This is a genomic window from Myroides sp. 1354 (genome assembly GCF_030324495.1).
Lineage (GTDB): Bacteria > Bacteroidota > Bacteroidia > Flavobacteriales > Flavobacteriaceae > Flavobacterium.
On the sequence record NZ_JACAGN010000006.1, the window covers coordinates 59,579 to 174,921 of the forward strand.

At 35.4% G+C, this 115,343-nt stretch carries 98 protein-coding genes and 1 pseudogene (1 of these 99 cut by a window edge); 62 read left to right on the forward strand and 37 right to left on the reverse strand.

Going from position 1 to position 115,343, the window contains the following annotated elements; genetic code table 11:
- Nucleotides 1-101: 101 nt before the first annotated feature.
- The gene (locus tag HX004_RS08175; RefSeq protein WP_286441971.1) at nucleotides 102-662 is read left to right on the forward strand and encodes a transposase; all 561 of its coding nucleotides are present in this window, start codon (nucleotides 102-104) and stop codon (nucleotides 660-662) included.
- Between the two features lie 107 nt (nucleotides 663-769).
- Here HX004_RS08175 and HX004_RS08180 read toward each other — a convergent pair whose 3' ends face one another.
- Nucleotides 770-1,828, reverse strand: coding sequence for a 3-oxoacyl-ACP synthase III family protein (locus tag HX004_RS08180; RefSeq protein WP_286441972.1), 1,059 nt, complete (start codon nucleotides 1,826-1,828; stop codon nucleotides 770-772).
- A gap of 296 nt (nucleotides 1,829-2,124) precedes the next feature.
- Between HX004_RS08180 and HX004_RS08185 the strand changes: the two genes are divergently transcribed.
- The 4 genes from HX004_RS08185 to HX004_RS08200 all read left to right on the forward strand — a co-directional run bounded on the left by HX004_RS08185 (nucleotide 2,125) and on the right by HX004_RS08200 (nucleotide 6,477).
- On the forward strand, nucleotides 2,125-2,832 hold the full coding sequence (locus tag HX004_RS08185) for an SDR family oxidoreductase (RefSeq protein ID WP_286441973.1): 708 nt from the start codon (nucleotides 2,125-2,127) through the stop codon (nucleotides 2,830-2,832).
- 18 nt (nucleotides 2,833-2,850) lie between these two features.
- On the forward strand, nucleotides 2,851-3,252 hold the full coding sequence (locus HX004_RS08190) for a DoxX family protein (protein WP_286441975.1): 402 nt from the start codon (nucleotides 2,851-2,853) through the stop codon (nucleotides 3,250-3,252).
- Nucleotides 3,253-3,446: 194 nt separating this feature from the next.
- Nucleotides 3,447-5,594 carry a S41 family peptidase gene (locus HX004_RS08195; protein WP_286441977.1) on the forward strand — a complete coding sequence of 716 codons (2,148 nt, stop codon included), beginning with the start codon at nucleotides 3,447-3,449 and terminating at the stop codon, nucleotides 5,592-5,594.
- A gap of 79 nt (nucleotides 5,595-5,673) precedes the next feature.
- Nucleotides 5,674-6,477, forward strand: coding sequence for a class I SAM-dependent methyltransferase (locus tag HX004_RS08200; RefSeq protein WP_286441979.1), 804 nt, complete (start codon nucleotides 5,674-5,676; stop codon nucleotides 6,475-6,477).
- An 81-nt stretch (nucleotides 6,478-6,558) separates the two neighbouring features.
- Here HX004_RS08200 and HX004_RS08205 read toward each other — a convergent pair whose 3' ends face one another.
- The 4 genes from HX004_RS08205 to HX004_RS08220 form a co-directional block, all read right to left on the reverse strand.
- Complete coding sequence (locus tag HX004_RS08205; RefSeq protein ID WP_286441980.1) at nucleotides 6,559-8,334, reverse strand: AMP-dependent synthetase/ligase; 1,776 nt, start codon at nucleotides 8,332-8,334, stop codon at nucleotides 6,559-6,561.
- Nucleotides 8,335-8,552: 218 nt separating this feature from the next.
- Nucleotides 8,553-10,832, reverse strand: a complete 2,280-nt coding sequence (locus HX004_RS08210) for an FUSC family protein (RefSeq protein ID WP_286441981.1) — start codon at nucleotides 10,830-10,832, stop codon at nucleotides 8,553-8,555.
- A gap of 207 nt (nucleotides 10,833-11,039) precedes the next feature.
- Nucleotides 11,040-11,741 carry an LrgB family protein gene (locus HX004_RS08215; RefSeq protein WP_286441982.1) on the reverse strand — a complete coding sequence of 234 codons (702 nt, stop codon included), beginning with the start codon at nucleotides 11,739-11,741 and terminating at the stop codon, nucleotides 11,040-11,042.
- Nucleotides 11,738-12,085: a CidA/LrgA family protein gene (locus HX004_RS08220; RefSeq protein WP_286441984.1), complete on the reverse strand. Its 348-nt coding sequence runs from the start codon at nucleotides 12,083-12,085 to the stop codon at nucleotides 11,738-11,740. Before HX004_RS08220 ends, HX004_RS08215 begins: the two co-directional genes overlap by 4 nt.
- A 337-nt stretch (nucleotides 12,086-12,422) precedes the next feature.
- Here HX004_RS08220 and HX004_RS08225 point away from each other — a divergent pair, with 337 nt between their 5' ends.
- The 8 genes from HX004_RS08225 (at nucleotide 12,423) to HX004_RS08260 (ending at nucleotide 23,938) form a co-directional block, all read left to right on the forward strand.
- Nucleotides 12,423-15,590, forward strand: coding sequence for a SusC/RagA family TonB-linked outer membrane protein (locus HX004_RS08225; protein WP_286441985.1), 3,168 nt, complete (start codon nucleotides 12,423-12,425; stop codon nucleotides 15,588-15,590).
- Between the two features lie 11 nt (nucleotides 15,591-15,601).
- Nucleotides 15,602-17,074 carry a SusD/RagB family nutrient-binding outer membrane lipoprotein gene (locus HX004_RS08230; RefSeq protein ID WP_286441986.1) on the forward strand — a complete coding sequence of 491 codons (1,473 nt, stop codon included), beginning with the start codon at nucleotides 15,602-15,604 and terminating at the stop codon, nucleotides 17,072-17,074.
- A gap of 6 nt (nucleotides 17,075-17,080) precedes the next feature.
- Nucleotides 17,081-19,549 carry a phosphocholine-specific phospholipase C gene (locus HX004_RS08235; protein ID WP_286441987.1) on the forward strand — a complete coding sequence of 823 codons (2,469 nt, stop codon included), beginning with the start codon at nucleotides 17,081-17,083 and terminating at the stop codon, nucleotides 19,547-19,549.
- Between the two features lie 365 nt (nucleotides 19,550-19,914).
- Entirely contained in the window at nucleotides 19,915-21,153 is a 1,239-nt protein-coding gene (locus tag HX004_RS08240; RefSeq protein WP_286441988.1) for an MFS transporter, read from the forward strand.
- 288 nt (nucleotides 21,154-21,441) lie between these two features.
- Nucleotides 21,442-22,254, forward strand: coding sequence for a helix-turn-helix domain-containing protein (locus HX004_RS08245; protein WP_286441989.1), 813 nt, complete (start codon nucleotides 21,442-21,444; stop codon nucleotides 22,252-22,254).
- 73 nt (nucleotides 22,255-22,327) lie between these two features.
- The gene (locus HX004_RS08250) at nucleotides 22,328-22,720 is read left to right on the forward strand and encodes a RidA family protein (RefSeq protein WP_286441990.1); all 393 of its coding nucleotides are present in this window, start codon (nucleotides 22,328-22,330) and stop codon (nucleotides 22,718-22,720) included.
- Nucleotides 22,721-22,867: 147 nt separating this feature from the next.
- Nucleotides 22,868-23,548, forward strand: coding sequence for a hypothetical protein (locus HX004_RS08255; protein ID WP_286441992.1), 681 nt, complete (start codon nucleotides 22,868-22,870; stop codon nucleotides 23,546-23,548).
- A 21-nt stretch (nucleotides 23,549-23,569) separates the two neighbouring features.
- Nucleotides 23,570-23,938 (forward strand): hypothetical protein, encoded by a 369-nt coding sequence (locus tag HX004_RS08260; protein WP_286441993.1) that lies wholly within the window; start codon nucleotides 23,570-23,572, stop codon nucleotides 23,936-23,938.
- Between the two features lie 38 nt (nucleotides 23,939-23,976).
- On the opposite strand, the gene HX004_RS08265 is transcribed toward HX004_RS08260, so the two are convergent.
- On the reverse strand, nucleotides 23,977-24,612 hold the full coding sequence (locus HX004_RS08265) for a LysE family translocator (protein ID WP_286441995.1): 636 nt from the start codon (nucleotides 24,610-24,612) through the stop codon (nucleotides 23,977-23,979).
- A gap of 269 nt (nucleotides 24,613-24,881) precedes the next feature.
- On the opposite strand from HX004_RS08265, the gene msrB reads away from it, so the two are divergent.
- A complete protein-coding gene (msrB, locus tag HX004_RS08270; protein WP_502888470.1) occupies nucleotides 24,882-25,973 on the forward strand; it encodes a peptide-methionine (R)-S-oxide reductase MsrB in 1,092 nt (363 codons plus the stop codon).
- A 57-nt stretch (nucleotides 25,974-26,030) separates the two neighbouring features.
- Here the strand turns inward: msrB and HX004_RS08275 are convergent, their stop codons facing one another.
- From HX004_RS08275 to HX004_RS08285, 3 genes are all read right to left on the reverse strand, one after another.
- The gene (locus HX004_RS08275) at nucleotides 26,031-27,113 is read right to left on the reverse strand and encodes an NAD(P)H-dependent flavin oxidoreductase (RefSeq protein WP_286441996.1); all 1,083 of its coding nucleotides are present in this window, start codon (nucleotides 27,111-27,113) and stop codon (nucleotides 26,031-26,033) included.
- 144 nt (nucleotides 27,114-27,257) lie between these two features.
- Nucleotides 27,258-28,793, reverse strand: a complete 1,536-nt coding sequence (locus tag HX004_RS08280) for a hypothetical protein (RefSeq protein ID WP_286441998.1) — start codon at nucleotides 28,791-28,793, stop codon at nucleotides 27,258-27,260.
- Between the two features lie 746 nt (nucleotides 28,794-29,539).
- Complete coding sequence (locus tag HX004_RS08285) at nucleotides 29,540-31,105, reverse strand: NAD(P)/FAD-dependent oxidoreductase (RefSeq protein WP_286441999.1); 1,566 nt, start codon at nucleotides 31,103-31,105, stop codon at nucleotides 29,540-29,542.
- 167 nt (nucleotides 31,106-31,272) lie between these two features.
- On the opposite strand from HX004_RS08285, the gene HX004_RS08290 reads away from it, so the two are divergent.
- Both HX004_RS08290 and HX004_RS08295 read left to right on the forward strand, forming a co-directional pair.
- Complete coding sequence (locus HX004_RS08290; protein WP_286442000.1) at nucleotides 31,273-31,824, forward strand: DNA-3-methyladenine glycosylase I; 552 nt, start codon at nucleotides 31,273-31,275, stop codon at nucleotides 31,822-31,824.
- A gap of 198 nt (nucleotides 31,825-32,022) precedes the next feature.
- A pseudogene (locus HX004_RS08295) lies at nucleotides 32,023-33,009 on the forward strand (aldo/keto reductase).
- Nucleotides 33,010-33,048: 39 nt separating this feature from the next.
- On the opposite strand, the gene HX004_RS08300 reads toward HX004_RS08295, so the two are convergent.
- Both HX004_RS08300 and HX004_RS08305 read right to left on the reverse strand, forming a co-directional pair.
- On the reverse strand, nucleotides 33,049-33,564 hold the full coding sequence (locus HX004_RS08300) for a hypothetical protein (RefSeq protein WP_286442002.1): 516 nt from the start codon (nucleotides 33,562-33,564) through the stop codon (nucleotides 33,049-33,051).
- Between the two features lie 84 nt (nucleotides 33,565-33,648).
- Nucleotides 33,649-35,082 carry an aminotransferase-like domain-containing protein gene (locus HX004_RS08305; RefSeq protein ID WP_286442003.1) on the reverse strand — a complete coding sequence of 478 codons (1,434 nt, stop codon included), beginning with the start codon at nucleotides 35,080-35,082 and terminating at the stop codon, nucleotides 33,649-33,651.
- A gap of 147 nt (nucleotides 35,083-35,229) precedes the next feature.
- Between HX004_RS08305 and HX004_RS08310 the strand changes: the two genes are divergently transcribed.
- A complete protein-coding gene (locus HX004_RS08310; RefSeq protein ID WP_286442004.1) occupies nucleotides 35,230-35,607 on the forward strand; it encodes a hypothetical protein in 378 nt (125 codons plus the stop codon).
- A gap of 47 nt (nucleotides 35,608-35,654) precedes the next feature.
- Here HX004_RS08310 and HX004_RS08315 read toward each other — a convergent pair whose 3' ends face one another.
- Together HX004_RS08315 and HX004_RS08320 are read right to left on the reverse strand one after the other, a co-directional pair.
- Nucleotides 35,655-35,891 carry a Sec-independent protein translocase subunit TatA/TatB gene (locus HX004_RS08315; protein WP_286442006.1) on the reverse strand — a complete coding sequence of 79 codons (237 nt, stop codon included), beginning with the start codon at nucleotides 35,889-35,891 and terminating at the stop codon, nucleotides 35,655-35,657.
- A gap of 357 nt (nucleotides 35,892-36,248) precedes the next feature.
- A complete protein-coding gene (locus HX004_RS08320) occupies nucleotides 36,249-36,836 on the reverse strand; it encodes a thioredoxin family protein (RefSeq protein WP_286442008.1) in 588 nt (195 codons plus the stop codon).
- A 591-nt stretch (nucleotides 36,837-37,427) separates the two neighbouring features.
- Here HX004_RS08320 and HX004_RS08325 point away from each other — a divergent pair.
- Nucleotides 37,428-37,979 carry a hypothetical protein gene (locus tag HX004_RS08325; protein WP_286442009.1) on the forward strand — a complete coding sequence of 184 codons (552 nt, stop codon included), beginning with the start codon at nucleotides 37,428-37,430 and terminating at the stop codon, nucleotides 37,977-37,979.
- 18 nt (nucleotides 37,980-37,997) lie between these two features.
- Here the strand turns inward: HX004_RS08325 and HX004_RS08330 are convergent, their stop codons facing one another.
- Genes HX004_RS08330 through tsaD form a run of 4 tightly spaced genes read right to left on the reverse strand, consistent with a single transcriptional unit; the run spans nucleotide 37,998 to nucleotide 42,018 of the window.
- Entirely contained in the window at nucleotides 37,998-39,176 is a 1,179-nt protein-coding gene (locus tag HX004_RS08330) for a class I SAM-dependent methyltransferase (protein WP_286442010.1), read from the reverse strand.
- Nucleotides 39,177-40,268 carry an AI-2E family transporter gene (locus HX004_RS08335; protein WP_286442011.1) on the reverse strand — a complete coding sequence of 364 codons (1,092 nt, stop codon included), beginning with the start codon at nucleotides 40,266-40,268 and terminating at the stop codon, nucleotides 39,177-39,179.
- Between the two features lie 8 nt (nucleotides 40,269-40,276).
- Nucleotides 40,277-40,984 carry a 16S rRNA (uracil(1498)-N(3))-methyltransferase gene (locus tag HX004_RS08340; protein ID WP_286442012.1) on the reverse strand — a complete coding sequence of 236 codons (708 nt, stop codon included), beginning with the start codon at nucleotides 40,982-40,984 and terminating at the stop codon, nucleotides 40,277-40,279.
- Nucleotides 40,985-40,995: 11 nt separating this feature from the next.
- On the reverse strand, nucleotides 40,996-42,018 hold the full coding sequence (gene tsaD / locus HX004_RS08345; protein WP_286442013.1) for a tRNA (adenosine(37)-N6)-threonylcarbamoyltransferase complex transferase subunit TsaD: 1,023 nt from the start codon (nucleotides 42,016-42,018) through the stop codon (nucleotides 40,996-40,998).
- A gap of 210 nt (nucleotides 42,019-42,228) precedes the next feature.
- On the opposite strand from tsaD, the gene HX004_RS08350 reads away from it, so the two are divergent.
- The 25 genes from HX004_RS08350 (at nucleotide 42,229) to HX004_RS08475 (ending at nucleotide 75,696) form a co-directional block, all read left to right on the forward strand.
- Nucleotides 42,229-46,641: a translocation/assembly module TamB domain-containing protein gene (locus HX004_RS08350; RefSeq protein ID WP_286442014.1), complete on the forward strand. Its 4,413-nt coding sequence runs from the start codon at nucleotides 42,229-42,231 to the stop codon at nucleotides 46,639-46,641.
- A 455-nt stretch (nucleotides 46,642-47,096) separates the two neighbouring features.
- Nucleotides 47,097-48,944 carry a T9SS type A sorting domain-containing protein gene (locus tag HX004_RS08355; protein ID WP_286442016.1) on the forward strand — a complete coding sequence of 616 codons (1,848 nt, stop codon included), beginning with the start codon at nucleotides 47,097-47,099 and terminating at the stop codon, nucleotides 48,942-48,944.
- Between the two features lie 7 nt (nucleotides 48,945-48,951).
- Complete coding sequence (locus tag HX004_RS08360) at nucleotides 48,952-59,700, forward strand: SpvB/TcaC N-terminal domain-containing protein (protein WP_286442018.1); 10,749 nt, start codon at nucleotides 48,952-48,954, stop codon at nucleotides 59,698-59,700.
- On the forward strand, nucleotides 59,681-60,067 hold the full coding sequence (locus HX004_RS08365; RefSeq protein ID WP_286442020.1) for a hypothetical protein: 387 nt from the start codon (nucleotides 59,681-59,683) through the stop codon (nucleotides 60,065-60,067). The genes HX004_RS08360 and HX004_RS08365 overlap by 20 nt, the downstream gene beginning before the upstream one ends.
- 1,017 nt (nucleotides 60,068-61,084) lie before the next feature.
- Complete coding sequence (locus HX004_RS17710) at nucleotides 61,085-61,771, forward strand: polymorphic toxin type 8 domain-containing protein (RefSeq protein ID WP_502888471.1); 687 nt, start codon at nucleotides 61,085-61,087, stop codon at nucleotides 61,769-61,771.
- Between the two features lie 11 nt (nucleotides 61,772-61,782).
- The gene (locus HX004_RS08380) at nucleotides 61,783-62,166 is read left to right on the forward strand and encodes a DUF2750 domain-containing protein (RefSeq protein WP_286442023.1); all 384 of its coding nucleotides are present in this window, start codon (nucleotides 61,783-61,785) and stop codon (nucleotides 62,164-62,166) included.
- Between the two features lie 1,105 nt (nucleotides 62,167-63,271).
- On the forward strand, nucleotides 63,272-64,036 hold the full coding sequence (locus HX004_RS08385; protein WP_502888472.1) for an RHS repeat-associated core domain-containing protein: 765 nt from the start codon (nucleotides 63,272-63,274) through the stop codon (nucleotides 64,034-64,036).
- Nucleotides 64,037-64,043: 7 nt separating this feature from the next.
- On the forward strand, nucleotides 64,044-64,442 hold the full coding sequence (locus HX004_RS08390) for a hypothetical protein (RefSeq protein WP_286442025.1): 399 nt from the start codon (nucleotides 64,044-64,046) through the stop codon (nucleotides 64,440-64,442).
- Nucleotides 64,443-64,780: 338 nt separating this feature from the next.
- Nucleotides 64,781-64,996, forward strand: coding sequence for a hypothetical protein (locus HX004_RS08395; RefSeq protein WP_286442026.1), 216 nt, complete (start codon nucleotides 64,781-64,783; stop codon nucleotides 64,994-64,996).
- 14 nt (nucleotides 64,997-65,010) lie between these two features.
- Entirely contained in the window at nucleotides 65,011-65,379 is a 369-nt protein-coding gene (locus HX004_RS08400; protein ID WP_286442027.1) for a hypothetical protein, read from the forward strand.
- Nucleotides 65,380-65,669: 290 nt separating this feature from the next.
- Nucleotides 65,670-65,894: an RHS repeat-associated core domain-containing protein gene (locus HX004_RS08405; protein WP_286442122.1), complete on the forward strand. Its 225-nt coding sequence runs from the start codon at nucleotides 65,670-65,672 to the stop codon at nucleotides 65,892-65,894.
- Nucleotides 65,830-66,258: a hypothetical protein gene (locus tag HX004_RS08410; protein ID WP_286442028.1), complete on the forward strand. Its 429-nt coding sequence runs from the start codon at nucleotides 65,830-65,832 to the stop codon at nucleotides 66,256-66,258. Before HX004_RS08405 ends, HX004_RS08410 begins: the two co-directional genes overlap by 65 nt.
- Nucleotides 66,259-66,579: 321 nt before the next feature.
- The gene (locus tag HX004_RS08415) at nucleotides 66,580-67,101 is read left to right on the forward strand and encodes a hypothetical protein (RefSeq protein WP_286442030.1); all 522 of its coding nucleotides are present in this window, start codon (nucleotides 66,580-66,582) and stop codon (nucleotides 67,099-67,101) included.
- Between the two features lie 12 nt (nucleotides 67,102-67,113).
- Nucleotides 67,114-67,506, forward strand: a complete 393-nt coding sequence (locus tag HX004_RS08420; protein WP_286442031.1) for a hypothetical protein — start codon at nucleotides 67,114-67,116, stop codon at nucleotides 67,504-67,506.
- A 93-nt stretch (nucleotides 67,507-67,599) separates the two neighbouring features.
- Nucleotides 67,600-68,229 carry a hypothetical protein gene (locus tag HX004_RS08425; protein ID WP_286442032.1) on the forward strand — a complete coding sequence of 210 codons (630 nt, stop codon included), beginning with the start codon at nucleotides 67,600-67,602 and terminating at the stop codon, nucleotides 68,227-68,229.
- Between the two features lie 100 nt (nucleotides 68,230-68,329).
- Nucleotides 68,330-68,998 carry a hypothetical protein gene (locus tag HX004_RS08430; protein WP_286442033.1) on the forward strand — a complete coding sequence of 223 codons (669 nt, stop codon included), beginning with the start codon at nucleotides 68,330-68,332 and terminating at the stop codon, nucleotides 68,996-68,998.
- A gap of 130 nt (nucleotides 68,999-69,128) precedes the next feature.
- Nucleotides 69,129-69,653 (forward strand): hypothetical protein, encoded by a 525-nt coding sequence (locus HX004_RS08435; RefSeq protein WP_286442034.1) that lies wholly within the window; start codon nucleotides 69,129-69,131, stop codon nucleotides 69,651-69,653.
- A 43-nt stretch (nucleotides 69,654-69,696) separates the two neighbouring features.
- A complete protein-coding gene (locus HX004_RS08440) occupies nucleotides 69,697-70,392 on the forward strand; it encodes a hypothetical protein (RefSeq protein ID WP_286442036.1) in 696 nt (231 codons plus the stop codon).
- A gap of 190 nt (nucleotides 70,393-70,582) precedes the next feature.
- Entirely contained in the window at nucleotides 70,583-71,086 is a 504-nt protein-coding gene (locus HX004_RS08445) for a hypothetical protein (RefSeq protein ID WP_286442037.1), read from the forward strand.
- 99 nt (nucleotides 71,087-71,185) lie between these two features.
- A complete protein-coding gene (locus HX004_RS08450; protein WP_286442123.1) occupies nucleotides 71,186-71,773 on the forward strand; it encodes an RHS repeat-associated core domain-containing protein in 588 nt (195 codons plus the stop codon).
- A gap of 139 nt (nucleotides 71,774-71,912) precedes the next feature.
- Complete coding sequence (locus HX004_RS08455; RefSeq protein ID WP_286442038.1) at nucleotides 71,913-72,299, forward strand: hypothetical protein; 387 nt, start codon at nucleotides 71,913-71,915, stop codon at nucleotides 72,297-72,299.
- Between the two features lie 764 nt (nucleotides 72,300-73,063).
- Entirely contained in the window at nucleotides 73,064-73,483 is a 420-nt protein-coding gene (locus HX004_RS08460; protein ID WP_286442040.1) for a hypothetical protein, read from the forward strand.
- Nucleotides 73,480-74,115 (forward strand): hypothetical protein, encoded by a 636-nt coding sequence (locus HX004_RS08465; protein ID WP_286442042.1) that lies wholly within the window; start codon nucleotides 73,480-73,482, stop codon nucleotides 74,113-74,115. Before HX004_RS08460 ends, HX004_RS08465 begins: the two co-directional genes overlap by 4 nt.
- Before the next feature lie 5 nt (nucleotides 74,116-74,120).
- Complete coding sequence (locus HX004_RS08470; protein WP_286442044.1) at nucleotides 74,121-75,137, forward strand: SWIM zinc finger family protein; 1,017 nt, start codon at nucleotides 74,121-74,123, stop codon at nucleotides 75,135-75,137.
- Nucleotides 75,138-75,375: 238 nt separating this feature from the next.
- Nucleotides 75,376-75,696: a rhodanese-like domain-containing protein gene (locus HX004_RS08475; RefSeq protein ID WP_286442046.1), complete on the forward strand. Its 321-nt coding sequence runs from the start codon at nucleotides 75,376-75,378 to the stop codon at nucleotides 75,694-75,696.
- 35 nt (nucleotides 75,697-75,731) lie between these two features.
- Here HX004_RS08475 and HX004_RS08480 read toward each other — a convergent pair whose 3' ends face one another.
- From HX004_RS08480 to HX004_RS08510, 7 genes are all read right to left on the reverse strand, one after another.
- Nucleotides 75,732-75,956, reverse strand: coding sequence for a hypothetical protein (locus HX004_RS08480; RefSeq protein ID WP_286442048.1), 225 nt, complete (start codon nucleotides 75,954-75,956; stop codon nucleotides 75,732-75,734).
- A 161-nt stretch (nucleotides 75,957-76,117) separates the two neighbouring features.
- Entirely contained in the window at nucleotides 76,118-79,786 is a 3,669-nt protein-coding gene (gene purL, locus HX004_RS08485; protein WP_286442050.1) for a phosphoribosylformylglycinamidine synthase, read from the reverse strand.
- Between the two features lie 67 nt (nucleotides 79,787-79,853).
- Nucleotides 79,854-81,338: a beta-helix domain-containing protein gene (locus HX004_RS08490; RefSeq protein ID WP_286442052.1), complete on the reverse strand. Its 1,485-nt coding sequence runs from the start codon at nucleotides 81,336-81,338 to the stop codon at nucleotides 79,854-79,856.
- A gap of 50 nt (nucleotides 81,339-81,388) precedes the next feature.
- Entirely contained in the window at nucleotides 81,389-82,153 is a 765-nt protein-coding gene (locus tag HX004_RS08495) for a glycosyltransferase family 2 protein (protein ID WP_286442054.1), read from the reverse strand.
- A 44-nt stretch (nucleotides 82,154-82,197) separates the two neighbouring features.
- The gene (locus HX004_RS08500) at nucleotides 82,198-82,947 is read right to left on the reverse strand and encodes a glycosyltransferase family 2 protein (protein ID WP_286442056.1); all 750 of its coding nucleotides are present in this window, start codon (nucleotides 82,945-82,947) and stop codon (nucleotides 82,198-82,200) included.
- Nucleotides 82,948-83,011: 64 nt separating this feature from the next.
- The gene (locus tag HX004_RS08505; RefSeq protein ID WP_286442058.1) at nucleotides 83,012-84,883 is read right to left on the reverse strand and encodes an LTA synthase family protein; all 1,872 of its coding nucleotides are present in this window, start codon (nucleotides 84,881-84,883) and stop codon (nucleotides 83,012-83,014) included.
- Nucleotides 84,884-84,965: 82 nt separating this feature from the next.
- Nucleotides 84,966-85,781: a 2,3,4,5-tetrahydropyridine-2,6-dicarboxylate N-succinyltransferase gene (locus HX004_RS08510; RefSeq protein WP_286442059.1), complete on the reverse strand. Its 816-nt coding sequence runs from the start codon at nucleotides 85,779-85,781 to the stop codon at nucleotides 84,966-84,968.
- Between the two features lie 337 nt (nucleotides 85,782-86,118).
- On the opposite strand from HX004_RS08510, the gene HX004_RS08515 reads away from it, so the two are divergent.
- Nucleotides 86,119-87,189, forward strand: coding sequence for an alpha/beta fold hydrolase (locus HX004_RS08515; RefSeq protein WP_286442060.1), 1,071 nt, complete (start codon nucleotides 86,119-86,121; stop codon nucleotides 87,187-87,189).
- A 142-nt stretch (nucleotides 87,190-87,331) separates the two neighbouring features.
- Here the strand turns inward: HX004_RS08515 and HX004_RS08520 are convergent, their stop codons facing one another.
- On the reverse strand, nucleotides 87,332-88,666 hold the full coding sequence (locus tag HX004_RS08520) for a metal-dependent hydrolase family protein (RefSeq protein ID WP_286442061.1): 1,335 nt from the start codon (nucleotides 88,664-88,666) through the stop codon (nucleotides 87,332-87,334).
- Nucleotides 88,667-88,827: 161 nt separating this feature from the next.
- Here HX004_RS08520 and HX004_RS08525 point away from each other — a divergent pair, with 161 nt between their 5' ends.
- Together HX004_RS08525 and HX004_RS08530 are read left to right on the forward strand one after the other, a co-directional pair.
- Complete coding sequence (locus HX004_RS08525; protein ID WP_286442062.1) at nucleotides 88,828-89,541, forward strand: SDR family oxidoreductase; 714 nt, start codon at nucleotides 88,828-88,830, stop codon at nucleotides 89,539-89,541.
- A gap of 54 nt (nucleotides 89,542-89,595) precedes the next feature.
- Nucleotides 89,596-90,984: an aminopeptidase P family protein gene (locus HX004_RS08530; protein ID WP_286442063.1), complete on the forward strand. Its 1,389-nt coding sequence runs from the start codon at nucleotides 89,596-89,598 to the stop codon at nucleotides 90,982-90,984.
- Between the two features lie 86 nt (nucleotides 90,985-91,070).
- Here the strand turns inward: HX004_RS08530 and creD are convergent, their stop codons facing one another.
- The 10 genes from creD to nhaC form a co-directional block, all read right to left on the reverse strand.
- Nucleotides 91,071-92,357 carry a cell envelope integrity protein CreD gene (creD, locus tag HX004_RS08535; RefSeq protein WP_286442064.1) on the reverse strand — a complete coding sequence of 429 codons (1,287 nt, stop codon included), beginning with the start codon at nucleotides 92,355-92,357 and terminating at the stop codon, nucleotides 91,071-91,073.
- A gap of 53 nt (nucleotides 92,358-92,410) precedes the next feature.
- Nucleotides 92,411-92,710 carry a winged helix-turn-helix domain-containing protein gene (locus HX004_RS08540; RefSeq protein WP_158963091.1) on the reverse strand — a complete coding sequence of 100 codons (300 nt, stop codon included), beginning with the start codon at nucleotides 92,708-92,710 and terminating at the stop codon, nucleotides 92,411-92,413.
- A gap of 6 nt (nucleotides 92,711-92,716) precedes the next feature.
- Entirely contained in the window at nucleotides 92,717-93,322 is a 606-nt protein-coding gene (locus HX004_RS08545) for a hypothetical protein (protein WP_286442065.1), read from the reverse strand.
- 185 nt (nucleotides 93,323-93,507) lie between these two features.
- The gene (locus HX004_RS08550) at nucleotides 93,508-93,855 is read right to left on the reverse strand and encodes a hypothetical protein (RefSeq protein WP_286442066.1); all 348 of its coding nucleotides are present in this window, start codon (nucleotides 93,853-93,855) and stop codon (nucleotides 93,508-93,510) included.
- 34 nt (nucleotides 93,856-93,889) lie between these two features.
- Nucleotides 93,890-94,999, reverse strand: a complete 1,110-nt coding sequence (locus HX004_RS08555) for an FUSC family protein (protein ID WP_286442067.1) — start codon at nucleotides 94,997-94,999, stop codon at nucleotides 93,890-93,892.
- Between the two features lie 164 nt (nucleotides 95,000-95,163).
- Nucleotides 95,164-95,697, reverse strand: a complete 534-nt coding sequence (locus tag HX004_RS08560) for an NADPH-dependent FMN reductase (protein WP_286442068.1) — start codon at nucleotides 95,695-95,697, stop codon at nucleotides 95,164-95,166.
- Between the two features lie 195 nt (nucleotides 95,698-95,892).
- On the reverse strand, nucleotides 95,893-96,150 hold the full coding sequence (locus HX004_RS08565; RefSeq protein ID WP_002985723.1) for a DUF6952 family protein: 258 nt from the start codon (nucleotides 96,148-96,150) through the stop codon (nucleotides 95,893-95,895).
- A gap of 17 nt (nucleotides 96,151-96,167) precedes the next feature.
- Nucleotides 96,168-96,476 carry a thioredoxin family protein gene (locus tag HX004_RS08570; protein WP_060873367.1) on the reverse strand — a complete coding sequence of 103 codons (309 nt, stop codon included), beginning with the start codon at nucleotides 96,474-96,476 and terminating at the stop codon, nucleotides 96,168-96,170.
- A 28-nt stretch (nucleotides 96,477-96,504) separates the two neighbouring features.
- Entirely contained in the window at nucleotides 96,505-97,143 is a 639-nt protein-coding gene (locus HX004_RS08575; protein WP_002985718.1) for a peroxiredoxin, read from the reverse strand.
- A gap of 322 nt (nucleotides 97,144-97,465) precedes the next feature.
- Nucleotides 97,466-98,908, reverse strand: coding sequence for a Na+/H+ antiporter NhaC (nhaC, locus tag HX004_RS08580; protein ID WP_286442069.1), 1,443 nt, complete (start codon nucleotides 98,906-98,908; stop codon nucleotides 97,466-97,468).
- Between the two features lie 300 nt (nucleotides 98,909-99,208).
- Here nhaC and HX004_RS08585 point away from each other — a divergent pair, with 300 nt between their 5' ends.
- From HX004_RS08585 to HX004_RS08630, 10 genes are all read left to right on the forward strand, one after another.
- Complete coding sequence (locus HX004_RS08585) at nucleotides 99,209-100,135, forward strand: bestrophin family protein (RefSeq protein WP_286442070.1); 927 nt, start codon at nucleotides 99,209-99,211, stop codon at nucleotides 100,133-100,135.
- Between the two features lie 184 nt (nucleotides 100,136-100,319).
- Nucleotides 100,320-100,946, forward strand: coding sequence for a 2OG-Fe(II) oxygenase (locus tag HX004_RS08590; protein ID WP_286442071.1), 627 nt, complete (start codon nucleotides 100,320-100,322; stop codon nucleotides 100,944-100,946).
- A gap of 289 nt (nucleotides 100,947-101,235) precedes the next feature.
- The gene (locus tag HX004_RS08595) at nucleotides 101,236-101,994 is read left to right on the forward strand and encodes a hypothetical protein (RefSeq protein WP_286442072.1); all 759 of its coding nucleotides are present in this window, start codon (nucleotides 101,236-101,238) and stop codon (nucleotides 101,992-101,994) included.
- Between the two features lie 19 nt (nucleotides 101,995-102,013).
- Entirely contained in the window at nucleotides 102,014-102,541 is a 528-nt protein-coding gene (locus HX004_RS08600; RefSeq protein WP_286442073.1) for a hypothetical protein, read from the forward strand.
- 48 nt (nucleotides 102,542-102,589) lie between these two features.
- Nucleotides 102,590-102,910 (forward strand): hypothetical protein, encoded by a 321-nt coding sequence (locus HX004_RS08605; RefSeq protein WP_286442074.1) that lies wholly within the window; start codon nucleotides 102,590-102,592, stop codon nucleotides 102,908-102,910.
- Between the two features lie 9 nt (nucleotides 102,911-102,919).
- Entirely contained in the window at nucleotides 102,920-103,390 is a 471-nt protein-coding gene (locus tag HX004_RS08610) for a hypothetical protein (protein WP_286442075.1), read from the forward strand.
- Between the two features lie 49 nt (nucleotides 103,391-103,439).
- A complete protein-coding gene (locus HX004_RS08615; RefSeq protein WP_286442076.1) occupies nucleotides 103,440-103,763 on the forward strand; it encodes a hypothetical protein in 324 nt (107 codons plus the stop codon).
- 23 nt (nucleotides 103,764-103,786) lie between these two features.
- Nucleotides 103,787-104,116 carry a hypothetical protein gene (locus HX004_RS08620; RefSeq protein ID WP_286442077.1) on the forward strand — a complete coding sequence of 110 codons (330 nt, stop codon included), beginning with the start codon at nucleotides 103,787-103,789 and terminating at the stop codon, nucleotides 104,114-104,116.
- Nucleotides 104,117-104,330: 214 nt separating this feature from the next.
- Nucleotides 104,331-105,227: a LysR substrate-binding domain-containing protein gene (locus tag HX004_RS08625; RefSeq protein ID WP_286442078.1), complete on the forward strand. Its 897-nt coding sequence runs from the start codon at nucleotides 104,331-104,333 to the stop codon at nucleotides 105,225-105,227.
- 71 nt (nucleotides 105,228-105,298) lie between these two features.
- Complete coding sequence (locus HX004_RS08630; protein WP_286442079.1) at nucleotides 105,299-106,240, forward strand: YeiH family protein; 942 nt, start codon at nucleotides 105,299-105,301, stop codon at nucleotides 106,238-106,240.
- Between the two features lie 105 nt (nucleotides 106,241-106,345).
- Here HX004_RS08630 and HX004_RS08635 read toward each other — a convergent pair whose 3' ends face one another.
- Entirely contained in the window at nucleotides 106,346-107,974 is a 1,629-nt protein-coding gene (locus HX004_RS08635; protein ID WP_286442080.1) for an acyl-CoA carboxylase subunit beta, read from the reverse strand.
- Nucleotides 107,975-108,700: 726 nt separating this feature from the next.
- On the opposite strand from HX004_RS08635, the gene HX004_RS08640 reads away from it, so the two are divergent.
- The 6 genes from HX004_RS08640 to HX004_RS08665 all read left to right on the forward strand — a co-directional run bounded on the left by HX004_RS08640 (nucleotide 108,701) and on the right by HX004_RS08665 (nucleotide 115,154).
- On the forward strand, nucleotides 108,701-109,345 hold the full coding sequence (locus HX004_RS08640) for a DUF47 domain-containing protein (RefSeq protein WP_182650226.1): 645 nt from the start codon (nucleotides 108,701-108,703) through the stop codon (nucleotides 109,343-109,345).
- Nucleotides 109,346-109,362: 17 nt separating this feature from the next.
- On the forward strand, nucleotides 109,363-110,460 hold the full coding sequence (locus HX004_RS08645) for an inorganic phosphate transporter (protein ID WP_286442081.1): 1,098 nt from the start codon (nucleotides 109,363-109,365) through the stop codon (nucleotides 110,458-110,460).
- Nucleotides 110,461-110,778: 318 nt separating this feature from the next.
- A complete protein-coding gene (locus HX004_RS08650; RefSeq protein WP_286442082.1) occupies nucleotides 110,779-111,477 on the forward strand; it encodes a phage tail-like protein in 699 nt (232 codons plus the stop codon).
- A gap of 32 nt (nucleotides 111,478-111,509) precedes the next feature.
- Nucleotides 111,510-112,142 (forward strand): phage tail-like protein, encoded by a 633-nt coding sequence (locus tag HX004_RS08655; RefSeq protein ID WP_286442083.1) that lies wholly within the window; start codon nucleotides 111,510-111,512, stop codon nucleotides 112,140-112,142.
- Nucleotides 112,142-113,635, forward strand: a complete 1,494-nt coding sequence (locus HX004_RS08660) for an L-type lectin family protein (protein WP_286442084.1) — start codon at nucleotides 112,142-112,144, stop codon at nucleotides 113,633-113,635. Before HX004_RS08655 ends, HX004_RS08660 begins: the two co-directional genes overlap by 1 nt.
- 10 nt (nucleotides 113,636-113,645) lie before the next feature.
- The gene (locus tag HX004_RS08665) at nucleotides 113,646-115,154 is read left to right on the forward strand and encodes an L-type lectin family protein (protein ID WP_286442085.1); all 1,509 of its coding nucleotides are present in this window, start codon (nucleotides 113,646-113,648) and stop codon (nucleotides 115,152-115,154) included.
- Nucleotides 115,155-115,220: 66 nt separating this feature from the next.
- On the opposite strand, the gene metK is transcribed toward HX004_RS08665, so the two are convergent.
- A protein-coding gene (gene metK, locus HX004_RS08670) for a methionine adenosyltransferase (RefSeq protein ID WP_286442086.1) crosses the window boundary here: on the reverse strand, nucleotides 115,221-115,343 show its end. It continues 1,170 nt past the right edge of the window; only the last 123 of its 1,293 coding nucleotides appear in the window; its start codon lies beyond the right edge, outside the window; it ends in the stop codon at nucleotides 115,221-115,223.

Below are 115,343 nucleotides of genomic sequence, written 5' to 3' on the forward strand. Positions count from 1 at the left end.
GATTGCAAGGGCACATTTCCATACGCCTTTCAAAGGGAGATTATGGATTGCAGGGGCACATTTCCATGTGCCCGTACTTACGGATGATAAAATAGAAAATTATGAAATTATTTAATGCTGGAAAAAATAGGAGATCGATTCGTTTAAAGGAATATGATTATAGTAAGGATGGATTATATTTTGTAACCATCAGTTGTTCGAATAATACGCATTTTTTTGGTGAGATTGTAGAAGGGAAAATGAATCTTAATTCTATTGGACAAATTGCTAGAGATGAATGGTTACGAACAGCTGAAATACGAAATTATGTTGTGCTGCATGAATTTATTGTAATGCCAAATCATGTTCATATGATTATAGAACTTTGTTCTGAAAAACAGATACAACAGACCATTGTAATTCAAACATCTTCTAAGACAATTGGATCCATTGTAAGAGGATATAAAATAGCGGTTATAAAGAAGATAAAACTAGAAGCAAATAATTATGTTATACAACGGAAGAAGGAAAATGATATAGAAGATAAAATTCCTTGGTCATACATTCATGCGTGTGCTTATAAAATATGGCATAGAAATTATTATGAATGTATCATTCGTGATGAACGTGCGTATAGCAATATATCAAAATACATTCGAGATAATCCTAAAAGGTGGCAGTAGGGGAAGCTAACAGTTATAGCTAAAAAAGAGAAGTACACATAAATCGTTCTTTCAATATGGTACAATTTTAAAATATAAGCGGGTGTTTCAAAACACCCGCTTATATTTTACACCTGATATACAAATGCATTAATATTCATACCAGCGCCTACAGAAGCAAAGAGCAAATAATCCCCTTTTTCGAAGCTGTGGTTATCCAGTTGTTTATTGACAATCATATCATATAATGTAGGTAGTGTAGCCACACTGCTATTCCCTAATTTTTGAATGTTCATCGGCATGATATGTTCAGGCATGGTGCAGTCGTATAGCTCATAAAAGCGTTTAACGATGGCTTCATCCATTTTCTCATTGGCTTGGTGGATGATGATTTTCTTGATTTGTTCTATTTTTACACCACTCTCATCTAAACACGCTTTCATGGCTTGTGGCACTTCGGTCAAGGCAAATTCATAGATTTTACGGCCTAGCATTTTGATGTAACGTGTATCTTGTTGAGGTTCTTTTTTATAGGATTCTCCAAAGTGAATATAATAGGCTTCATCTGCGGTGAAACTACAACTTTTCGTTGCAATAATTCCCCCAGGTTCATCCGTGACCTCCAATACAGTGGCACCTGCGCCATCCGCATAGATCATCGAATCTCGATCGTGTAAGTCAATCACACGAGATAATGTTTCAGCGCCAATCACCAAACAATATTTAGCAATCCCCAACGACATAAACGCATAGGCTTGTATGACACCTTGCAACCATCCTGGACATCCGAATAGAACGTCATAAGCCACACAATTGGGATTTTTAATTTTGAGGTTGTGCTTTACACGGGAAGCTAGGCTCGGGACAATATCCGATTGATCCGTGCCGTATTTCATATCGCCAAAATTATGAGCAAAGATGATATAATCGAGTTTTTCAATGTCGATTTGTGCATTTTCAATGGCGCGTTTTGCAGCAATCGTTCCAATATCAGCGGTGGTTAAGTCAGATGTGATGTAGCGTCTTTCTTGGATACCTGTAATTTGTTCCAGTTTTTTTGCTACTCTTTCGGTGGAGTCTTTTAAAGGTTGTCCATTTTCATCGCGAAAGTCGAACTGATGAAAATCGTTGTTAGTCACAACTTGTGTGGGGATATAACTCCCTGAACCTTTTATTTTAACAGCCATAATTTAACGTTTTTTGAAGTAATTAAGAATAGTGTTGTAATTACTCTCAGATTAGATGAATTAGTTTATATAATTTGTATTTACTAAGGTACAGAAAGCACTTGTTTTGTCCACTTAAATAAAAGTGAAATTATATGTAATGTAGCTTAAATTTAGTTAATAGGTGAAGCTAATAGATATAAAACGTTTGATAGCTTAATGTTATTGCCTTATTGTATTTGATATATTAATCTACAATAATCGAAAAAGTATTTTTTATTCTTTAATTTAGTGAAAATTAAAAGTTAAAAAGAAGTATGAGAACAAAAGAAGGACAAGTAGCGTACATCACTGGAGGTACAAAAGGCATCGGAAAGGGAATTGCACAAGCGTTAATAGCTGCGGGATACAAGGTTGCTATTTCTGGTCGTTCTCTGGGTGAAGTAGAACGTGTTGCTCGGGAGTTGGGCACAACGGATCAAGTGTTAGCGCTTGCTTCTAACGTTACGCAGTACGAAGACGAAGTACTAGCCGTAGCAAAAATTGTGGAAAAATTCGGTCGTTTGGATGTGGTGATCGCCAATGCGGGTGTTGGGATTTTTGCCTCGATTGAAGAGTTGTCGATTGAAGATTGGAATACGATGATTGATACGAACCTTACAGGGATTTTTCACACCTTGAAAGCAACTGTTGCTCAATTAAAACAAAACAAAGGATATTACATCAGTGTGGCGAGTTTAGCGGGAATTAACTTCTTTGCCACAGGTAGTGGATACAATGCAAGTAAGTTTGGCGTTGTTGGATTTACGCAAGCTGCTATGTTGGATTTAAGAGCCCATGATGTAAAAGTAACCACTATTTTACCTGGTTCAGTGACTAGTCATTTTAATAATCATGAACCCAATGAGAAGGATGCGTGGAAGATTCAACCTGAAGATATTGGCGAATTGGTGGTGGATTTATTGAAAATGAACCCACGTGCATTGCCGAGTAAAATTGAAATAAGACCGCTAAAAACAAGTTAATCCCTTATAAAAAAGAATATGCAAGATTTAGGAAAATTTATTTTACGATTAGGTGTAGGAGGATTGATGATCTTTCACGGAATTCACAAAATCATTCATGGGCACGATATGATTATTGAACAATTAGCAGCCAAAGGATTTCCCACTTGGTTGTGGTTGGGTGTTCCCGTTGGAGAAATTATAGCACCTATTTTATTAATTGTAGGGGCTTTTACTCGCTTATCAGGCGTTCTTATTGCCTTTACCATGGTGATGTCTATGGTATTGGTGAAAGGTGGAGGTTCGTTCGCTCTTAGCACTACAACGGGTGGACTTGGTGCAGAGTTAAATTTACTGTATTTGGCAGGAGCTTTGGCAATCGCTATGATTGGACCAGGTTCTTTCCGCTTGTACAAGGGAAGAAAAGGATGGTTTATTTAATTTATTTAGTTTATGGTTTACAGTTGACTGTAAACCATAAACTAAATAAATTCTCTGATTTCATTCCAAACCTCTTTTTTAATTAACTCAGACTTTGTATGTTTAGGACATCAACTAAAAACATATAAATTTTGTTAACACTAAAAAATAAACTGTATACCGCATTTTTGTGCACTGCGATATCTTGTACCTGTATGGCTCAAGAAGTGCCTGCAAATTATAATTTTGAAACATTTGAAGATGGTAAACCGGTAGGTTGGCATGTTGACGGAGAAAGTGTTTTTATCCCCATTCAAGATTTTGAGGTTTTTAAGGAAGGAAAATCTGCGTTTCGATTGGAAATGCCAGAAACAGATGAGGTGAACCCTATGTTTGTCGTGTCTAAAATATTGCCTGCCTATAAAGGCAAAAAATTAGTCCTCTCCGGTCATATCAAGACAGATGGAGATAATTTTCAAATGACTCCCATTATTCGCATTGATCCCAATATTGATTTTGTTACTTTACCCGAAAATGTAAAAGGAACAACGGATTGGAAAAAATATGAGCTTACCGTCGAATTGAAACCTGAACAAACGAAACAGCTTGTTTTGGGAATTTATATGTTAGGTAAAGGTACCATTTGGCTAGATGATTTTAAGGTAACCATAGATGGAAAAGACGTTTCAACAGCGGAGATTTTTAAATTTCCAGCAGTAGAGGATCATGCTTTTGACAAGGGGTCTGACGTAGTATTTCCTCCGTTGGATGCGAATCAAATGGATAATTTAGCGCTATTAGGACGAGTATGGGGCTTTTTGAAATACCATCACCCTGCAATTGCAGAAGGTAAGTACAATTGGGATTATGAATTATTCCGTTTTCTGCCTCAATATTTTCAAGTTACTTCATCCAAACAACGCGATGCTTTATTGCTACAATGGATCGAGCAGTTGGGTATGGTAAAGTTATGTGATACTTGTGCAGCAACATCGAAAGAAGCGGTATTAAAACCGAATTTGAATTGGATGGATACCTATCAACTCTCGGATGAATTAAGACATAAGATCGCTTATATTTACGCCAATCGCACGCAAGAAGAACAGTACTATGTTGCGAAAGGATCTTATCAAAATGCTGTTTTTCCCAATGAATTGAGTTATGAAGAAATGGAATTTCCTGATGCAGGTTTTCGTTTGGTATCCTTGTATCGCTTATGGAATATCATGCAGTACTATATGCCCAACCGCCATATTACAGATCGCGATTGGGAAGAGGTGTTGAGAGCTCATATTCAGTCGTTTATTGAGGCAAAAGATCGTCTAGCCTATGAATTAGCAACGGTTCAATTAATCGCAGATATCAATGATACACATGCGGATCTCTGGGAAGGAGGGAAGGCTTTAGCTCAGCATAGAGGAGAGCACTATGTGCCTTTTCGCGTAGAATTTATAGAAAATCAATTGGTTGTAACTGATATTTATAATCCAGAGCTTCTAAAAGATATTCAGATTGAAAGAGGGGATCGGTTAACGCATATTAACCGTAGAAGTATTGAACAAATCTTGGACAGTATTTCTCCTTTTCATCCCGCATCAAATCGAAGCGCACAATTGAGAGATATTAGTTTGTTTAATATCTTGAGAACTAACGAAAACCAAGTTCACCTTGTGTATTTGGATAAAAACAACAAGGAAAAAAAAGCGGTAATTCCGATGTTTCCCAAGAGTGAATTGAAATCGTACGGATGGTTTAAGTCAGTACCTGACGAACCGAGTTATCGCTTTTTAGAAGATACCGTTGGTTACGTGACACTGGGAAATATTCAGGATAGTGATGCACAAAAAATAAAAGAAGCTTTTCGCCATACAAAGGGAATTGTTATTGATATTCGCAATTACCCTACCGCCTTTATGCCTTTTGCTTTAGGTAGTTATTTTGTTGATCAACCTACTCCTTTTGTGAAATTTACTGCTGTGAATTACGGCAATCCTGGGGAATTCGTATTCTTAGACCCTTATATTATTGAACCTGACGAACAACCTTATCAAGGAAAAGTAGTGGTTATCGTGGATGAACGCACTCAAAGTTCAGCAGAGTATACGACAATGGCGTTTCGTGCAGGGCGCAATGTAACGGTGATTGGCAGTCAAACTGCAGGAGCGGATGGCAATGTATCTCAGGTAGTTTTACCCGGTGGTTTGGGAACTTTTATCTCGGCTTTAGGTGTGTATTATCCCAATGGAGAACCGACACAAAGAATTGGAATTGTGCCTGATATTGAGGTGAAACGAACCATAAAAGGGGTGCGTGAACAACGTGATGAATTGTTAGAAAAAGCAATTGAATTGATCAAGAAATAGAAGGATGGTTGACGTAAAGTTTTTATTGATAATTTTACGCTATTACAAAAGCCATCGTATAACTTTACAAAAAACAAAAATGAAACCAGAATTAAATTATATTGAAATAAACCGAAATTCATGGAATAATCGGACAGAAACCCATGTGAAATCAGATTTCTACGATGTAGAGGGATTTATAAAGGGCAAGAGCTCTTTGAATGAAATTGAGCTTCATTTATTAGGAGATATTAAAGGCAAGAAAATACTGCATTTACAATGCCATTTCGGACAAGATACCATCTCGTTGAGTAGGTTAGGAGCAGAAGTGACAGGAGTAGATTTATCTGACGAAGCTATTAAACAAGCAAGACTTTTAGCAGAACAAACGGGATCAACAGCTCAATTTGTTTGTTGTGATGTGTATGATTTACCGAATCAATTGCAAGAAAAGTTTGATATCGTTTATACGAGTTATGGCGTAATTGGATGGCTACCCGATATGGAGCAATGGGCCAAGGTAATCCAAACCTTTTTAAAACCTGGCGGTCGTTTAGTGTTTGTAGAATTTCATCCTGTTGTGTGGATGTTTGATAATGATTTCACTAAAGTAGAATACAATTACTTTAATGCAGAAGCGATTGTAGAAACGGAAAGCGGAACGTATGCTGATAAAGAGGCAGAGATTACCCAATCGTACGTTTGTTGGAATCACAGCATGAGTGAAGTGGTAACCAGTTTACTGCAAAATGGACTGACGATACAGCGTTTAGAGGAATACGATTATTCTCCCTATGCATGCTTTAATCATACGGTTGAATTTGAACCGAATAAGCACCGTATTAAACATTTGGATAACAAAATGCCAATGGTGTATGCGATTGTGGCTAAGACGAATGGTTAGCGGTTTACAGTTGATGGTAATTGGTTAACTGTTTTCCCTTGAAGCATAGAGAATAAAAAATCCGCCAACTGGCGGATTTTTTTATTCTCTATATATTTTTTCGTATAAATCTTTGTAAATTTCCAAGATAACTCTTCGTTTTAGTTTTAAGGTAGGAGTTAATTGACCATTGTCAATGCTCCAAACATCAGGAGTTAATTCGAATTTCTTCACTTGTTCCCATTTACCGAATTTGCGGTTTACGTATTCTACTTCTTTTTCAATGCGTTTGCGCACTTGTTCGTTTTTGATGAGCTCTTCATTGGTATTTCCCAAGGTTATATTTTTGCGTTTTGCCCATTCTCTTACAAATTCAAAATTCGGTTGAATCAAGGCAGCTGGCATTTTTTCTCCTTCTCCAATCACCATAATTTGCTCAATGAAACGCGATTGTTTCAAGGTATTTTCGATGATTTGAGGTGCTACATATTTCCCTCCAGAGGTTTTAAACATTTCCTTCTTGCGATCGGTAATTTTTAAGAAACCTTCTTCATCTATAGTTCCGATATCGCCAGTATGGAAATAACCATCTTTTAACTCCTCTTTGGTACGTTCTTCATCTTTGTAATAGCCCAACATAATATTAGGTCCTTTACATAGAATTTCGCCATCTTCTGCAATTTTTACCACTACATTACTTAACGGTTTTCCAACAGTCCCAATTTTCATGGATCTATTGCGTTCGTCGTTTACTGCAATTACGGGGGAGGTTTCTGTCAAACCATAGCCTTCCATTACGGGAATTCCCGCTGCATTAAATACGCGTGATAGACGGGGTTGCAAGGCTGCACTTCCTGAAACAATAATTTTCATTTCACCCCCCAAGGCTTCTTGCCATTTTTTGAAGACTAATTTACGAGCGATGCCCAATTGGAAGTTGTAAAAGAATCCACGGTTATAGGGTTGATATTTGAAACCAAGCTCTAAAGCCCAAAAGAAAATACGTTTCTTTATTCCAGTTAAAGCAGAACCTGTTGCGAAAATCTTGTCGTATACTTTCTCTAATAGGCGAGGTACAACCGTCATTACGTTGGGTTTTACCTCTTTCATGTTTTCACCCATTTTATCAATGGATTCCGCATAATAAATTCTTACACCACTATATTGGTATAAGTAAATTAGCATACGCTCAAAAACGTGGCATAAAGGTAAGAAACTCAGTGCTTTGAAATGTTGTTCTCTTGTAAAAGGAACGCGCTCACTACTTCCCAATACATTGGATAAGATATTGTTGTGTGAAAGCATTACCCCTTTCGGTTTTCCTGTTGTTCCAGAGGTGTAGATTAACGTAGCTAAGTCATCCGGACGTACGGCTACCTTGCGTTGTTCTACCTGTTCTTGATTCGATTCATCTGCGCCTAATTCGAATAATTCATCTAAATTTTTACAACCTTTGATTGCATCAAACGAATAAACTGCTTTGATCAAAGGTAATTGATCAATAACAGACATTAATTTATCGTAGATTTCTTGATCGGATACTACACAATATGTCGCTTCAGAGTGGCTCAAAATAAAGTGATAATCTTCTGGAGCAATGGTAGGGTAAATCGGAATATTTTGTGCGCCAATCTGTAGAATACCAATGTCCAATAAGTTCCATTTGGTTTGGTTGTTACTAGAGATGACAGCGATTTTATCATTGGGTTGAACACCAAGTCTCAAAAGTGCTCTGGATAGAGCATTGGCTTTTTGGAGATAACTTGCGGATGACGTTTTTTCCCAAACACCGTTAACTTTGGTTACCAGTGCATCTTCCAATGGAAAATGTTCATGTTGGAAATAAGGTATATCAAAAAGTCTAGTTGGATTCATCATCGTCATAATTTATTAGTTATTGCAAAATACGAAAAAAAAAGGGAATTCGATACAAAGTAGGACAAAGTTGTTAACTTTTAAAAAAATAGAAGTACATCTGCTAACAGATGATGAAATTATGTTGAATATTCATAATGAAAAGAGGTGTTGTTTTGCATTTTAAAATAAATTTAAAGACAAAACAACACCTCTTTTTACAGTATTAATAAAAAAGAATCTTATCCTTTTTTAAATAATATGGTAGGATTCAAAACGAGTTTCTTCTGTTGCATTTCTTCTCGTTTATCTCGAATTACTTTACTGATTTTCAATATCTTTTCGGATAAATGTGCCAACCAAGTTAATTGTTGAATCACCATAGCGGATTCTTCCATTAAGTTCTTGATTTGTGTATCATCCGTATAGGATTTTTTCAATTCATATTCTCTAACATTTTGCAAATAGCTCATACTTACGCGGTAACTTTCTTGATCTTCTGCTGTGATTAGATCTTCTTCACTAGGCGTATTGTTGAGTAAATTATGTGTTAGTTGTAAATTCTTGTCGATGTAATCCATCACTAAATTAAAGGATTCAGAAGCCTTGGTTGTATGACGGGATTGTACATATACTCCAATAGACGCAGCAGTAGATAAGAAGGTGTGATTCAATACTGCTAATTCATAAATTTCTGAACGTAAGCGTTGTTTTGATTTTGGTTCTTGAATCATGCGCTGAAAGGAAGCCATCAAGTTTCCAATTTCGATAAAGGCGTATTTACGTGCCAATTTATAAGATAAAGTTGGATCGTTTTTTTGATTGTAAATTTCTTTAATCTCTTTGACGTATTTTTGATTGGCCTGAATGGATTTCGACAAGTGTACGTTGACATTTAAAAACTCCCAAGAAGGCCAAAGCAAATAGTTTGCCCCCAAGGCTAGCAGTGCTCCGATTAAGGTATCAATCACGCGGTAAATCAACAAATCCATAAAATTGGGTGTTAATATTGCATAAATTAGAACCACATACATGGTGATAAAAGTTACCCCAATTTTATAGTCTGTATGCGAAAACCAATACCCCAAAATCATGGTCAGAATGGTTAAATAAGCGATTAATGTGTGGTTATCTTGAAGAATAAACAATAAACCAAAAGCAATTAATCCTCCTAATACAGTCCCAATGACACGTTCAAAAGAACGCGTTTTAGTCAAACCGTATCCCGGTCTCATAATCACGACAATGGTCAGTAAAATCCAATAACCATTGAGTAAGTTGAAGATATTACTGATAATCAACCCGATTAAAATAGTGAGGGTTAAACGCGTAGCATGCCTAAAAATCGTTGAAGTAAAGTTTAAGTTGACAATTAGCGTCTCCCAACGGTAGTGTACAGGAGTCAAGAATTTCTCTAACTCTTTGAAGCGATCTTCTACATTATCATTAAACGTTTTTTCCGTTAAGATGCGCTCTAAGATGTGAATTTTGTCAATCTGACTTTGTGCATAGTGCAATACATTCGAAAAGGAAAGCACGGCTTCTACCTTACTTGGCGATTTACTATGCGCTATAAAAGCAGTTAATTTTTCTTGTAGGGCGATGAGTTTTCGATCAAAATCATATTTTGGTTTGTAATTCAATCCCATATTGAGGGAGTCACCAATATCTTTAATTGTGGTAGCAAAATCTTGAGCTAACGCTTGGTAATCGCGAATAATCGTTGGATCATCATCATCTAAGAGTAGATGTAATTCTTTGTGATCAAAAGAGGTAGAAACGGCAATTTCCAGAATTTCGACGAGGGTAGAAAAGGCGACAAGTAAACGTCTATTGTTGGAAGAGTTGCCTGTGTTTGCCTTGTTGAGTACTAAAAATTCGCGAAGATTTTCGTGTACCTCATTGAGTTTAATTTGGATGTTGAGTTGTTCTTCTACAATTTTATCGGCATGAACCCCAGGGGTCCATAGTTGTGCGCGGTATTTAAGGTATTCCGCGGTTAAGTCCATACACTCCGAAGTTTGTAAGACTCCATAACGACGAGGTCTTATAAAGTAAAAGGCAAGAGAAACAAGTAAATAGAGCAATCCTCCTAAAAGTAGAAGTAGTCCGTGTATCCATAAATCTACACCTACATAACTATGAGCCAATCCCAAACTCGCTGCTAATAATCCACTAAAGGAAAGCATGTTGGCTCGGTGTCCATAAACAGAAATCATCCCTAAACTAAAAATAATAAAGATGAAAACAGGATAAAAATACCAATTTCCTTGAGTGAGAGATAAAAGCAAGGTGACAAAAGGAACGAGTAGCGCCCCTACGAGGATACCGTTTATTTTGTCTTTGAGGTTACTGGGAATATCGACAGGAGCCGTTAATAAAGCACCAACTGCCATAGCAAAGGCCCAATCAAATTGTTGAGTAGGCATAAAAAACAGAAAGGGAATAACTCCTGAAATGGTGATTTTTAGTGAATCGGCTAAGTGGGTATTGTCGGTATATTTTCTTGCTTTTTGGAGCATATTTTCAGTGGCTTAGATTTGTTTTTCTTTCTTTTTATTTGCAATTTTTTACTCTGTATGCAATACTTTCGTAAAATAGTAAATGACAAGTTTTTTTAAGCATAATCTTCTTTTACAGCAGTGTTATTTTCTATAAAGTTACTCAAAATGCTTTATTTTCGGTGGTTTCCAGCTTTGAATTTAATAATAATTTAAAACTAAAGCAACTTATGAGATTAATGGTATCAAAAGGGACAAAATGATTGGAGCTAAAATAGCGGTTAGGATACCGTTAAAAATCATGCCAACACTGGCAAAAGCTCCATATTTGTTACTGATTTCCATGGCTTTCATTGTTCCCATAGCGTGGGAGGAAGTGCCAAGAGCGATGCCTTGAGACATGGGATTGTGAATTCGCGTTAGATGAAGAACTTGAAAACCAATCATACTGCCAAATATTCCTGCAATCATAACAGCCGCAGCGGTAATCGACGGAATGCCGTGAACCGTTTTTGAAATTTCTAAAGCAATTGGCGTACTTACTGATTTGGGAACTAAAGAGTAAATAATTTCGCGTTCCGCTCCCGTCCAGTAGGCTAATAAGACAACAGAAACAACTCCTGTAACACAACCTGTAAACTGACTGATGAGAATCGGAAAAAGTTGTTTCTTTATTACGGGCCATTGAAGGTACAGAGGAATAGCTAAGGCTACAATAGAAGGCTTAAGGAAAAAGTCGATGTATTGACCAGCTTGACTAAAATGCTCATAAGGAATATCCAACACAACCAAATAGATAATCAAAATGGCAGTGGAGAGAATGATGGGATTAAAAATAATCCATCTGTATTTTTCTGTTAGAACCTGACCTAAAGCATAGAAGGCTACTACTAAAAAAAGTAGAAACGTAGGATTGGATAAAAAGCTCATTTTTTTCGTTTTCTTAAAAGTTGGTGTGTGAATCCCGTGATAAAAACAACCAGAATCGTACTGAGTAAGGTGGCCACGACAAGAGGAACAAAAGAAGCTTGTATCAAATCAAAGTAGTTGAGCATAGCCACGCAAGGAGGAACAAAGAAAATCCCCATATTGCGCATGAGAAATCCTGAGATATCTTGAATTGAATGCACTTGTACTACTTTTGTTTGCAATAAAATCCACAGTGTAATAAGACCGATAATACTAGAAGGAAGCTTGATGTCTGTGAGGTAAATGATTAATTCACCAAAGGCAAGGCAGCCAAAAATGACTGCAACTTGTTTGACTAGGTTCATTTTGGATGAAAATTTTTATGCAAAATTACTAAAAGCGTTTGGGAGCAACCTTGAAAAGCAACTAGAATTTTATCCTGAATACCGTTAATTTTTAGGAATAAAATTAAGAGTAGGTACACAATTTTCTCCTATAAAAAGGAAATTTTTCTTTGTGTATTTCTATTTAAAAATGTAAGGCATTGAATGATAGTACGCTATTTTTCTTTGTTATCTTATTGTTTCACACGAGTCTTATTCTTAATACTTAGTTAAAGTAAAAAGGGGGATTCTTGTTTTTTGCGTAATACGATAGCGCCTTGAAAATACAATATTTGTCTCAAATTAATTCAAGAGAATCATGAGACAGAAATTACTATTTTGGAATACCGTATTTCTTTTATGTGTTAGTCTGACCTATGCGCAGCAAAAGCGAAATATCACAGGGGTGGTACAAGACGAAACAGGAGTAGAGTTGCCAGGTGCCTCTGTTGTAATTAAAGGAACAACAGCAGGAACAACAACCGATTTAAATGGGCAATTTACCCTAGAAGTAGAAGAAAAAGATATTGTTGTCGTTTCTTTTATAGGGTATAGAAATAGCGAAAAATCAGTACTAAAGACAGTGGATTTTACTTTTAAATTAGTGCCTGAGCAAGCTGCTTTAGATGAGGTCGTTATCACGGCTTTAGGAATTTCAAAGGCAGAGAAGAAAATCGGATATGCCACACAAAATATAGATGTCAAAAAAGTACAAGAAGTGGCGACTCCTAATATGGGAAGCTTGTTGAGTGGACAAGTGGCAGGACTACAGGTATCCAACCCTCCAGGGATGTTACAAGCACCAAAATTTTCCTTAAGAGGAAAAGATCCGCTTATTGTAATTGATGGAATTCCCGTAACTACGGATTTTTACGATGTATCACCAGAAGACATTGCCAATATTAACGTATTAAAAGGAACCAGTGCTTCTGTGCTTTATGGTTCACTAGGGCGTAATGGTGCGATTATGATCACAACTAAAAATGCAAAAACAGAAGGAATTACAGTAGAGGTATCACAAAATTTGATGATGAGTGCAGGATATACCTTGTTTCCGAAAACGCAACATGAATACGGAAGTGGGTCGAATGGAAAGTACGAATTCTGGGATGGTAAAGATGGAGGAATTAGTGATGGTGATATGATTTGGGGACCTAAGTTTGAATCTGGAGTAAAGATAGCACAGTGGAACAGCCCGATTCGCGATAAGCAAACAGGGAGCGTAATTCCGTGGTATGGGAACGTGGAAGGAACGCAATATGACGATAAATCGCGTTATGAAAGAGTGCCTATTACTTGGGAATATCACGACAATTTAAAAGATTTCATGGAAACGGGAATTATATCTCGTACAAACTTTGCCGTGTCAAATAAAACACAAAAAGGATCTTACCGCTTAGGAGGGGATTTTTCATACAATAAGGATAGAGTACCTAATACAAGTATGTATAGAGGAAGTTTAAACTTCAAATCAACGACTTATCTTACGGATAAATTGACTTTAGATTCTAAGCTTTCTTACAGTAGAGTACACGCACCAAATGTACCGAATTACGATTATAACCCAAGTGGGCATATGTACACAATCTTAATCTGGATGGGAGATGATGTAAACGGACGTGATCTGAAAAACAATTTATGGACCCCAGGAATGGAAGGCTATAAACAAGCAAGTTATAACTATGCTTGGTATAACAACCCTTGGTTTGGCTCAGAATACTTTAAGCGAATTTGGAATAAGGATGTAACCAATGCACAGTTGAGTTTGAGTTATCAAGCAACAGAAGATTTAGTGTTACAAGGAAGAGCTTCGATGATTTCTACCAATAACAACACTGAATTACAGAGTCCGAAGTCTTATTTTAATTATAGCACTTCAAGAGAAGGAGGATATAGTTTAGAGAAAAATGATCGCTTGGATATTGATTATGATTTCTTAGCAATGTACAGCAAAAACATTACAGATAATTTTGCGATTAATGTGAATGCAGGGGCAGCTTCTCGTTATTATCGCTTGACAAATTCTTATGCTGCAGCGGATGGATTAACCGTACCTGGCGTACACAATTTAGGGAATTCAAAAGGACCTGTTACAGCAACAAATTACTTAGAAAAGAAAGCAGTGAACAGTGTGTATGGAACAGTAGAGTTTGATTTATACAATGCGTTTTTCTTGAGTTTTGCAGGTCGTAATGATTGGTCTTCAGCCTTAGCAAAAAGCCAACGTTCGTATTTTTACCCTTCGGCTTCTTTGAGTGTAGTGGTGTCTAATTTAGTGGAAATGCCTGAGCAAATAGACTATTTAAAACTGTATACTTCTTGGGCGAATGTATCAAGTGATTTAACTCCTTATCAATTGCAATCCACTTATTCTCCAATCAATCCATCATTCAATGGCAATCAGATGGTAGAATATCCGAATGCGATTTTAAATCCCTATTTACTTCCTGAAAAATCAAAAACCTATGAAGTTGGTTTATCAAGTGCTTTTTACAAAAAACGCTTCAATATGGATGTTACCTATTATCGCGTATTGGATTCAAACTTTATTATTGATTATCCAGTATCAGAAGCTTCAGGATTTAACAATATGAAGGTAAACGGAAATGAGTATACAACGAATGGATGGGAGATTTCCTTGACGGGAGCTGTAGTGAAAAACGATAATTTTCAGTGGAATTCAGCGATTAACTGGAGTGCAAGAACGAGAAAACTAACGAAAATTCACGAGGACGCAGAGAAATTTGGCGATTTGCGTTTGAATGACCGCGTGGATTCTTATTATGGAACGGAATGGATGAAGTCACCCGATGGGAAAGTTATCTTAGATGAGAAAACAGGGATGCCAACAGCAAATAAACAAGCGACTTATTTAGGACATAAAGATCCAAAATGGACCTTGGGATGGAACAACAGCTTTAAGTACAAAAATTGGGGATTAAATATTGGAATTGACGGTATTTGGGGTGGTGTAATGCGTTCAGAAGTGGTAGAAAAAATGTGGTGGGGAGGAAAACATCCAGAATCTGTTCGCTATAGAGATGAAGAATATTCAACAGGAAATCCTGTATTTATTCCTAGTGGAGTGAATTTAGTTTCAGGAGAGTTAGTAACGGATGTACAAGGAAATGTAATCTCAGATACGCGTGTTTTTAAAGAACACACAGGAGCAGTAAACTGGCAAAGTTGGGCACAAAATTATCCGTATCGCGCTAGAGTAACGGAAAAAGAAAGCAAATTATTTGCCAACGTATTTGATCGTACCTATTTTAAACTGAGAACGTTGAGCTTATCTTATGATTTTACTCCAATGATTAAATCCGAAAAAATAACGCAGTTATCAGCTTCTTTAACGGGATATAATTTATTGATGTGGAAGAAATCAAAAGGATTGTATTCGGATCCAGATTATGATACAGCGAATAAGAACGATATCCAAGATCCTTCAACGCGTTGGATTGGATTGGGATTAAATGTGAAATTCTAATACTGATAATCATGAAAAAATACTTAAAAACACTATACGCAATTACCTTGGCATTAACGGTAGTAGGATGCCACGATTTAGATCAATTGAATGAGGATCCAAACAAAATCAAAGAAACAGACCCTTATTTGTTACTAACTAAAGTAGAAAAGACGGCTTTTTCTTTGCAAAATATCGATAAAGAATATGCGGCTCGTATGATAATTCAAACGGATGGAGAAAGTACGTATCAATATCTAAAATGGGGAAGTAAGGGGTACGATCGCTATAAAGATTTGTTGCAAACGCAAAAAATGATGGACGAGGCAACGCGTACTGGAAAAACGGAATACCTGGCACTTGGACATTTTCTAAAAGCACATCTTTTTTATGAATTGACGATGGCATTTGGAGATATTCCATTTTCAGAAGCATTACAAGGAGAAGGAAAAATTCAATTTCCTCAATATGATACACAAGAAGCTGTATTTGTTGGAATTTTAGAAGAATTAGAACAAGCTTCTAAAACGTTGAAAAAAGAAGGTTCAATCCAAGGGGATGTGATTTACAAGGGGAACTTAAGTCGTTGGGAAAAGCTGATCGAATCCTATAAGTTAAAAGTGTTGATGACGTTGTCTAAAAAGCAAAAAGTGGGAGGCATTGATGTAGCACAACGTTTTAATGAAATCTATCAAAAAGGAATACTTCTGATGAATAATGACGACAATGGACAAATTGCCTTTGTTGACCAAGCGGGAAGTCGTTATCCTCAGTTTAATTCAAGTTCATATGGATCAAGTATGTATATGTCTGGAACGTTTATTAATTTAATGAAAGACTTGAAAGATCCAAGATTATTTGTGTTTGCACAACGCACAGCTTCTGCTTTAGAACAAGGATTGGCAGAAGATAATTTTGAGGCTTATAATGGTGGTGATCCTACAGTGCCTTATGCTGAAAATGAGAAATTAGTACAGAGTAAAAATATCTCTAAGGTAAAGAGTAGATACTATCAAGATCCAACGAATGAAACCAATGTAATTTTGAGTTACGCAGAGGTACAATTTATTTTGGCTGAAGCCGTAGCTAGAGGTTGGATTGCAGGAAATGCAGAAGAATTTTATCTAAAGGGTATTAAGGGGAATTTCGATTATTACGCACAATATGCCAAAGGATTAGGTCAATATTTTACAACAGAGCAATTGGATGTTTATACACAACAATCAAAAGTGAAATATCAAGGAGGAGATTTAAAAACGCAATTGAAACAGATCTTAACTCAAAAGTATCTGATTATGTTTCACCAAGCGGGAATGACGATCTATTACGATTTCTTGAGAACCGGTTTTCCAGAATTGAAATTGCAACAAGGAATTACTGCTCCGACAAGATGGCAATATCCTAGTTCAGAGTACAACCGAAATCAAGACAATTTACAAAAAGCATTAGATCGTCAATTTAATGGGGCGGATAATATCAGAGGAATCAGTTGGTGGTTAAAGTAAAGTAATATGAGTACAACTAGAAGAGATTTTATCAAAACGTCATCCCTTTTTATGGGAGGGATGACGGTTTTAAATGCCATGCCTTCATCTATTCAACGTGCGTTGAGTATTGAAGCAGAACCAGGAACAACTTTTCTCGATGCAGAGCATATCGTTTTCTTGATGCAAGAGAATCGATCATTTGATCATTGTTATGGTACGTTAAGTGGTGTTCGTGGGTTTAATGACCCACGTGTCATTCACCAACCGAATCAATTGCCTGTTTGGTTTCAAACCGATCAAGATCAATCGATCTATGGCCCTTTTCGATTGGATATTGAAAATACAAAAATCACCTGGATGGGCAGTTTACCACACAGTTGGAAAGATATGGTAGAGGCGAGAAATGAAGGAAAAATGGACCAATGGTTAATCGCCAAAAAACCAGGGAATAAGGAGTATGCTCATATGCCCCTGACGATGGGGTATTTTACGCGAGAAGATATTCCTTTTTACTATGCTTTTGCCGATGCCTTTACTGTGTGTGATCAGCATTTTTGTTCTTCTTTGACGGGAACAAGTGCCAATCGATCGTATTTTTGGGCCGGTGCCATTCGCGAAAATCCCCGTGATCCCAATTCTGTAGCTCACGTAAATAATGGTCAAATTAACTACAAAGATGTCAGTTGGAAAACCTATCCAGAAAGATTAGAAGAAAATAACATTTCTTGGCGTGTATATCAAAATGAATTGAGTCTGCCTGTTGGATTTACGGATATGGAAGAATCGTGGTTGGCCAATTTTACGGATAATAATCTTGAGTTTTACAAACAATATAATGTGCGTTTTCACAAAGCGCATATTCAATTCAAAGCATTGGAACTGAAGCGTCTCAATCAAAAAATAGAGGAAGGAATACTAACGGGAGAAGCTTTGCAAAAAGCACAGGCTGAACGCTTACTTTTAGAGGAGTATTTGGTACAATATGGAGCTGAATCTTTTGCAAAACTCTCTGATTTTGAGCAGCGAATTCACCATAAAGCTTTTGCTACTAATATTGCCGATCCTGATTATCACCGCTTAGAAGAAATTGAATATCAAGAAAATGGAGAGATAAAGAAAGTAGAGGTTCCCAAAGGGGATATTCTTTATCAATTTAGAAAAGACGTCTCAGAAGATAAACTACCCCTGGTTAGTTGGTTAGTGGCTCCTTGTAATTTCTCCGATCACCCAGGTGCGCCTTGGTTTGGGGCTTGGTATGTTTCTGAGGTCTTAGATATTTTGACTAAAAACCCAGAGGTGTGGAAAAAGACTATTTTTATCTTGACTTATGATGAAAATGACGGATATTTTGATCATGTGGCTCCATTTGTTCCTCCATTGAGTACAGATTCTAAACAAGGAAAAGTGTCTAGTTCTATGGATACGCAAGATGAATGGGTTACTTTGGCTCAAGATAAAGCTAGAGATAGTAAAAGTGCCTTGTCAAGTCCAATCGGATTGGGGTATCGCGTTCCTATGGTTGTAGCCTCTCCTTGGACAAGAGGAGGATGGGTGAATTCTGAAGTGTGTGATTTAACTTCTACGCTACAGTTTTTAGAGTATTTTATCGAGAAGAAAACAGGAAAAAAAGTAATAGAAGAAAATATCTCCCAATGGAGAAGAGGAACGTGTAGTAATATGACTTCTGTTTTTCAACCTGCAAATGATTTAAAGAAAGTGGAGTTGGATTTTGTCGATCGAAATAGCTATGTAGAACGCATTCTCAATGCTAGAGATAAAAATCTACCACATGGCTTTAATGCTTATACCAAACAAGAATTAGAGCAACACAAGGCTTGGAATGAATTCAAAAATTTTCCAAAACAAGAAAGTGGAGTGAAGAAAGCTTGTGGGCTACCATACAATATAAATGTTAATGCATTTGTCGATTCAAAAGGGATGCAGATGAATTTAGATATCCAAGCAAATCAATTGAAAAATAAAGCGTATTTAGCGCCTATTCAAGTCTATGCGCACAGTAAATTTCAACGTAAAAACGGGCGCAATTGGAATTTCAGCGTAGATGAAAAGGAACCGCTGTCTTATGCGTGGGCAAGTGAAGATTTAGAGCAAGGATACTATAATTTCAGTGTACATAGTTTCAACGGGTTTTACCGAAACTTTAAAGGAAAAGTACAGGATCCCACAGTGGCTATTGATTTTACAGTACATGCGAATCAAACAGTATCTGTGGTATTAAAGAATAAATCCAATACAGCGCTTACATTTTATGTGCAAGATGTAGTTTATAGCAAAGAAAATCAAAAGATTACTGTAAAACCAAATGCAGCATACAGTTTGAAATTGGATTATGCTAAATTTAAAGGCTGGTACGATGTCGTAATCACTTTGGCTGATTATTCGAGTTTTGTCTATCAATATGCAGGTCATATTGAAAATGGCAAAAGTAGTATTACAGATCCTTATATGGCGAGTTTCTCAAAATGGAGCTAGTTTATGGTTAACAGTTGACAGAAGATTATTGATTAAAGAAAGCCAATCCTTTGTAGGGGTTGGTTTTTTTGTTTTTTTGCATTTTTGTTTTTTTGCAAGTTGCTTTTTCGCCTTTTTTTGCAAGTTCTCAATATTTAGAAATATCACCCTTTTCTTAGATCCTTAACTGATAATCGATAACTTTTAGATTTGCTTTTTCGCCAGATTATCGATTAAAGAAATATATCTTTAAATCAGATAATTAACTGATAACCCTTGTATGTTTTAACCGATTAACCTTTCTAACCAATTCCTTGATAACAGTTAACAGATCGCTGATAATTGATAACTGTTTATCTTTGTACTACACTTAAGAGGTCAATGCAATGAGCAAGATAAAATTGGGATTAAGAGAAAACTGGAAACAATTTACTCTTTTAGTTTTGGTGAATATGATGGTGGGAGGTATGGTAGGATTAGAACGCACGGTTGTTCCATTAGTGGGAACCGAAGAGTTTCACATTCAATCCGATGTTGTTGTTTTTTCTTTTATTATTGCTTTTGGGGTAGTAAAGGCATTTACCAATCTTATTTCGGGTGTACTAGCAGATCGATATACACGTAAAAAGGTATTGGTTTTAGGTTGGTTGATTGGTTTACCTGTTCCTTTTTTACTGGCTTTTGGGCCTTCGTGGAATTGGATTTTGTTTGCTAATATTTTACTGGGAATTAGCCAGGGATTAGCTTGGTCGATGACTGTAAACATGAAAATTGATTTGGTTGGGAGTAAGAGCCGCGGTTTGGCGATGGGACTAAATGAAGCGGCGGGGTATGGTGCCGTAGGACTAACAGCCCTCGCAACGGGTTTTATGGCGTCTCACTATGGCTTGCGTCCCGCTCCTTTTTATTTGGGAATTGCATATACGTTTATCGGTTTATTACTCTCCGTATTTATTGTAAGAGATACGCGTCAATTTGCTCAATTAGAAGCAAAACAACAAGGATCAACAGCACTAGAGGAAATTGCCAAACCCAATCTGTGGTGGGTATTTAAAGAAACAACGTTTAAAAATAAGAATTTGTTTTCCATCTCTCAAGCGGGACTAATCAACAACCTCAATGATGGGATGTCTTGGGGGGTATTTCCCCTATTGTTCATGTCTATGGGAGTTGGATTGGAAGGTGTAGGGTGGATTAAAGCGGTGTATCCTGTTGTTTGGGGAGTAGGGCAGATTGTAACAGGTCCTCTGACTGATCGATGGGGGAGAAAACCTTTAATTGTTTGGGGTATGTTTGTACAAGTGCTTGGACATATTGTTATCGGATTAAATTATTTTGATCCTTTAACCGCAGGTTTAATTGGTTCAATCTTATTGGGTGTCGGAACAGCTATGGTTTATCCTGCCTTACTTGCAGCAGTAAGTGATGTAGCTCACCCCAATTGGCGTGCTTCTTCTTTAGGCGTTTATCGCTTTTGGAGGGATATGGGATATGCAATCGGTGCGTTGATGGCAGGTATTGTAGGTTCTTATTTCGGATTGATGTGGGCCGTACATATTGCAGGAATCTTGACATTTATCTCGGGGATTGTCGTGTGGATCCGCATGAAAGAAAGAAAATTTTGAGGTAGTTAGAAGTGATGGGGTACTAAAGAAAAGAGGAATACGTAGGGGCAAATGGAAATTTGCCCGTTATCCTGAATTAATAATTGGAAAGAGGAAAGAGGAAAGAGGAAATCGAAACGCAGTGGAGATTCATCGAACACAAAAAACAATATAAAATAGGTGAGATATATTCATCGAATACCAAACAACAAACACCAAACACCAAACACCAAACACCTCACCCTCTTACAACAAACACCCCCCACCAAACATTTAAATCCCTATCTTTGATAGACAAAAATCACCACTATGCGTTACCAAGAAATTCTTCCCCTTCCAGCTTTACAAGCGTATATCCGTTACTTTTGGGTATTGGAAAGTGGAGAAGAGCAAGTTGGGAGCAAGCAGTTTAAGATACTACCCGATGGAATTCCCGCTTTGATTTATCAGGATACCCCCAATCTCTTTCGAGATGAACACCATCGAAGTACACCTCAGCTTTATATTTATGGAGCTTTTACAACCTATACCAATCAGTTGGTAGATGGACCTTTTCGAATCATTGGTGCTTATCTTGAGTCCACTGCTTTAAAAGCAATTTTTAAATTAGATGCTTCAGAATTAGCTAATCAGAATGTAGCCTTGGATGAATTAGTTTCTACTTCTTTACTCGATCAATTACAACATGCATCAACAACAGAAGAGAAGATAAGGTTGCTTTCAGATTTTGTTTTACAACAAGTACAAGCCTTGCATTATGATAATCAAAAAGCAAAGTTTGCCTCTACTTTGTTGCAAAGAGGACTCTCTTTAACTGAAGTTCAAACGCAAATGAATCTATCTGAACGAACCTTAGAGCGGTTGATCAAACAACATGTAGGCATGTCGCCTAAACTTTTCTCTCGTATTATGCGCTTTCAAACGAGTTTAGAATTGTTGAAAACTACCGATTTTAATACATTGACGACGCTAGTTTACGAGCAAGATTACTTCGATCAATCTCATTTTATTCGAGAGTTTAAAACCTTTACAGGAAATAATCCAACTCAGTTTTTGAAGTATTCAGAGGAAAAGTTATCTAATTTTCCTGAGTGGAAAATAGAAGAAAAAAAGAAAGTTTAATGCTGTCGGTTTTATCCAATTCCGGGAATAGTAAGCGTTGTAGTTTTGCTTCATCATTTTAAAAAAGAAGAAAATGCAAAACAAAATTGTTCGAATGAACCCGACTACTGTACCTCATCCTGTGGGTAAATATTCACATGTAACTATCCTTCCAAAAGAAGCTAGCTTGTATACCTTTTCAGGTCAAATAGGGATAGACACTGCAGGTGTAATTCCAGCTGACTTTAACGAACAAGTCAATCTGACTTTTAACAATATCCAAGGTTTATTAGCAAGTCAAGGATTAACAGCAGAGGACGTTATTAAAGTCAATATTTGGTCAACAAAAGAAATTGATTGGGATCACTTTGATCGCGTATGGGAAGGGGTCTTTGGTAAACAATATCCCTCGATGACGGTTGCTTATATTTCCGCTTTGGGATTACCCGAAATTGCCATTGAAATTGAAATCTGGGCTGCGAGGTAACATAGAATCACATTCTGAATTGTATTCGTATAAAAGGGATGTTTGAATATAGTATGAAATTTGGTTTTAAGTATTTGATTTTTAGACTTTTATTTTTTTGTTTTTATTTATTTTTATAAAATATTAATCATTAAAAAATTTATAAAGATGAAAAAATTACTCGTTTGCTTTTTAGCAATTACTGGAATTTTTATTACGGGATGTAGTAAAGAGGACGAAAAAACGAAAACTCCTGTTGAGTTTCAGTTAACAGAACAAGAATATCAGTTGAAGATCATTAAAATGAATGAAATCTTTGATAAATATGGAGCTTATGATGATGGAACAACTTCATATGATTATTATAAAAGGGAGCATAGACTCGCAATTGAAAAATTAGATTTAAAGGAATTGGAAAATTTCTTTATTGAGCTTCATTCACCAGAAGGATTGAAAAATGTGGAGGATGAATTTACGATCGAGAAAGTGGATACGAATAATTTGAAAAAAAGTACAAAATCAACAATGCAATTTCAAGTGAAAGGTAGCCATAGCAATTCTATTATTGGGAAATCTAGTTCGTTTGTTGATTTCACTATTAGAGATTATGAAACCATTGCCTTTGTTAATGCTGGTGCAACATATGAGAATGATAATGTGAGTTATGATAGGACTAATGGTAGTAATATTGTTCCGTTTTATCCTGATGCGAATCAAGATTATTTTGAACATAAAGGGGGGATTAATGTCTCTTGTCGAATTCTTGCATTTGGACGTCCAGTTACCGCAGAAATGCAGGCTAGGTTTAATCGCAATGGTTCAGGAAGTGTAGTTAGTTTTAGAGCTTAAGAATAGGGGAATTTATTTAGTATGAGAAAAAGAATTATAATAAAACGACTTCTATGTTTCTTAGTACTCATTGGATTTTTTATTATAGGATGTAGTAAAGAGGATGAAAAAATGAAAATTCCTGTTGAGTTTCAGTTACCAGAAGAAGAATATCAGTTGAAGATCATTAAAATGAATGAAATCTTTGATAAATATGGAGCTTATGATGATGGAACAATTTCATATGATTATTATAACAGGGAGCATAGACTCGCAATTGAAAAATTAGATTTAAAAGAATTGGAAAATTTCTTTATTGAGCTTCATTCACCAGAAGGGTTGAAAAATGTGGAGGATGAATTTACGATCGAGAAAGTGGAATCGAATGAATCTACAACGAAAATGAAATAAAAAGAGCTTTAAAATTAATTTTAAAGCTCTTTTTTATGTTATTTTGCTTTGGATAAAGCCATTTTTGCAGCTAAAAAGAGCAATACACTTCCCATAAACCACTTTTGTATTTTGAGCCATAAGGGTTGTTTTTGAAAGAATATTGCTAGTTTGGCAGCAAATAATACAATGGAAAAATTGACTATAAAACTCAAACTTAGCTGTGTAATACCCAAGGTTAAACTTTGCGTAAAAATAGCACCGTAAGCTGGTTTGATAAATTGAGGAAAGAGCGATAGGTAAAACACAGCGACTTTCGGATTCAATATATTCGTCAAAAAACCAATGCTAAATAATTTGGAAGGAGAATCTTTTTTTAAACTTTCTTCCACTTCAAATAGTCCTTTGCTGCTGGGTTTTAATGCTTGAAAGGCGAGGTAAACCAAGTACAAGGCCCCTATCCATTTTAATACAGCGTAAGCGTAAGGAATGGTAAACAATAGTGCTGTTAAACCAAAAGAAACGAGGACAATGTGAAATAAAAAACCGCAAATCACTCCAAGTAAAGAAAGCAATCCCGCTTTTTGTCCTTGAGACAGTGTTCTAGAAATAAGATACACCATGTTGGGACCAGGTGTTATGGCTAAAACTAAAGCAGCTAAAGCAAATAAAAGTAGTTCGTGCAAAGGAATCATAAGGTTGTTTTTGAATGAGAAAAAATAATTTTTTTTGTTTACTTTTAAGTCATAAATACTCTTCTTTTTTCGGTGGAAAGTTATTCTATTCTTTTGAAATATATTCGATCGTAAGCAAAAAAGAAGAGAAAAATTATACGTTATAGAAGCGGATTCCGCCTAGTAAAAAACAATTTTAAAAAGGTTTAATCTTTGATTTATTAGCAGTGTCTTTTTGACTAATTTGCAGCAATCAAGAGAGGAATGAGGTAGAGAAAAAAAATAAGAGTATGAAAAAAGCAATTGTGATAGCCTTATTGGTGTTTAGTGGATTTGTATTAGCCAATAGTACCTGTTTTCATCAAGATACAACAAGTGTAAAAGAAAGAGAAGCTATGGAGGAAAGAAAAGATAAGGATACCAAGGTCATCTATTTTGCAGGTGGATGCTTTTGGGGAACGGAGCACTTCTTTCAGCAGGTGAGGGGAGTGGTTCATACAGAAGTAGGGTATGCCAATGGAAATACCAAAAAACCAACCTATAAGCAGGTTACTACGGGAACGACCGGTTTTGCAGAAGCTGTAAAAGTAACCTATGATCCCAAAGCGATTGATTTTGAATTGTTAATCGATTTGTTTTTGCAGACGATTGATCCAACCACTTTAAATCGACAAGCCAATGATGTAGGAACCCAATATCGTTCGGGCATTTACTATGTAGATAAGGAAGATCAATTTATCATTACCCAAAAGATAAATGAATTAGCTAAACAATATACTAAAGAAATAGTCGTTGAGGTAGAGCCTTTGCGCAATTTTTACGATGCAGAAACCTATCATCAAAAGTACTTAGATAAAAATCCAGGTGGCTATTGTCACATAGGTGCGGATTTATTTGAACTAGCACGTAAGGCAAATCCCAAAAAGAAACAAGTATATCAACGCCAAGAGAAAGAAGTATTAAAGCAGACATTAAGTCCAATACAATACGAAGTAACACAAAAGAACGGGACCGAACGAGCCTATAGTAATGAGCTATGGAAGGAATTTCGTGAGGGAATCTATGTGGATATTACCACTGGGGAACCCTTGTTTATTTCTACAGATAAATACGATGCAGGTTGCGGATGGCCAAGTTTCACTAAGCCTATTGACACTAAATTAGTTGAAGAAAAAGAAGATAATACTCACGGTATGCAACGAACTGAAGTAAGAAGTGCTACTGGAGATGCTCATTTAGGACATGTTTTTAATGATGGTCCCAAGGATAAAGGGGGGCTACGCTACTGTATTAATGGAGCGTCTTTGCGTTTTATCCCGAAAGAAGAAATGAAAGCACAAGGGTATGAAAAGTACATACCTTTGTTACAGAAGAAAAACTAAAGGCGAAAATCAATCCGCCTTTAGTTGAATATAGATGTAAAATTAGCTTGTTCACGTTTACAGTTGATAATTTTCTACCTCTTGAATTAATTGAGAGAGAATTACTTTGACTGACGCACTACTGTAAGGACCACGAGATTGCCCCGTCCACAAGCTAGAAAATTGTGGTTTTTTATTCATTTTCGCAGCTATTCTCAATCCAATCGTCAATTTATTTTGAAATGGATAAGGGAGAATATAATCCGAATGGTCGAGTTGTTGGGTAAATGTATTGCTTAGCCCTCTTGCGTAACGACCAGAGAAACTCTTTGTTAAAGTCAAGTCTTCTTCTTTTGCCTGTCTCAAGGCCTCTTTTTCAAATTCCGCTAGATTGCTTTCTTCAGATCCCATGAGTAAACTACCGATGGCAAAACCTTGTGCACCCAGCGTTTTAGCAGCTAAGATAGTTGAAGCGTTATAGAGTCCCCCAGCGTAAATAAGTGGTGTTTGTACTGCTTCTTTTACTTGAGATAATAAAGATAATCCTCCAATTTCAGGTAGTTTTTCAGTTAGAAAAGTACCTTGATGCCCACCCGCTTCAATGCCTTGAACGCAAATAAGATCGATGCCCTTTTGTTCCAGTACTCGAGCTTCTGCAACAGAAGTACAGGTACCAATAAGGATGATATTGTGTTGCTTCATTTTGGCAATTGTCGCCTCATCAAAAACACCAAAAGTAAAACTGACAATCTTACAACCCTCAGCAATAATAGCCTCTACTTGATCGTGGTAATCCGTATAGATTACTTGCTCATAATCTGCTAGGTTTACTTCTAAATCAAATTGTTTAGCAAAATCAGTAATATATTGTTTGGTACGAGCATATTGATGCTTGAGTTCATCTGTCCGCTCTGGTAAAGGATTTAGGAATAGATTTACAGCAAAGGGATGATTCGTTAATTGTTTTGTTGCTCGAATCAATTCGGTGCATTTTTCTGCAGGTAAATCTCCCAAAGGCAAGGTACCTAAAACGCCTATTTCTCCTGCTGCAGCTACCATTTGAGGGGTAGCAACCCCAAACATTGGCGCTTGGATAATGGGATATTGAGTTTGTAGAAGTGCAGTAATCTTGTTTTTCCAAGTAAAAGTATTCGTAGGCATCTTCTTTTGTTTTTTGGTTAATACTCAAAAGTACAAGTTTAAAAAAAAGAATAAGATGATAAATAGCAGTATTTCAAAAAGGTTGAAAAATAAAAAAGCCCAATTGCATTTGCAATTGGGCCTAATCAATCCTTTTCTTTAAAACTATTTTCTACTATTTTTAGCAGCATCGAATTTTGTTCCTTTACCGTACGATTTTTTCGCCACTTTTGTTTGTTGAGCAGCGGCTTTACTTGCATTGTTTACGAAAGTTAATGCTCCAGTATAAGAAGCCGTAATTTTGTTCTCTCTGTCGTCGATGGCGTTTACTGTAATCGTGTATTGATCACCTGTTTTTTCAACTTTTACTGTTCCAGTACGCGTAGGAGCGAAGCCTGACGTAACTGACTCCCCTTCTCTGTTGATCGTTTGCTCAAAGAACCAAGTACCCCAGTCTAATCCTACTTCAGAACCACCACCTTCACCAGCATTTCCTACATTTTCATCTCCAATTGGGAATTCTCCTAGTGGAATGTCTGTTGTTGCGTTAAGATCCGTATAAAGTGTTACACGCATCCATTCACCTGAACCTTCAACCCAGAAGTATTGACCTGGATGAGGAGTTAAGGTTTCACTGTATAAATAAAGATTCCAACGGTTGTTTTGTTTTGCAGTAATTGGTGATTTACCTTTGTACTCCATAAAACCTTGGGTTAGTTTCTTTACTTCTTTATCAGCTCTTAAAGTAGAAATGGTGTATTGATCTCCTTGTTTTACTGTTCCTGTATACTTACCTAAATGTCTTGTTCCATTTTCTAATAAGATGTTGAAGCGAATCTCTTGTCCTTGTTTGTGTTCCATCACTTTGATTGAACCATCTAGAATGTATAATTCCTCATCAATTCCAGCCGCTTTATCTTTGTGTTGGAAACTAGCAAAGGAATAGTCATCCTCTCCATTTTCAATAGCTTCTTTAGAACCTACTCTAAATGCACCTACTTCAAATGCAGTAGAAGCTTTAAACGTTTTGTTGGGAACTTTAGCCTCCCAAGCTTTTGGTGCCATCTGATCAAAGAACGAAAGCGAAATATGATATCCCGTTCCATCTTCTTTTAATTCACCATAGCTATTTGCATCTCCTTGCGTAAAATACGTCATGTATTCTGCTACATTGGGGTGGTCAAATACATTGTCTCCCCAATACCAACCGTTTTGAATTTCATAGGTTACATCGTAGATTGGCTCTATATCGATGGCTTGAGTGTAATTGATGTCGTATTTTACTCCTTGCTCATCTTGTAAAGTTCCCTTGAATGTATGCGTGCCATTTGCACTTACCACAGCCAGTTCTCCCGCTGTAATTTTAGATACGATTGCGGCATTTTTGACTGTACTTGCTGAAGAAAGCGTATAAAGATGTCCTGCATCAGAAACAATATAAGTTTCTGATTTTATTGCTGCTTCTAATAAATTTTCATCTTTTACTACATCAGAAATGAATTTTAGATTGAATTCCCCTTGTTTTGTTTTTAAAACAATAGCGAAATTTCCTTTATCTTCTACCTTGCCTAAATAGGTTCCTGTAGCTTGATCAACAGTAATTGGGTTTGTACTACTTGATTTGTTGTCATCACTACTACATGAAATAGTTGCTAAACTGCTAAGCAAAACAAAGCTTACTACATACGATAGTCTTTTCATAATTTAAATGGAATTAGTTTGTGAATGCCCTAAAGCGTCCGATTTATTTTTGTTTTTAGAAGAATCTTATAGGTTAAAATTTTATTTTTTGGGTGTTTAAATTTGAACTTTGTAAGTTTCTACTTGACGCAATTTAGATTTTATTTTGAATAGAAAAATAAAATCTAAATAAATTAACATAACTGAAAGTGGTGTATTCGCGTAATGTGAATAAAATAAAAGTTATAATTTGCTAATTTGTTATTATAAATGTATTTTATTTAGAATGAATTATTGATTTATTAAATAGAGGGTGTGAATTTGTTGGTGGAAAAAGGGAAGTCCTAAATTATCATTGGTTAGAGAAAAAAGTAGAAGAGGGGCGGAGCTTCAGGAGATCTATAGTAGAGGCAGATGGAAATCGGCCTCATGGCTAGAATATTTTTTAAATAGAAAAAGAAGAGGAGATGAATCAAAAGCCAAAATAAAAAACGGTGAACAGTTATCGGTTATCAGTTATCAGATGAATTTTCTGATTTAAGGATATATTTTCTTTAATCGATGATCTGGCGAAAAAGCAACTAGCAAAAAAACAAAAAAGCAAATCTAAAAGTTATCAGTTATCAGATGAATTTTCTGATTTAAGGATATATTTTCTTTCATCGATAATCTAGCGAAAAAGCAACTTGCAAAAAAACAAAAAACCAATCCCTTATAAAGGATTGGTTTATCTTATCATGGTATATTTTCTGTCAACGAATTAACCGTTAACGATTATTCATACTTTCAACGCATAAGATGGCGCATTTTTCTCCATCAATAGCTGCAGATATAATACCTCCAGCGTAGCCAGCTCCTTCCCCGCAAGGGTATAAACCTTTAATCTGAGGATGTTCTAAAGAGCGATCATCACGAGGAATGCGTACAGGAGAAGAGGTTCTACTTTCTGGTGCATGAAGAATAGCTTCATTGGTAAAATAACCTTTCATGGATTTGCCAAATTCTTGAAAACCTTCTCGCATAATTTGCGTTAAGAAGTTAGGAAATACTTCTCCTAATTCAAGGGAGGTGGTTCCTGGTAAATACGAGGTTTTCGGAATAGAGGTTGATACTTTTTTCTGAGCAAAATCGACCATGCGCTGAGCGGGAACACGTTGTGTTTCTCCAGCTAATAAGAAGGCACGTTGTTCAATGGATTTTTGGAATTCCATTCCAGCTAACGCTCCAAATTTTTCAAAAGGTTTAAAATCTTCTAGTCGCAACTCCACTACAATTCCTGAATTAGCCGTTGCTTGATCTCGTTTAGAGGGCGACCAGCCATTGGTTACTACTTCTCCAGGAGCCGTAGCACAAGGCGCAATTACTCCCCCAGGACACATACAGAACGAATACATCCCTCTGCCATTCACTTGTTTTACAATAGAATAAGGAGCAGGCGGTAGAAATTCACCTCTATAATCACAAGAATATTGAATCTGATCAATGAGGGATTGTGGATGTTCTGCGCGAACACCTAAAGCAAAAGGTTTTGCTTCAATAAGGATGTTTTTGCGATCCAATAGTTCATAAATATCACGAGCAGAGTGCCCTGTAGCCAAAATCATTTTATTAGCCTCAATGATATCTCCATTTTCGAGTACTACTCCACGCATTTCATTGCCCTCTAGGACAAAATCAACTACGCGTTTTTCAAATAGCACTTCACCACCAAATTCTTCAATTTTGTGGCGCATATCTTGCATGATTTTGGGTAATTTATTGGTGCCTATATGAGGATGAGCTTCAACTAAGATATCTTGTGAAGCACCAAAGGCAACGAGTAATTCTAAAATGCGATTGATGTCTCCGCGTTTTTTAGAACGCGTGTATAATTTACCATCAGAATAGGTTCCTGCACCTCCTTCTCCAAAACAATAGTTGGAATCGGGGTTTACGATATGTTCAATGTTAATGGCCTTTAAATCTCTTCGACGTCCACGTACATCTTTTCCTCTTTCTATCACAATGGGTTTTACACCGAGTTCAATGAGTTGTAAAGCTGCAAAATAACCCGCAGGTCCTGCACCAACCACGATGACGCGTTTGGCATCCTTGACATTTTTATAGGCAGGGAAATCAATTTGTCGATGTACAACCTCTTCACCAGCAAAAAATACCTGTACCTTTAAATTGATTTTAACGACGCGTTGTCTGGCATCAATTGAACGCTTTAAAATAGTAAGGTGCTGAATTTCAGAAATAGAACATTGGATGTGCTGCGCAACATGAGCGGTTAACAAATCAGCTGAAGCTGCAACTTCAGGAAGCACTTGGAGCAGTAATTCTTGTGGCATTTTTTTATAAAGCAAATAGAAATTAAAGCGCAAAAATACACTAAAAAAACAAAAAATAATTTCTGAATTCAAAAGCAATAAAAAAAGATAAACCTATTGACAAGCGGTTGTCAATGAGATGCCTTACATTTGTTAGTAAGAGAGTAGTATTTTAAAAAATAGAAAGTATGTCATATTGCGATCACATTGAACAATTAACTGGAGACCGAAGAGCACTCCATAAAAAATACCACGACAACCATTACGGTTTTCCCATTCACGATGACAATGAATTATTTGGGCGATTGTTGATGGAAATCAATCAAGCAGGTTTAAGTTGGGAAACAATACTCAAAAAAGAAGAAGCATTTAGAACCGCTTATAGCAATTTTGACATTCAAACGGTAGCTAATTATACAGAAGAGGATCGAGCGCGTTTGATGAGCGATGTAGGTATTATTCGAAATCGACTCAAAATCAATGCAGCGATTGAGAATGCTAAGGTTATTGTGCAACTTCAACAAGAGTTTGGCTCATTCGAAAAGTGGTTAGAACATCATCACCCTAAGACCAAAGAGGAATGGGTGAAACTATTTAAAAAGCACTTTCGATTTACGGGGGGAGAGATTGTCAATGAATTTTTAATGAGTATTGGCTATTTAAAGGGAGCCCATACAGAAGCTTGTCCAATACACACTGTTGTATTAAAACATCAACCTTTGTGGACTGTAGCGAACTAGAAGAACGTATGGGGTTGTTTATCAGCTGAATGTGCGTTTTTTATAGGTGTTGTTTTTTCCTTTTTTAGTGTACTTTTTTGTGTTACCCGTCTTTTTTTGTTATCTTTAAGCTTGTCCTTAAAATGAAAAAACAGCAAATCTCAATACAGGCTGTATCGATTTTAAGGTTTAATATTCAAGTAAACCAATACAAAACAGATGGAATTTAGAAAACTAGGTGCTTCTGATATAGAAGTTTCTGCAATTACCTTTGGTGCATGGGCAGCGGGAGGATGGATGTGGGGAAGTACAGATCGAAAAGAAGCGGTTGCAGCGATTCAAGCCGCACATCAAGAAGGAGTAACCACCATTGACACAGCACCGATTTACGGGCAGGGTGTAAGTGAAGAAATTGTAGGCGAAGCTATAAAGGGATTAGCAAGAGATCAGGTGCAAATCTTGACCAAGTTTGGTATGCGTTGGGACTTAGCTCAACCTCAAGGAACTTTTGTGATGCATAGCAAAAATAATCAAGGTCAAGACCTCTCAATTTATAAATATGCAAGTAAGGCTAGTGTAATCAAAGAAGTAGAAGATAGCTTGAAGCGCTTAGGTACAGATTATATCGATGTATTGCAATTACATTGGCCTGATGTTACTACTCCAATTGCCGAAACCATGGAAGCGATGGAACTCTTGATTCAACAAGGGAAAATTCGCGCAGCGGGTGTAAGTAATTATACTGTAGAACAAGTGAAAGAAGCGAGAAATACTTTAGGTATTGTTAGTAATCAAGTACCTTATAGTATGTTAAATCGCAAAATAGAACAAGAATTAGTTCCCTATGCTTTAGCAAATGATTTGAGTATTATAGCATACAGTCCTATGGAAAGGGGATTGTTAACGGGTAAATACTTTAAAGCGAATACTTTTGCGGAAGGAGATCATCGTTCGAGCTATTTTTCTCAATTTAATTTACCTCAGGTAGAGAATTTTCTAGAGGAAATTAGACCTTTAGCGGAAGAGAAACGCGCAACTTTTGCTCAATTAGTTTTGAGGTAGACCACGTTGCAACCTGCAATTACAGTGACCTTGGCTGGTGCTCGAAATGCGAAACAAGCCCTAGCTAATGCTCGGGCCATACAAGTGGCATTGAATCCAGATGAGTTGGATTTTATACATCGCGCTTTAGCGAAGATATCCTAAATACAAACAAGAAGGAGATTGAAAAATCTCCCTCTTTTTTTATGCCTCTTCTTTCCAGCGAATTAATAAATAAGAGGCTTGTTTAAAAGGATGCATCACCCTTTCTTCACTAATTTCAAATCCCCATTCCTTAAAATAGGGCAGTAAAGGATCATTTTGTACAACCTCCAACCAAATGGCCTCGTATTGTTTCGTTAAGGACAACGTTTTATTCCATAAAGAGGCTCTTACCTCTTCTTCATTGTGATTGGGTAAAAGATAAAAAGAAGCCAAGTGAATCACTTTCTTATCTGCTAACAGAGCGGGTTGATCCACTTGCTTAATCATGGTATAGCCTGCGGGAATTTCATTGTGATAGACAGTCAACATTTGTGTACTCAAATCATTTAATTCAAGTACGGTTTCTTTGTGATCCAGTTGTTGTGCGATATATTGATTCAAAGAAGAATCATCCGTAACAGCGGCATACATCTCTTTGATTTGTGCTTCTCTTAATCGAAAAAGAATAGCGAGTCCTTCTTCCGTAGCTATAGTAAATTTGGATATAATACTCATATTAATTAGTCTTTACATACAAAGATAAAAGAATGAGAAAGATATCTTTCGATACAGTATCAGTAAAAACTATCGGTACATTCGCTATTTCAATTCTTCCCCTAATTTTTTGAGTAAGGATAAATCTGTAGTACTTAAGCGTTGTGCAAAAATAGCTCTGAACTGGTGTTTATACGCTTCCGTATAAGAAAAAGTTTCACCAGGGGTGAAGTGAATCCCCAAGGCTTGGCTAGCAGTATAAAAAGCCTCGGGCTCTAGTTTAGCTGGAATTTGTCCCCAGAGACTATAACCTCCTTGAGGCGCTTGTTGCGTAAAGTCTGAAGGGAAATAGGTATTGAAGGTACGGAGGAATTGCATCGCCTGGCGTTCCAATTGCTGACGAAAGAGACGTAAATGCTTGTCATAACTAGGCAACTGAAGCAATTGTATCACCACTTCTTGATTGAGGGGAGATACCGATCGTCCCAAGGAGAATTTGATGCGTTCTGCTTGTGCAAAATACTGTCCTGCAGCCAACCAACCCAAGCGCAAACCTGGTGCAATGGTTTTTGAATAAGAGGAAAAAGTCAGGACCAACCCTTTTTTGTCGAAACTCTTTATGTTTATTGGTCGCTCTCCTTGAAAGTGTAAGTCGCCATAAACATCATTTTCAATGATGGGAATCTGATGTTGAACCGCAAGGGCATACAGCTCTTCTTTGCGTTCATCACTGAGGAGGACACCCGTTGGATTGTGAAAATTTGGGGTAAGAACTACGGCTTTGATGGGGTGTAATTGACATATGTTTCGAAAATAGTCCAAATCAAAGCCCTGAATTGGTTTAACAGGGATTTCTAAGGCACGCAAGCGCAAATTAGATAATACTTCCAAGACAGAAAAAACACAAGGACTTTCCACTGCCACAATATCCTGAGGAGAAGTGACAGATGCCAATGCGATATACAAGGCTTGTAAAGCTCCATCCGTAATGAGTAGCTCTTTCTTTTGTATGGTTGTACCGTGAAGCATCGCACGCTTTGCAATACATGCATGTAATTCATCTGATCCTGCATTGGGGTAATAATGCAGTAAAGCAGCTCCTTTTTCCCGTATCACGGTTTGCATCGTTTTTAACACCAATTGCTGAGGAATAAAGGTTGGCGCAGGTGCAGCCAAGTGAAAAGAAGATTGTTCTGTATGAGAGAAGCGCTGAGATGTTTGAGCTAATTTAGTTGTAAATACAGCATCACGAGGTATGATTGGCAAAGCTGGGCTGGTGCTTACAATTGCTTCTATAGGGGAAGCAACTACATAGCTTGAACGAGGAATGCTTTTTACTAAACCCTTAAATACGAGGTAATCATACCCACTTTGAACCGAACTCGTGCTGAGATTATACCTTGCTTTTATTTCCCGAACAGAAGGTAGGGACTCGCCTGCTTGTAAATGTCCTTGTCGTATAGCTACTTCTATTTTTGCTGTAAATATTTCGTATTTGTACTTTTTCACTAGGATTGATTGATAAACTGTATAGGGCAAAGGTAGTTTTTTTTGAATTAAAAATCAGTACAGTGCTATGGAAGGAATAAGACCTAGTACGACTGAAGGTGAAATCAATAACAATTGTTATCGTTTTGAAACCCCCTAAGTGCGCACCTTTGTTCTTTCATATTTAAACGATATCCGATGGAAAAAATAGTACAAGAAATGTTGCATCAAATTATTGAAAGCAAAAGCTATGACGAAAAACAAATTGAGGTTTATTTTTCCCCTCAGTACATACAAGTTGTCAATACGACTGTCTTGGATTTTGAGGGATTTAAAAAGCACATTCAAAAATTAAAGGCGGTTGTAGACAGTATTAACTTAGAAATCCTACATACGGGAGTAGGAGATCATTGTGTATTTACCAATCACCGGGTGCATGTGGTTTTAAAAGATCAATCTTCGCATTACTACAAGGTAATGGCGATGTTTGTTTTTGAAGAGAACAAGATTATTCGCTGTGAGGAGTTGACGTATTTAGTAGAGGGAGAAGGAGACAATTTAGGCGCTGTTGTCTAGATCAGAAGTAAAAACAAAAGAGGGCAACCGTGAAGGCACCCTCTTGTTTACTTTTCAATTACTTCACTGGTCGCTTCTGTAACTGAATCTGCAGTTTGTTTTTTAGGAGCTGCAGTATTTGCATTGGTTTCACGTGTAGCTTCTTTAAACTCCCTAATTCCTGTTCCAAGTCCTTTCATTAATTCTGGGATTTTTTTTCCTCCGAATAGTAATAAAGCTATTGCAACAACAACTATAAGTTCAGATGGCGCTACTCCTCCTAAGGGTAATGTAGTCATCAACATGGTTGAATATATTAGTGGTTGAGGAAAACAAATGTAAATCAGGGATAAATTGTAATAATATGATTTAACATAACTTTATTATCCGATTAAAGGAATTATTTAGGTATTGTGTTGCGTAAAATTCAAAAAATAAAGCGTTATGCATCAAGAAAAAAATAGTTTTGATGTTAAATGCTTAAGTGTTGAGGCTGTTTGGTTTAAAATCATGAAAATATGAAAATAATGTGAATTTTGTTTTTTCAAGTATAGTGTGAATAAACGAAGATTTATACTGTACAAAAAGGGAAGATTTTTGGAGATTATAGTGGAATTGAAATGGTGTAAGACAAAAAAAGCCGACAAATGTGTCGGCATTTTTTATTTTTTAGGTGCTTGATCTAGGAACATTTGTTTCACTTTCGCTAGACTATATCCTTTTCCTTCTTCTAATTCACCAGAAGAAATGATATTTTTTACCTCTCCATTCCCATCTAAGACAAAAAAGAAAGGATATCCTAGATTACGCGCATTGGGCGTATACTTATTGAAAATCGCTTTGTTTTTGTTCTTTTGAGAGTAATTTAGGTGATAATAAACAAAATTTTGATCTACTACCTCTTTTAATTCTGGGGTTTGTTGTACAAAATCATTGAAGCGCAAACACCAAATACACCAGTTTCCACCGGCTTGTACAAAGACGTATTTTCCTTCTTTTTTCGCTTGAGCAATACGTTCATTTAATTTTGCTTGTGCGTCTTCTTCCTCATTATATGGTTTGCTCAGCGTTTCTTTCTCTTGTTCAATCTGCTTTTTCAAGGCTACGGTATCCACTTCTGTTTGAGGTTGTGGAGTAGCTGTTTGTTCCGTTGATGGAGCAATAACAGGAGCGGTTGTTTTGTCTTGCTTACAACTCATAAAAGAGACCGTTGAAAGTAAAACGAAACCAAGTAGCATTTTTCTTTTCATGTTGAATATATTTGCTTTTTGTCGTACAAAGTAATGAAATTATAATCAAATGGCCACCGTTGTAAACGGTTATTTAACAAGAAGTAATAGATTATTGGTTATGGGTTATCGGGTAATTTCTTGATTTAAGGTTACATATATTTTTTAATCGATAATCTTGCAAAAAAGCAACTTGCAAAAAAACAAAAAAGCAAATCTAAAGGTTATCAATCACAGAAAACGAGGGTTTTTAAACAGCAATATTTCAGCAATGTAAAGCCAATGTTTAGCGGGCGTATTTTGAATTATGAAATAGTTAAGGATTTGATAGGTTGTATTTTATCTCTTTTTTTGGTTGTACTTTTGAATAGTGAAAAAGAAAGGGAAGTGAAACAAATAAGAAAGGTTACAACATACAATAGCCCAAAAGGACCCATGCTATCTTAAGCGATTTTTGAGAAAGATTAAAACCAAAGTGTTCTTCTTTTCTCAACCTAAAGTTTATCTATTTATTGATCCCAATTTGTTACTATTTATGGTCCAATCTGCATTGTCGTTGTAACTTTTTTTAATGTTTTAAACCGAATTGTTTTAATCGCAAAAAAATAGAACATGAAACAGCCATATAGACAAGCTATTGAGCTAGGATTACAAGGAACGATGAAACCTATATCCGTTCGATCTTTAGGGAAGAGAAAAAAGGGAATCGAAGCGTTGCAAACGCCCAAAGCATTTCCGCGTCCTAAAGGACATTGTATAATGGATACGCTGTCTTTTGCTGGATTATTAGTGGCGTTAATACTTGTTGGAGCTATTGTTTGGAACTTTGAAAGCTTTGATTGGACGAAACGCCAAGTGGCTTATTTCGTTTTGAATATGGTGTTGAGTTTGATTCCGATTGTTTGGGCTTTTCACATGCTATATCCTCGTTTTGATCGCCTACGTGTACAAAAGGGCAAGCGAAAAGCCTTAGGTCGAGTGTTAGCAACGGATCACGCAGGTAAAATAGTAGAAAACGATGCACAACAACGCGCTTTAGTTGAGGTTGTTTATGAGAATCAGCGTTATTTACTCGTTGCAAATCAAGTGGGATTAACCGTTGATACCAATGCGACAGTAGAGGTGAGCTGGAGTAGTATTTCTCAATTGTGTTGGATTCACTAAGCTCAATAACCGTTTTTCTTATACGGGTTCACAAATTAAAAATACCTTTTGATTCGAAAGGGTAGTGGTAAAGAAGATGTAAGAATCTCCTCCATCTTTGATTTTCCATTTTTTGCGTAGTTCATCCACTTTTATAGGGAAATTACGCACCGTAATATTCGCTTTTTGTTGTTGTAAATATTCTTTGGCTGTAGCTTTATTATAAGGTAAATGTTGCTTTATTTTAAAGCGTCTGCCTGAGAAGTCCATCAAGTTTTCACTGGTGTACAATTGACTGTGTTGGTGTAATTTGTTTACCTTAAAATAGGCGCTAATCGCATTGAATTTTCCCGTTTTCAATAATGCACTATTCGGCTCATACAAATAAGTTTGAGGCTCAGCATAGGTGGCTTCAGAATCATCTGACCAAGAGAAAGAGGTAATTTGAGGCTCTGTTTTGGTGAGATTGACTGCTGTCAAAGTAAGAGAACCAATATAGTTTTTTTCAATAATCCACAACAATTCTTTTACTTCGTTTTGCAAGGCGACTAGGTGAATCGCTTTGACGTATTTCAACTCAGAAAGTCCCGCCTGTAAATCCAATAAAGGAGAGGTTTTGACCAATACCGTAGTTGTATGCGTTAAAAGCATATCTAAGTGCGTTACAATATTAGGCGTACAATCACTTAAGAAGAAGACTTTTTCTTTGTTTTGGTTTCTTCGTGCTGGATCCAAGTAGATATAGTCAAACGATTGATTGTTTTCTGTAAGGTAATCTAAGCTATCACCAGCAATACAAGTAATATTTGCTTGTTGGAGTTGCTGATAATTGTGTTGAACAACAGCGCTTAATTCAGGCTGTATTTCACAATGGGTTACTTGTTTGATACGTTGAGCAAAATAGTAGCAATCAATTCCAAATCCACCCGTTAAGTCAATGAGCGTATCACCTTCTACCAAAGAAGCTTTATAGGCTGCACATTCTTCTGAAGAGGTTTGTTCAATGGAAAGTTTGGGTGGAAATACAATGCCATCTGTGTTATACCACTTCGACAACTTGTGTTTTGACTTTTGCTTACTTTCAATTTGCGTGAGTAAATCAAGCATAGGAATAGTGGGAAAGGGGCTTTTTTTAAAGGCCAAATCCACTAAATTATCTTGACTATGCGCTTTGATGTACGCTTGAACTTCGGGTTGTACTAGGAGGTGAATATCCACTTATAACTTTTTGGTGAGTACTTGAATAAATCGAACATTGGGGAAAAATTCCTTGCCAATTACCTTTAAACAGGTATATAAAGGAACAGCGGCAATCATACCGAAAATTCCACTAAACATACCACTGGCTAAGATGACAACGAAAATCTCTAAAGGATGTGATTTCACGCTATTGGAGAAAATGAGCGGTTGATTCACCACATTATCAATCAATTGAACCACTAAGAATCCAATCATAACAGATAGGGCTTTGGGTAGGGTTACTTCGATAAAATCATCGCCAATATAGGTCAACATTGTAAATACAACGGCCAAAATGTTGCCAATTAAAGGGCCAATGTAAGGGATAATATTGAGGATGGCACATAAAAAGGCAATGGTTGCAGCACCTTTTACGCCAAAAATTAACAAGACGGTAAGGCAAAGAATGTAGATGACAAACATCTGAACACAAAGACCTAAGAAATAACGCGATAGCAAGTTGTTAATCTTGTTGATGGAATTTAATACTTTGTTTTCGTGTTTTTTAGAGAATAGTTTTTTAAACTGATATTCCAATACAACCTGATCTTTTAAAAAGAAAAAAGCGATGAAAAGCACCGAAAATAAGCCAATACCAATATCGCTTAACATACCAATGAGGGTGTTGAGTAAGTTGGGTACAAAATCAAGGTTAAATTGCGATTTCAGATGAGACTCTTCTACAATTTTATCTAAACTAATGCCTTTTGCATCCAAATAGGTGTCTATTTTGTAAATCAATCCGTTAAAGTCCTCTTGTAAATGGGCGGTATTTAAGACCGATAAATTTTGGGCTTGTGTGGTAAACAAAGGCACAAACATAAAAGAAAATCCAATAAATACAGCAATAAAGAAGCCCATCGTAATACTGATGGCAAACATCTTTTTTAGTTTGCATTTTTTGTAGAGAAAATCAACCAAAGGTTTACCAATTAAGGCTAAAACAAAAGCTAAGGCAATATAAATAAACAAGGTTCGGATTTGATATAACAATCCAGCACTTAATGCAATTCCACTTAAAATAAGAACAGCGCGTACAATACCTTGGGAAATTTCTTTGGCTTTCAACATGTAATAATTTATTCGTTAGCGAATACAAAACTATGACAAGCAACGAGAGCAGCTGTTTCTGTTCTCAATCTTGTATGTCCTAAAGATACGGGTTTAAAACCTTTTTCTAACGCTATTTTGATTTCTATAGGAGAAAAATCACCCTCAGGACCAACCAATAAGAGGTAATTTTCTTGAGGTTGTATACTATTTTTAAGCAGTTCTTTTTCCTTGTCCTCTTCACAATGCGCAATATACAAAGCACCCTGATGGTCTTGTTTTAAAAATTCTTTCAGAGTGATGGGTTCGTTTAATTGCGGTAGATAGTGTTGAAGGGATTGTTTCATAGCCGATTGAATAATTTTTTCAAATCGCTCTGTTTTGACTACTTTTCGCTCTGAATGATCGCAAATAATAGGCGTTATTTCGTGAATACCAATCTCCGTTGCTTTTTCTAAAAACCACTCATAGCGCTCGTTCATTTTAGTAGGAGCAACCGCTAAATGCAGGCGAAAAGGCGTTTGAGCATGATCCGTATATCCCGTGATTTCAGTTAAACAACTGCGATCAGAAGCCAATGAGATTTTGGTTTCAAACAAAGTACCTCTACCATTGGTTACAAAGAGGGTATCCCCTTCTTTTTTGCGTAAAACGCGTATAATGTGTTTACTTTCATCTTTGTCAAAAGTGAAAGTAGCCTGTTCCTTATCAATAGAGGGAGAGTAAAATAACTGCATAACGTAAGACCTTAAAATTCAATTCTAGCTTTGGATACCACAGAAGAATCAGCAAAAAGAGATTCCTTATAACGGTAGTAGCCCACAATACCAATCATGGCTGCGTTGTCGGTTGTATATTCGAATTTGGGAATATACGTTTTCCACTTGTACTTTTTTTCCGCTTCTTGTAAAGTAGCGCGTATACCCGAGTTTGCCGATACACCACCACCAATAGCAATCTGAGTAATCCCCGTCATCTCAACGGCTAGTTTTAATTTATCCATCAATATTTTGATGATGGTATGTTGAATAGAAGCGCAAATATCAGCTTTGTTTTCTTCAATGAAGTTTGGATTTTCGGCCACTTGTTTCTGAATAAAGTACAAAAACTGAGTTTTTAAACCACTAAAACTAAAGTTTAGTCCCTCTACTTTGGGTTTAGTAAACGGAAAAGCTTTGGGATTGCCTTCTTTGGCATATTTGTCAATCAAAGGACCTCCAGGATAAGGGAAGCCCAATATTTTTGCCGATTTATCAAACGCTTCACCTACCGCATCATCTGTGGTTTCTCCCAATACTTTCAAATCAAAGAAACTGTTGACTTGCACAATTTGCGTATGTCCACCTGAAATTGTCAAAGCTAGAAAAGGAAACGTCGGCTGATCATAGCCACTTTCTTCAATAAAATGACAAAGAATATGAGCGTGCATATGATTTACCGCAATGAGAGGAATATCCAAGGCTAAAGCCAAAGACTTAGCAAAAGACCCTCCAACTAATAGAGATCCCATGAGACCTGGACCCTGAGTAAAGGCAATTCCCTGTAATTGTTCTTTGGTGATTCCCGCTTTCTTTAGGGCAATATCAACGACGGGAACGATATTCTGTTGGTGCGCACGAGAAGCTAACTCTGGAACAACACCGCCATATTCTTCGTGTATTTCCTGACGAGCTACTACGTTAGACAGTACTTTGTTATCTGCTAAAACTGCAGCTGCCGTATCGTCACAAGAACTTTCAATCGCTAATATATAAGTGGGTTTTGTGGACATGAATATTTTAATTTAATGCTAATTTATATCTTCTTTTTTTAGTCCATCACTCCTAAAAATTAATTAAATTTGTTGATTGTACATAGGTATTTAAAAAAAGAAGATTTTAGGGGCAAATTTAAAACATTAATAGTTATCAAAAAATTTAAAAAAATAGTTTTTCGCCTGCTTTTGGCTGTGTTCTGTTTGCTAATTTTAGCAGTGGGTTCTATGATGTTACCCGTTGTTCAAAGCTATTTAGCACGTTATGTAACGGAAAAAGTAAATGAAAAATTCGGTACAGATTTCTATATCGACCGACTGTCTATTGATGTTTTTGGAGTGATCCACCTCAAAGGAGTTGAAGCAAGAGATAATCACCAAAATATTTTAATCGGAATTGATCATTTTCAAACGCGTTTGGCGGATTTGAATGCATTGCAACAAGGGAAAGTGTATTTGGGAACCACTCGAATCAACGGCTTGTACATGAATATTCACAAGTATGAGGGGGCTGAGCTGACCAATTTAGATGAACTTATTGCTGTTTTTGACGATGGTCAACCTGGAGAAGGAAAGTTTCGCCTGAAAGCTTCTCGTATTTTTATAAAGAATTCTCAATTAATTATCTCTGATGATAATACCAAAGCAAAAGTTGCAGTTGATTTTAGAAAATTACAAGGACAAGTAGATAATTTCTTGATCAAAGGACCCGATATTTACGGTTTGGTAAAAAACGTAAGTTTCCAAGATCATTGGGGAATGAACGTACAAAATTTAACTGCCGATTTCTCTCATACTAAAACGAGTATTGGACTGAAGGATTTGAAGTTAGTTACGGATCAATCAGATATTGAAGGCCATTTGAAATTGACTTTTGAACCTGGCGATATGAAGTATTTCGTCGATAAGGTGAAATGGAATTTCCAAATTAATAAGGCTAAATTGAATTCGTCTGATATCAACGTATTTGCTCATGAATTCGCTTCTAATAAGGAAGTCTTTTTCAAAGGACATATGAAAGGGGTAATGAATGATTTTGTTCTTGAACGAGCGAATCTAGTTGATGAGAATAATTCACAAATTATAGGTACGTTTGCTTTTCGCAATGTTTTTGACGATCACCAGCCCTTCTGGATGCGTGCGGATTTGTCTCGTTTGCAGACGACACGCTATAATTTAGTGGCTTTGATGCCTGATTTACTCGGTAAATCATTACCTACGGAATTAGAGGGATTGGGATTGGTGAATATTGTGGGAAATATTGAATTGACCAAGCGAACTTTAGATACGGATATTGAACTTGTAACCTCAATCGGAAAGGGGAATGCTAAAATTGCCATTCAACAGTTAAACGATCCAAATCACGCGACGTATAAAGGAAATATTAAACTGGATCACTTTGATTTAGGTCATTTTATCAACAACAAACAGTTTGGATTAACCTCTTTTGACTTGTATGTAGATGGGCATGGATTCAATCAAAAATCGCTGAATACCTCGGTAAAAGGAGATATTTTTTCTTTTGTATTCGGCAAGTATAAGTATACGCAATTAGCTGTAGATGGGTTGATGAAAATGCCGTATTACCGCGGGTTGTTACACAGTGCTGATCCCAATGCAAAACTCGATTTTAACGGGACAATTGACTTGAGTACGAAAGAAAAGAATTACGATTTCGTTGCACAAATTGATTATGCCGATTTACACGCTTTAGGTTTTGTCAACGATACTCTATCGAAGTTTACTGGAGATTTTGAATTTAAAGCCAAAGGAAATAACATAGAAGATTTAGAAGGAATTTTTAAGGTAAATAATGCCGTTTACGACAATAGTAAAGATCACTATGTGTTTGAAGAATTCTCCATTGAATCTAGTTTTACAGCAGATGGCGAGCGTTTGCTGAAACTAAATTCCAAAGAAGCAATTCAAGGTTATATCAAAGGGAAATTTTTATTTGGTGAATCTAAAATGTTGTTTACTAATGCTTTGGGGAGTCTGTATACCAACTATTCTCCTTATAAAACCAAAAAAGGACAATATGTTGATTTTGATATTACTGTACACAATCGCTTGATTGAGGTTTTCTTGCCCCAACTGACTTTAAATGAACGCACCCATGTAGATGGAGAAATTGACAGTGATGAGAATTTGTTTAAACTCAATTTCGATTCTCCTAGTATTGCAGTAAGTGGAGTTGAATTTTTCAATATCTTGTTGAATGTCAATAATTCCAACCCTATTTACAATACCTATGTTTCTATCGATAGTGTGCATACGAATTTCTATGATATTTCCGATTTTAACTTGCTGAATTTAACTCACAACGATACGTTGTTTGTGCGTTCAGAGTTTAAAGGAGGTAAAAACTTAAAAGACAAATACGAATTGAACTTGTATCACACCATTAACGAGGAAAAGCTCTCCGTTGTGGGATTCAAGAAGTCAGAAGTGTTTTTTAAAGATTTTCAATGGAGTATTAACGAGAATAACGACAAGGCCAATAAGTTGGTGTTCAATAAGAAGTTAATGGATTTTACCATTGATTCACTTGCTATTTCACACAACAAACAAATGGTGAATTTAAGTGGAGTCATGCGTGATTCTACCTATAAGAAGTTGAATTTGTCTTTCGGAAATGTAGATTTGAATAAGATTACACCTGATATTGAAAACCTCTCTTTTGGGGGTAAAATTGATGGAGATGTGAATTTCTCTCAAATGAAAGACGTCTATCATCCACAAGCGAATATTATTATTGATTCCCTATTGATTAACAAAGTCTACTTAGGCGATATGTTCTTCAAAGTGGATGGAGATAAGAGGCTAGAAAAGTTTACCGTTCATTCGAGTTTGATGGATGACGATGAAAGGGAGCGATTTTATTTGAATGGGGATATCGATGTGATTAATAAACAAACCCATTTCAACATGGAATCTGGGCTGACTGATTTTCCATTGAGTACCATTGCTCCATTTTTGAGCAGTGTGGCAAGTGATATGACGGGAACAGCTTTTGGTAAGATCTCTTTCTTGGGAACGGCTAAAAATCCAGATGTCAACGGACGTTTATATCTGAATGACACAAAATTTAAATCGAAGTTTACAGGGGTGAGTTATGCTTTTGATCAAGAAACTCCGCTGGATATAACGACTAAACAGTTTATACTGCGCAAGGCAGGATTGACCGATACCAAATACAAAACAAGGGGATTGGTTGATGGAAATGTCTCCCATAAAATATTTAAAGATTGGGTGATGAATCTATCCCTTTCTTCAACGAATTTATTGGCTTTGGATACACAATACGCAGAAGGAAGTTTGTACTATGGAACGGCTTATATTAATGGAAAAGCGGATATTGTAGGGCCTATAGAAATGTTGAGTATTAACATTAATGCCACTTCGAACAAGGGAACCTCTATTAAAATACCCCTGAAAGAAGCACAAAGTACGGGAGAGAATAACTTCATCCACTTTTTATCTCCTCAAGAAAAGAAATTGCGCCTAACAGGAAACGATTATGATCCTTATAAATACCGAAATAGTGGAATTGAGTTGGATTTTGAGTTTTACGTAACGCCAGAAGCGGAAATTGAAATCATTCTCGATCGAGAGTCTGGACATGCCATGCGCGGAAAAGGAGCTGGATTTATTACCATGGAGATCAATACCCTGGGGAAGTTTAATATGTGGGGGGATTTCCAAGCCTATGAAGGAGAATACAATTTTAAATATGGAGGCCTAATTGACAAGAAATTTGTCGTGAAAAAATATGGAACCATTCGCTGGGATGGTAACCCGATGAATGCCATCTTGGACTTACAAGCCATTTATCATACAGAGGCGAATCCAAGTGTTATTATTGACAACTCCATCATTAATCGAAAAGTACCTACCGATGTAGCTATTGTATTGAATGGAAGTTTGAGCAACCCAGAAGTGGATTTCGATATTAATTTTCCAACGGTGAGTTCGGTTGTAAAATCTGAATTGGATTATAAATTGAGTGATCGAGATACCCGTGAAAGACAGGCAATGGCTTTATTAGCTACGGGATCCTTCTTCTCGTCGGATAACTCTTCTTCTGCTTTAGCGGGAAGTTTATTTGAACGAGCCAGTAGTATTTTCGATGATTTATTCTCGGATGTAGATGATAAGTTTAAAGTCGGATTGAACTATGCTCAAGGAGAGCGAAATCCGTATACACAAACAGAAGGTCGTTTAGGGGTTACTTTTACCACCAAAGTAAATGACCGCATTTCAGTAAACGGAAAATTAGGAGTACCGGTTGGAGGAGTGGAGCAATCCGTGATTGTTGGGGACGTAGAGGTATTATTGCGCATCAACGAAGAAGGAACACTTAACGCTCGTTTCTTTAATAGAGAAAATGACATCAACTATATTGGGGAAGGAATTGGCTATACCCAAGGAGTTGGATTGACCTATGAAGTCGATTTTGATACCATGAAGGAATTAATTGCGAAGTTTCTAAATCAATCGGAAAAGAAGAAGAAGAAAAAAGAAGAAAAGGAATCAACGAATAACAGAGCGGAAGATCTTCCAGATTCCGATTATAGTCAGGAGTTTATTCGCTTTTACGAAACAAGGAGAAAGAGTGGAAGTACGCCTTCGGGTCAGTAGTAAGGTTGTCTTGTAAGTTGAATAACAACGCATATATTTATGCAGCTGGTTGGTAGACGTTTTCTATTTCTTTTACTGTATATAAAAAAAGCTTGAGATTTTACTCAAGCTTTTTTTATATAGCTATATGATGGTTTTTTCTTGGGGAGAATGTAGGTTGTCATTCTTTTCCTTAGGGGGCAGTATCCTTGGAAAGAGATACGTCTTAGCTTCCTTTTTGCTGTTAACTTATAAGAAAGCAGGAAAGTAAATTTACTTCTAAGTTGATGTGTGTTTTTTATGTTAATTTTTTAATTATTTCATTGTGTTTTGGGCTTTATATATGTTTTTAATTTTTCAACATATGTTAATGGTTTGTTTTTTGTTTTATTTCTTTTGTATTAGTTAATATTTGTATAAAATAAAGTTAAATATATATCTATATTTGTTAACTGTTTTTTAATAAATATACTAATATGAATAAAACCTTACTAATTCTATTTTTTGTATGTTTAAATTATTCGGTATTTGCTCAGGATTCAATGTTTTCCGGTTTATTTGTTCGACCAAAAATGGAAGGAACGAAAAGTAAAGAAACGTTGAATTTTAACCCCGCATTGCGTTTAGGTAGGGGCGAAATACCGATGGTTTATCACAACGTATTGAGTCAAAGTTATACGCTATTTTATGTGTATAAAGAAAAGAAGGGAGATAGTCTAGCCCCAATAAAAAGGGAATCTCCTTTTTTAGAAATGCATTATAATGGTAGAATTTATAAGGCCACTTCTTCTTTCTTTTCAGGAGATAACAAATTTTTTATACAAGCAAATCATCGCTTTAATGGAACCATGGTCAGCCATTTTGGTAGTTTTACCCCTTTAAAGGTAGGGTCAAAATTACAGGCAAACTTATTGTTTCTCTACCCGCAACCTTCAATCGAATTATATGAAGTGATTGTATTTTCTTCGGTTTTATCCGCTTTGGATTATGCTAAGTTACACAGCTATTTAGCGATTAAATACAGTATTCCTTTGCCGGAATCGTTTGACTATATAACTCCTTCAGGCGATGTTCTGTGGAATGCTAAGGAAAATAGTTCTTATAACGCGCGTATTATGGGGTTAGGGCGTGAAGATGCTTTAGCGTTAAAGCAATATCAATCTAAAGCCTATAAAAATAATTTCTTAACTATTGGTTTGAACGACGCTTTACAATCGTATGCTAGTGAATATACCACAAGAGAAATTGAGGATAAAAGCTATGTCTTAGTAGGTGATAATAATGGAAGTTTGACATTCGAAAAGAAAAATGGTCAAGAACAATTAAATCGAAAATGGAAAATTGTCAATCATCAAGTAAAGACAGATTTGCATTTTTTCTTTCAACGACAAGAAATCGAAGGAAATAAGGAATCGGAATCTCAACCAAATCAATCGTATGATTACTACGCAAGTGTATCAACGAAGGAGCATAATGCTTTGGCAACTTTGATTCCCTTAGAACTAAAAAATGATACACTATTACATGCCAGTGTTCCTTTGCATAATGCACTAAAGTATGTGTCTATTATACGAAAACAAAAAGTCGATTTTGATTTAAATTATCGCATTGATTGTGATGGAATTAATTTCAAACTGAATCTACACTATGGAAAATTACCCTTTACTTTAAAAGTAGAGACCGAAGAGGGAACGAAAACAATTACATCTTCAACGAATACTACGGAATTTAGTCTACCCAAAGATTTAGTCGGAAATGTAGTTTTTGTTTTAGAGGATGCGGCAGGAAATAAAAAACGAAGAACGTTAGATTTGTTTGATATTTTTATTTCACCTAGTACAGTAGAATTAAATTACTTCTTACCTAAAGAAGGGAGCGTAACGATTACTCCAAATAAAAATGTAACAGAGAAGCAAGATCTAAAGTACCAATGGTACGATGCTCAACGTAATTTAATTTCTTCTGAAGAAAGCATTACATTAAAAAATACAGGTAACTATACCCTGATAGTCAGAGAGCAAGAAAATCTTTATTGTTCTGAATTTAAAGTACTTAAAGTGTTAGAGGACAAGATGGATTATAAACTCGGACTCTATCCTAATCCTGTGGAAAAATTAGAGGAATTTGTGGTTTATATCCCACTTGATAAAATTCAAGATGCAGAAGTCTTAGTGTATACCAATAAAGGACAATTACTCGATTACAAGATGTATCGAAATACACCACAAATTTTGTATAAACACGCTATAGCAACAACAGGAATGTATATTATCGTTGTAAAAACAGGCGAGCAGAAACAGTTGTATCGTTTAATGGTAAAGTAAAAGTAACATGACAATTAAGAGAAAATTTAATATATACAATACGATATTGTATAGAATACTATTGCTGGCTTTTTTCTATTCTACAGTAGTTTATCCTATTCAATCGTATGCCGGAACACTGTCTTTTATTGATTTTAAAATAGCCCAATCAGCTTCCTTTTTAGGAGAGTTAGATTCTATTGAATTAACAGATAGTAGGGAGCCTTTTGTAGAAGAGCCTGATCAAAAAGAGGAGGAATACGAGGTTTATTCCCCATCGAATGCGAGATCAGTAACAATAAAAGAAATGAAGGAAGCTCCTGTTTTTTCTCAGATTTATTTAGCTGATTTAGCGTACGGTATTATTGGAAGTCAGTATGGCGAAAGTGATGACCCTTTGGATAACTTTTTTGAGGTTTTAATTCAAGAGCCTATTGATCCCAGTAAAGCGTATTATCTAGAATATAGTGTAAAGGGAGTTAATAGTTTATCTTCTTTGGCAAGAAGTATTAATGGAAATCCAGCCTTAGGAAATAATTTAGTTCGTTATTCTGCTCAAGAAACGATCATCAAAGAACGTATCAATCCTACTTTGTTAAAAAAGGGAAGTAATCGAATTTTCTTTAATCTAAACAATAGTAGTGGTGTTGAAACAATCGTTAATCAAGTAAAAATAGTACAAGAAGAGGGGGGAAATAAACAGGAATCTTTAGTTTTGACGGATGTTCAACAAACAACAGAAGGGCGTTTGTATCTAAGAGGTTTCGTATCTTCTAATCAACCAAGTACTTTGCGTTACAGTATGCATGCTATTCCCTTGGTCGATAAAAAAGAATTTGAGGTGATTTTTGATTTTAATTTAAAAGAAACTTCTTATTTGGTCTATCAAGAGGCGAATGCTGATTTGCAAAAAATCGATCTTACTCCTTGGTTAAAAAGAACAAATTCGCTGAGCCAAGTGCAACATGAAGTTACCTTACCTAATAGAAGCGAGCGATTTTCCATCGTCCATGATCAAGAAAATCACATCGAAGTACCTGGAGCAGCTATTCAGTTTCCACAAGAAGCGATTGGGTCATCTATTACAGAGATTCAAGTTGAAAAATTGAGAAAAATTGATTTGGCTCCACCAGGAGCAGGTATTGTCAATATCACTAAAAATCAACAAGGGTATCGCTTTTTACCTGATGGGTCTACGTTTGAAAAAGACGGTGTTATTTCGATTGAGTTCGATGAACATTTAGTACCTAATGGAACCAAACACGAAGATATCCACATTTTTTATTTTGATGAATCGAGTAAAAAATGGGTGGCAATTCCCAAAGATCAGGTTTTGGCAGAGCAAAATATTGTTCGAGGTTTGACAAATCATTTTACCGATTATATCGCAGGAGTTATTCAAATGCCTGAAAGTCCAGATTATTCAGGATTTACACCTACTAGTGCAAGAAATTTACCTGCAGCCAAACCGACAGATAAAATTAATTTTATTGAACTGCCAGAAGCCAGTATTACTGGGGATGCTAATGTTACTTATCCCATTGAAATCCCTGCAGGAAGAAAGGGAATGCAACCCAATCTATCTTTGAGTTATTCCAGTGGTTCTGCTAATAGTGGTTGGGTTGGATTAGGTTGGGATTTGAATGTGCCTTCTATTGAAGTGAATACCACATGGGGAGCGGCGATTTATGATCCTTCACAAGAATCAGAGCTTTATAGTATGAGTGGAGAAGATCTAGTTCTACTAAATAATGGAGTAGAATATACTCCAAATTTGGACAATAGGATTGCAAGGGTATCTAATGCTACATTCGCTCCAAGAATAGAGGGTAGTTTTAATAAAATTGAACGATTAGGTTCATCGCCTTCCACCTATTCTTGGGTTGTTACGACCAAATCAGGGGTTAAATACTATTATGGTAGTGTTGCTCAAGCACGTTTGACTACAGGTTCAGGTACTCAAGGAAATATTGTAAAATGGATGTTGAATAAGGTTGAAGATCTAAATGGAAATTATGTTGAGTATGAATATGAACTAAAGAATTTTTCTGGAGGTAGTTTATCTGGAGGAAAACAACTGTATGTAAAAACAATTTTTTATACTAAACACGCCAATGGTTCAGCTAATAATATGTATAAAATTAGTTTTAAAAGAACCAATGTTGTAGGTAGTTCAGCCCGTGAAGATAAAACGTTTTCTGTGCGCAGGGGAGTGAAAGAAGTAGAGGATGATTTATTATCAGAAATCGTTATAAATAGAGTCATGTATGGGGAAGAATATAATATTAGAAAATATGTATTAAAATATAAAAAAGGAGCTTTTGGAAAAACATTACTAGATAAAGTAACACAAATGCAGGATATTTATGTTTTCCATACACATGAGTTTGAATACCATAATGAAATTGCTAATGGCGGTATGTTTGCTGGAAGAACCCGAGTGCAATCACCTACTGATTTTGCAGGGGTATTTAGCAAATTAAAAGCGTCTGCTTCTGCTATAGGGGGAGGAAAAGGAGAGTATAAAGGTATTAATGCAGGAATCTACGGAGGATTTGCATCTATTTTCAAGCCTACTACACTTTTGTTTATTTCTAGAGCAGGGACACTTGGTGTTACTGGTTTTAGCAGTTCTTCTAAATCAGAATCTATTATTGCATTGATGGATATTGATGGAGATGGTTTACCGGATAAAGTATTTAAATCAGGGGACAATCTATATTATAGAAAAAATATAAATGGACATTTTAGTGGTCTTAAAAGCCCTATTATTGGTAGATCAAATTTTAGTAAATCAAAAACAAAAACTCTAGGCGCAGGACTAGAAGCGAATTTAATTGCTCATGCATCTGGAACTAAAAGTTGGAGTGAAACTAAAATCCCCGTTTATATAGAGGATGTGAATAGTGACGGTCTTCCTGACATTGTAGACAACGGAGTAGTGTATTTTAATAGTTTGAGTAATAGAGAACGAATTCCTGTTTTTCATGTCAATAGTTCTCGATCTTCAAATCCAATTTTTACAAGTGGAGCGATTTCAGTTTCTCCGCCTCCGACTTTACCAAGTCCTCAAATTTCGACTGCTGACATTGTTAAAATGTGGCAAGCTCCTTTTAATGGAACAGTTAACATAACGGGTACCATTAAGTCAACGGGTTCAACAGCTTATTACAGCATAGAAAAAGGAAATGAATTACAAACATCGGATACAAGCTTTTTAAAAACAATTACTTCAGTACCACGAACAAATTCAGCTACTGCGTTAAATTCGATAACTGTTCAAAAAGGGGATCGTATTTTCTTTCGTGTAATTTCAGGTTCAAGTGGAGCTAATGTGTCGGTTGAATGGGATCCTAAAGTAACCTATACTTCAACTGCAGACGCAAATTATATCGATAGTAATGGATTAAAACCGTACGATAATCCTTTTTCACAGGGATATATAATTAGTGGGTTTACTCCAGTAGAAATTAAAGAAAACGGGACTTATTATGTCAAAGCAGATCCTTTAGTTGTTGATAATAGAGTAACTTCAACAAACGCTCCTGAATTGTCTGATGAGGTTGTATTGGTTATTAAGCGATTTAAGTTAAACACAACCAACACAGCTTCAACGAATTTATATTTACCAACTCATGCTGGTGCTTTGGTAGATGTGTATGAGAAACGAATCAAGTTAGGGGAGTTAAATACAATTCCTCCTTTGGACTACGAGTTTACAGTTTCAAATATTATAGGTGGAGATGAAACTAGTTTTCAGTATATAAAAGCTGAAATTCGGTCTACTTCAAATGTAAATTGGCAAAAAATAAATGCTCTTTGGAATCCAAGAATAACGGATTCAGAAGGTTACTTGGATAAAGTGTTGATTCCAGAAGCAACAATTTATAATAAAGAATATAGAAAACAAAACTTAGCGTTGACATTAAGTGGTCTAACAACTTTTAAAATACCGCATAGTATTACTGTGTCTGGGTGTAATGGAAATTGTACAGAAGGATATGTGTATTTTACTGCAAAAAATGGTAAAGGAGAAGTCTTTAAAGAATCGTCAACAAGTGATCAATATGTTAAGTATCGCTTTAAATATGAGGGAGGAGCTTTAAAGAATTTTTCTAAATTTAATACTAACACAGGAAATTATAATGTAGTAGGGGGAACTAGTACAGAAACTAGATTTGAACTATTACCCGCAACCACTTCATTGGGTAATAAGGTTTACTTTGAGTGGCACAGTGAAAATCCTTTAGTGGCAGAAAAATTAGTAGGGAATGTCAATCAAGCTGTTTTAAAAGTAACCACAGTTTTAGGAGGTTCAGGTACACCTACAACAACGACAAGCCCTGTTCCAGCCAATGTTTTTGCTAAGCTAGGCAATAATCAATTTGGTCCTATGTACCAAAATTGGGGATTCTTCGGTTATAAAAGTAAACTGGAGGTACAAAATAGAACGGAACCGATTAATCAAAAAACAATCAGTAATGAAGGAGCTCAGCAAGGAGTAAATCAAGATTCAGCGGATTTAAGTGAATCTGAATTCCGAGAATGTGAAGAAAAAGAAACTTATGAAGATTATATGGCATGTGTTGAACAGAAGCGAAATCGCAATGGTACACCAACGCCAGAAACGCCGCCAAGATTGTATATTTTATATCCGAATAAAGAATTAGAGAAATGGCAATTAAATAGTAAGATGTTCGTGACTTCTTTACTGAGTAGTCCCTATTTAGAACGAATTGAAGATGAAGGAGAGGGGCCAGATGATCCAGATGATCGATATTCTAGAGATCGAGGAGTAGACGGTTCTGGTGAAGGACCTGATACTAGTCATTCTGCCAAAGGAGTTATAAAATATATAACTAGTGTATCCAAAGGTTTTACTGCCGGGGCAATCGTTGTTTCACGCAGTGAAAATAAAGTGACTGGAAAAGCAATTAATGATTTTAGAGATATTAATGGAGATGGATATCCTGATATCTTGGGTGATCGCATCCAATTAACCAATGAAAAAGGAGGACTGACTCAGCGCATCATTGATAAAAAGGTATTACAAAATTTCGATGCAAAAGGAACAGGAACAGGAGTTTCAATTGCTAGTGGTACACTACTTGGATTTATTCAATCAGTGAAAGGAAAAACGGTTAGCCCTTCTCCTGCAGTTGTGAGTGGTGGTTCTGCGGCAGGTTTCGGAGTAAATGTTTCTTATTTTAAAACTACTGATTTTGTATCTAGTGATTTAGTAGATTTAAATGGAGATGGTTTACCAGACTTTGTGGAAAAAGGCGGGCAAATAGCTTTAAACTACGGAAGTGAATTTAGATCAGATAGTACATGGGGGATTACTGATGTGAAGGAGTCTGAAACAACAACCTATTCTGGTGGTGGCGGTATTAATTTATTTAATGGATCCATTTCAGGAGGATTTTCTATTTCAAAGAATGTTTCAGAAGATGTGATTTCTTTGTTGGATATTAATGGAGATGGTCTACCTGATAAGATTGTAGGTAAAAATACAGTCTATCTCAACACGGGAACAGGATTTTCAAATCAGGCCATTTATTTACCTGTATCTTCTAGTAAAGAAAATCAGAATATCTCAGGAGGTATTAATGCTAATGTTACATATTGTATTTATTTTATAGTTCCTTTAGTTTTTACAGGGCCTAAAATCTGTTTTTCTTTAGGTGGAGATATAGGGAAATCTTTGAGTAAAGAGGTTGTACAAATTATGGATTTTAATGGGGATGGTTATCCTGATATTTTGGTATCTGATTCAGAAGGGGATCTTCAGGTTGCCTATTCGAGAATTGGAAAAACCAATTTATTAAAAACGATTAAAAGACCTTTAGGCGGGGTGATTCAAATTGATTATGACAATAAAAATCCGCATGACAATAAAAAAATAGGATTGAGCTATGCGATGCCCTTTACCAAATATGTAATGACTAAAGCCTCTATTTACGATGGTTATGCAGGAGATGGGGAAAGTACGATGCGTCGTAGCTATAGTTATTACAAAGGGTTTAAGGATCGAAGAGAACGTAAGTTCTTAGGATTTGGTGAAATTATTACCAATGAATTAGATCGTACAGGAGAAGTATTCCGCAGTGTAAAAGATGAATATTTAGTTAAAGGATTAACGGAATCGGAAGCGTATGGACCTGGATTAAATCCAATGGTACGTCAGTATTATTTTAAAAAGGGATTACTAGAGAAACAAACGATGTACGATAAATTTGAACGTATTTATTCCAAAGTGCAAAATGCTTACCAATTTTATAAAGTTAGCCCTACTAATCAAGGAGATTATACGATTGGTTCAGGACAAGCTAGTTTTTCAGAAAAAGGAAGATATCTACCGTTGTTAAGTAGTGTAATAACTTCAAAATATGAATTTAATGGTACTGATGTTTCTGGATATGAACATCAAACTCGTGTGTATTTTGATCGTTATGACCGTTATGGAAATGTTTTAAAGTATAGAGATGTTGGAGATAGTCGTACTTTAAATGCAGCGGATCTACTTACGGTGAATATGACCTATCATTATAATACAACCAATTATTTGGTGTCTATTCCGAAAACGCATGAAGTAACTTTCCAAGGACAAAGCCGAAAAGTAGAAAGCGAAATTGATACAAAGGGGAATATGATTGGATTTAAAAAGATATTGAGTCCAACTGAGTTTGTCAAGTATGAATTTGTGTATGATGGTTTTGGTAATTTAACTCGAAAAAGACACCCGATAGTAGATGGAACTCAATATGTAGAGGATATTACGTATGAGAATCTGTTTAATTTATATCCGACCAAAGTAGAAAATAGTCGCGGTGGTGGTGCGTTGTTGCAATATCTTTATGGATTTGATAAACTAACTTCTGTAAAAGTAAATGGACTTGAGGGGGTTAATTATCATTATGATTCATTTGGCCGATTGAACATGATTACTGCTAGTTATGTTAATAGCAAATACGTATTGCAAAATATTTACAACCTACAGTATAATCCACAGCAAAATATGTATCCATACGTATTAACAGAAAAAGCTGTAGCGATGATGGATATGCAACAACCTGTTTATTCTACTGCGTATTATCAATCCAGTTTATTTACGGATGGTTTGGGACGTGTGATTCAAGTAAAACAGCAGTTGGACAAAGAAGCAGACTGTCCAGGAAGTGCTTTGGGCTATCGACTTGCAGTAAGTGGTGGAACAGTATATGATGAGTTTGGTAGAAGTATCAGAACCTCATTACCTTCAGAAGAAGTCAATTGTTCTCAAGATCTCGTAAGTGGGTTAACCCAGTTTTCTACACCAATTATTGATGTTAATAATTCAGTAGAAGTAGTTTATGATAATGTAGATCGACCTGTCTATGAATTTGCTCATGGAATAAATGCAGAAACAAGTTATACATATGGATTTGATGTGGATTGTTTTGACGTGAAACGATTTAAAAAAGAAGTGGTTTTACCAGAAGGAAATAAAACAATCTCCTATTTTGATGCCAAAGGGAGAAATACATCCATAAAGCAGATCGGAGATAATCAAACCCTATGTACGAAATTTGATTACAATGCACTAGGTGATATCTTGAAAGTAACTGATGCAGAAGGTAAAATAACGTCTTATACGTATAATACCATCGGACAGCTGATAACAAAAAATCAAGTAGATAGAGGATTAACTAAGTACAAATATGACAAGCTTAGTCAATTGATTCAATTAGAAACAAGTAATTTAATACAGGCAAGTCAAGCCATAACATATACCTATAATCAAGAACAGTTAGTACAAGAAAAATACCCCAATAAAACGGTAGATTATGTGTATAATCAAGATTTATTGACTGAGGTATATGATGATATGATCCATGATAAATTTACATATGGTTATTATGGAGATATTAGCAAACAAGAAAGAACAGTGCAAACACCAGATGGGCGTTCTTATACTTCAGAGCTTTCATTTCTGTATGATTTTTGGGGAAGAGTAGGAAGGATAGTCTATCCCGATGGTGAAAAAGTAAGGTATCATTATGATCAGGGTGGTTTGTTAAAGCAAATTGTCAATGAAGATGATTTCAATTATGTAAAATCTATTACCTACGATCATTATGGTAACCGAAAGAAAATTATCTATGGAAATGACGTAGAGACGGAGTATTTTTATAGCCATCAACAGCGATTAAGAGGATTGACTTTACGTCGTCCAAATAATGAATTGTTTACGAATGTATTGATGAGTTATGATCGCAATAGCAATATTAAGTCTATTTATAATACAAGTTCATTGCATGCTACGTTTGATGTGGGAGGAGTATATGGAAATAAATATGAATACGATGGGTTTAATCGCCTAAAAACAGCATCTACTTCATGGGAAGGAAAGCGAGAAATTCATAAATCAAGTGTCGTAATGGGGTATAATAAAACGCATGGAATTGTGTCTAAAAATCAAGGACACAATGTGTTTAATGTTTATACAAATACTTCTGAAAATACAGAAAATCAGTATGATGCATCTTATGTGTATACTTCAGCCAATCATCAAATAACATCGATTACGTATCAAAATGCGGGTAATGGTAATCATACCTACAGACAAACGATGAACTATGATGCTAATGGAAACTTGATTAAGAGTGTTAAAATGATTGTAAGTGAAAATCATGTTATAGAGGGTAGAAGTTTGTATTGGGATGCTAAAGACCAGTTGCAAGCCGTTGTTGTAGGGAATCAAGTATCCTATTATGATTATGATTATACCGGAAATCGAGTAGTTAAGAGTTTAGGGCAGAGTCAAAGTTTTGCTGTGAATGGCGCATTTAACTCAAACCTTTCTGTTGTTGATAGTTATGTTTTATATCCAAACCAATACATTACAGTAGAGGAATCAGGTAATTTTACCAAGCACTATTATTCAGGAAGTGAGAAAATCGCTAGTGCTTTAGGTTCAGGTATTTCTTTTGAAAGTGGAAATAGTACATACCGCACGGAGTTTGAAAGAAGGGTAAGAGGACTATTTACCGAATCTAATTATGATGAGCCTCAATTTTTTAATCTGGCTACTAGATCAATAAACTGCGAAGAAGCATTATATTATTTAGTACAGCTGTATAATGAAGATGAGAGTTCAGAATGTGCAAAAATACTTAGAGAATTAATGCATTCAGGAGCAGACCCATGTGAGATTGTGAAGAAGATGGAGGAAATAGGGTGTACTAAAAACTGTGATAAAGAGTTAGAGGCTATTATCAGTGATTTTTACAAAGAGAAGAATGAAAAATGTTTAAAAATTATCGAAGATCAACGTAGTAAAGGCTATACTTCTTGTGAAATTATAGAAATACTGTATAAAGAAGGCTGTTTAAATAAAGATTGCCTAGAAGAGTATAGCAGCTGGATTCTTTTCTTAGAAGAACACAAGCGTTTTGATTGTTTGAGTATGCTTTTAGAATATGTTCAGAAAAGTGGTATGAGTACGTGTGAAGCTGTCAAATATATGGAAGAGCACAGTGATTGTTTTGATGTCGTGGTCATAGAAGATTGTTATAAAGAATTTATAGCCGCTTACGAAGACTGTATCAGACTTTATGGAGAGGAGTGTATGCGCGTTTTTGAAAAATACGAATTGGAAGCCCCAGAGTCATCAGGTGGAATGAGTAGCATCGATTATTGTAATCTATTAGAGTTAATCATTAGACCCCCTGTAAGACCGGTACCTCCAGTTGTTTTGCCAGAAGCACCAACTCCAGAGGAAGGAGAAGGAGAATCTGAAATTGATCCTGTAATTCCAGACGAACCCGTGATTCCGGAACCTCCTTATCGTTCGGGTAAAATTTGGTGGTACCATAGCGACCATTTAGGAAGTTCTTCTTACCTTACAGACATTAATGGAATACCAACACATTACTATGGATACCTACCATTTGGTGAACTGATGGTGGAACACAACAATAGTAATTATGACAATGTGTATAAGTTCAACGGTAAAGAATTGGATCCGCAAACAGGTTACTACTACTACGGTGCGCGTTATTACGATCCGACGATGAGTATATTTTTAAGTGTGGACCCGTTGGCGGAACAAACTATGGAACCGTATTCGTATGTTGGAAATAATCCTATACGCTATACAGATTCTACAGGAAAGAAGAAGGAGGATTGGATTCTTTTGACAGGAAATAGTGCTTTATGGTATGGAGGGAATTATGGTGATAAATCTAATCCTAAGCATACTTTTAAAGCAACATCAGGGATGAATAATGTTAAGTTTACTCAAGGTACAAAAACTGGTTATGAAAGTCTTCAGGTTACTAAATACCAATATGTTAAAAATTTGGGACCAACGGTAGAAGGTAAATATAAGATTAATTTAAAACCAGATCCATCCCGAGAAGCTAAAGCTGATTTAAAAACAGGAGAGCTTTTAAGAAACCCTGAGGGAGGAATTGAAAAGATTCCTAATTTTGTAGAAAATCCGAATAATCCTGGTTATGGATGGCGTTATAGAGAATGGGGAGATAATAGAGCGAGATTAGAACCGGTTAATGTGTCTCAACCAAAAGATTTAGATGGTAATACTCAAAATAGAGATTTATCCTCGTTCTATTTACACGATTCAACTAAAGGTTATTCGCACGGTTGTCATGAAGTAGATACCGATTTATTTAGTAAGTTAAATGAGTATAGAGATTCTGGAAATAATTCAATCGAAGTACAAATCAGTTATCCTAATAAAAATCATATAACAAATGGAGGGACAAAAGAATAAATTAATATTTTATGTTATTATCATTATGTGTATAATTTCATGTAGAAGTCAACAAAGTCTTAATTATAAAATTCCAAATAAAATTTATCTTAGAGTAGAAAATAATAAACATGAATTAAATCAAAATAAGGTGTCTACTTTTATTAAAGATATTAATAAAAGTAGGATATTGAAAGATGATGATCCTATTCCATATATTTTTGATTTTATATTGGAGTATAATGATACAATTATTACTATGAAATCTGATGGGGTCTATTATTTTGAGAATAACTTAAAATTCTATCCATATTCTGATTTAGTAAAAAAGTATTGGAATTTCCAAGATGAAGATTTGTTACCAATTAGACCTCTTGAAAAAAAATAATTATCAAAATTTACCACATAAATTATATCATCTATGTGTTGACACACATTACAAATTGGCTTTCAAATTAGAACAAACATCACCCCAACCTTCCAAAAACGGATCGTTGGGGTTTGTTATTTAGGGGGGGATTGTTTAGTGGAAAAAGAAACACCCCACCACCGTTACACCATTAAAAAAAGGCTTCGACTTTAACCAACGACAATGGTAGAAGTGTTTCAAAAAGGTAAAGTACAGCCGAAGACTACAAAAAAGTAACAGTGGAGTAGTAAAAAGAGTAGTTGGGTTTTGGGCAATGGTTTATATAAGAGCAAACAATTACAACGTAGACTACAATCTAAAGGCGTACAATTGATTTAAAAAGTGTTTTGCTGTAAGTTATCTATTGCAATAAAAACAAATGGTTGTAGCAATTTATTTTTAAAAGTAGTTTATCGTCAGTGGAGTAGTAAAGAGGAACGAAGTGAGTCGAAGGCTACGACAGTGGGGATAAACAATTGTGGTTTGAAATACTGCTTTTTTACTTTGAAGGCAAAGACTACAATTGCAAAGTACAAAAACAGCCAAATGAAAATAAAAAGATTGTATGCATTTATTTTTACAACATAGTAATTGATTCATTAAAACAAAGTAAATCGATTGTACGAAGGATTTATTGCCTTAAAAATAAAAGTATACTATTTTTAGGAAGTTCTTCTTACCTTACAGACATCAATGGAGTGCCAACGCATTACTATGGGTACCTACCGTTTACCTCATTGATGCTTCTATTTGTTTTGGTATTCGGTGCACTTCGTGAGGTGAACTGATGGTGGTTTACAACAACAGTAACTATGACAATGTGTATAAATTTAATGATTTCGGAGACTAAAGCGAGTAGCTTTAGTTGAACGAACCGCACGTAGTGCAGAGTTAGACCCACAAATCGACGAAGGAGATTCACCGAGGCCTAAAAAAATAATAAGGAGGAGGTAAACAGGTTACTACTACTACGGTGCGCGTTATTACGATCCGACGATGAGTGTGTTTTTGAGTGTGGATCCGTTGGCGGAAGAGTTCCCAGGATGGAATCCGTATCATTATGTACACAATAATCCTGTTAATTTAGTGGATCCAACGGGGATGAGCGCGGAGAGCTATGATCAGGATCCACCTAAAAGAGATACTTCAGATAATCATATAGTTAGAATTCCGAGTTCGCCTCCACAGCAAGGGTATCCAGGACAAGGATTGGATGATCTTATTACATCTGGAATTCAGTGGATTGGATCTTTGATTACAGGAAGTGATGTATCTGAAGAAACTTCAGGAAATATTCAACTAGCGACAACTCTAGCAATTGTAATTGTTTCTAAAGGAAAAAATGTAAAAGCTGTTGAAGCAGTAAAATCAGCTGATAATGCTAAATCATTATTGAAGCAAGGAAGGGCAGGAAAGCAAGAACGATTAACGGAATTAATGACTGATTCTAAAGTCAGTAAAGCTGATAGAGGATGGCTTAAGCAAGAAAAAAATCAAATCGATAGAGGTAAAAGAACGTCTATGAGAAATCCTCCTGGCAAAGATTTAGCTCATGAAAGAGGTAGAGAAGCGGCGAAGGGATATTCTTATAAAAATTCTAATTTACAAAATAGAAAAGATCATAGAAATCAGCATAAATATGATAATTTTGGAAAGAAGAATAAGGAAAGACCTATACAATAAAAAACGAAATTATGTATATTAAAGAAATTGAGAAAGTGTCATCTTTAGAACCTTTAGAAAGGTATAAATATTTTATAAAGAAAGTAGCGGATAGCGAATTAATTTATACATTAATAGATTCTAATAGTAGATACGTTACATCTATAGTTGATGGTAAGGAATTGTTTCCAATGTGGTCATCTATAGATTTTGTAAACTTATGCAAAGTAAATGGATGGGAGTTATTTGAAATAAAAAAAATAGATTTCGATGATCTAGAAAATGAGGTATTCGATATTATAGCAGACCATAATTATTTAATAAATGTCTTTCCTGTAAAAGATAGAACAGGTTTTGTTGTAGATTTAGAAGAGTTTGCTAATGATTTGAAAGAAGAGTTAGAGAATTACTCATAGCAAGTTTAGCCTATGTATAGAATATTATCTTAGTTGGTTTGACCCTAATCGCACAGATTTAACTTCGTTCAATTCGGCTGAATCCTCGAGTGCAATCCGTGTGTTAATTACATAATTAACCCCAACCTTCCAAAAACGGATTGTTGGGGTTTTTTCCTTCGGTTCCCTCAGGATGACAGTTGCACTCAGTATGACAATTAGAAAAGACGTGTGTTGTTAGAGTAATCAATGCAGTATAAAAGAAACACCCTACCACCGTTACACCATTAAAAAAAGGCTTCGACTTTAACCAACGACAATGGTAAAGTGTTTCAAAAGATAAAGTACAGCCAAGATGACAAAAAAGCAACAGCGGTATAGTAAAAGTAGTAGTTGGGTTTTAGTCCTTTGTTTGCTATAAAGGAGATTAATTCCAACGTACACTACAATTTAAAGGCGTACAATTGATTTAAAAAGTGTTTTGCAGTAAGTGATCCATTGTAATAAAATTAAATGGTTGTAGCAATGTATTTTAAAAGTAGTTTATCGTCAGTGGAGTAGTAAAGAGGAACGAAGTGAGTCGAAGGCTACGACAGTGAGAATAAACAATGTGGTTTGAAATACTGCTTTTTTACTTTGAAAGAAAAGACTACAATTGCAAAGTACAAAAACAGCCAAATGAAAATAAAAAGATTGTATGCATTTATTTTTACAACATAGTAATTGATTCATTAAAACAAAGTAAATCGATTGTACGAAGGATTTATTGCCTTAAAAATAAAAGTATACTATTTTTAGGAAGTTCTTCTTACCTTACAGACATCAATGGAGTGCCAACGCATTACTATGGGTACCTACCGTTTACCTCATTGATGCTTCTATTTGTTTTGGTATTCGGTGCACTTCGTGAGGAGAACTGATGGTGGTTTACAACAACAGTAATTATGATAATGTGTATAAATTCAATGATTTAGGAGATTAAAGCGAGTAGCTTTAGTTGAACAAACCGCACGTAGTGCAGAGTTAGACCCACAAATCGACGAAGGAGATTCCCGAGGCCAAAAAAAAAATAAGGAGGAGGTAAACAGGTTCCTATTACTATGGTGCGCGTTATTACGATCCGACGATGAGTGTGTTTTTGAGTGTGGACCCGTTGGCGGAACAGTTTGTTGGTTGGACACCGTACCATTATGTGCATAATAACCCAATTAATTTGATTGACCCAACGGGGATGAGTACGGAGGAAAGTGATCATTGGGTTGAAAAACAGAATGGCACTATTTACTGGGATGAGAAAGCAACTTCCAAAGAAACAACCAGTGTGGGAGAAAAATATTTAGGAAAGAATGTATTAGTTGCAACTCATGATAGAAGTCAGGGTGTCAATGAACCACTTAATACAGCACAATTTGATTTATACTTAGAAAGTAATAAAGAGGGACCATCAGCAACAATAATGGGGAATACAGTTCCTTCAGATGTTGATAAGTCGGGTACTTTGGCAGAAGGCTTATATAGTGCTAAATTTGGACATAGAAATGCCTCAAGATATCAAAATGAATTGGCTATAAGAATTTATAATTTAGATGGATCAGATGGATTGCCTACAGTAAATGGTAATCCAAATCCATCGAGTAATGGAAAAACATTAACAGGTGTTTTATTTCATATGGGAAATAATAGTCAAACATCATTGTTTGATACGAGTGGAAATGCCTATAGTGCAGGATGTCAGACAAGTGGTAATTTTAAAGGGTCTAGAGAATTACATAATAAGTTTATGGAAGTTGTAGGAAAAACATTTAAAGGGAATTACTATTTACGACCTAATCCAAACTTTGTTCATCCTATTAATGTACCTTTAACATCAGAATTTAACGGAATAAAATAATTTAGTTATGAAAAAAATATATATACTAATAATAGCTTTTTTTTACGCAATAGCTTGTTTTTCCCAAATGAAGGGAAAAATTAATTTAGCAGGTACAAAATGGGAATGTAAAATAGAAAAAGATTGTGTTAATGTTTATAAATTTCTTACTGATACTACTTTTGAGTTTTACAGCTGTGAAATGGAAGAAACTTATTATGGAGAATATTACTTTGAAAATAATTTTTTAATGATTTATGAAAAAGGGTCATACGAACCATCGGATTATTATGAACAAAAATTGTTTAAAGTTTGTATAAAAGATAATTATTTACAGCGGTTATCTTTAAGCTATATGGAGAAAGGTAAATGGGTGAAATCAAAATTTGTATTTGATGATACCTATAAATATATGAAAGTAAAATAGTTTTAACACCACCCCAACCTTCCAAAACGGATCAAAGGGGTTTTGTTATTTAGGGGGGGATTGTTTGACAGAAAAAGAAACACCCTACTACCGTTACACCATTAAAAAAGGCATCGACTTTAACCAACGATAATGGTAGAAGTGTTTCAAAAGATAAAGTACAGCCGAAGATGAGAAAAAAAGCAACAGTGGTGTAGTAAAAAGTGTAGTTGGGTTTTGGGCAATTACTTCACTACGTTCAGTATGACAAAAGGGGAAATGCTTTTTTAGCGCTATAATAGCAAACAATTACAACGTAGACTACAATTTAAAGGCGTACAATTGATTTAAAAAGTGTTTTGCAGTACATAATCCATTGCAATAAAATAAAAAGTTGTAGTGATCCTACTAAGGATTATGGGAATAAGACAAAAATTGATAGCAATGGAATAGAAAGACATGGTTATGATCAGTATATTGATAAAAGTATGCCATCTGATCCTAATTCAGGAACGATGCGTTTAAATAATAATTCACCAAATAAAAATCCTGAAATAATGCCTAAAAATTGGTAAAAAACTAGTATGTTATGAAGACTATTTATTTAATATTGTTCTTATTTCCATTATATATTTTTGGACAAGAAGACAAACATGAAGAATTAAGATTAAAAAGGCATCCATTACCTCAAACAGAAGTTGTAAAAAAGTATTTATTTGATATCCTACAAGATGAAACACTCGTAGATGGTATAGCAATGAAAATTTTCTTTTTTCAATACGATGATAAAACAATAGACAATATTAAAAGAAAAACGATCAAATTATATGACGATATAAATGTTTGGGAGGTGCGTTATTTTTTAGGTAATGAGGATGATGATACTATTCACGCTATTTATTTTATTCGTTTTAATAAAAATACAGTAGAAGTTATTGATAATTGGATTGAAAATTAATTTACAGTAAATACCCACCCCAATCTTCCAAAACGGATCAAAGGGGTGGTGTTATTTTAGGGGGGATTGTTTGGCAGAAAAAGAAACATCCTACCACCGTTACACCATTAAAAAAGGCATCGACTATCCAACGACAATGGTAGAAGTGTTTCAAAAGGTAAAGTACAGCCGAAGACTACAAAAAAGCAACAGCGAATTTAGTTGACAGTTTACCATTAACGGTTAACGGAATGATACTCAATAGAAAGAGAATTAAAACAGTAAACAGCAAACCGTCTACCGTAAACTAAATTGCGCATTATTACGATCCGACGATGAGTGTGTTTTTGAGTGTGGATCCGTTGGCGGAACAAACTATGGAACCGTATTCGTATGTTGGAAATAATCCTATACGCTATACAGATTCTACAGGAAAGAAGAAGAATATTCAAGAGCTAATAAAAGATAATAATGATAGCAATATTAATCCCATTTCAGTCAGTAGGAGATTTTGTGTTAAAGTCAAATATAGATAATTATATAAAGGAATATTCATTTTGTATAAGAGATTATTCATCTGATTTAGCAACACCAGCTGCCCATTATTCAGTTGACTATCCTCGAATGGCGTTGTTTGTTGAAAATAATTTAATAGAGGAAGTCGCCTGTTATGAAGAATTGTTGTATAAAGGAAGAAATTTAATTGGAATGAAAATTGAGGAGTTTATTTCACATACAGGAGAAAATTTTGTAGGAGAAATAGATTGTTTAGATTTTGAAGATGATGGCCTACCTCAGTATGTGTATGAATTTGAGTCTATCGGATTACAAGTATGGGTAAAAGGAAGAAAAGGTAATATTTTAACTATAATTGCTTCTTCCAAGTATAAAGAAAATTAAGACGAGTATTTTATTTGTTCCTTGAGTTAGAAAAGCTTTTGATTAATTTGATAAAAGTAAAAGGACTGAATTTTATATAAATATGAAAATGAGTCCATTAAATCAGTATCAAGTACTAAATAGAGCTAAAGTCGATCTTAAAATAATAGGTGGGGTAGTATAGATTTATATATTACCTTTTTTTGTTTTTTTTTAGTGAAGAAATCTTGTCAGTAAAAAATAAATGTTAATTTTTTTAAGAAATAGTGCTATCTTTCAATACTAAAAAGGAAGTTGATTTTCTTCAATAAGAGTAATTTATAGATTTAAAATAATAAGGATTTGAAAAGTAATAGGATATTGATTTTAGTGCTTGTCTATCTTTTGGGAATGGGGTGTAGTCAAATGAAAAAACAAGAGAAATTGGTTCAGGAGGTTGAATATCAGTTGCTAGATACCATTGGTAGAGTGAAAAAAATAGAAGAATATAAACACGAGATAGAATCTTTCAAAGAGAAATGGAAAATGAGTGAACGCGATAGTTTTGAATCTGCAGAAGGGGGGGAAATAAGGTGCTTTTATATAGAAAAAGATACAGTAAAAAAAGAAATAGATTATTATGGTGAAATGGGAAGAAAGCATCTTGTACTCTACCAAAAAAATGGTTTACCCGTGTTGATGGAAGAGAAGATTTTTGTATATGAGGAACCTTTGGGAATAAACCAAACCACGGCCCTTAGCGACAGTTTAGTTCAGCAGTTTTATTTTGATAAACAGAACTTGATCTATTGGTTGAAAAATGGTCAGCACGTTCATTCTTCGAGTTATAAAGAGAAGGAAGAAGAATTATTAGTTTTTTTTTAAGCGCAATTGAAAATGAAAATAAAGGGTTTAATGCTGTGTTTGTTTACGATAAATAGCCTAGCTCAAGAATTTAAACACGATTTAGAAGGAACAAAATGGCAGTGTGTTATAGAGGAGAATTGTGTGAACCAATATCGTTTTGTCACAGTGGATACATTTGAATTTTACAGCTGTGAAATGGAAGAAACGTATTACGGTACATACTATTTTGAGGATAATTTTTTAATGATTTACGAAAAAGGTTCCTATGAAGAATCAGATGATTATTATGAACAAAAATTATTTAAAACGGTGATTGAAGATAATTATTTAAAACACTTAACATTAAATTATTTAGAAAAGGGTAAATGGGTGAAATCAAAATTTGTATTGGAGGATAAATATAAATATTATAAAGTAAAATAGGCAGTTTATGGCTATTTTCATAATTTAAATAAGGTTTAAAGGATTGTAGTATTTGCTCAAATGATTAGTAGAGGTAGTCGGATAAAATCAAACTTGAAGTTTCTCCTTTTTGGGATTGGTTGTGGTGTAATGCTGTCTTCTTGTTGGACAACAGAAGGGAATTCAAAAGGAAGTTCTCTCGATGTGAGCAAGACAAAAAAGATAGATTCTATCGCTGTTGTTCGTGCCGTTCATTTCGTGCCAGATACACTTGTAAATAACCGTTTAGCGTTAAGGGATTTCAATAGCATAGTTCAAGGAATGCCTCAAAGTAAGAACCAAAACGCAGTAGAAAAACTGAGAGAAAGTCCTGTTTTTGTTTTTGTCAATCAAGATACTACAAGTTATTTACTTGCTTATCAATACGAGGGAACTACCTCCTATGCTTTCGATTGTTTTGAAATTGGATATACAAAGGACTTAGAACAAACAAAAGAAATTTTAAAAGTAGACGAGATGTTTTTTGTACTAGGTAGTGGTTTAAAATTGGGATTATCTCTAGTAGAATTAATTAAAATTAAAGGAAATAGGTATGATCAAGAAGGAAATCAAATCACGTATCGAATCGATGATTATCGTCAATCTCCTTTTTTAAAACGATACAATATGCCTGCTTATTTTTTAACCTGTACACTTACTGATAATGTCATCACAAAAATAAAATTCGGATTTGAGCAACCTTGATTGACAAGTTTGTTTGATGTAAATAAAAAGAGTAATCGTGAAATCTATACTTATAGTTGTTTGTCTGTGTTTGTTAATGGGTTGTAAATCAACGAAGATAATGGATATCAAAGCATGTCGTGATTTTGAAGAACGATATAAGAAAATTCAAAATTATCACAGAGGGAAAAGTAGTTTACAAATGGATGAAATTACCAAAATGGTTCGGTTGACGGGAATTGAAGTTGACCATAATTTTTCAATTGATATAGATTATTACTTGACGAAAAGGAACTTAAAAGATTGGAAAAAATGGTATCAACGGAATAAACAGCGGTTATCTTGGGAAGAGGAAACACAACGTATAAAACTCCTAAGTGAGCCAAAAGATGAGTTAGTTGAAATAGAGGTTTTAGCAAGTTCCCATACAAAGAAAAAAGAATTATTTTCTTCAGCTTATGTGTTTCTAATCATTGATATGCATATAACAGAAATTAACCCTAAGAACGGATATTATCACCTGAGGGGAGTGAATGGAAAAGATACATTGGATTTAATCACACCAAGACTTTCCGTTTTAGTAAGAGAAAAAAAGAAGAGGAGATGGAGAGAAATAAAGGTGAATGAGGTATATGAGTTTGATCTATTAGCAATATATAAACCGCGTGACTTTGGAGGGTTACTTCAGCCCAATGAAATTGAACTCCTGATTCAAGGTAATTATAGTTCAACAAAACATATGGGACCTAAATATTATCGAATTTTAAATCGATATGGCTATGAAAAGTAATCGTACTTCCAGTTTTAGCTGTCTTTAAATAAGATAGTTAATGTAGAAGTAAAACGATTGCTAGTTGTAGATGATGCAGTTGCTTGTGATTTAAAGTGAATTGCCGCTATTTTACCTGAATTAAATTGAGATGATGAAACAAGTAAAGATGCGATATAGAATTTGGATCTATGTTTTAGGAATACTCCTTGCTATGTCCTGTCAAAGAAAGGCCTTTCAATCCGATATACTTCACATGTTGCATATAGAGGCAAAAGAAATAAAATTGCTAGACATTTATCATCAGTTTGGAGGATTGGGAGAGGGGTTTATATTAGAAGAATACAGCGTATCTCCAGAGGTCGTTACGGACTTTTTGTATCCAACAACTAAAATTTTACCTCGTAAAAATGAAACTCATTCATGGCAAAAAATAGATTGGAAACAAGGACCTCCTAATGAATATTTAGAAGAGTTGTTTTTGCTTTGTTTAAGTTATGAAGATGGAAATGAAATAATAACTGAGAAGTTGAAGGAATTACGACAACTTGTAGAGTTCCCGTGGGTTTATTATGCCTTCTATTATTATCCTTCACTAGAAATGCCTGAATTAGCTCAAATGTTTATTTTGGATTCACGAACAAAAAAAATATACGCAATGGAGATTAGCATATAAGGGTAGATATTGGAAATTAACAGCTAAGAAAAATCAAAAGCACGTGAAAAAAAAACAGAATAAAAGGCCTCAAGACACTATAAAGGAGGTGAAAAAAGATGATTTTGTAAAAAACATACCTAAAATTGATACTTTATCATGGAAAGAAGCTTATACAATCATTCATGCGTTTTGTTATTCGGATACTAAAATCAATTTGAATGAAATCAAGCAAATGCTAAGTTTAAAAGATAAGGACTTAGTAGATTTATTTTTGAGCACGTATATTTTGTTTGATGATAACGATAAAGCGTATTTAGAACTTTTTATTAATGAGAATTTAGATCATCCGGATACAGCATTTATTTCAGACCTATTGTATTTTGCAACGGATTGGTCTCTAAACATTAATTATTTAAAAGTTTTGAATATAGTAGAAAAGCAGGCTAAAGATGAAAACTATGTAGTTTTAGGGGCTATTAATTATATTGCTAATACTATTAAGTATTATTATATTGAAGAAATTGTTCACTCTTTTAATAGCGTTGTAAATTCCAAGGATTATTTTCAATCAGAACAAATTTTAGCAAGTATTTCTTTATATAGAATAACTGGTAAGGAGTCATTCTTGGATTTTATAGCTGAATTAATTGATTATGATAAAGAGAATCGAGTATTTCTAACTAATGTATTAAGAGAAAAAAGTTATCAGGAAGAGTATTTTGATTTGAGTGAAATCAAAGTCAGATTTTTAATATAGATGTCATATAAGAAATGGAGATTTTATTTCACACCAGTTCCAATCTCTTCAATTGGTTCGTTGGGTATTTTCGCTTTACAGAAATTATGCAATACACGTAGAATTAGAGATGTAAGAAGTTGACTTATAAATATTTATAAACTATAATGATTTGAAAAAGGGTAATGTAGAAAAGTAATAAATAGTTTAAATGAGAAAGTTTTTTATATTTTTTTTTACTGTTTTCTTTGTTTTAAGTTGTTCCGTATTAAGAGAGGAGCATCAAATAAAACAACAGAGTTTCATTTTGTTTCATAATGATATTAAGGTTATTAGTAAAGCAGATGATGACTTATTTTATGATAAGGGATTTAATATTAATATCTTAAATACAATGAAGAAAAATAGTAAAGTTATAAGTTACTATTTTTTAAATGAATTAGTCTTTGATAGCGAACAACGAATAGTTTCTTTGTACATCCCTAATGGACAAATTAGTGGAAATGTAAATTTAAAATCTTTAAGTTCTATAGAATTTAGAGAAACTTTAGAGAAAATAGAAGTATATTCTTTGATAGAGCATATTAAACTAATACCAAATAGGAAATTTGCTATAATTTTAGTTGATGATAATTTTTTAATGATGTATCTTAATGTAAAAAAGAAAAACGTTACAGAATTTAATTACTCTTTAGAAAGTTTTAAATTAGAATAAACGCCTACCCCAACCTTCCAAAACGGATTGTTGGGGGGGGTAGTTGACAGTTTACTGTTAACGGAAACAGTAAACAGCAAACCGTCTACCGTAAACTAAATTGCGCGTTATTACGATCCGACGATAAGTGTGTTTTTGAGTGTGGATCCGTTGACGGAACAAATTATGGAACCGTATTCGTATGTTGGAAATAATCCTATACGCTATACAGATTCTACAGGAAAGAAGAAGGAGGATTGGATTCTTTTGACAGGAAATAGTGCTTTATGGTATGGAGGGAATTATGGTGATAAATCTAATCCTAAGCATACTTTTAAAGCAACATCAGGGATGAATAATGTTAAGTTTACTCAAGGTACAAAAACTGGTTATGAAAGTCTTCAGGTTACTAAATACCAATATGTTAAAAATTTGGGACCAACGGTAGAAGGTAAATATAAGATTAATTTAAAACCAGATCCATCCCGAGAAGCTAAAGCTGATTTAAAAACAGGAGAGCTTTTAAGAAACCTAGATGGAGGAATTGAAAAGATTCCTAATTTTGTGGAAAATCCAAATAATCCTGGTTATGGATGGCGTTATAGAGAATGGGGAGATAATAGAGCTAGATTAGAACCAGTTAATGTGTCTCAACCAAAAGATTTAGATGGTAATACTCAAAATACAGATTTATCCTCGTTTTATTAACACGATTCAACTAAAGGTTATTCGCATGGTTGTCATGAAGTAGATACCGATTTATTTAGTAAGTTAAATGAGTATAGAGATTCTGGAAATAATTCAATCGAAGTACAAATCAGTTATCCTAATAAAAATCATATAACAAATGGAGGGACAAAAGAATAAATTAATATTTTATGTTATTATCATTATGTGTATAATTTCATGTAGAAGTCAACAAAGTCTTAATTATAAAATTCCAAATAAAATTTATCTTAGAGTAGAAAATAATAAACATGAATTAAATCAAAATAAGGTGTCTACTTTTATTAAAGATATTAATAAAAGTAGGATATTGAAAGATGATGATCCTATTCCATATATTTTTGATTTTATATTGGAGTATAATGATACAATTATTACTATGAAATCTGATGGTGTCTATTATTTTGAGAATAACTTAAAATTCTATCCATATTCTGATTTAGTAAAAAAGTATTGGAATTTGCAAGATGAAGATTTGTTGCCAATTAGACCTCTTGAAAAAAAATAATTGTCAAAATTTACCACATAAATTATATCATCTATGTGTTGACACACATTACAAATTGGCTTTCAAATTAGAATAAACATCCCCCCAACCTTCCAAAACGGATCAAAGGGGTTGTTTTTAGTTGACAGTTTATTGTTAACGGGTAACGGGAATTACTCAATAGAAAGAGAATTAAAACGGTAAACCGTAAACCGTCTACCGTAAACTAAATTGCGCATTATTACGATCCGACGATGAGTGTGTTTTTGAGTGTGGATCCGTTGACGGAACAATTGCCAGCTTGGACACCGTACATCAATTATAAAAAAATAAAACCCTTATCCTTTTTAACCAAATTACTCTGCAGTATGCTGTGAGCGCGGGATGCGACCCTTCGTTGCCTCAGGGTGACATACTGTGTGTGGGTTCTGTGTGTGGGTTCTGTGTGTGGGTTCTGTGTGTGAGTACTGTATGTGTTCAACGCCTCGTCATGTCACCTCGATGAAGGAGAAATCGGAGCACTGCGTAGATTCATCGAATACAAAAACAAATATAAAATAGGTGAGATAGGTCGCATCTGTTACTCAACGCTCGTCACTAACACCCGTCATGTCATTTCGGCGAAGGATAAATCGTAGCACAGCGAAAATCGAAACACAGTGAAGATTCACCGATTCCTTTGAAATAAAATAACAAAGAGGAGGTAAAGAAAATAACACACGAAAAGAACTAACTTTGTTTTAGATGCTAGTAAAATAACATTAGACGTCACAATAATTAATCTCATGAATAACCAAGTCTATATTTCCTGTAGTTTTTCATTGAAAAAAGAGTTAGAATCAGAATTGCAAACGATCAAAAACGTAGTAGTAGCACATCAGTATCAACCTTGGGTGTTTGTAGAGCATTATAACTTTGCTATTCAAGAAGAAAAAGAAATGATGCAACAAGCCATGCAGGATATTGAAAACAGCGTGTTTTTACTAGCCGAAACTACAGATAAAGGCATTGGAATAGGGATAGAGGCTGGATATGCAAAAGCACTAAAGAAACCCGTTGTATATTTGCGTAAACAAAGTGCAGCACATTCTACCACTTTAGCAGGATTAAGCGATTATCAAATTGTATATCAAGATACGGATGATTTAGCTAATCAATTAAAGCAGGTGCTAGTGGTAGTAACACAAATGCTTAGGAACGAATGAAAAAGGAAATTTTAGATCGAATAAACCAATTAGGAGGTGATATTAGCCGAGTAAAGGGAAATAATATGGCGGAGGACTTATTGTCTATAACGTTTAATACGGTTTTGTATAAAAGACCTGTAGATACTCCTTGGGCAACAGCAGAACAAACAGAACCTATTCACGGATTAGGTGATTTTATAGCAGAACATCAAGAGTTAGTCCATACCCATCGCGAAGGATTGTATCAAAAAATTATTACTCATTATTATCGCAATACAGAAGAAGGCTTCGGACAAACATTTTGGCAACCTGTTCTTTTTACTCCTTTTACAAAAGGAACTGCTGATTATGAGGAGTGGTATGAAGGCTATTTTGACGATGAATCCCTAGTTGATTTCACAGAAGTGCAAATGGTAACAGGAAAAGATCCCGGAGAATTTTTACAACTATTTTATAGCTATGGATTTCCCGATCAGTTGTACATTAGTTTAGATGATTCTCAACTTGATAATCCTACTGTTTTTGGCACAGATCACGAAGTGTTTTTTGGGGAAATAACCAATGAAGGTTCTTTAGAAGCGTATTTTAATCAATTTATGACAGGTGAAGAACTGATTGAAATCGTAGCAAAGGCATTGGATAAACAATAAACGAAATGAATATACAAGAACGACTGAAGCAACTCACAACGAAGGAGAAAGCTCAGATTAAAGCAGTAGAAGTACGCGAGTTGGATGAGGAAGATGCTGGACATTTTGTTGCCTTTGTCGATGAAGGGGAAGAAACTTATGATGTACAAATTTACCTAAGCGAACAGCAAGTGCAACACATGACTTGCGACTGTGGAAATACAACTGGACTTTGTATTCATCAAGGGGCTGTATTGTTGCAAATCACCCAAAAGGGATTGAAAGTTGCGCCCACACAATTGGTAAAAAAAACGAGAGCAAAGGCCAAACAAACGGTAAGTACGGTGCTGCTACAAGAGCAAAGTAAAGAAGTCTTGACCCAATGGTTGATGGAGGTATTTAAGAAAAATAAAGCCTTAGAGCAACAATTTATCTTGACCTTTTCTCAAGAAAAGGTGGATTATACAGTAGAATATGTGCAAGATAGTATGCAGCAAACGTTTAAGGCGGTAGCAGGAAAGCGCAAAACACTTGAAGGGGTAAAGATTAAAAAAATATTGGATACGCTGGCGATTGCCTTTGAACCAGTAAATGATTTTATTACGGTGAATATCGATAAACCCATTGCCTACGAACTCTTTTCTAAAATCATGTTGGATATACAAGCTTTTGATAAACGCATCTCCCATCACAGTAAGAAGTTTATGGACTTTTATCAAAATTACAGCACTTGGTATGCATTAACGCTGAATAATACCCAAAATCAAAGCGTATGGCAAGAACAGGTAAAACAATTGATGCATCGTATATTCATTGAAAATAGCAATACGCGAACGGTAGATACCGTGCTGTTAAAGTATATTTATGATCATGGGAATCCCGAACAAAAAAGAGACTTTGCATTAACACTGCATCCAAAGGTTCTACAGACTACACATACGCGATATGATTTTAAAATGGACTTTGTTAGTTTTATCCGAGATGTAGCATTAACTCATGATTTTTACGAGGAAGTATATGCTTTTTTCGCGATTAAAGATTGAACTCATCTTGATTTTTTTGATTGAAGTGAAAATTAGTTATTTTGAGCCTGATTAAAGGCATTTTTTAATTGCATAGCAGGATTACGGAATGAAAAAAAGGTAAAAAGCAGGCTCAAAAGAACAATTTTTTAACCAATTAGAGAAAGTCAAGAGGAGTTCATTAAAAATTAGAGGGATGTAACTTAAGTTACTGTAGCATTGTAGAAAGGGCAATACCTTTGTTCCAAAATAGAATGCAATGATACAGTGGTTAAAAAATATAGTCAGTTCATCTGAGGATAAACCTTCCTTAGCAACCTTAGTACAAGAAGGTGCGATCTTAATTGACGTTCGCACACAAGGGGAATACCTTAGTGGAAGTGCAAATAAAGCCGTTAATATTCCCTTGGATCAATTGGTTGCTAAAAGCGATCGATACGACAAGGAAACACCTTTAATTGTTTTCTGCAGAAGTGGTATGCGAAGTCAGCAAGCCAAAAGAGTATTGGAACAGTTGGGCTATCAAAGGGTATATAATGGAGGAGGTGTTCGCACCCTCATTCGCCAGTTAGAAAAATAAAAATAAAACCAACAGCTTGTACTGTTGGTTTTATTTTATTCCTCTTTCTCATCCGAGAAATATTGATTGTAAATTTTGATACTGTCTATTGGATCGGGCATGCCCATCGGAGCGTTGTCTCGCTCGTATTTTTCAATTAGAATTTGTAATACCTCTAGTTCATCTACAGTATCTTTACTTTGTGGACTACCTTCTAATAGTTGTACTTTGATCATAGCCATGTGGTAATCTTCTTCCGTACGAATAGGTCTTAATTTCATAATACTACAATTAATTGCACTTTTTTGGTTGAATCAAGACTTGATTTTCAAGCCTTATCTATAAAACTACACCTTTTTTTTGATTAAAGGACTTGATGGAGTGCTAATTACTGTTAAGAACCATAAAAAAAGCCCTTCGTATGAAGGGCTTTAATAGTCTATTATTTTTTGTTGTTTGCTTCAATCCACTGACGAGCATTAACAAAAGCTTCCATCCAAGGAGAAACTTCGTCTTTGCGTCCTTCTGGGTAATTTGCCCAATGCCATTGGAATAATGAACGTTCAATATGTGGCATCATCACCAAGTGACGACCTGTATTGTCACACATCATCGCGGTATTGTAATCTGAACCATTTGGATTCGCAGGATAGCTATCGTATGCATATTTCGCTACGATATTGTAGTTGCTTTCCGCTTCTGGTAAATTGAATTTACCCTCACCATGTGAAATCCAAACCCCTAAAGTACTACCTGCTAATGTAGATAGCATAATAGAGTTGTTTTCTTGAATAGTAACCGAAGTAAAGTTGCTCTCGTGTTTTTGAGAATCGTTGTGTAACATTTTTCCGTGAACCGAGTGCTCAGGATTAATCAACTCCAATTCCATAAACAATTGACAACCATTACAAATACCAACAGATAACGTATCTTGACGGGCAAAGAAGTTTTTCAAGGCTGTATTTGCTTTTTCGTTGTACATAAAAGCACCTGCCCATCCTTTAGCTGATCCCAATACGTCCGAGTTAGAGAAACCTCCAACTGCTCCGATGAATTGAATATCTTCTAATGTTTCTCTACCTGAAATTAAATCCGTCATGTGAACGTCTTTTACGTCAAATCCAGCTAAGAACATGGCATTGGCAACCTCTCTTTCAGAGTTACTTCCCTTTTCGCGGATAATCGCTGCTTTTGGACGTGGTTTAGACGCATCAACAACTGGTTTCTTGCCGTCAAATTGTGCTGGGAAAGCAAATTGTAACGGTTGATTTTTATAGTTGTTAAAACGATCTGTCGCTTTGTTGTTTTTCGTTTGTTTTTGATCCAATAAATACGAAGTCTTATACCACGTATCGCGGATTGCAGGAACACTATAGCTAAAGCTATCAGTTCCATTTTGGAAAGATACTGTTTCTTCTGTTCTAACAGTTCCGATCTTAGTTGCTTCAACACCTGCTGCTTGTAACGCTTTTTCAAACGCTTCATCGTTTTGTGCTTGAAGGACTAAACCGATATTTTCATTGAAAAGAACTTTTACTGTATCCTTTTCATTTAAAGCTGTTAAGTCATAACGAGCTCCTAAATTAACATCAGCAAAGGTCATTTCTAAAAGGGTTGTGATTAAACCACCACTTCCAATGTCGTGACCTGCTGCAATTTGGTTGTTTGCTACCAAATCCTGAACCGCATTGAAGGCTTTCTTGAAGTAGGCTGCATCTTGAATCGTTGGCACTTCATGTCCGATTTTGTTTAAAATCTGAGCAAAAGAAGAACCTCCTAATTTGAAGCTGTCTTGAGATAGACGGATATAGTAAATAGAACCAGCATTTTTCTTTAAAGTAGGCTCTACAATTTTGGTAATATCCGTACAGTTTGCTGCTGCAGAAATAATAACCGTTCCAGGAGCAATTACTTCGTCATTCGGGTATTTTTGCTTCATAGAAAGGGAGTCTTTTCCAGTTGGAATGTTGATTCCCAATTCAATAGCGAAATCTGAACACGCTTGAACTGCTTCGTATAAACGAGCATCTTCTCCAGGATTATTACAAGCCCACATCCAGTTTGCCGATAAGGAAATCCCTTTCATTTGGTCTTTTAATGGAGCCCAAACAATGTTGGATAAGGCTTCTGCAATCGCATTTCTACTTCCTGCTGTAGGATCAACTAAAGCAACCACAGGAGCATGTCCTACTGTTGTAGCAATCCCTTCTTTTCCTTTGTAATCCAAAGCCATAGCACCTAAGTTGTTCAAAGGCAATTGCAATGGACCTGTACATTGTTGTTTGGCCACTCGACCTCCCACACAACGGTCTACTTTATTCGTTAACCAATCTTTAGAAGCCACGGCTTCTAATTGCAACAATTGGTTTAAGTAATCGTCTACTTTGTCAACAGTATAATCTAAATCAGCATACACACGGGCAATCGTTTGATCATCCATGATTGTTTTTGGAGAGCTACCAAACATTTCTTCAATAGCGAAATCCATCGGTTTATCTCCTGTTTTTGCTGATTCAATGGTAAAGCGGTGATCATTGGTAATTTCACCTACGGCATACATTGGTGCGCGTTCTCTTTCAGCAATGCGCGCTAACGTATCCATATCTTTTTTACCAATAACCAATCCCATGCGTTCTTGAGATTCGTTTCCAATCGTTTCTTTAGCAGAAAGCGTTGGATCTCCGATCGGTAATTGATCTAAATTGATGTGTCCACCTGTTTCTTCTACTAATTCAGATAAACAGTTTAAGTGTCCACCCGCACCGTGATCGTGAATCGATACAATAGGGTTGTGGTCTGCTTCAACTAATCCGCGAATGGCATTAGCTGCGCGTTTTTGCATCTCTGGGTTTGAACGTTGGATAGCATTTAACTCAATTCCCGAACCAAATGCTCCTGTATTAGCCGAAGAAACTGCAGCTCCTCCCATACCAATACGGTAGTTTTCCCCTCCTAAGATAACCACTTGGTCTCCTTGTTCTGGTTTGTGTTTTTTCGCTTGATCTAACTTTCCGTATCCAATACCACCCGCTTGCATAATCACTTTGTCAAAACCAAGTTTACGCGCTTCCTCTTCGTGTTCGAAAGTTAAGATAGATCCCGTAATTAACGGTTGTCCGAATTTATTTCCAAAATCAGAAGCTCCATTAGAAGCCTTGATTAAAATGTCAATTGGCGTTTGGTATAACCAGGCTCTTTCATCCATGGCTTGTTCCCAAGGGCGATTCTCTTCTAAACGAGAGTATGAAGTCATGTAAATCGCTGTTCCCGCTAAAGGTAAAGATCCTTGTCCTCCTGCTAAACGGTCGCGAATTTCTCCTCCTGATCCTGTAGCAGCACCGTTAAAAGGTTCTACTGTTGTAGGGAAGTTGTGCGTTTCTGCTTTTAATGAGATAACAGAATCGAATTCTTTCTCTGCATAAAAATCAGGCTTATCCGCTGATAATGGAGCGAATTGAGTGACACGTGGCCCTTTTACAAAAGCAACGTTATCTTTATAAGCTGAAACAATATCATTCGGATTTGTTTCTGATGTCTTTTTAATTAATTTGAATAGTGAAGTTGGTTTCTCTTCTCCATCAATAACGAATGTTCCGTTAAATATCTTATGACGACAGTGTTCTGAGTTTACTTGGGAGAAACCAAATACCTCTGAATCTGTTAGTTTTCGTCCTATTTTTTGAGCTAAATCTTCTAAATAAGCAATCTCTTCTTCGTTAAGTGCTAGTCCTTCCTCTTGATTGTATTTCGCAATATCCTCAATGTAAATGATAGGCTCCGGTTGAATGTTAATCGCAAAAATATCTTGGTTTAACGATTCAAACACTTGTGACAACATCGGGTCAAATTCTTGTTGATTCGCCTCGAAAAATTCTTCAATGCGAATAATTCCACTAATCCCCATGTTTTGTGTGATTTCAACCGCATTGGTACTCCAAGGCGTAATCATAGTAGCACGTGGACCAATAAATTGACGGTCGATTACTTTTTGATCGAGGTGTTTAGCATTGCCAAAAAGCCAATTTAGTTTTTGAATATCTTCAATAGATAAAGCGTTCTCCACCTGTACAGCGTAGAACTTTTTCGAAGGGTTTTCGAAGAAATAAATCATTGCGATAAGATTATTTTAGTTGTTGTTGTAAGATGCAAAAATATACTAAAAAAAGACAATTAAAAAATTATTCTTTTGTAGTTTCAATATGCTGATAAGCGCCTAAATCGGCTGATTTACTTCGGTCCTTTCCGTCTATATCTCGAGGAATACGGCGCGCAATTTCAACATCTCCTTTGCCAATTAAGTGTGTCATTAGACTAGAGTAGTAGAAGATATTCTGTTTGGGATCAACAAAATCAATAGTAGCCAAAGAAGGAGTGTCCAATAAAATATTGTTGAAATACATCAAATCATTGCTGTAATTGTAAACCGATGTGTTGCTATTTCGCTTACTTGTATCTTTTAAGGCGTTGGATTCAAATCGTATGTTAGTTGTTTCGTCGAGTTGAAGCATAAAGCTTTGAGCAATAGAGGTATGCAAAATACTGTTTTGAATCGTTAAACGCTCAAAAGCAGTTGCAGTACTGTTTGTAACAAGCAGTGCCGTTTGGTCTGGACGAAGCCCCGTATTGCTAAAGGTGCAATGTTGAAAGCTATAGTTTCCACCATTGCGCAGGACTACAGTTGCATTTTGAGTATGTGCAGCAACGATATTTTGTCCCATTACTTTAGAATTAACGGCGATTAAAGCCGAGTAAAGATGATTGAATAATTTCGTATTGCGTATCGTAACGTCCGTTGCATTTTCAAGTTGTAACCCAATCTTCGCCTGTTCAATAGTCACGTGATTAAATTGACTTTTACCAGGGTTTTGTAGGCGAATTCCTGACCATTGACCCGCGGTATAGGCATAGGCTGGTTCTAAACGGTCATTGCGCAAGAGAATGGGATGATCTAAAGTTCCTTCTGCTTGTATTGAACTCCCTGGTAAACCAATAATTCCCGAATTTTCGTGAAAGTAAATCTCAGTTCCTTTTTGTAAGGTTAAGGTTTGATTTTCAGGGATGATGGCGTAACCATACACAACATAAGGCTTAGAATCATCTAAGGTTAAGGTATTTTGGGTGTGAACATTCACATCTCCAAGATAAAACCCTTCGATCCGAGTTTCATCGTCCAATTGAACGGAATGCAAAACTTGTTTTTCTACTTTTCCAGGATGTAAAAAATAAGCATCCTTGATAAGCGTAATCAATTCAATGCTTTGCGGCTGCGTTTGTCCAAGTAAGCGAATTTGATCCGTATAGATAAAATCTTTAGCGTTTGGATCTGCCTTGCCCAAGGTATGAACAAAAACGTACAGGCTATCTTTAGCGAGTAATTCAATATTGGAAAACTGTTTACCTGATACCCCCTCAATTAACAAATTAAAATAGGATTGCTCTCCCTTACCTAAAGTTAATTGGGGAATTTTGATGTTTTTATTACTCGTATTGTAGATTTTTACCAAATAAGAACTCGATTGAGTTTCCGTAAAAACAGGATCTAAATACACCGTATCAGCAGAAAGACGCAAGGGTTGAGTATTGGGTTCAAAATCCATATCTGTTCGGCAACTAACGATGCTGAACAAAGAGATGAGGAATATCATAAACCGAAGTGTACTCATAACTGCTGTTTGAGGGTAAATGTACTAAAAATATTGAGATCAGGAATGGGTTAATTGTTAATGTTATTTCTTAACATCCAGAGTTTTACGTATCGTAAAAACGTGGCATAAGCATTCAGAGACGACAGAATCAGTCCTGGCACACCATCTCTAAATCCTTGTTTTACAATATAATGCTTCAGAAAACGCATACCAGGTTTAACAATGAAATGATACCCCGTAAGTTTTCCTGTTTTCTTGTTGTAATCTTCGGCTTGTAAGCTAGCGTATCTACTTAATTTGGCAATGTGAAAATCAAAACCTCTATACGTGTTATGAAATAGCTTATTGGATAAAAAACCCATAGTACCCTTGACTTGTAAACATTCATGAACGCGATTCGTATAACGCGATAAGTCTTTCTTAAACAGTCGAATAACCTTGTCTTTTTGATAGCCAGAATATTTGATCTCGCGATTGAAGAAAAAGTTTTTTCGATACACCCAATACGCATCGTATTCATTGAGTTTGTCTTGTTCAATTAATGTCAAAATTTCTCGTTCTAACTCTGGTGTCAATTGTTCATCAGCATCGAGCAAAAGAATCCATTCACTAGGCATTTGTTCGATGGCCCAATTCTTTTGATTGGAGTAATTGTCAAACTGACGGGAAAGGACTTGAGCGCCCAGTTCTTGTGCAAGTTCGACCGTTTTATCCGTACTAAAAGAATCTACAATATAAACCTCGTCCACTATATGCTTAGCAGATAAAATACATGCTCTGATGTTAGACTCTTCATTCTTTGTGGGAATCAAAAGAGTTATCTTCTTTTTCATAAATACGTTCAAGCAATTTAGTTTGTTTTTGAAAAAATATCCTTTTAGTTCTTTGATTTATGTAAGCGAATAAGCTTTACATATTTCATAAACGAAAAGAATGATTGTATTATTGCAAAAGCCAAGCCATCAATGCCATTTAATATCCCTTTTTTAAAAAAATAACATCTCACAAAGGCGACAGTACCATTTAAAACGGGTTTAAAGGAAGAAACTTTCTTTCCTTTTTCAAATAATTGTTGGGCTGCCCAAGTGGAATATTGATTCTTTTTATCAATAACTTGCTTGTAATTTTGCCAACCGTAATGTAGGATGTGCACATTGACACTCTTCTCATTGGTGGTTACAATATATTGATGCGTAATATCTGCAGAAGGTCCAGCTGTTTTTTTATTGAAAAATCGAACTTTTGAATCGGGATACCATCCTGAAAAGTTAATCAATTTATCTCCTAAAAAGTTTTTTACTCTAAATTTAAATCCATCGTAAGGACTGTTTTCGTATTCTCTCTTTTGAATAAAGGCAAGGGCGTCAGTATCTAAAAACTCATCTGCATCTAAATTCATAATCCAATCGTGTTTACAGTACTGCAAACCATGGGTGCGTTGAGGCCCATCTCCTAAAAAAGCTTGTAGATAAACTTGGGCTCCTTTGCTTTCTGCAATAGCTACTGTACGATCTGTACTATTAGAATCGATGATGATTACTTCGTCGCAATATTGAAATAAAGCATCGATGCATTTTCCTATATTTTTCTCTTCATTAAATGTAATTACTAATCCGCTGATGGCCATGGTATATTATATTTTGTGACGGGTCAATTTAAATTGTTCTTTGTGCTTTGTAAAGATGCTAAAATTATAGCTTTTTCTTAACAATTAGTTGGTTGTTTTTTACTCGTGAATTAAAAGTTTGAATATAAGCTTTTAAAAAGCGTTCCATTTCTTTCACTTTTGTTGGATCTTTCCCCAAAAGATTGTCTTTTAATTCAGGGTCTATTTTCCAATTATAAAGACCTAAACTTTTCGTACCATCAAAGGCAAGGTAGTAATCACCTTCTTCATAGTTGTAAATAGTATTCAAATAACTAATAGCAAAATCTTGCTTAGATTTGTACGATTTACCAAAGGAAACCACTTGGGTATTCAGCTGTAAATAGTCCATTAAACTTGGTAAAATATCAATTTGCTGGAAGTTGCGTTCAACTTTAGTTACAGGCAAATTTGAATCACCAGGAGCGAAGAACAGAATGGGAATTCTGAATTTACCTACGTTGGTTTTCCATTTTTCCAACTGTCCATCAGAAGAGGTGTGATCCGCTACAACAATAAAAAGGGTATTCTTATACCAAGCTTTGGTTTGGGCTGTTTTAAAGAATTGTTCCAAAGCATAATCAGCATAGGCAATAGATTCGTGTATTGCTGCTGTTCCCTTTGGAAATTTACCCTTGTATTTTTCGGGAATTGTATAAGGATTATGAGAAGAAATCGTAAATAAAGTAGTGAAGAAAGGTGCTTTGAATCCATCTAACTTGTGGGCAAAGAACTGCAAAAATTCTTCGTCAAAAATCCCCCAAGCCCCATCAAAAGCTTCTGGACCTTCATATTCATTTTTCCCATAATATTCCTTAAACCCAGCTACATTCGCATATTGATCAAAGTTTTGACTTCCGTTAAATGCACCGTGGAAAAAAGCTGTGTGGTAGCCGTTGTCGTTGAGTATTTTCGGTAGAGGATAAATGTCGTTTAAGGCATAACTCGATGTAATATAGGTGCGATCCATTAAGCTTGGAATACTGGAAATAGAAGAGGGAACCGCGTCAATAGACACTTTTCCATTGGCAAATCCATGCTCAAAGAAATAACTGTTTTCCGCCAAGGAATCCATAAACGGAGTTAAACCAATATGCATATTCTCTCGCCCAAAACTTTCAACAATTAACAAGACCACATTTTTTTTGTTCACCGAATCATACTGGAAAACTTGAACCGGATTGAATATTTTAACTAATTCCTCTTCACTGAAAAAATTGTAATCGGGCAATGTTTCCTTTTTTCCCATTGTTTTTAATACGGAAAAAGGAGTGTTCAACACCAAGGCTGTATTTTTTAAACCTCCATAACCAGCAGCATCAACCAGGCGAATTGGCTTAGGTTGTAATCCCCCACGCCCTAAAATGAGTAAGATTCCCACTGTGAATACGGTTACAATGGCTTGTGGAAAGTTAAAACGAGAATCGTATATTTTGTAATCTATTTTTCTGTATATCAGCCAAAAAAAGAAGAAAGAACCCAACATAAAGAGCGGGATCCACCAATAGTCTACAATGAAATTCTTAAGTAAACCAGGCAATTCATTTTCCATACCTGATGCGGTGATAAAAGCGTATGAACTTCTTCTTCCAATAAAGCGAAAGTATTCATAATCAACAAAATTTAAGCATAGAATAAAAATATTGACGAGATAAAAACTGTAGAACAAAAACTGTTGATATCCTTTTTTCGTTTGAAACTTACCTGGCCATAGATGTAAAAGGGCAAAAACGAGATTGATAAAACCCAATGCCGCTAAGTCAAAGCGAATACCTCCCCAAATTACCTTGGCGTCAAAAGGGTCTAACAAGTGACCGTTATACCAATAGAAGCCAAATCTACACAATTGATAGAAAGCAAAAATTAGCAAGAAACGCAAGGTGAAAATTTGAATGTTTTTAGAAAATAATTTAGTCATAATGCAATCGTGTGATTTTAAACCTAAATTAGCACAGTTCACCCCTGAACTGTGCTAATTGTATTATTTGTGTTGTGTAGGATTATACCGCAACATTGTATTCTCTTAAAGCATCGTTTAACGATGTTTTTAAATCGGTAGAGGGTTTTCGCTTTCCAATAATTAAGGCACAAGGCACTTGATATTCACCTGCAGGAAATTGCTTGGTATAGGATCCTGGGATAACAACAGAACGCTCAGGTACATATCCTTTGATTTCTACAGGAGTGTCTCCTGTTACATCAATGATTTTAGTTGAAGCAGTTAGCACCACATTAGCACCTAAAACCGCCTCTTTTCCTACGCGAACTCCTTCCACAACAATACAACGAGAACCAATAAAAGCATGATCCTCTATAATAACGGGAGCTGCTTGTAAGGGCTCTAAAACTCCTCCGATACCAACTCCTCCTGAAAGGTGTACGTGTTTGCCAATTTGTGCGCAAGAACCAACTGTTGCCCAGGTGTCTACCATCGTTCCTTCATCTACATAAGCGCCAATATTCACATAGGATGGCATTAAAATTACTCCTGATGAAATATAAGCTCCGTGTCTTGCAACCGCATTCGGTACCACGCGAATTCCTTTTGCAGCGTAGTTTTGTTTTAAGGGCATTTTATCGTGATACTCGAAAATTCCAACTTCAAAGGTTTCCATCTTTTGAATAGGAAAGTATAAAACAACCGCTTTTTTAACCCATTCATTCACTTGCCATCCCGTTGCTGTTGGTTCTGCCACGCGTAATTTTCCTTGGTCAACTGCCTCGATTACTTCGCGAATGGCCTTTTGTGTATCTTGATTTTGGAGTAATGAACGATCATTCCATGCCGTTTCAATACTGTGTTGTAGTTGATTCATTGTACGCTTGTTTTGAGATTAAAATTAGTTTCGAATTGCCTAGCGATAATCGCTCGAATAATTTGTTTTTCAACAGTTAACTCTCTTTTTAATAGAGTGAGGCAAGAATTCCTTAACACCAATGTTTTTCATTCAGGTCAAAGTCTTGATTTTTTACTAAAAAACAGCTACAAATATAAGTATAAATGTTTAAAAAAAAGGAGGGAAATTGAAGGAAATCAAGCGGAAAGCAAGGAGGAATAGCAGGTGAAATGTCCAAGTAAACCGCCCTTTTGTTTTGGTGTTTTGCTTATGGAAATTAGGAAGATTTATATTTTTACTTGTACTTTTACAAAAAATGTTAAAATTAGAAAATACAACGATGCAGGTAAAAAAAATAGGAATAGGAATCATCGCTCTATTGTTGGTGTTCTATGTGTTTATTTGGTGTAAATACGATTGGATGTATGAGGAATACAATCCTCAAAAGGTAGAACAGCTCTTTGAGGCAAAAAAAATGCGAGCTCCTATTTATGATACGTTAGTAATCAACAAATTTAAAATTGGTTATTTGAGTAATAAACGATATAATTATGTTGAAGGATACGATTATTTGGGGGGGATTCGAAATCCATATCTTATATTAATTCCTGAGAATGGCGCTTCTGTTGCCAGTCTGTTACCGTATTTTATGGACGAAGAACTCAATAAAAAGTTTCATGTTATTGCTATTGATCGCATTGGTTTTGGCGGAAGTAAAGTCGAAAAAAATGAAGAAGGACAACCTTTTGGACACTATGATAACAGGGCTTCTTTCGAAGAAAATGCACTCTATACCTTATTGATGATGCCCAAGTATATTGCCAAAAGCGAAGGGAATTACCTCGATGAAGTACGCGTTGTTTTTAGTGGGAAAACGGCCGTTACTGGTTTGGGAACAGCCTATGATATGTCGATGACTTCGGAAAAGATTTTTTTGCTCAATGCTGACTTAGAGGAGCGATTCTTTTGGACTATCGGCTATAGTCGCTTTGTACTAAGTGGTATCGGAAGACTGATCTTTCCTGAAAATTACGTGAGTAAACACCAAGATTTATGTGTTGCTGATCAAGCGAAAACCAAGTATATGAAACATTGGGTTGAATCAGTTAAATACGCAGAAGATGAAGAAAATCAGAACGAATACAGCATGTATAAAGGAGCATCGCAAGGCAAAAAAGCTAAATGGCTCTTCTTTGCTGGATTGGGCGTATCAGATAAGAAGAAGGTAGATGCGCTTACAGGGGGGGATAATTTTGTGTTTTACGAAGAGACTGTTGAGCTGAGCAATATTGAACAAGTACTTGAATTGTTGCGTAAAGCAGATTTTTATACTTTGGAATTTAATCAGTTAAGTAAATCGAGGTATATAAATGCGGACAAAGAATAGTTCGTCAATGGAGTATCTTATAAAGAAAAAGAGGTTGTAAAAAGAGCATAAAAAAAAGGATAAATGGAATATTTATCCTTTTTTTTATAAACTATTTTGAGTCTGTTTTTCAAATGTAGTATTCTAACCTACTGTTGAAAACTTATTTTTTTGTCAATAAATCTTTGTAAAGCTTACCATCTTTGATAATCAAAAGTAAATTGTTTTTCGGATCTCCAATCACTTCTATGTTTTCTAATGGGCTTTGGTCAAATAACAGAATATCAGCATAAGCACCTTCTGTTAAGGTTCCCAGATCGCTAGGGTAAGGATTTCTCGGACCGCTCATTTTTAACAATTGTGCATTGTCATACGTAATCATTTTTAGAATTTCAAAATTGCTAAACCATTGTTTCAGATTTACGACTAATTCGTTTTGTCTCAATGGGTTTTTAGGAGGAGCAACTAAATCTGTTCCGAAGGCTAGTTTTACATTGTGTTTTTTAGCCCACGTATATACATTTTCTGTTCCAGTTCCCACTAGTCTTTTGTTTGCTGCTTGTTCTGGATTGGTATAGGCACTTGCATCTAAATCAAAAGGTTGCATACTCAACCAAATATTTTTTTCACCTAATAATTTTACAGTAGCTTCATCTAATAAATGACCGTGATCTACACATTTTACTCCTGCATCTACAGCTTGTCTTACTGCTTTTGGAGTATAAGCATGTACTGTTACATAAGTACCCCAATTCTCCGCTGCATCTACTGCTGCTTTGATTTCCTTCGTTGTATATTGTGTCGCATCTAGTGGATCGTAAATCGTAGCAACACCGCCTCCGGCCATAACTTTTAGCTGAGAAGCTCCTTTTCTCAATTGCTCTCTCGCTGCAACCGTAACTTCTTGTTCTCCGTCTGCAATGATACTTCCACCCAAAACTTGGAATCGAGGAGGGGTATGGTCAACCATTCGAGGCTCGGACCAAGGGAAACTCGCATCTCCATGACCCCCTGTTTGCGAAATCATCGCTTCACTAGGGTAAATACGCGGACCTTTATTGATACCGTAATCATTCGCTTGTTTAATTCCCATAACATGACCTCCTAAATCTCTAACTGTAGTGAAACCACGTTGTAAGGTGTTTTCTGATTCTTTTGCCGCATTGATAAACAAGAAACTTTCATCGCCTAACATAATCGCTTGGTTGGAATTCGCTGCTAAAAAAGAATGCCAATGCGAGTCAATCATACCTGGCATTGCAAATTTTCCTTTTCCGTCAATGACTTGTGCGTTTTCCAAATCGGTTGCTGCAATTTCTCCAGTAACAATTTTTACAATTTTATTTTGCTCTACTACAATAGAACCTACTTTCGTTTTGCTGTCTTTTCCATTGAAAATTTCTACATTTTTAAGCACGATTTTGTTTTGCGCAAAACTCGTTGTAGCGAAACAAAATGCACCAAAAAGTAGAGTAACTTTTAGAAATTGATGTATCATCTTAAAATTTTTAGGGTAAATATACACTTATTAAATATTATTTTGGTTATTTATAATTAAAAAAGTAATTTTTTATGTATATATTGAGAATAGTTTAATTTTTTCTTAAAAAATGGGAATGTATTAAAAACTCCTCTAGCTTTGTGTATAAATAATGAATGATGCCTAAAAAATATTTAATATACGGAATTAGTAAAGGACTGGGAAAAGCAATTGCTCAAGCTATTCCTCAGGAAAAGGATGTAGTATTCGGGGTTTCTCGATCACAACCAGTAGATGCGAAAGATAACTTGGTGTGGATTCAAGCCGATTTGTCTAAACCAACAGAAGCAGTGACTGCTGTTCAAGGCATAGTGGGGGATATTCCACTTGATTATTTGATTTACAATGTAGGAATTTGGGAACAAGACGCATTCACTGATACTTATGATTTTGAACAATCTTCTGCAGGGGAAATTGTGCAAATGATTCAAACCAATATTACAGCTTCCATCTTGGCCCTACAGGCATTTATTAAAAATTTAAAAGGAAGTGAAAACGCCAAAATTATTTTAATCGGATCTACTTGGGGATTGGAAAATCACAAGGGAAAAGAAGTCGCTTTTTCAGCGTCTAAGTTTGCGTTAAGAGGTATGGTTCACGCTTTACGCGAAAGCTTACGTGAACATGCAATTGGAATTAGTATCCTCAATTTGGGGTATTTGGCTACGGAATATGATTGCGATTTTCCAGTAGAAGAAGTGCTCAAAGAAACAGAAGCTGCATTAATCCCCCTCACAGACGTATTAGCAGCGGTTCGATTTATTTTAAACACGAGTAAAGCCACTTGCGTAAAGGAAATTGATATGCCAGCCATGCAAGATTTTAATGTATAAGTAGAAAGTAGATCGTCAAATTAATAGTACCTTACCTTTTCAAAATCATATACCATGTTTAGTACCCAAACCTACCTCAGACGAAGAACACAATTGATTCAGCAGATGCCAAATCAAGGACTTCTTTTGTTTTTAAGCAATGGAGAGAGTCCAATTAACTTCGAAGATAATACGTATCGTTTTCGACAAGATAGTACGTTTTTATACTATTTTGGTATTCAACAACCCCATATTGCTGCTCTTATTGATGTAGAAGCGAACAAAACGTTGATTTTTGGAGATGAACTCTCCATGGATGCTTTGGTTTGGATGGGAAGACAAGAAACATTGCAAGCGAAAGGGGAAAAAGCAGGAGTAACCGAAACACGTCCCTATACAGAATTAACCACCTATATTGCTGCCGCTAAAAAAACGCAACGCACCATCCACTATTTACCTCCTTATCAACCGGCGAATAAGATTTTACTTAGTGAATTACTGCAAATTTCGATAGCTGAAATTCAACCGTCTACTACTTTGATTCAAGCGGTTGTCGCACAAAGAGAAATCAAAGAAGAACAAGAAATTAGCGAAATTGAAAAAGCATTGACTATTTCATGTAAAATGCATTTGGCTGCTATGCGACTTGCAAAGCCAGGAGTAAAAGAATATGAAATTGCTGCTGCTATTCAACAAATTGCCGCTCAAGCGGATTGTACCTTGGCTTATCCTTCTATTGTTACCGTTCAAGGAGGTATTCTACACAATCACTACCAAGGGAATACGCTGAAATCAGGACAATTACTATTGAATGATTCAGGTTGTGAAACACCAATGGGATATGCCTCAGATGTGACGAGAACTTTTCCCGTGGATCAAAAGTTTACAACCGAACAACGCGAGTTGTATCAAGTGGTATTAGCTGCTTTTGAAGGAGCAAAAAAACAATTGAAAGCAGGAGTGAAGTTTAAAGACGTACATCTACACGCTGCATTAGTATTGACGCAAGGGTTAATTGACTTTGGATTGATGAAAGGAAATGCCGCAGATGCAGTTGCTGCTCATGCGCATACGATGTTTTTTCAATGTGGACTTGGTCATATGATGGGATTGGATGTTCACGATATGGAAGATTTAGGCGAACAATATGTGGGATATACATCCAATGATCCCAAAGAAACACAATTGTTTGGGTTAAAATCACTGCGATTGGGCAAAGCACTAAAAACAGGGCATGTGTTAACTGTCGAACCAGGTATTTACTTTATTCCAGAACTCATCGAGCGCTGGGAAGCAGAAAAGAAATATGCCGATTTTATTAATTATGAGAAAGTAAACCAATACAAAGATTTTGGAGGTATTCGAATTGAAGATAATTTCCTTATAAAAGAAAATGGGTACCGTCAATTGGGACCTGAATTGATTCGTACTGTAGAGGAGATTGAAGCGTTTCGAAAGGATTGAGTGTAAAACGTTCAACAGAATGTGATAAATAAAAATAACCTAAAAACAGAAAGCCAGCATTAAATCGCTGGCTTTCTGTTTTTAGATTATTGATTTTCTTTGTTTGATGCTGTCATTTTGATGGAAAACTGCATCAAGGCAGCTAGAATAACGAATATACTAATACTTCCAACAAGTAAAGCGGTTTCTTTTAATTCCAATAAGAAATAAAGTAAAGCATATAACAAGAATAACAAACCAAATATAGTAGAGGTGCTGTTTTTATCTTTTGAAATTTTCCAAGTAAAACTGACAATGAGAAAAATCGTTGCACTAGATGAAATCACATAAGAAAGGGTAAATCCTACATATTCAGCAAAAGAAAGTAATAAAATGTAGTTTAAGAAAATAGCAAACCCAATTAAAGCATATTGAATCAAGTTGATTTTTAGGTTTTTAATGTTCTCTAAAAAGTAAAATACAATAAAGGTCAATCCTATAAATAATAAAGCATACTTGATGGAGCGATCTACTTTGCTATAGAAATCATTGAGTTCTAAAAATTCAATTCCGAAGGTATAGTTTTCCAACGTTACGCTGTCAATTTTTGCTGTATTGATTGGCAAAGGTTGATAAATATTCCAAGCACTTGATGTGGCTTCCTGGTTTTGATCAGCTTGGTCTGGAAGGTAATTTCCAACGTATTTCAAATCGTGATAATCACTGCTTAAGTTCACTTTGGTATTTGTGGCATTCGCTAAGAATTTTAAATTCGCTGAGCCTTTGAGCTTTAAGGGAAGTTTGATTCTCGTTGGTGTTTGCTCTTCTTTGCTGTATTCAATGCTCAGAAATGGAATTGTATAAAGAATCGAATTGTCATCTAAAGCAAAGGTTTTATTTGGTGCATCAGCTAAGGATAATTCTTCTGAAAGTCCCTTTGTATCAGAAATACCATAGATGATTTTTTTACTGATAACAAAAGCTTCGTCATTAATATTTAGTGAAGCCAATAGTTTTTCCTGAGGATCAAATTGAGCGTCAATTAATAAATCTGTATTGAATAAAGTAACATGATATAAACTTCTTTTTTTCGTTGTAGTCGCCACATTACCTGTTATGGTTTGTTGGGTGGGAGAGAAGATTGCTTGTTTGCGTTGATAAAGCGTTTCTTGATGATCCCCTAAGGTCGGCGTTCGGTATTCAATGAGTAAAAATGGACCATAAAGTGTTTGTTGGGCACCCCATTTTTCAGATACTTCCTGAATAACTTCTGTTTGAAAGCGGGTGCGTTCTGAAATAATAGAACCAATAATTGGGATTAAGATTAGTAATCCCAAAGATAACGCTGCAATAGCAATCCCTTTAAAAAGGTGTTTTTTTGTTTCTTTTTCCATGTTATTATATTTTAAAAAGTACTTTGTTTTTCAAAGTGAAAGGTTAAAAAAAATTATTTTAATGTTTTGATTAAATTTTCTAAATAGGCAAGGTGTTGTTTGAAGGCTAATTTACCCTCTACCGTAGCGCTGTAAACCGTATTTGTTTTACGACCAATAAATCCTTTATGTACAGTAATATATTGACTGTCTTCTAAATTTTTTAAATGAGAAGCCAAGTTGCCATCCGTTAAATCTAAAAATTCTTTTAAATCTTTGAAAGACAAGGTTTCATTCACCATAAGTCCGCTCATGATTCCAACGCGAATACGATTATCGAATACTTTATTTAATTTTTCAATATCAAATTTCATCCAAGACTACTTTAGTTCTTTATCGTATTTGTTCCAAAGGATAATACCATAAAGAATGTGAATAACACCAAAGCCTAACGCCCAAAACAATAGACTGTAATCAACAAAGCAGAAAGCCAATAAGCCAAGTAGTATTTCTAGTAAAGCCAGGGTTTTAATCTCTTTTACCGTATCTTCTTGAATCGTATAGAGAGCAAGGCCGTAGAACAAGAGGGTTGATGGTAACGTTAGAGGCAATAAAAATTTAGTGTAGAGAATAATACACAAAATACCGCCAATTACTAGTGGAAAGGAAAAGCGAAGTAATAATCGCTTGGTTACTTTATTAAAAAAAGGAGCTCCTTGTTTTTTTGTCTTTTGGATGGTAAAATAAAGCCCTCCACTCAGTGCAAGAACTAAAGTTACTAGTGCTAAAGCTAAAAGGTTAAAAGCATTGTAATTAGAATCTTCGGTATAATTGAAATTCATTTTCCAACTATATAAAATACCACTAGCCAATAAACCACATATCCCTACCCATATGCCACTCCAGCCACTTAAACTTAAAAATTTAGTGGAGCGCTCCATGATTGCCTTGATTTGTTGTAAATCTTCAATTGCTTTTGTGCTCATTTGTAAAGTACTTTGAAAAGCAAAGTTAAAAATATAAATGAAATGAAAAACAAATTAAGAATAAAAAATAAATTCAGTGTAAAAGGTAGATTGTTGGATTAGTTTTATTTCGTTGTATATGAGTTTTTTGTGAAAGAAATAAATTTATATTTTTGGTTTTTTACGAACAAAAAATGGTTTTCGTTTTAGGGGTTTTTAAATAGATACTTTAAAAATGAATAGGCTTTACGCTGTTTCACATACAAGAGATTCGCTTCATTCGCATAAGCTTCTTTTTCAAATGAAATTGCACGATACGCTTTTCTTTTGTCTTGTAAGAAAAGTAAGCGAACAAGAAATTCGATACCATACCAAAGGTAGAAGGGTAAAATAAGTAATTCGAGCTGTTGTTTTAGATGGATGCGTTCGTGATTGACGAGGATAGGATCCTTGGCAAAAGAAGCTTCTTTGTAAATAATAAAGGGATATAAAGTAATTGCTGCTATGTGTTTAGGCAGACAAGTGCAAACGATAACCGCATTTTTTTTCTTCATATTTAGTTGCTTAAGGCAAAAATAGCAACGCAAATTACGCTTTTTTTCGTCTTCTTTTGATTCCAATACGCGTACTTCTAATTTGATCCACAGCATGATGGCGTAAATATTCGTGATGCAAGAGCCAACCGCCAATTCCTCCGAGCAAACTTCCGATGACAATATCGATTAAACGCGCTTGAATTAAAGCATTTGGTGAGTGAATCAACGAACTACCTGCTTCCGCTAATAGAACGGTTAAAGCGGTAATAAAAACGACTGCAATGGCATAATTGCGCGAGATAAAGATTTCAATGATAAATTGCAAAAGCATAATACAAATACACAAATAGAGCGGATTTTGTGAAATTGAAATGAGTACCCAACATACACCAATGCCGATAAAAGTACCTGCAATGCGATGTAAGGCTCTTTGCCAAACGTGGTATACGGAAATTCCCTGCATAATAGCCAAACATGAAATGGGAATCCAATAGGGATTATTGAAATGCAATAGATTACCGATTAATAAAGATAAAGTCATAAAAGCTCCTACAATAAGGGAGCGAATCAAATAATCTACTTGTGTTTTTAGAGGTACAGGTTGAATAATGCGTACAGGCGTTTTAGAGATGTATTTGCGTCCAACAATAAAACTGTAAATTAAGGCTAGGGTACAAGCAAAAATAGTTCCTAATACAAAGTATCCAATGCGGGTGGCTATTGTATTAAAATCAAAAGGGGTGTTACTGGCCATGGAAGCAATCATGATGAAGAAAAAACTTCCTGGAGGTGGCATAGAAAAATAGAGGGACAACCAATGCATTGCTGTGGCGAATAATCCAAAAACTAGAGCAGATACAATAAAATTAAAACTAAAAATCACTCCGACAACGTAGGAAAACATAAAGCCAAACGAACAGACTAACATGATAAACATACGTTGAGGTGTCGGTAAATTGGAAGGGAGATATAGGATAACTAAACCTGCTAAACAAGCCAATAAACCGGCTTGTAGATTGTTAAAGTACCACCCCACTAATAAGGGAACTCCAATCGCAAACATGGCCATAAAGGGAATATGCCACAAACGATCACTGTGTTTGAGTTGGAATAAATTTTTACCTTCTTGCTTGAGTAGTTGTACAAAGGCATTATTGCTCATGGTTGAAATCGGATTTACAGTCTAATGGAGATACACTGTTTGGTTTGAATGGGTAATCAAAACGAGTGCAAAGGTACAATATGTAAGAGCGAATTACAATTGAAAATCAGACTCTTTCTTTTGTTTGGAAATAAAGAAAGGGCTGAATATAACTCAGCCCCTTTTTAGTTTTGGTGAAGGATGGATTTGAATTCGTTTAAGCGATTTTCAAATTCCTGTTGTAGTGTATCATTGATGATGTTTCCATCTTTAAAATTCTCTTGAAAACTCGGTAATGAGAAATGAGATTGAATATTTCCTCCGAAGAAAGGGAATATTGTTTTGGCTGATTCCATTACAAATTGTCCTCCTCTAGGTCCAGGTGAAGTAGAAAGCAAGAACATGGGTTTTTGTTGAAATAAAGCTTTATCGGCACGGGACCCCCAGTCAAAAATATTTTTGAAAGCTGTACTAAAGGTTCCGTTGTGTTCGGCTAATCCAATAATTAAAGCATCGCTCTCTTTTAATAGTTGGTTAAAAGCGAGAGCTTTTGCAGGAATACCCTCTTGATTTCGCTCTGGAGAATAAATGGGCATTTCGTAATCGTTGAGATCTAATACTTGTATCTCGTGTTCTTGTAAAGTATGTAAAGCGCTTTTTACCAATTCTAGGTTAATGGATTGGGTGCTATTCGTTGCGGCAAAGGCTGTAATTTTCATGGTTGAATCTTGTTTTATTGTTGTACAAAGGTAGGGGGAGATTAAAAAAAGTTACTTAATCTAGAATAAGAAGTGATGGTTTTCTGTAAAGAATTAACTGTTTGCCCTTTGTACTAAGGTAGTAGGAAATAAGAAAGGGGATAATAAAATAGAGATAAAAAAAAACTGCGAAACATTGTTTCGCAGTTTTTAATATTATTTGTCGATTGACCCAAGTACGCGTTGCATAAAACTGTTTAAAGCTTCTTTTTGCGTAGCACCTTCTTTCATTAATTTTTGAACTTCTAGTGCACCGTACATATTGGAAATTAATTCGCCAATTACGTCTAATTCTTCGTCTTTTAATGAGGGAACTTCCGTAAGGTTTTCCAATACTTCTAGGGTTTCAATGATATAATCTTGGTCATTTTGCTCAATAAATTGAGTCAAATGTTTAATTACAGGTAATTTCATGCTAGTCGTTTTTAGGATTAAGCGATTTCACCAACTAATTCGTGTAAAACTTCTGTTTTATTCGTTTGCGTTTGGTTTACTAATTTTCCATTTACGAAAGTAGCAAATGTTGGTAGATTACTTACGTCCGCTAATTTTCTAGATTCAGGGAACTTCTCAGCATCTGCAATTACAAATGTAATGTTCTCTTTTTCTGTAGAAAGCTTTTTAAACTTCGGTTTCATAATTCTACAATTACCACACCATGTAGCTGAAAATTGAACAACTACTTTTTCATTTTGACCTACAATTTCTTGTAAGTTATCTTGATCTAATTCTAAAAGCATTTTTTAAGTTTTTTTACGTTAGTACTTCTTAGTGTTTGCTTAAGTAATCAGCAACACCTTTTCTGTCAGCATTCATTGCATCTTTTCCTTCTTCCCAGTTTGCTGGACATACTTCACCATGTGTTTGAACGTGAGTGTAAGCATCAATTAAACGTACATATTCGTTTACATTTCTTCCTAATGGCATATCGTTTACTGACTCGTGGAAAATTTTTCCTGTTTCATCAATTAAATAAGTAGCTCTGTATGTTACGTTTGATCCTTCGATTTGAACTGAATCCAACTCTTCGTTGTATACTTCGCTCTCTACGTCTAAGATTCCTAATACAGAAGATAAGTTTCTTTGTGTATCAGCGATGATTGGGTAAGTAACTCCTTCAATACCTCCGTTGTCTTTTGCTGTGTTTAACCAAGCAAAATGTACTTCGTTTGTATCGCAAGACGCTCCAATTACCATTGTATTTCTTTTTTCAAATTCAGGAAGAGCTTCTTGGAAAGCATGTAATTCTGTAGGACATACGAAAGTGAAGTCTTTTGGATACCAGAATAATAATACTTTTTTGTTATTTTTTGTCGCTTCTTCGAAAATGTTGATTCTTAAATTATCACCCATTTCTGAAATTGCATCTACTGTAATGTTTGGAAACTTTTTACCTACTAAAGACATAATGTTTATTTTTTAAAAGTTAATATTTGTTTTTTATTTCTTATTTCTAGTACAAAAGTAGCCCACAAAAGTGGTTTGTACTATTATTTTTGATTATTGTTTTTTATTTTACTATAAGTTTTATTTATAGTGATGAGAAGTGTTTTTTTTACTGTATACTGAACTGTAAAATAAATTTCGACAAAACTAAATATACGAATAAAAAACGAACTTTAGTGTGAAGGATTTGTTATAAAATCTAAACTTGTTAGCCGTAATCAGTTATCGGTTATCGGTTATCAGTTAACAGTGAAAAAACAAAAATGCAACCAATCCTCAACAATCAACCTTTAATAATCCTTCTAATTTTAATATCAAAAGCAGCGTACAATAAAGTTACAAATGGACTGAGATAATTAAAAAAGGCATAGGGTAAATAGGTCAAGGTTGGAATGCCGAGTACACCTGCGTGATAAGCTCCACAAGTATTCCACGGAATTAATACAGAGGTTACGGTTCCTGAATCTTCAAGCGTTCTACTTAAATTTTCAGGTGCAAGTCCTTTTTGTTTATAGGCTTCTGCAAACATTTTTCCAGGTACCACAATCGATAAATATTGATCTGAAGTGGTAATATTAACAGCTAAACAACTGGCTACCGTACTTGCGAATAAACCGAATAAGCTACTGGCAATCGACAATAAAGCAGTGGATATTTTCTGTAGTGCTCCAATAGCTTCCATCGTTCCACCGAAAAACATGGCACATAATATTAACCAAACAGTATTGAGCATACTAGCCATTCCACCTGCTTCAAATAATCCGTTTAGGCTTTCTAAAGGCGATAAAATGCGAATATCTGTGGTTAAGGCTAACATTGTTCCTTTATAGGCATTATAGAAATTAAATTCTTCCCCTCCTGCAACAGCCACTACAATATTGGGTTGAAAAATTAAGGCAAACACAGCACCCAATAGGGTTCCAATTAGCAAGGCTGCGATGGGTTGTACTTTTTTTACAATCAATACAATTACCAATATGGGCACAATAAAAAGTAGAGGTGTAATATGAAAGGTCGCGCGAATCGCTTCTAGGGTTTCGGTTGTGTTCACCTGACCTTCTGCACCGTAAATGAATCCTAAAATGATAAACAAAATTAAGGTGACAACATAGGTAGGTACTGTGGTGTACAACATATAGCGAATGTGGGTAAATAAATCGGTTCCCGCCATAACAGGGGCTAAATTCGTTGTATCGGATAAAGGTGATAGCTTATCTCCAAAATAGGCACCTGAAACGACAGCTCCACCGATGACTCCCAAGGGCATACCCAAAGCATTACCAATGCCCACAAGGGCAATACCAACAGTGGCGGAGGTCGTCCATGAACTACCTGTAGCAATGGATATAATCGACGTAATAATCACACAAGCAGGCAAGTAAATGGATGGATGTAAAATCTCTAAACCATAGTAAATCATACTCGGTATAATACCACTCAACAACCAAGTACCGGATAAAGCTCCTACAAGGAGTAAAATGTAAATGGCATTGGAGGTATCGCGCACATTATTGACAATCTGTTGCAGTATTTTGTCGTAAGAAACGCGATTGTACATGCCTACTATAATAGCAATAGCACCTCCTAAAAGTAAAATAAACTGATTGGTGCCCGACAAGGCATCATCCCGGAATACAAAAACATTGATAGCCAATAATACAACGAGTAATACGACAGGGATTAACGATTGTGTTAGTGAAATAGGCTTTTCTTGTTTTTCTTGCATTTCGAGTTCTGTTTAGAAAATGAATAATATAAAAAGTAAAAGTACTTCTTTTTGATGAGTACTCGCTTATTATCTACACAAACTGTACCAAAAAGGATTTGCTTAATTGGTTAAACCATCTAATCTTCCTAACCTATTAAATATATATATTCTTTAATCGATTATCTAACGAAAATGCAACTTCACAAAGAGCAACTTCACAAAAAAACAAAAAAACAGCATGATACCGAATTAAACGTTGAAAATGATTTTTATTCCATTGTTATCTAGTAATTTTGTAACATATAAATTCTATAGCATATGATAGTTAGAGACAAAAAGCATATTGTTCAAATGCTTTTTATTTGGAAAGGATCTGTGTTGAAGAAGATTGCCCCTACCTTACTCGCCATCTTTCTTTTTTCTTGGTTGGTCTATTGGAGTCACTACTTTTTTCCGGATGTTATTATACCTTTAAATGTGGGAGCCTTTGCCTTAGTTGGAATTTCCTTGGCTATTTTCTTAGGTTTTTGCAATAGTGCAGCTTACGATCGCTATTGGGAAGGACGAAAACAATGGGGGAGTTTGGTTATCCACAGTCGCTCTTTAGCTTTTCAGCTTTTGCATTTCATTAAAGAAGATGAGACTTTTACTTTAAAAGAGAAGCAAAAGGGAATCCAATTGATTATTGCGTTTTGTTATGCCTTAAATAAACAATTGAGAAATAAAACGGATTTAGCTATCGTTCGCTCGTATCTAACGGAAGACATGTATCAGGAAATGTTGACCAAGCGTTTTAAACCCGCTTTCTTGTTGAGTGAATTGACTAAATGGGTGAATGAACAGCAACAAGCAGGACGTATAGATACCATCACTCAAGCGAGAATTGACCAAAATATAGAGCAATTGTCCATGGTATTAGGGGCTTGTGAACGCATCGTACACACTAAAATTCCATTTGTTTACTTTGTCATTTTACATCGTACTGTTTATGTGTATAGCTTTCTCCTTCCTTTTGGTTTAATCGATTTGATTGTATGGACCATGCCGTTTTTTGTGACTTTTGTCGCGTATACGTTTATTGCCTTGGATGCAGTTGTCGCTGAAATTGCAGAGCCTTTTGGTGAAGAAGAAAACGATTTAGCCTTGGATCAAATGTGCAGCAATATCGCCTATTCCTTGTCCGAAATTTCAGGATTAGAACTTCCTGCTTTGGTATTACCCAACGAGAATTATATTGTAAAATAAGAAGGTACAACCAGTAAAATAAAGAAAACACGCAAGTTAGGCGTGTTTTTTTTGTACTTAAGCCAAAGTAAACTCTTTTTTATTAAGAAAAAATTAACGCAATAAAGATAGAAAAAAAGTACCCTATTCGCATTATTTTTTTTGTCTTGTAAATTATTTTTGCTTAGTTTTTATCTAATGATATATGAGTGACTTTGAAGTAAATTCATTTTATGAGTTAATAATACACGATTTAGTGAATCGTGGTTACTCCGTGGTTGATTGTTTTTTCACAGAAAAGGAAATCGACCTGTTGCGCGCAAACTTTTTTATGAAACAAGATTTGCAAGTGTTTAAAAAAGCAGCAATAGGACAAGCAAGTGAGGAACAAATAGTAGAAGAGGTGAGAGGGGATTTTATTCTGTGGTTGAACGAGCAAACACCTGATGAGGTCGAGGCAATGTACTTCCAAAAGATGAATGAATTTATTGCTTATGTCAACCGCACTTGTTTCTTGGGAATCAAAGAGGGAGAATTTCACTATGCGAATTATCCTGTAGGAACAGGTTACCAGCGTCACTTGGATGTTTTTCACAAAGATACGCGTCGTACATTGTCTGTCGTACTTTATTTAAATGAGAAGGATTGGACACCAGCCAATGGGGGAGAACTAGTGTTGTTCTTACCCGATGAAGAAGGAAATGAACGAGAGGAAATTGTGTATGCACTTCCTGGGCGATTGGTGATTTTTGACAGCAAATCCATCGAACACGAAGTTCGAACCGTTCATAAACCTCGTTATAGTATTACGGGATGGTTGAAAACAAGATAAAGTAAAGCTAGGGAAACCTAGCTTTTTTTTGTGTAGTTGTGCAATATTCGATTGAGTTAGAAAGGAGGGGAGTAAAGGTTTTAGTAAGAAGTTAGGAAGGAAGAAACTCGTAGTTTGTTTGATCAAAGAGCATTAAATAGAGCTAAGTCTCTATTTATATAGGACGAACGCCTTGCAACTCCCACTGAAGTATGTTTTTAATTGATTCGATATAAAAGGATCACAAATACTTAATTTGACTATCTTGTAGGCGAAAATTAGCGACTATTAAATTTTTTCTACAACAAGAATGAAGTGTAAAAAATCAAATAATACAAGGGTAAAGCAATTCATTCCTATTTGCTTTGTTGGGCTAGTAATTTTGTTTTTAACCGCTTGTAATGAAAGCGTAGTGACGGGATTTAACAAGGTAGATAAAAATTATAGTTTCAGGTCGATAGAAGTTAAACATACTAGTGAACTACAATTAAAACGCTATTTTTTTAGGGAAAAGTCAGATTCAGTTTATACGGTGATCGCGTATAACAGTGGGGAAGTTGATCGAGGTTGGACGTATAAATTTAAGAGGATTGGCGATTGGTATTTTGAAAATAAAAATCAAAGTGTAGATAGTATAGTGAATTATATCACCTATTGTGGTGGACTCCATCACATGAATACCATTAAGCATTTTTATAACAATGAACCCCAATTAGACAGCGGTTTTTGGCATGAATTTGTCTATGATTCAATTGATATTAGACGAAAAAAAGCGTTTGAGTTAGAACTAAAGGTCAATTACGATAAGACACGATATGAAGGAACTATGTATTTGTGTTTATTTAATAATCCTGTGTATCATGCTGATTATTGTGATTTCAAATCCTTTACTAAGGATAGTATATTTTCCTATGGGGATGATTTTTACAATGTTCGAATTACTCCCCAAGATCAAGGAGTCAATTCAATTCAAGGATATTATACGTTATTACCTAAAAAACAACGCAAAATAGATGAAAGTAAAAATCTAAAGGTTGTTTTCTTTAGATTGGATTTTGATGCAAAGTAAAATGCTAGTATTTTGGAATATGAGAACAAAGTGGAAAATAATTGGTTTTGTTTTTTTATCTTGTTTGGTTTATTTTTCAATACACCCAATTGTACTTGATTATACGAAGCCAACTCAATTTCCTTTAGCTAGTAAACAGTTGAAGAAGGAAAAAGGAGAAATGTTTATGCTGAATGATTTAGTACAACCGAGCGAAAATATGGATTTTACGATTTATTTGATACTAAACCAAGAGGATAATACGTTCGTAAAACAAGGATTTAAGAGCAATCCTATTTTGAAAATATCGGATCAAGCGATTATTTCTAACTTTTTAAGTGAAAAACTCACCTACACTGATACGGATGTTGCGACTGTTCAGAACAAAATAGTTTTATGTGCTAATGGTCGTGTTGTGTTAGAGTTTGCAGTAGCAATCACACCAAATAGTATAGGCATACAAAATCAGGAGACGGGTTGGGCCACGTTCAATAACCCGCAAGAGGCTCAGTCGCTTTTGCAAAAATGCACGAGATATAATTATCCTATTTTACTGCTTAAAAATTAAGAGGAAGAAAGACAGAAGAACTAGAGGTTTATCATTTACAACTTTAATATGCCAAAAGTAATCACCGTACCAAAAGATCAAGCAGCACAAGATGCTTTAAATTATGATTACGCTGCATCTGAGCAATTGATTGAGCTTGAATTAACAAAAGAAGAGTTCGAAGAGTTGTGGAATGATGATGTTTTTACTGCTATTAATCGAATAACAGGAAGCAATATTGATGATTTTGAAGATGAACATATTATGGATCTTCAGGTAATAGAACATGTGTGGAATGAATTAAAAACAAATCAAATCGCTCCAACAAATATTCTTCAAATGTTTGAATTAGCTTTAATACACAAAACAAGTATTCACTTTTATTTTTAAATTGATAAGATGCTGGAATATATAAAAAAAATAATTTTAATTGTCCTTACCTTTAGTTGTTTGTTCAGCTGCAAAAAATCAAAAGAATATAAAGCATCTTCGATAGAACAAGTTGATTATGGCACTTTATATTTTGTGAGATTTCAGGTTAATACAGATCGAGCGGTTAGTTGTAATAATTTTATGAATGAGTTAGGGTTTATTACCTCCTATTTCAAAATACAGAAGCAAAGTTTTATAGATGAATTGTTGAGTAATCCGATGATTGAAGGAGAATCTGGAGATGATTATGGTATGGATGTACGATATCGAATTGAATTAAAAGATAAAATCATTTGTATTGATAATTTCGGTAATTATTCTATTGATAATAAGTATAGAGGTACACTCAGTAATTTTCAACTTTTGTTGAATTATGTTGAAATGAATAGGGAAAATAGTATTAAGTTAGAAGAGGATTTTTCTTTGATTAATGATTAGTCTAATAGAAAGAGTAAGGCATTGCCTCAGTCTTCGTAAAATGGTCAAGATGAAATTTAAACATAGTTGGAGACTCTATCCTTTACTCTTGATTTTTGGAGTCTTTTTTTATTTTCATATTACGGGTAAAAGAAAAAGAATGGAGTTTTATGAAAGAGCAATAAATGAAAAAATAATAGATTCTAACGATTGGCAAAAACGAACCATAACCTATTATTTAGAAAGTGGTTTAGAAATCAATTGCACGCCAGTAGATCATTGGAATATAAATGTGGGAGATTCTCTTGTTAAAACGGAAAATACTGCGTTGTTTACTATTTATAAAAAGAATACGGAAGGCGTTTATTTCCGATACGGATCGTTTGATTTATAAGTGTTTCGGTTAAGGTTTGTACTATGAGAAATATAAAAAAAGCAGGAGCAATATTTTTTATCCTTTTCATGATTGGATTGATTGTTTTTTGTGAAAGAAAGAGTTATTGGGAAAGAACTACCTTTAGAAAAGAAGCGATTAATTCATATATCATTCAAAAAAGAAGTAATTGGACGGGAGGACGAAGTTATGATTATCTTCTCCCAAATAACATTGTACTTACACTTCCTAATAATCAGAATTTAGTAAAAGGAGATTCTATTTCAAAAAAAAGCAATACCTATCGTTTTTCTGTTTATAGAAAAGATACAGTAGGACAATATAGGTTTTACAAAGATTATGATATCCAGTAGCTTAATAAGAGAAAGACTCTATTTGTTGCGAATATGGAATAGATGTTTTGATACTGGAGTGTCAAATGCAGACAAAAAATAGAATCACTGAAGACAAACTCAAACTCACAAAAGCACAAAAGCACAAAAAAACAAAAACACTCTCCCATTATTTTCAGTATTTTTGTTCATTACAGACAAGTGAACTACATCTTTTGTCTTTTAAAAATAAACTATGTTTGATTTTCGGTTAAAGGTTTTTTATACAGTAGCAAAAAGGGAAAGCTTTACCAAAGCAGCCAAAGAGCTACTCATCTCCCAACCAGCCGTTTCTAAACATATTCGAGAGATTGAATCTCACTATCAGACGAAACTTTTTGTGCGCGACGGTATTACGATTCGCTTAACCGAATCAGGGCGATTGCTGTATACCTATGCGGAGGATATTTTTTCCACTTATCGCAATTTAGAATTCGATATGCATGCACTCAATGCAAAAATGGGAGGCAATCTGCGTATCGGGGCGAGTACAACTGTTTCTCAATACGTTTTACCTCCTCTTTTGGCGGAATTTAGAGGAAAAGTTCACGATATACACTTGGATATCCTTTCTGAAAATTCAGCCGTAATAGAGCAGTTGTTATTGAGTAAAAATATAGATGTGGGAATTGTTGAAGGATGTTCCAAAAATCCGCAGATTAAGTATATCGATTTTATTGATGACGAAATTGTCTTGGTATGTCGAGCAGAAAATCCCAAGTTTAAAACGGGAATTATTGAGCCTGAAGAACTCAAAGACTATTCCTTTTTACTGAGAGAAACTGGATCAGGTACCCTAGATGTTATTGAAAGTAATCTGAATCAAGTCGGTATTTCACTCAATCAATTGCGCAATGAAATGAACTTTTCCAGTACAGAAAGTATTAAGATGTATCTGAAGCATTCTGATAGCTTCGCTTTTCTTTCCATTCACGCTATTTTAAAAGAATTAAAGTATAATGAATTGGTTGTCGTGGATATTAACGGATTGGATATCCGTAGAAAATTCAGCATTGTACAGCGCCAAGGGCAAGAAAGTGCCTTGGTAGAACTGTTTATTCGATTCATTAAATCGTATAACCTAAAGTTATAGCCGATAACTATTATGTATTTTTTTCGCCTTTCTAGATGATTGACCTTTGTAGGGTAGAAAATAGATACACGATGACTATACAAAATAACAATACAGTTCTAGGGAGTAAAATCATTTTAATCGGTTTAGCCGTTTTGAGTTTGTTTCCCTTTATCTCTTCCGCCACTGCTTTAGTTTTGGGGATTATATACGCCCAAATCTTTGAAAACCCTTATGGCAAACAAACGAAAAAAGCGACGGGACTACTGTTAAAGGTTGCCGTGGTAGGGTTGGGGTTTGGGATGAATATCTACAGCGCTTTAGCAGCGGGAAAAGATGGATTCGTCTTGACTATTTTTTCAATCTTCTTAACCTTAATCTTGGGATTTGGAATAGGAAAACTATTGAAAATTGACAAGAAAATATCGTACTTAATTTCTTCGGGAACTGCTATCTGTGGAGGTAGTGCTATTGCAGCCGTATCCCCAGTGATTGATGCAGATGAAAAACAAATATCCGTTGCTTTGGGAATTGTATTTGTCCTTAATTCTATTGCTTTGATTATCTTTCCTCCCATAGGACATGCGTTGGGGCTGAGTCAAGTAGATTTCGGACTTTGGTCTGCGATCGCCATTCACGATACGAGTTCTGTAGTCGGTGCAGCTGCTAAATATGGAGATGAAGCCTTAGAAGTAGCTACAACGGTTAAATTAGCCCGTGCCTTATGGGTGATTCCGGTTGCCTTTTTATCTACCATGCTTTTCAAAAACAAAGGGTCAAAGGTGAAAATTCCCTATTTCATTGGATTGTTTATCCTTGCTATGCTAGCTAATTCTTATATTCCTTTTATTCAACCTTTAGGTCCTTATATTGTAGAATTATCCAAAGCCGCATTGACATTAACCCTCTTTTTAATCGGTACGTCATTATCCTTTCGAACCGTAAAAAACGTAGGGGCAAAACCCTTTATTGAAGGCGTTTTGTTGTGGGTGTTTATTTCGGTAAGTTCGTTAGCGTATATCTTATATCTGTAGAGGAGTTATCGGTTATGAGTGATCTGTTATCGGTTAACAGATCACTCATAACCGATAACAGGTAACCATAAAAAAACGGCAATTTTTCAATTGCCGTTTTTTTATTTATACTTGAATAACACCTAAGTTGAATGGTTTCTCGATAGGCGCGTGATTCGCCGCTTCAATTCCCATAGAAATCCACTTTCTCGTATCTAGTGGGTCGATGATAGCATCGGTCCAAATGCGAGCAGCAGCATAATAAGGTGAAACTTGTTTGTCGTATTTCGCTTTAATTTTATCGTATAATTTTTGTTCTTCTTCAGCCGATAATTCTTCCCCTTTTGCTTTTAGAGAAGAAGCTTCGATTTGCAGTAATACTTTGGCTGCTTGAGCACCACCCATTACCGCAAGTTCTGCACTTGGCCAAGCAAAGATTAAACGCGGATCATAAGCCTTTCCACACATTGCATAGTTACCTGCACCATATGAATTTCCTACAACTACCGTAAATTTAGGAACAACAGAGTTTGAAACGGCATTCACCATTTTTGCTCCATCTTTGATGATTCCTCCGTGTTCTGATTTAGAACCAACCATGAATCCCGTTACATCTTGTAGGAATACCAATGGAATTTTCTTTTGGTTGCAATTGGCAATAAAACGAGTAGCCTTATCTGCAGAGTCGGAATAAATTACTCCTCCAAACTGCATTTCTCCTTTTTTCGTTTTTACCACTTTGCGTTGGTTGGCAACGATTCCAACCGCCCATCCATCTATACGAGCATATCCTGTAATGATCGATTGACCATATCCTTCTTTGTACTCTTCAAATTCAGACTCGTCAACCAAGCGTTTGATGATTTCCATCATATCGTATTGTTCCGCACGGGATTTGGGTAAAATACCATAAATCTCATTCGGATCAGCAATTGGTTTCTTTGCTGCAATACGGTTGTATCCTGCCTTGTCAAAATCACCAATCTTATCTACTATATTTTTGATGGTATCTAAAGCGTCTTTATCGTCTTTTGCTTTGTAATCTGTTACACCTGAAATTTCACAGTGTGTAGTCGCGCCACCTAGCGTTTCATTGTCGATACTCTCTCCAATAGCCGCTTTTACTAAATAGCTTCCTGCTAAGAAAATACTTCCCGTTTTATCAACGATTAAAGCTTCATCGCTCATGATAGGTAAGTAGGCTCCTCCAGCAACACAACTCCCCATTACAGCAGCGATTTGCGTAATGCCCATGCTACTCATGATGGCGTTGTTTCTGAAAATTCTTCCAAAGTGTTCTTTGTCAGGAAAAATTTCATCTTGTAAGGGTAAATAAACCCCAGCACTATCTACCAAATAGATAATCGGTAATTTATTTTCTATTGCGATTTCTTGTGCGCGTAAATTTTTCTTTCCAGTAATCGGAAACCAAGCACCTGCTTTTACAGTAGCGTCATTGGCTACAACGATACACTGTTTTCCTTTGATATAACCTATTTTGACTACAACACCAGCTGAAGGACATCCTCCGTGTTCTTCATACATTTCATCTCCCGCAAAAGCACCAATCTCTATACTATTTGTCTTGGGATCTAATAGATAGTCAATGCGTTCTCTGGCTGTCATTTTTCCTTGTTGGTGTAATTTTTCAATTCTTTTTTCACCTCCACCAAGTTTAACTTTTGCTAGTTTTCGTTTTAAATCTGAAAGCAATAACTTGTTGTGATCTTCGTTTTTATTGAAGTTAATATCCATAGTTATTTAGGTTGTTGTATAATGTTATTAGTTTTCGCTAAAGTACAAAATTAAAATATATCGGAATACTAATCTTCTTACTATTCACGAATGCTTAAACATCAAAGCGAATCAGAATGAGAAGCTCAACTTAAAAACAAGAGAGGAGAGAATTGAATGCTTTTTTTGTTAAATTAATTGGTTGATAATTAAAGATGAAAAATGAAGATTCGAGATTTGTTTGCACTATGGATTAAACTGATAGCAAACTGAATGACCATGAGTCATTTGCCAAATTTTCTCAGTAATAGTTGGTATTGGTTTAAATCTAGTGCTGTTGAAAATCCTTATGAATACGTACAAACGGGCAACTATTGGTTCGTCAGTGTATTCAATTTAATTATGGGGTGTTTTTTGGTTAGCAATAGTCGTAAAATCGCTTTTTGGTTTGTAAAGAGTACAGAAATAAAATGATTTTTTTAAGTTGCTGATTTTTATGTGTTTATGTGGTTTTTATGGAAAGAAGAGGTATTGGTTTATTATTCCAATGTTACCTTAATGTTAAGTGATTGTATCTAAACTAGAGTAAGGTTAAGTTTTTAAGTAGCTGTAATTCAGTAAATAAAGGGGTTTGGTATGAGGAAAACCGAGATAAACCGTGTTTTGACGTAAAAATTAACGTTAAGGAAACATTCGCTTGATTTTATTGCGTAATTTTGCCTCTGTTTATAACATATATTTTATATAATGTCATTGAATAACATTTTTCAATTTTTAGTTCCAAAGGACAAAACGTTTTATCCTTTATTTGAACAAGCAGCTATTAAGCTTAAGAAATTATCAGAAACGCTGAATGAGGCTGTGCACACACCAGCAAAAGAAAGAGAAAAATTACTTAAAGATGTTGAGGTAATTAAGGTAGAGATCGAGGCGATTGCACAAAAAACGAGAATCGAATTAGGGAAAAACTTCATCACTCCTTTTGATAGAGAAGATATCCATAATTTGATTACTGCGGTGGATGATGTAGCGGATCACTTATCTGATGCTGCTTCTCGTATGAGATTGTATCAAATTGACAAAATCACAAAACCTTTGCGTAAATTGACTGAAGCAAACTTAGAAGCTTGTAGTGAAGTACACAAAGGACTATTACATTTAAAAGACTTAAAAAAGCTAGAAGAGTTAGCAACTGTATGTAAAAACATTTCACGCTTAGAGAGAAAAGCGGATAAAGTTTTTGATAAGGCCGTAGCAGATATTTTTGAAAACGAAAATAACGCGATCGAAATTATAAAATACAAAGAGGTAATGGTGGCATTAGAAACGGCTACAGATAGTTGTAGAGACGTGGCTAACGTTTTAGAAACTGTTATCGTGAAATACTCTTAATGATCTAGCGCAAGTATATGGAATTTTTTACAGAAATATTGAGTAATCAAAGTGGGATAATGCTAATTGTTATTATTGTATTGGCCCTAGGATTTGATTATATCAATGGTTTTCACGATGCCGCAAACTCAATTGCTACGATTGTAACAACACGAGTTTTGACGCCTTTCCAAGCCGTGCTTTGGGCGGCGGCTTTTAACTTCGCAGCTTATTTTATCTCCTTATACATTATTGGTGAATTTAAGATTGGTAATACCATCGCCAAATCTGTAAACGAGAACTTTATTAGCTTAGAAGTTATTTTTGCAGGTCTTATTGCTGCAATTATTTGGAATTTAGCAACTTGGAAGTTGGGTATTCCTTCTTCTTCTTCTCATACCTTAATTGGAGGTTTTATTGGAGCTGCCGTTGCTCACGCAGGTGGTTTCTCCATTGAGGGAGTGGATGTTGTGGTGTACTCTAAAGTAGTTCCAATCTTCTTATTTATTTTTGGTGCTCCTTTATTAGGTTTAATACTCGCTTATTTTATCACCGTTGCTATTATGTGGATTTGTAGAAATCAAAACCACTATAAATGTGAGAAGTGGTTTAAACGCTTGCAATTAGTTTCTTCTGCTTTATTCTCATTAGGACACGGAGGAAATGACGCGCAGAAAGTAATGGGTATTATTGGTGCTGCTGTAATTTTCTATCACGTTAATGTAGATATGGACCCAGATTATTTAGTTGAGGGAGTAGATACCTTTAAAGTGTTCGTAGAGCACTGGTGGTGGGTTCCTTTGGCTTCTTTCTTATTTATTGGTTTAGGAACACTATCTGGTGGATGGAAAATCGTTAAAACCATGGGAAGTAAGATTACGAAAGTAACACCTTTAGAGGGAGTTGCTGCGGAAACTGCAGGAGCTGTTGCCTTATATGTAACAGAACATTTAGGTATTCCTGTTTCTACAACACATACCATTACGGGTTCAATCATCGGGGTAGGTGTAACAAAACGCGTATCAGCAGTGCGTTGGGGTGTTACGATAAACCTATTATGGGCTTGGATTTTGACAATACCCGTATCAGCTATCATCGCTATGATTGTATATTATATCGTAGCTGCAGTGGTTTAATTTGATACAAATTTTAGAATATATTGAAAAGGAATGATTGAAAAATCATTCCTTTTTTTGTTTTTATTCCATATGAATTCTTAGCGTAATTGAAAGGTAATCTGAAGAAATGAAACAAAAATCAACTACCTAATGATGTAGGTTAATCCTGACTGGGTTCACTTAATTCCAGATTTTTAAAAAGTTCATTTTTTTAAAAAACACAATATCTTCTCATCGATCAAAAAGGTAAATACGAATTTACGCTTTAGCTTTTTACAGTTTACATGTCTCTTTTTTTACATCTTTCGTTGTTTTGTACCGTTAAATAAGTAAAGAATGAGAATGAAAGAAAAATTGGCCATAGGGCTTTTGATTTTTGGAATTACAATGGTTCAGGCACAAGAGAATATTGGTATTGGAACATTACAACCCCATACTTCCGCAATTTTAGATGTCAACGCAACAGATAAAGGTATACTGTTTCCCAGAGTTGCCTTGAGTAAGGAAACTATTTTGTCCGGTGGCACAAATGCTGTCGGTGTGGTTGTTTTTAATACTGGTACAGCAGGTATTACCAAAAAGGGATTCTACTTTTGGAATGGAAGTAAATGGGAATTATTAGCCTTAGATTCAGAAATGACGATTGAAATTGAAACCATCAATCAAAAATTAGAACAAATTAAGAATCCAATCTTAGTTGTAGGTAACCCACCTGTTTTTGCCAATGAAATTATCGATAATAAACAAGTATATATCGGAAGATTTGATATTGAAGTAGGAAAACCTCAATCTACGATTCTTGAGTATAATACAACTATTAAAACGCCTTTAGTTATCGCTAATTTAAACAAAGTAATAGATGCTAAAATTTACGATGCTACAGGAGCTTTGGTGGTACAGAGTATTGCAAATATTACCACAAGTGATGGTCTCTCTTTCCATTTTGGTAATCCAAATATGTATACCGCATTACCAGTAGGACGTTATCAGTTGGTTTTGAAGTACAGTACTACGTTGCCAGCACCAACAAATTAAAAAATAGAAGAAGAAATCATAATAGTGAAAAGATGAAAAATAAAATACGAATTATCTTGTTTTTAGTCCTCGGATATGCACAATTGTCTTATGGACAAGTTGTAATTGGAGGAGCAACATATCCTGTGGAAGGAGCCTTATTGGATTTAAAAGAATACAAGGCCAATACAGAAAATGTGACAGCAGCTAAAGGATTGTTGTTTCCTCGGGTAAAGCTAACGAGCTTAACGAGCTTAGTTCCTTTGGTGCAAGTGGAAACAACTGAAAATAAAAAAGAACATATTGGTTTACAAGTTTATCATATAGGAGATAGTGAAATTCCAGCAGGACTAAAGGTATGGGATGGCGCTAAATGGATAGGCAGCGGTGGTGAAAAACAAGAACAGTGGATTTATATGCCTGCATTTCCCATTCAAATGCATCAAACAACAGAGCAAAAAATAAACCTCTATGAGGAATATAAAAAACAAATAGGTGATGTTAGTGGAATGATTATTTGGGAGGAAAGAGAAGTGAAATTTGTGATTACAGGGTACGACGCTACCGCTTTTAATACTGCGCCTCTTGTTAAAATAGAAAATGGCAAGCAATATTTAGTATACAAAGCTAAAGTAAATGGCGTAACAGCATCTAGTTATTTAAATATAATTATAGTGAAGATATAATGAAACAAAAAAACTATGTAATCGGATATTGTGGTTTGTTTTTTTTCTTTTTATCTACAATGGCATATGCACAATTGCCTTATGATAATACAGCGGTTTCAGAAGAGGAATTCAGTCTATTTGAAGGTTCTGGTATAGTTAATTTTAAACCGCATGGGATAGAATTAACGACTGGAGCGAATCAAACCAATGGAGTGTTTTTAGAAGAAGTGATATTTGCGTCTGAACGTGGATTTATCTTAGGATTTGATTATCTAATGACGGGAGTAGGTGGAAATTCAACAGACCGAGGTGCGAATGGGATTGCACTTGTTCTTTTTGATGCTAGTGTGAAAGATCTCAAAATAGGATCGAAAACTGCTGGATTGGGTTATAGCTATAGCAATGCTGTGAATACCAATCAAGCCGTACCTGGATTTACCAAAGGTTTTTTGAGTATTGGATTAGATTTGTATGGCGATTCGAAAAATCGAAAAAAATTAGATAATGAATTTAGAAATGGGATTGAAATCCCAAGCAAACAAAATAATCACATTACTGTTCGTGGTCAAGGAGATAAATTAGAAGGGTATCCTGTCTATATTTCACAAAGTGTTACAAATATTGAGGAACGTTATAAACTTAATTTACATACAGGGGAATATACGCAAAATTTTGAAACGCCTGATCCAAATGGATTTAGGTTTAAACTCAGAGAGAACAATATTAGTAATGAATTAGATCTCAATGCTTCTTTTGGACATCCTTCCTATCGCAGGGTTATTGTTAGTTTGTTACCTGCTAAAAAACTGCATGATATAGGATTTTACTTAAATGTCGATATGATTTATGGCAATAAAACAAGCCGAATAATAAATTCTTTTTTTATTCCATCGGAGGATATGATTAAATATCAAGAGGCTAGTTCAACTACTGCGAATGTTTTAAAGGAAAAATGGATCAGTACACCAGCATTATTTAAAGTGGGATTTACAGCAACTACAGGAACAATTTATCAAAAGCAGATCATTAGAAATATCAAAATTAACCTTCCTTTCGCTCCAATCGTAAAAGATGTAGAAGCTCCAAATGCCTGTATAGACCACACTACAACAATTGATGTACTAATGAATAGTATCGGTTTTGATACCAATAAATATGTTGGAGGGCAAGATATTGCTTCTTTAGGAAGTAATGAACATTTAGACCCCTTTAGTTTTCAGTTTTTGACCTTAGTGGATAGTGAACTCAGAAATACGTTAGAACCTTATGTTGCAATGACAGAGGCGGGTCGATATGAATACAGTCCCATCACAAAACAAGTTGTTTTTATCCCGAAAAACGGAATGACTTCTACTGAAGATACAATTTACTTCAGTATAAAAAATAAAAGAAAAGTAATAGGAGGAACCGATTTAGGTGGAGAGCAGTATCGATCAGAAGGTGCTAAGATTAAATTGAATTTCACTCATACTTGCAATAGCATTATCATGGTAAATGGAAGTGCTCTTTAAAAAAATGAAAATGAAAATACATCAAATAAAAAAAATACAAATTTTTCTATTGATCTTATTTGGAATCAATAGTACAACCTTTTATGCACAATACCCTTATTTTAATTCAGGACAGAAAGGAGATGATTTTAAGCTAATTGGAGAAAGTAGTCCTGGTTTGGTTACTTATACCGCTAAGGGAATAAAACTACTGGATAATCAACATCAATTTGTTGGTATTTATCTGGATAAATTGAGTTTTACTACGGAAAAAGGATTTATTTTAGAATTTGAGTTTGGATTAGATCAAGGTAGACAAGAAGGTGGGAAATATGGAGATGGTATTTCCATGGTACTTTTTGATGCCAATGAGAGAAACCCTCAAACAGGGGATAAAGGAGGAGCTTTGGGGTATGCACACACACAAAGATCTACAGGTTCTAATGCAGCAGGATTTACGAAAGGTATTTTTGGGCTGGGCTTGGATTTATATGGGAATAACAAGAGAATCATGCGTTTTCCTGGTGAAACGAGAAATGGAATTACACCCAATGATGATAATGGAAATTTTGTAGTGTTAAGAGGACCTTATAATCCCAATAATCTGTATGAAGGTTATCCTGTTCTTTTTGCAATCAATACCGTGAAGAATATTAACTTCTATTTGGATGCAAATACTGGAAAAGCGGTGAGTAATCAAAGAGGAGTTCTTGGAAAGCGCTTTCAAATTCACGGTGGACAAGATAATGCTAAGCCAGGAGAAGAGGGATATCGAAAGATTCGAATAGCATTTTACCCAGGGGTTGATGACTTCAGTGCAAAAAAAGGATTCTTTATTTCCGTAAATATCATAAATGGAAATTACGATTCTTCAGTTATTAGAAATTATTTTGTGCCCAAAGCGAGTTCGATTAAATACAAAGAGCAATTAGCAGATGGTTCATCCCCAGAAAGAAGACTGAATGTAAATATTCCTGCTAGTATGAAAATGGGATTTACTGGAGGAACAGGAACTGCCTCTATTCGCGCACACATTCGAAAGATATCATTGGTTTTGCCTTTTTCACCAGTCGTACAAGATATCAATATTCCCGATGTAATCAGAAGTCGTCCTTTTGTCTGTGAGCCTTTGTATAGCGCTGTGGGCTATGAAACCAATGTATACAAAGTTTTAAATCAGCCCAATCCTTCAACTGTCTTTCTGGATTTTGCTTCTTTTCGCTTTAAGATTTTTGAAGAAGCTACAAAAACCTATGAACTTACTAGTGATCCCTATAAGTTAGAAGTGCCTAGAGTGGGGGAATTTAATTATAATAAAGATAATGGAGAAGTAACTTTTATTCCGGTTGAAGGATATAAAGGAACAAGTTATACGTTTTATTACGATATTAAAAATAAAAAACCAGCAAAAGGAGTAGATATTAGTACGGAAGAATATCGATCTGCAACAGCTTCAGTAACATTGAATTTTACAGATGAAATTCCATTGTATCGCAATCCACCTTTGTTGGTAAATAAAGGAGTGAACAAAGTAAAGTAAACTATTTGGGTTCAAATGAAAAACGCTTAGTCTTTTTTGACTAAGCGCTTTTTATTCAATTGTTTATTACAATTGAAAAGCTTTTTTGATATCTTCTACTCGGTCTAATTTTTCCCAAGTAAATAATTCAACTTCTACTTGTTTTGTTTCTCCTCCTGGACGAGTAAAGGTCTTCGTTACCACTTGAGG

What these genes read in the sequence shown, in the direction of transcription:
- HX004_RS08175 (WP_286441971.1), top strand. Translation starts at nt 102, where the DNA reads ATGAAATTATTTAATGCTGGAAAAAATAGGAGATCGATTCGTTTAAAG.
- HX004_RS08180 (WP_286441972.1), bottom strand. Translation starts at nt 1,828, where the DNA reads ATGGCTGTTAAAATAAAAGGTTCAGGGAGTTATATCCCCACACAAGTT.
- HX004_RS08185 (WP_286441973.1), top strand. Translation starts at nt 2,125, where the DNA reads ATGAGAACAAAAGAAGGACAAGTAGCGTACATCACTGGAGGTACAAAA.
- HX004_RS08190 (WP_286441975.1), top strand. Translation starts at nt 2,851, where the DNA reads ATGCAAGATTTAGGAAAATTTATTTTACGATTAGGTGTAGGAGGATTG.
- HX004_RS08195 (WP_286441977.1), top strand. Translation starts at nt 3,447, where the DNA reads ATGGCTCAAGAAGTGCCTGCAAATTATAATTTTGAAACATTTGAAGAT.
- HX004_RS08200 (WP_286441979.1), top strand. Translation starts at nt 5,674, where the DNA reads ATGAAACCAGAATTAAATTATATTGAAATAAACCGAAATTCATGGAAT.
- HX004_RS08205 (WP_286441980.1), bottom strand. Translation starts at nt 8,334, where the DNA reads ATGATGAATCCAACTAGACTTTTTGATATACCTTATTTCCAACATGAA.
- HX004_RS08210 (WP_286441981.1), bottom strand. Translation starts at nt 10,832, where the DNA reads ATGCTCCAAAAAGCAAGAAAATATACCGACAATACCCACTTAGCCGAT.
- HX004_RS08215 (WP_286441982.1), bottom strand. Translation starts at nt 11,741, where the DNA reads ATGAGCTTTTTATCCAATCCTACGTTTCTACTTTTTTTAGTAGTAGCC.
- HX004_RS08220 (WP_286441984.1), bottom strand. Translation starts at nt 12,085, where the DNA reads ATGAACCTAGTCAAACAAGTTGCAGTCATTTTTGGCTGCCTTGCCTTT.
- HX004_RS08225 (WP_286441985.1), top strand. Translation starts at nt 12,423, where the DNA reads ATGAGACAGAAATTACTATTTTGGAATACCGTATTTCTTTTATGTGTT.
- HX004_RS08230 (WP_286441986.1), top strand. Translation starts at nt 15,602, where the DNA reads ATGAAAAAATACTTAAAAACACTATACGCAATTACCTTGGCATTAACG.
- HX004_RS08235 (WP_286441987.1), top strand. Translation starts at nt 17,081, where the DNA reads ATGAGTACAACTAGAAGAGATTTTATCAAAACGTCATCCCTTTTTATG.
- HX004_RS08240 (WP_286441988.1), top strand. Translation starts at nt 19,915, where the DNA reads ATGAGCAAGATAAAATTGGGATTAAGAGAAAACTGGAAACAATTTACT.
- HX004_RS08245 (WP_286441989.1), top strand. Translation starts at nt 21,442, where the DNA reads ATGCGTTACCAAGAAATTCTTCCCCTTCCAGCTTTACAAGCGTATATC.
- HX004_RS08250 (WP_286441990.1), top strand. Translation starts at nt 22,328, where the DNA reads ATGCAAAACAAAATTGTTCGAATGAACCCGACTACTGTACCTCATCCT.
- HX004_RS08255 (WP_286441992.1), top strand. Translation starts at nt 22,868, where the DNA reads ATGAAAAAATTACTCGTTTGCTTTTTAGCAATTACTGGAATTTTTATT.
- HX004_RS08260 (WP_286441993.1), top strand. Translation starts at nt 23,570, where the DNA reads ATGAGAAAAAGAATTATAATAAAACGACTTCTATGTTTCTTAGTACTC.
- HX004_RS08265 (WP_286441995.1), bottom strand. Translation starts at nt 24,612, where the DNA reads ATGATTCCTTTGCACGAACTACTTTTATTTGCTTTAGCTGCTTTAGTT.
- msrB (WP_502888470.1), top strand. Translation starts at nt 24,882, where the DNA reads ATGAAAAAAGCAATTGTGATAGCCTTATTGGTGTTTAGTGGATTTGTA.
- HX004_RS08275 (WP_286441996.1), bottom strand. Translation starts at nt 27,113, where the DNA reads ATGCCTACGAATACTTTTACTTGGAAAAACAAGATTACTGCACTTCTA.
- HX004_RS08280 (WP_286441998.1), bottom strand. Translation starts at nt 28,793, where the DNA reads ATGAAAAGACTATCGTATGTAGTAAGCTTTGTTTTGCTTAGCAGTTTA.
- HX004_RS08285 (WP_286441999.1), bottom strand. Translation starts at nt 31,105, where the DNA reads ATGCCACAAGAATTACTGCTCCAAGTGCTTCCTGAAGTTGCAGCTTCA.
- HX004_RS08290 (WP_286442000.1), top strand. Translation starts at nt 31,273, where the DNA reads ATGTCATATTGCGATCACATTGAACAATTAACTGGAGACCGAAGAGCA.
- HX004_RS08300 (WP_286442002.1), bottom strand. Translation starts at nt 33,564, where the DNA reads ATGAGTATTATATCCAAATTTACTATAGCTACGGAAGAAGGACTCGCT.
- HX004_RS08310 (WP_286442004.1), top strand. Translation starts at nt 35,230, where the DNA reads ATGGAAAAAATAGTACAAGAAATGTTGCATCAAATTATTGAAAGCAAA.
- HX004_RS08315 (WP_286442006.1), bottom strand. Translation starts at nt 35,891, where the DNA reads ATGTTGATGACTACATTACCCTTAGGAGGAGTAGCGCCATCTGAACTT.
- HX004_RS08320 (WP_286442008.1), bottom strand. Translation starts at nt 36,836, where the DNA reads ATGAAAAGAAAAATGCTACTTGGTTTCGTTTTACTTTCAACGGTCTCT.
- HX004_RS08325 (WP_286442009.1), top strand. Translation starts at nt 37,428, where the DNA reads ATGAAACAGCCATATAGACAAGCTATTGAGCTAGGATTACAAGGAACG.
- HX004_RS08335 (WP_286442011.1), bottom strand. Translation starts at nt 40,268, where the DNA reads ATGTTGAAAGCCAAAGAAATTTCCCAAGGTATTGTACGCGCTGTTCTT.
- HX004_RS08340 (WP_286442012.1), bottom strand. Translation starts at nt 40,984, where the DNA reads ATGCAGTTATTTTACTCTCCCTCTATTGATAAGGAACAGGCTACTTTC.
- tsaD (WP_286442013.1), bottom strand. Translation starts at nt 42,018, where the DNA reads ATGTCCACAAAACCCACTTATATATTAGCGATTGAAAGTTCTTGTGAC.
- HX004_RS08350 (WP_286442014.1), top strand. Translation starts at nt 42,229, where the DNA reads ATGATGTTACCCGTTGTTCAAAGCTATTTAGCACGTTATGTAACGGAA.
- HX004_RS08355 (WP_286442016.1), top strand. Translation starts at nt 47,097, where the DNA reads ATGAATAAAACCTTACTAATTCTATTTTTTGTATGTTTAAATTATTCG.
- HX004_RS08360 (WP_286442018.1), top strand. Translation starts at nt 48,952, where the DNA reads ATGACAATTAAGAGAAAATTTAATATATACAATACGATATTGTATAGA.
- HX004_RS08365 (WP_286442020.1), top strand. Translation starts at nt 59,681, where the DNA reads ATGGAGGGACAAAAGAATAAATTAATATTTTATGTTATTATCATTATG.
- HX004_RS17710 (WP_502888471.1), top strand. Translation starts at nt 61,085, where the DNA reads ATGAGTGTGTTTTTGAGTGTGGATCCGTTGGCGGAAGAGTTCCCAGGA.
- HX004_RS08380 (WP_286442023.1), top strand. Translation starts at nt 61,783, where the DNA reads ATGTATATTAAAGAAATTGAGAAAGTGTCATCTTTAGAACCTTTAGAA.
- HX004_RS08385 (WP_502888472.1), top strand. Translation starts at nt 63,272, where the DNA reads ATGAGTGTGTTTTTGAGTGTGGACCCGTTGGCGGAACAGTTTGTTGGT.
- HX004_RS08390 (WP_286442025.1), top strand. Translation starts at nt 64,044, where the DNA reads ATGAAAAAAATATATATACTAATAATAGCTTTTTTTTACGCAATAGCT.
- HX004_RS08400 (WP_286442027.1), top strand. Translation starts at nt 65,011, where the DNA reads ATGAAGACTATTTATTTAATATTGTTCTTATTTCCATTATATATTTTT.
- HX004_RS08410 (WP_286442028.1), top strand. Translation starts at nt 65,830, where the DNA reads ATGATAGCAATATTAATCCCATTTCAGTCAGTAGGAGATTTTGTGTTA.
- HX004_RS08420 (WP_286442031.1), top strand. Translation starts at nt 67,114, where the DNA reads ATGAAAATAAAGGGTTTAATGCTGTGTTTGTTTACGATAAATAGCCTA.
- HX004_RS08430 (WP_286442033.1), top strand. Translation starts at nt 68,330, where the DNA reads ATGGATATCAAAGCATGTCGTGATTTTGAAGAACGATATAAGAAAATT.
- HX004_RS08435 (WP_286442034.1), top strand. Translation starts at nt 69,129, where the DNA reads ATGATGAAACAAGTAAAGATGCGATATAGAATTTGGATCTATGTTTTA.
- HX004_RS08445 (WP_286442037.1), top strand. Translation starts at nt 70,583, where the DNA reads ATGAGAAAGTTTTTTATATTTTTTTTTACTGTTTTCTTTGTTTTAAGT.
- HX004_RS08455 (WP_286442038.1), top strand. Translation starts at nt 71,913, where the DNA reads ATGGAGGGACAAAAGAATAAATTAATATTTTATGTTATTATCATTATG.
- HX004_RS08460 (WP_286442040.1), top strand. Translation starts at nt 73,064, where the DNA reads ATGAATAACCAAGTCTATATTTCCTGTAGTTTTTCATTGAAAAAAGAG.
- HX004_RS08465 (WP_286442042.1), top strand. Translation starts at nt 73,480, where the DNA reads ATGAAAAAGGAAATTTTAGATCGAATAAACCAATTAGGAGGTGATATT.
- HX004_RS08470 (WP_286442044.1), top strand. Translation starts at nt 74,121, where the DNA reads ATGAATATACAAGAACGACTGAAGCAACTCACAACGAAGGAGAAAGCT.
- HX004_RS08475 (WP_286442046.1), top strand. Translation starts at nt 75,376, where the DNA reads ATGATACAGTGGTTAAAAAATATAGTCAGTTCATCTGAGGATAAACCT.
- HX004_RS08480 (WP_286442048.1), bottom strand. Translation starts at nt 75,956, where the DNA reads ATGAAATTAAGACCTATTCGTACGGAAGAAGATTACCACATGGCTATG.
- purL (WP_286442050.1), bottom strand. Translation starts at nt 79,786, where the DNA reads ATGATTTATTTCTTCGAAAACCCTTCGAAAAAGTTCTACGCTGTACAG.
- HX004_RS08490 (WP_286442052.1), bottom strand. Translation starts at nt 81,338, where the DNA reads ATGAGTACACTTCGGTTTATGATATTCCTCATCTCTTTGTTCAGCATC.
- HX004_RS08495 (WP_286442054.1), bottom strand. Translation starts at nt 82,153, where the DNA reads ATGAAAAAGAAGATAACTCTTTTGATTCCCACAAAGAATGAAGAGTCT.
- HX004_RS08500 (WP_286442056.1), bottom strand. Translation starts at nt 82,947, where the DNA reads ATGGCCATCAGCGGATTAGTAATTACATTTAATGAAGAGAAAAATATA.
- HX004_RS08505 (WP_286442058.1), bottom strand. Translation starts at nt 84,883, where the DNA reads ATGACTAAATTATTTTCTAAAAACATTCAAATTTTCACCTTGCGTTTC.
- HX004_RS08510 (WP_286442059.1), bottom strand. Translation starts at nt 85,781, where the DNA reads ATGAATCAACTACAACACAGTATTGAAACGGCATGGAATGATCGTTCA.
- HX004_RS08515 (WP_286442060.1), top strand. Translation starts at nt 86,119, where the DNA reads ATGTTAAAATTAGAAAATACAACGATGCAGGTAAAAAAAATAGGAATA.
- HX004_RS08520 (WP_286442061.1), bottom strand. Translation starts at nt 88,666, where the DNA reads ATGATACATCAATTTCTAAAAGTTACTCTACTTTTTGGTGCATTTTGT.
- HX004_RS08525 (WP_286442062.1), top strand. Translation starts at nt 88,828, where the DNA reads ATGCCTAAAAAATATTTAATATACGGAATTAGTAAAGGACTGGGAAAA.
- HX004_RS08530 (WP_286442063.1), top strand. Translation starts at nt 89,596, where the DNA reads ATGTTTAGTACCCAAACCTACCTCAGACGAAGAACACAATTGATTCAG.
- creD (WP_286442064.1), bottom strand. Translation starts at nt 92,357, where the DNA reads ATGGAAAAAGAAACAAAAAAACACCTTTTTAAAGGGATTGCTATTGCA.
- HX004_RS08540 (WP_158963091.1), bottom strand. Translation starts at nt 92,710, where the DNA reads ATGAAATTTGATATTGAAAAATTAAATAAAGTATTCGATAATCGTATT.
- HX004_RS08545 (WP_286442065.1), bottom strand. Translation starts at nt 93,322, where the DNA reads ATGAGCACAAAAGCAATTGAAGATTTACAACAAATCAAGGCAATCATG.
- HX004_RS08550 (WP_286442066.1), bottom strand. Translation starts at nt 93,855, where the DNA reads ATGAAGAAAAAAAATGCGGTTATCGTTTGCACTTGTCTGCCTAAACAC.
- HX004_RS08555 (WP_286442067.1), bottom strand. Translation starts at nt 94,999, where the DNA reads ATGAGCAATAATGCCTTTGTACAACTACTCAAGCAAGAAGGTAAAAAT.
- HX004_RS08560 (WP_286442068.1), bottom strand. Translation starts at nt 95,697, where the DNA reads ATGAAAATTACAGCCTTTGCCGCAACGAATAGCACCCAATCCATTAAC.
- HX004_RS08565 (WP_002985723.1), bottom strand. Translation starts at nt 96,150, where the DNA reads ATGAAATTACCTGTAATTAAACATTTGACTCAATTTATTGAGCAAAAT.
- HX004_RS08570 (WP_060873367.1), bottom strand. Translation starts at nt 96,476, where the DNA reads ATGCTTTTAGAATTAGATCAAGATAACTTACAAGAAATTGTAGGTCAA.
- HX004_RS08575 (WP_002985718.1), bottom strand. Translation starts at nt 97,143, where the DNA reads ATGTCTTTAGTAGGTAAAAAGTTTCCAAACATTACAGTAGATGCAATT.
- nhaC (WP_286442069.1), bottom strand. Translation starts at nt 98,908, where the DNA reads ATGCAAGAAAAACAAGAAAAGCCTATTTCACTAACACAATCGTTAATC.
- HX004_RS08585 (WP_286442070.1), top strand. Translation starts at nt 99,209, where the DNA reads ATGATAGTTAGAGACAAAAAGCATATTGTTCAAATGCTTTTTATTTGG.
- HX004_RS08590 (WP_286442071.1), top strand. Translation starts at nt 100,320, where the DNA reads ATGAGTGACTTTGAAGTAAATTCATTTTATGAGTTAATAATACACGAT.
- HX004_RS08595 (WP_286442072.1), top strand. Translation starts at nt 101,236, where the DNA reads ATGAAGTGTAAAAAATCAAATAATACAAGGGTAAAGCAATTCATTCCT.
- HX004_RS08600 (WP_286442073.1), top strand. Translation starts at nt 102,014, where the DNA reads ATGAGAACAAAGTGGAAAATAATTGGTTTTGTTTTTTTATCTTGTTTG.
- HX004_RS08605 (WP_286442074.1), top strand. Translation starts at nt 102,590, where the DNA reads ATGCCAAAAGTAATCACCGTACCAAAAGATCAAGCAGCACAAGATGCT.
- HX004_RS08610 (WP_286442075.1), top strand. Translation starts at nt 102,920, where the DNA reads ATGCTGGAATATATAAAAAAAATAATTTTAATTGTCCTTACCTTTAGT.
- HX004_RS08615 (WP_286442076.1), top strand. Translation starts at nt 103,440, where the DNA reads ATGAAATTTAAACATAGTTGGAGACTCTATCCTTTACTCTTGATTTTT.
- HX004_RS08620 (WP_286442077.1), top strand. Translation starts at nt 103,787, where the DNA reads ATGAGAAATATAAAAAAAGCAGGAGCAATATTTTTTATCCTTTTCATG.
- HX004_RS08625 (WP_286442078.1), top strand. Translation starts at nt 104,331, where the DNA reads ATGTTTGATTTTCGGTTAAAGGTTTTTTATACAGTAGCAAAAAGGGAA.
- HX004_RS08630 (WP_286442079.1), top strand. Translation starts at nt 105,299, where the DNA reads ATGACTATACAAAATAACAATACAGTTCTAGGGAGTAAAATCATTTTA.
- HX004_RS08635 (WP_286442080.1), bottom strand. Translation starts at nt 107,974, where the DNA reads ATGGATATTAACTTCAATAAAAACGAAGATCACAACAAGTTATTGCTT.
- HX004_RS08640 (WP_182650226.1), top strand. Translation starts at nt 108,701, where the DNA reads ATGTCATTGAATAACATTTTTCAATTTTTAGTTCCAAAGGACAAAACG.
- HX004_RS08645 (WP_286442081.1), top strand. Translation starts at nt 109,363, where the DNA reads ATGGAATTTTTTACAGAAATATTGAGTAATCAAAGTGGGATAATGCTA.
- HX004_RS08650 (WP_286442082.1), top strand. Translation starts at nt 110,779, where the DNA reads ATGAGAATGAAAGAAAAATTGGCCATAGGGCTTTTGATTTTTGGAATT.
- HX004_RS08655 (WP_286442083.1), top strand. Translation starts at nt 111,510, where the DNA reads ATGAAAAATAAAATACGAATTATCTTGTTTTTAGTCCTCGGATATGCA.
- HX004_RS08660 (WP_286442084.1), top strand. Translation starts at nt 112,142, where the DNA reads ATGAAACAAAAAAACTATGTAATCGGATATTGTGGTTTGTTTTTTTTC.
- HX004_RS08665 (WP_286442085.1), top strand. Translation starts at nt 113,646, where the DNA reads ATGAAAATACATCAAATAAAAAAAATACAAATTTTTCTATTGATCTTA.